The following is an 88938-nucleotide window of genomic DNA, read 5'->3' as shown; positions in this document are numbered from 1 at the left end:
CTGTGTGAGTCTTTAAGAATTATCCTTAATCCTAAAAAAAACAGAGATGAAGAATCAACCACTACTACTTTATAGTTATTATCCATTTTATCACCTGGTATCCAATAACATAAAATTTCTCATCAACATAATTTAAGGAAGGGGATTCTATTACTAAATATATAAACACAACTGAAACAAGAATCGATATATTTATATCTTAAAATCCTCTACATAAATCCCTAAAAATAGCTAATGCTGCTAAAATAACCGGATATTGGTCGATATTTTAAGCAAAATGAAATATTCGTGAATAGAGAGTGATGTATACAAAAGCAACTTAACCGAGGTTAGGGAACCAGGCCTGAGAGTACATCACTGAGTTATAGGTGCTCTACTGAGTTATAGGTGCTCTACTGAGTTGTCGGTGTATAAATAATTCGCAACCTCCCGCTATAACGCCCGGAAGCTTTACTGGCGAGATTAAACTCTGGCGTCACCAATTCTATCGGTGCCGGAACACATAATACCGAGTTCAATTGACCCGGTAACACCACTCGCCGCAATGGGCCTCGGTTGGTGCCAGTCCAGATAAGTTCACTGCCATTGGTCACGGACTGAGGGCGATTGGTCGTCGGGTTAATGATAGAAACGCTATAGTCCAACCGGTTGCGCTGATTGGTTTTATCCGCACCCGTGCGATACACCGAAAACATGCCCTGACCACGCCCGCTAGCCGGGCCGCCCTCATCCTGGAGCAGTAAACTAATACGATTACTGGCCCCATCATTGCCGTCATACAAGCACATATCCAGGGCTTTACTGCCTTTCATGGTGGAGGGCCTGGCAACGGAACCCGGTGTGGTTAACTGCAAACCTAAATCAACCTGCGGCGCACTGTTGCCAAATTGCGGCAGGTAAATTTGCTGATTACCATAGTCCGTCACCCGAAGTGTGATGGTCGCCCGCCAGTCAAACAATTTTGTATTGACCCACTGCATGAGCGCCATTCTTAACTCAGCTCTCCATACCCCTGCGGTAGGCAATTTAGCCATCTCACTGGCAGGGATATAAGCGGTAAAACTCGTTTCATTGGCGTCTCTAATTAATTGGGCGATATAAGGTCGTCTTTCTAGAGCAACCGTAGTTGGAGAGTGTGTCTTAAGAGTATAAATATTCAGTGAAATTTGTTTATTGGTGGTTGTTTCAGTAAAAATTAACGGTATTAGATAGGGAACCACCTCGACATTTTCGTCGTGCCAAACCGGTTCTGCCTGGCACTGGCCATATTGGGCATTGGCGTTCGACAGACACACTAAGGTATTTCGCGCCCATTTAGGCCCGTCCTCGGTATCGTAGCCCCCGCTTTCATTGGTCCAAATAGGTACCCGGCTCGGCACTGACATTTTATCAAAACCGATATTAATCACGGTGGTTCGCCCGGAAGGGTTCTGCCTGTCAGCATAGGCCGCGCTCATAGACCCGGCCAGTGTGACGAGCAGTAGCAATATGATATTTAGCACCGATTATCCTTATTCATTGTTCCGCTGATTACTTTGCCGCTGGGCGGTGGCGGGTAGCGGCATTGCCTGCCGTGTCAGCACTATTTTGGCCTGCTGCTGCAAGAGTTCGGGGATGCTGGCCAGCTCAACCGGCTGACACTGGCTCTGCCCCACATAACTCACCACGTCTTTGGTGTGCTGCACGGTGAAAGCACATTGGTACATCGCCGTATCGCGCATCAGATATAAGTGTTTGATCTGGCTGTCAGTTTCCAGTGTAAATGCCCCACCCCCCAGGGCAGACCATGCCCTGACATTGAGCGGCGTCGCCCTTTCTAACGGCGTGTTATTGTCGAGCATTAACCGGCCCAGATAGGTATAGCGCGACACGATATGCACTTGACGCACATACAATTGCCCGGGGGCCATAAACAGCGAATGCTGCCCGTTGCCCTTGGTTATCTCACTGCGCACGCCAAGCGTCGCTATCATTGAATCATTAACTGTCACCTGTGTTGCGGTGTAGGCAGGCACGGAAAATAACGCACGCCCTTGGCCTCTCACACTGGCGTGCCCTACTCCATCCACGGCGACATCAATATGGCTATCCTGACTCTGGTCTGGATTCTCAACCCTGACTCCGATTGCGGCGGCGGGTTGCCCCGAGCCCCATTGCCCCCAATACCCTCCTGATCGGGAGATAGCCAAAGCGGAACTGTAACTGCCACTGCTGCTCAATGAGCGATTTACCGAAGCGGCAGTGAGCCGCAAATCCGCATTACCATAACGACCACGGGTACGGCCATAGGCAGAACTATTCAGTGAATTAGCATCAGTGCCATTAAAGGTCACTCCCAGTTCTTGCTGATTTTCCTCATCAAAATACCAACTCTGACTCCCGGTATAGGACAACTGGCTGCCATTCGTTCGGCTCGATTGATAATTCATGCCCAATGAACTGGCACTTGAGGGTTTTACCCAAGAGAGTGAAAGTTGTGTAAAAGCACCCAGATCCCGCTTTTGCCCACCATCTTGTTGAGTCGCAAACACGTTGGTACTGGTATTGATATTAATGCCCTGTAAGTTAAACCCTCGGCTAACCCCGCCCTGCCAGCTTTGCGTCCGCGATCCGCTCTGAGTTGTGCGCACCGTTTGATAGGCCAGCCCCCCCTGTTCTTGCCCATGGTCGCTATAGCTATAACGCCCGTTATTGCGGTTAGCGATATACCCGAGGTTCAAGTACCAACTGCGTAGGGGCACACTGAATAACAGGCTACTGGTTTGGCTACAGCCACTGAATCCATATTGTCCTGACAGGTGACTATCACAATTAGGAGCCGCCTGAATAGCACGGTAAAGGCTCAGTGAAAATCCATTGTTGTAGGTGACTTGCTGGGTATTGCCACTTGAACCATCAGTTCCCTTTAAGTAACTGACTCTGGTGCTCATCACGCCATCAAAAAATTGGTTGTCAAACCCGTGTTCCCAGTCGATAACTGATTCCCAAAAACTGTTTTTGTCCGTCACGGCCAGCCCAGCGGTCAGATCAACAGCAGGAAGCAGTGCCAATTTGACGCCACTCTGATAAATGGACTTATTTTCATCTTGCTGACTATCCATTAATGAGGTTTCAGTATCAGTAATCTGCCCTCCCTGAAGAAACCACTGTGTCTGGCGATTGGCACTGGTGCCTGTCCGGGTAAAAGGTAGGATTTCAGAACGAGTGAGACGATTATCCTCATAAATTTGCAAGGTCACGCTGTAGCTACCATGAGGGAAATTACCGGTATCAAGCTGCTGTGCTCCGGCATCAAGATAAAAGGTCCCCAGAAGCTGTTGTCCACGAAAAGCATCCACCCGTGAGGGTCGCGTGATAAACAGGGTCAGCGGTGTTCCTTGCCCAGATTTAGCGTCATTAAGCCACGATAATGTTGAACCTATGCGCAAACCTTCAATATTACCCAGAGGCAGTTGATTAAAACTGATATTCCCGCCCGCCCGACTAAATATATGGCGCGAATCCATTCTACCGGCTTGAATATAGTGCTGTTTGCCCAGTTCCTGTCGAAGAAAGGCATTGTTAATATTAATCTGTTGATGACTTTGCTGGCGAGATTGCTGCGTAAGATAATCCCAATCCATATCCAGATAAGTGGTAGAAGTTATACCCAGCGCCCCTGAGCCTAGCAATGAGAGTGTCTGATAATCTTTATCCGCAACAAAATGAAGACTCTGCTGATGAATAAACGCATTATTCGTGTCGAGACTAGCCTGATGATAAGGTGAGTCAGCACTATCAGATTTCGGAATAACCTCTTTATTTAAAAAGAGATTAACCCGCGCGTTGTTTTCATCGTAAATAATGGCCAACGTTTGGGTCTCTAAATAATCACAGCCCGGTGCCGCGCCATTGCTACTGCACGCTTTATCTCCATTACGCGCTAAGGGCGAGCTAAGTTTTTGTATTAAAAGATCATGTAAATCTGACGAGTCGCTATAATCAGCTTCAATAGCCTGAGCAATTACGGCAGGTGCCAAAAATAGGACATTTTCAAAAGAAACTGTTGCTTCAAATAGCCCAAATGAACGGCCATAAAGCCTGACATCGACCCACTCATGCTGCCCAGTCGCAATTGATTCAAACCCGACTGGAGCCAGGTTTTTACCCATCACAGAGAAAGAGATAATACTGGCTGTGAATAGAATAATAGCAACGTCGATTTTCAAGGTCATATTCCCAACAACGCTCACTAAATAGGGGATGTCCATCCCCCAACACATAAAGGAATCGGTAAATTTACGGTGCCGTAGTCGCCTGGGTGATGAGAAGGTTGACCACACCACTGTAAGAGCCTGTTGCCAAAATCCCTTGTGTTGTTTGCGCAAACTTAAGTGGCAGAATATTAGAACCATTCGCTACGCCATTAGGGAATAAGCTGGCATAAGTGAAGGATGTTGCCGTGGTCGTTAAGGCTTTTTCATCTGCGCCGAGTGATACGGTTAACGGGACGGCCGTACCGGTAACGGCATTACGCATTTGAGCGGCATTAAGCAGAGAAACATTCACATTTGAAGTCGCACTATTACTCCAAATTTTGGTGCTAATGGTCGTCGGTGCCAGCCCACGTCCAGGAATATATTGCAGTTTAATTGTCCCCGGAAGTGCAGTTCCATCAGCATGTGTTATATCAATACTGGCATCAACATCGGCGGTAATCGTAATATCCCGTTGAACAGCTTGAGCATTAAATGTGAAGGCGACAGCTAACGACGCCAATAAAGGCGTAGCAAATTTCTGCAAGTTTTTCATATTAATCCCTTTAGTTATATTGAGTATTACCTAATTGGATAGGCAATATTTTTCACGACAGCAACACCAATTATTGTTATATATACTTTTCACTCGGAGTGGTTATTTACGAATAATATACTCAGCTGATTTTTTCTTTATCCAGTCCACATATCTTATTTTTATTTCTGTATTATTTCCTGTCAATTTCAACACGGAAAAATAAAAATTTTCCTCTGGATAGATATTCGCAGTATGATCTTCCCAACGACATTGTTGGGCCGCTGAACAAAAACCAATTTGCTTAATCACCACCCGCTGTGTCCCATTATTTGTCACCTGACCGGTTGCTGAATTCAACGACAGCGCTATCACCGGTATACGCGGTGGCACATGAACCAAAACCCCCCAAACCAAGTTGATACCGACCGTACTACCGACAGTATTTGGGTTACTATCCTCATTTTCTGCAGAGTTAACCCCTTCAAAATAGACGCGCCATACCGTCTCTTTTTCAGGCAATATCAATGAAATAAGGCGAATGACTCTTTGTGACCCCGCCGCCAGACCTAATTTTCCAGGTGTTACCACCAAGGAGTCCTGTAGCCCAGGTTGCGCCAGGACTTCATACTCATTCGAGGTCGCCGCGCGCAATATCTGTTTAGTCACTATTTTTATATATTGTGTTTCATTACTTTTAGATAACACCCGCACTTGAGCCGTTCCGTTACTGTCTAAACCTGACTCCATCGGGTAAACCACCATATTGGCCCAGCATAAGGTAGATATTGAAAACATACCGATACTGAGTAATAACTTGCTCACTAACAAGTAAATATTCTTCACCGCGATATAGACCTTTATAAAATGAAATTAATATAAGATAAATATTGATAGTTATATTTTTACAATAAAAGCAGTCAAATAACCCGTTGAATTGATTATCCTCGATCTTTTATGCTTGTAAATAATAAATAATAAGCAACATACACCAACTTATAGTCAAAAAAATAGCTTTATATTCTGAATAATTCGTTTGTTTAGGATTATTATTGTGACTATCATGTGTTATTCAATGTTTAGTGTTGTGAATTTAGCGAAATGCAGTGATTAAATCTTAATAGATTCACGACTAAACAGTATTAATTAAAGTGGATTCTCATATATAGAACAATTATTTCTTATCTTTACTCAAGACTATTCCCACAGAAATAAGTTTCAATTTGAATCTGTAAAAATAAGGGCCATATGAAAATATGAAAATTGCTCTCGGATAGGTTCGGATTTTTACCAGAAACAATCTTGCCCTATAGGAAAAAGGGGTATTTTTACGTTTCAAAAAGACATATATTTTCATGTAACTCTGATAGTTAGAAAGCACTCTGGCCTGTAAGAAATATTCCAGATGAACATTACGACTTTATAAGAAATCTTCCTCCCGAAATAACTCGATGGATAAAAATAAAGTTTTATCTTTTATTTATTGGATTAATTGGGCTATTCCTAAGTGTATTGCTATTACTTAAGATGATGATTGATATCACTTGGAAAGATCATTTTGAAGTGACTGACTCTCGGTCCCGTAAAACAAAAACCCCGCCGAAGCGGGGTTTTGTGGAATGAGTGGAGTTGACCGGTAAGCCGGGTTCTGTCGTGGACAGTCATTCCTCTAGGCCAGCAATCACTCACTGGCTCAAGCAGCCTACCCGGGTTCAGTACGGGCCGTACCATGTGAACCCCTATTTGGCCTTGCTCCGGGTGGAGTTTACCATGCCACGAACTGTTGCCAGCCGCGCGGTGCGCTCTTACCGCACCCTTTCACCCTTACCTGATCCCACTTGCGCGGGCCATCGGCGGTTTGCTCTCTGTTGCACTTGTCGTAGGCTTGCGCCTCCCAGGCGTTACCTGGCACCCTGCCCTATGGAGCCCGGACTTTCCTCCCCTTCACCTGTCTCCCCCGAAAGGGACGGCAGCGAAGCGGCGACTGTCTAGTCAACTCCGCGGCGGATTATAGTCACATTACTGTTGAATGTCATCTTCCGACTGCATTTGGCTGTCATCTTGCTGTTCAAGTGCGTGCTTATAAAGCGCATTCTTTTTCACGCCATGGATTTCTGCGGCCAAAGCGGCGGCTTTTTTCAGCGGTAACTCTTTTTGCAACAACGCCAGAGTACGCAAGGCGGCGGCAGGTAGAGCATCATCCGCCTGTACTTTATGGCCTTCGACAATCAAGACCATTTCACCACGGCGGCGGGTTTCCTCTTCCTGAACCCAAGCCAGTAACTCGCCAACAGGTGCGCCGTGGATAGACTCCCAAGTTTTGGTGAGTTCTCTGGCCAGTACCACATAGCGTTGTGGGCCAAGTACAGTTACCATGTCCTGTAAACTTTCTAACAAGCGATGGGTTGATTCGTAGAAGATTAGGGTTCGAGGTTCCTCAATCAGCGCTTGCAGAGTATCCTTACGTCCTTTGGTTTTCGCAGGCAGGAAGCCTTCGTAGCAAAAACGGTCTGAGGCAATACCGGCGGCAGAGAGGGCTGTAATCGCCGCACATGCGCCCGGTAATGGCACAACTCTGATGCCAGCTTCACGGCAACGGCGCACTAAATGGTAGCCCGGATCGTTAATAAGTGGCGTACCTGCATCTGAAACCAGTGCAATACTCTGGCCTGCTTGCAGTTTCGCCAATAAATGATCGGCTTTTTGTTGTTCGTTATGGTCATGAAGTGCAAATAGGCGGGCGTTGATCGCGAAATGTTGTAACAGCAACCCTGTATGACGTGTATCTTCTGCCGCAATCAAATCAACGCCTTTCAGTACCTCTAACGCCCGGTGGGTTATATCCCCTAAATTACCGATTGGGGTAGGTACCACATAAAGCGTAGATGCAGAAATCACTGCTCGATCGTGTTGATTCATTGTTTCATCCGAATTACCGATTTAATATTGAGCATCTTGAAAAAAACATCACTGGATACAGTATGCTTTCCTCAACATTCGTTCGTTCTAAAGCAGGGTTCGTCCCTGTTGTGCTGGCTGCTTTGATACTGGCAGCCTGTTCAGGCAGAGCACCACAGACGCCGCCCATCAATATACAGGACGAAGCAAGCGCTAACTCTGACTATTATCTGCAACAGTTGCAACAGAGCAGTGATGATAACAAGGCTGACTGGCAATTACTTGCCATTCGTGCCCAGTTACGCGAGGGGAAAGTCCCCCAAGCAGCAGAACAGCTTGGAACTTTGCCCGCTGACCTGAATGACATACAGCGCCAGGAACAGCAATTACTGACCGCAGAATTGCTGGTTGCGCAGAAAAATAATCCTGCTGCTGCGGATGTTTTGGGCAAGTTAGATGCCGGGAAGCTCTCAGCCAATCAACAAGTGCGCTTCTATCAAGCACAGATTGCCGCCAATCAGGGTAAAGCAACTTTGCCGCTGGTGCGCGCATTCATTGCTCAAGAGCCTCTGCTAACTGATAAAGCACATCAAGATAATATTGATGGCACCTGGCAAGCGCTGGCCCAGCTCACCCCACAAGAGTTGAATAACATTGTGATTAATGCGGACGAAAACGTCCTGCAAGGCTGGCTGGATTTGCTGCATGTGTATCAGGATAACAAGCAAGATCCTGACATGCTGAAAGCCGGTATTAAAGATTGGCAAAATCGTTATCCGCAAAATCCGGCAGCGAAAAACCTGCCTATGGCATTAACGCAAATCAGCAACTTCAGCCAGGCATCTACAGCGAAAATTGCCTTATTGCTGCCATTAAGTGGCCCAGCACAAGTCTTTGCCGATGCTATCCAGCAAGGTTTTGCTGCTGCACAGAATGGCTTGCCCGTTAACGCCCCTGCCCCAGCAGAGCCAGATGCAACCGCAGCAACCGCAAGTACGCCACCGGATGCCGCGGCGACACCGGTTACAGATGTGGCTGCGCCGATACCAGCGCCGGCACCTGTCGCCACCAGCAATGCACAAGTCAAAGTCTACGATACCACCACTCAGCCGATTGCCGCTTTGCTCGCACAAGCCCAGCAGGATGGCGCGACATTGGTGGTTGGCCCACTGCTGAAGCCCGAAGTTGAACAACTGAGCGCCACCCCCAGCACACTGAATATTCTGGCGCTGAATCAGCCGGAAGTCAGCACTAACAGCCCGAATATCTGTTATTTCGCCCTTTCTCCTGAAGATGAAGCCCGCGATGCCGCGCATCATTTGTGGAATCAGGAAAAAAGAATGCCGCTGTTGCTAACCCCGCGTGGTGCCTTGGGTGACCGCATCGCCAAGGCCTTTGCTGAAGAGTGGCAGAAGCAAGGGGGTCAGACGGTATTACAACAAAACTTCGGCTCGACTGTGGAGTTAAAACAAGCTATCAACAGTGGCGCGGGCATCCGCCTGACGGGGCAACCGGTCAGCGTTTCAAGCGCACCGGCTGCTGCACCAGCATCAGTCACTATTGCTGGCCTGACCATCCCTGCGCCGCCCGTCGATGCGCCGGTAGTTTCAACCGCCGTTGGTGGTAACATTGATGCGGTGTATATCATTGCGACACCGGCCGAGCTGACACTGATTAAACCAATGATTGATATGGCGACCAGCACCCGCAGCAAACCTGCGCTGTTTGCCAGCTCACGCAGCTATCAAGCAGGCGCAGGCCCTGATTACCGTCTGGAAATGGAAGGCATTCAGTTTAGTGATATCCCACTGATGGCCGGAGCAAACCCTGCCTTGATGCAACAAGCGGCAGCCAAATATGCCAACGACTATTCGCTGGTGCGTTTGTACGCCATGGGCATTGATGCATGGACATTATCGAATCATTTTGCTGAAATGCGCCAAATTCCTGGTTTCCAGGTCAGCGGCACCACCGGTGATTTAACGGCATCAGCCGATTGTGTTATCACCCGTAAACTACCTTGGCTACAATACCGCCAGGGTATGGTAGTCCCAGCGGCGTAACTCATTCAGGTGACAACAACAAGTACATGAACCCCGATGAGCTTACTCAAGTAAGTGATTCGGGTGAGTGAGTGTAGCTAACAACCCTGCAACTTCAAGGATAAAAAGTATTCCTAAAGTCATTGGAGATTGCAGGTAGGCAGCAAATGAATGAACCCCGATGAGCTTACTCAAGTAAGTGATTCGGGTGAGTGAGTGCAGCTAACAACCCTGCAACTTCAAGGATAAAAAGTATTCCTAAAGTCATTGGAGATTGCAGGTAGGCAGCAAATGAATGAACCCCGATGAGCTTACTCAAGTAAGTGATTCGGGTGAGTGAGTGTAGCTAACAACCCTGCAACTTCAAGGACGAAGGGAATGATGAGCCAAAGGAAAACTGGCACACACTACGAAAACCAAGCTCGCCGCCATCTTGAGCGGGCGGGTTTAGTGTTCGAGGCGGCTAATGTCACCTATCAAAGTGGTGAGATTGACCTTATCATGCGCGACGGAGCCACTTGGGTGTTTGTTGAAGTACGCTTTCGCCGCAATGCCCTATTTGGTGGCGCTGCCGCCAGTGTCACTTACCGCAAGCAACAGCGGCTACTCCGGGCCGCGGCCCTTTGGTTGGCACAACGAAACGCATGTTTTGCCACAACATTATGCCGTTTTGATGTTTTTGCCATCACGGGTAGTCAGTTAGAATGGCTGCCAAACGCCTTCAATGCGGATTGATGATTTTTCTCCGGTTTATGCCGGCTATTACATTATTAAGTGGGTCAAATCAACGTGCTGGATAGAATCAAAGGTTGTTTTACAGAAAGTATTCAAACCCAGATTGCCGCGGCTGAGGCTCTGCCTGATGCCATATCCCGTGCAGCAATGACGTTGGTTCAGTCACTGCTCAACGGCAATAAAATTCTCTGCTGCGGTAATGGGACTTCTGCGGCTAACGCACAACACTTTGCGGCTAGTATGATAAACCGTTTTGAAACAGAACGGCCTAGCCTGCCAGCTATTGCTTTAAATGCTGATAATGTGGTGCTGACAGCAATCGCCAATGACCGCTTGCATGATGAAGTCTATGCCAAACAAGTGCGCGCGCTGGGTCATGCTGGTGATGTTTTGCTCGCTATTTCCACTCGTGGCAATAGCCGTGATATTGTGAAAGCGGTCGAGGCCGCAGTCACCCGTGATATGACCATCGTCGCACTTACCGGTTATGATGGTGGTGAGCTGGCGGGGTTGTTAGGTCAGCAGGATGTTGAAATCCGCATACCATCGCACCGTAGCGCTCGGGTTCAAGAATTACACATGCTGACAGTGAATTGCTTGTGTGACTTAATTGATAACACTCTATTTCCTCATCAGGACGATTAAAGGAGCACGAATGAAGGTTGGTTATATTTTTGCCATGCTATTCAGCGCCCTGCTATTACAAGGTTGTATCGGTGCTGTGGTGGTTGGCAGTGCAGCCGTTGCAACTAAATCTGCCACAGACCCGCGCTCTGTCGGCACTCAGGTCGACGATGGCACACTTGAGGCCAGAGTCGTCAATGCACTGAGCAAAGATCAGCAGATCAAGAGCCAAACACGTTTTGTCGTGACCGCTTATCAAGGGAAGGTTTTGCTGACGGGACAATCGCCAACAGCTGAACTGTCTAGCCGGGCCAAGCAAATTGCGGCCGGTGTTGATGGCGCCACAGAAGTGTATAACGAGATGCGCCTGGGTAAACCGGTCGATCTAACTACCGCATCCATGGATACCTGGATAACCACCAAAGTTCGCTCACAATTACTGACCGCCGACTCGGTTAAATCCTCCAACGTGAAAGTCACCACGGAGAATGGCGAAGTGTTCCTTTTGGGTCTGGTGACTCAGCAAGAAGGGCAATCAGCTGCTCAGATAGCCAGTCAGGTGAGTGGCGTTAAGCATGTGACCACCGCGTTTACTATTGTGAAATAACTCAGTCGGTTAAAAAGATAATCCTATTATGGGCCGGGAGAAATCCAGGCCCATTTCTAGTTATCCAAAACATCAAACCATTAATCTAACTCATTTGCCTGTATGAATTCTTTGCCACCTAATTGCCGCATCTGGCGCAAAATCCACTGTTGGCGGGAAATAACATAACCTGATGGCGCATTCACTTTAAAACGCAGTGGATTGGGCAGAACTGCGGCTAATAGAGCGGCTTCTGACGCGCTCAATTTACTGGCCGGTTTATTGAAGAAATGGCGCGCAGCCGCTTCCACACCAAAAATACCCTCGCCAAATTCCGCGATATTCAGATAAACCGTCAGAATACGCCGCTTGGTCCACACCAACTCAATACCAGCGGTCAGGCCCACCTCCAGCCCTTTACGCACCCAGCTCCGTCCATCCCATAGGAACAGATTTTTGGCGGTTTGTTGCGATAAAGTGGACGCACCACGGATACGATTTTGATTGCGCTGATTGTGGGCTAATGCCGACTCAATCGCACCGACATCAAACCCCCAATGCTCAGGGAATTTTTGATCTTCCGCAGCCATCACCGCCAGCGCCATATAAGGCGAAATTTCATCCATCGGCACCCAATCAGAATGAGCAAGATATGAAAAATCGCCCGTCAGCCAGGCTCCGAACTGCCTTTCAATCATGACCATGGAAAACGGAACCGGCAGGAAAGCAAAAATCAAAATACCGGCCAACCACAGAGCAACAATGCCAATAATGCCCCGCTTGCCCCAATACCAAAGCCAATTTAATCCACGGCGGACTGAAATCATTCGGTTAAATCCAGTACCTTCGCCACCAGCTTATCAATTCCTTTTGCTGCTTCGGAAATTGATGCTGCCAACATGTAGGCCGGTGTTGTGACCACTTTATTCTCTGCATCGACCACTACATCATCCGCAGGGCAAATAACATGCAGCCCTCCCATAGTTTCAATTGCATCAATAGTATCGGGATCGTTACCAATGGTCAGGCGAACAGGTTTCCCCAGCAGCTTTGGCAACATCACAGGCGAAATACACATAAATCCAATTGGTTTACCGGCCTTATGAATTGATTGAGTAAGCTTATATAAATCCGGATCTATAGAACATTCAGAACCTTTAATGGCGAAATCACTGAGGTTCTTTGCGGCACCAAAGCCACCAGGAACAATAAGGGCATCCAAGTCCTCTGAATTGGCGACAGAAAGCGGCTTTATCAGGCTACGAGCAATGCGCGCAGACTCCACTAAAACATTCCGTTGCTCGGTAGATTCTTCACCAGTAAGATGATTAATAACATGGAGTTGTGGCTTATCTGGTGCGAAGAATAAAACACGAGCTCCAGCACGATCCAATGCTAATATAGTTAAGACAGACTCATGTATCTCAGCACCATCTAAAACACCACATCCACTCAGCACTACACCGACTGTTTTCATCACACCTCTCCTTTTCTCACGCTGTCAATTGCTTAACTCGTTCTAGTAACAAAGACCAATCTCTATCACATATTTTAATGAATCTTGTAACAAGAGCGCTTACATTTGCTATGTTATTGCTTGTATGATGTATGGACGAATCCTTACAACCTGCGAATCCACTCGAAATCGAAATTATTATGCCCTAAATAATTCGAGTTACAGGAAGGTGGTAACTGAGCGATTCCCAAGAGTCTACTTACTTTAAGGTCAACGACCAGTAAGTGACAGGGATGAACGAAAGAAGCCAACGCACTTGTCACTTGAAGTATGACGGGGATCGCAGGTTAACGATTTCCCTGGTGTTGGCGCAGTATTCGCGCACCCCGGCCTCGGTCGGGGTTATTTTTTTTCAGCGGTCGCTGCCCATTCACGTAACACCTGCACATCATTGCGCCATTCTGATTTTAATTCATCGACCCAATCTTGTACGTTATCCCACCATGCTGGCAGTGTCGGTGTCTGAATTTGCTGTGCAAGCTGCTGGATATGGCGTAACCCCACGGAGCCAGCCGCCCCTTTAATTTTATGCGCTTCTTCCGTAATACCCTGCTGATCCCGCGCGGTCATGTTTGAATCCAATACCGCCAAATACCCCGGCATCATTTGTTCAAACATTTCAAGGCTTTGATGGATTAATTGTGGGCCAACCAAATCGATGTATTGTTCCAGCATGGCAGTATCAAGTAACGATTCATGGGTTTGCATCACTTTAAGTTCCTGTTTTTTAGCGGCAGAGGAAGGCTTATGATCCCAGAACTGCTTAATCATGGCCGTGAGCGCGGGCACCGATAACGGCTTACTCAGCACATCATCCATCCCGGCATCTAAATATTCTTTTTTGTCTTTCAACACGTTAGCGGTCAAGGCCACTAATGGCGGTAAGGATTGCTGCCCATAATCAGCTCGAATTTGGCGGGCAATATCCAACCCACTCATATCCGGTAATTGAATATCCAGCAGCACTAAATCAAAATCATCCGGTTTGAACATCGCCAGCGCATCGCGGCCATTCATCGCCACCTCGACACTATTGCCCAGTTTCTCCAACACCGAGCGCGCGACAATAACATTCAGCTCGATATCCTCCACCAGCAAGATGTGGAGAGCCGGTAGCGGGAGATCCTCACCTGATGGCGTGCTGGACGTGGCCTGCACGGCTGGCGCTTTAATCGTCAGGGTAAAGCATGAACCGGCCCCTTGGGTACTTTTCACCGTGATATCACCGCCCATGCTTTGTGCCAGGCGTTTAGACACCGCCAGCCCAATGCCCGTTCCGGTTGCCGGACGGCCACCATTACTGTCTTTCACCTGATAATACATGGCGAAAATCTTATCTTGTTCATCCTCAGGAATGCCCATCCCTGAATCTTCTACTTCAAAAATCAAGCGGTCAGTGCCTTCCCGCCGCACCCGCACCACTATTTCGCCTTGCTGGGTAAACTTCACCGCGTTGCCAATCAAATTCCACAAAATCTGGCGTAAGCGGGTGCCATCGGTAATGATTTTCTCTGGCAATGGCAACTGCGGTTTCATAATGAACTTCAGCCCTTTCGGCTGCACCAACAGGCCAGAAAGGTTTTCTAAATCCGCCATAAACCCAGTAAAATCAATTGGTTGATTGTCCAGCTGAACTTTACGCCGCTCCAACTTATCCATCTCAATGATATCGTTGAAGATATTCCCGAGGGTAATGGCACTGACGTGAATGGTTTTCAGGTACTTTAATTGCTCGCTATCTAATTCAGTGTCTAACAAGATGCGGCTCAGGCCCACAATGCCATTAAGCGGCGTGCGCAGCTCGTGGCTGATAGTTGAGATGAAAGTCGTCTTATCCCTACTGGCGTTCTCTAGCGCGTCCTGGTAGCGCTTGCGCTCAGTTATATCGCGCCCAAAGCCCATTAACCCATGCCGCTTACCGACGCGGTCGTAAAACGGCACTTTACGCAATTCAAAGCAAGCTTTGCGGCCATCGGGATACACCAGCCACTGCTCATAGGTCAGCGAAACGTTGTGGCGGAAAACTTTCTCATCGGTTTCCATGACTTTCTCAGCAATATCCGGCGCATAAACCTCTTTAGGGGTCAGCCCGACCAATTGCTTCTCACTTTTGCCGGTCAGCAATTCCATCGCCCGATTGCAGCCGGAGAACTCATTATCTTCGTTACGGTAATAAACCAAATCCGGTGAAGCATCCAAAAAAGAGCGCAATAAGGCCGACTGCTGCCCTAACTCAACCTGCGCCTGTTCACGGTGGCCCATTTCTTCTTTCAGTTTGTCGACCACTTGCAGATGCGCTTTCTCTGCTTTTTCGCGCTCGACGATTTCCTGATTAAGTTGAGCAATATTCTCCGTCAGTTGTTTATTCAGCTCTAAATCGCGATAACGCATCACTTCGAGCTTATCCACCAACCGCGATAAACGCTGGCGCGACTCTTCCAATTGCTCAACCACCACTGACAGGAAATACACCGCCCATGGGGTTATTAGCAAACCAAAGAAAATGGAACGCACCAGATCGAGGGTCTCCACCGAGCCACTCAATACAAAGGTCACCGCCATCTGAACCACCATGGCCAGCAACACCAGCACAGATGCCAGTAGCAGTGAGAAGCGAACCAGCCCTAACTTAACCATTAAATCAACGTAGTACTGGGCTAATACCCTGATTTGCTTCATAGCAACCCCTGTCTGTGTTTATCTGATAGATCATACCGCAAAACGAGCAAGAGATAAGATGGCTTGCTTAGAAGTGTGCAAAAGATTGCAAATCACGGTGAGATTTTGGGAAACAAACTGATTATCTGCCAATAAACGGTAGGCATAGCCAAAATAGGGTGGGGGTCAAAACTTACGGCGTAGCGAGCTAAGCCAGACTGAGTGCGTACAGCGCGGAAAAACCGGAGCGTACACGCAGTACGTGAGGATTTTGAGCACTGCACAATCTCAGTATGGCGACGCGCAGTAGCCGGTCATAAAGCAGAGGCCTGCCCGCCATGGGCCAGCATATAATTATTCAACTCATTCATGCCAGTCCAGCGGTTCGCGCACCACAATGGTGCCAGCAGGGTTGGCCTGCGGGCACTGGCAGAAATCCGGTGGTAGACAATTTCGGCGGGGGTATGGCGAATCATTTCACCGGCGGTAAGCACATAATCTTCCAGTGCCAGTTCGGGCAAACGCCCCGCCCGCCAGGCTTTGGCCATGATACTGCCCTCCACAATATGCAGCGGGTGCAGTTTTATCCCATCAATGCCAGTCGCCACCACTTTCTCCAGAGTTTCCATGCATTGCGCCTGATTCTCACCGGGCAAGCCAACAATCAAATGACAGCACACTTTCAGCCCTCGGGCACGAGCACGGCGGGCGGTTTGCTGGTAACAAGCAAAATCATGGCCACGGTTAATACGTTTGAGGGTTTTATCATTCGCGGTTTGTAGCCCTAACTCCAGCCAAACCTCATAACCTTGCTGATGATAACGACTCAATAAATCCAACACCGCGTCCGGCACACAATCGGGCCGAGTACCGACACACAAACCCACAATGTCAGTTTCAGCCAAAGCTTGCTCATACATCGCCGCCAGCGCATTGACCTCTGCATAAGTACTGGTATAGGCCTGGAAGTAGGCCAGGTAGCGTTTTGCCCGATTGGCTTTTTTAGCTTGCTCCGCCAATTGCTGCGCGATGCCCTGCTGCTGCATTTGTTCGTCGGCAAATGAGGCCACATTGCAAAAAGTACAGCCGCCGCGCCCCAGAGTTCCATCACGATTAGGGCAGCTAAACCCGCCGTGTAGCGTGAGTTTATGAATTTTTTCACCATAGCGGCGCTGTAAATCCGCACCAAACATATTGACTAATCGCTGCAACTGCATAATCTTGGCACTGCCTGTCAAAAAAGAGCTTTAGGCTACCCGCTAGCGATGTCATTCGCGATGACAGAGATCAACTCCCAAGCCCTTGGGTGCAGCTGCGCATAACCATTCACTATAAACGCAAATAAAATCACTTGACCGATGATTAAATTTTCTTATTTCCACCAAGCCCTTAGCGCTTCTGTTACAATTCAATGAAAAATAGTTTTAAACACCAGAAAATATATTAAATCCAGTTTATCATTCTATAATCCCCACCAGCACTAGCATGGTGCAGCGATTTGTCGATTGCACTATAGTGAGACAGCTCACACTTTAGTAGCTACCCCATGGCGCATTGAGCAGGGTAAAAACACCAATAAATTTATATTTATCATTACGATAAACCCACTTATTACATTAACGATATATCTTAAGCCTATATTTGACCTGAGTATTCTTTCTCGCTAAGTTGGAAGTCCGCTGGAAGCTTTCTAGACGGGCAAACGTCTAGTCATAATTATGCAGTAATTTAAGACTCCCTCTTAAAACAAGTCTTATACCACTTGTGAGAACCGTCACAAGAGGCCATTGCCGGAGGGCGGAAAAGCAGATTTGTCGCAAAATACGCGGCTGTCAGCCCACCCCGTCTGATGCCAATATGTCCTTCTGGAGTCGGTTTGTGGGAGTCTCGCAGAGCCTGGGGAGGTTCACTGATATGTTGTACGATAAATCCCTTGAGAGGGACAACTGTGGTTTCGGCCTAATCGCCCACATAGAAGGCGAACCTAGCCATAAGGTCGTGCGTACCGCTATACACGCACTGGCCCGAATGCAACACCGTGGCGCGATCCTTGCTGATGGTAAGACCGGCGACGGTTGTGGTCTGCTATTACAAAAACCGGATCGTTTTTTCCGGATGGTCGCTGAAGAACGCGGATGGCGTTTGGCCAAAAACTATGCCGTCGGCATGATATTTCTCAGTCAGGACGAAGAACTCGCCAAGGCAAGCCGCCGCATTGTAGAAGAAGAATTGCAAAACGAAACGCTGTCGATTATCGGCTGGCGTGAAGTGCCGACCAACCCGGATGTTCTTGGTGAAATCGCTCTCTCCTCCCTGCCTCGGATTGAACAAATTTTTGTGAACGCCCCTGCTGGCTGGCGTCCACGTGATATGGAACGCCGCCTGTTTGTCGCGCGTCGCCGTATTGAGAAGCGCATTGCAAACGACAAAGACTTCTACGTTTGTAGTTTCTCTAACTTGGTCACGATCTACAAAGGCTTATGTATGCCTGCGGATCTGCCGCGTTTTTATCTGGATTTGGCTGACCTGCGCATGGAATCGGCTATCTGCCTGTTCCACCAGCGCTTCTCGACTAACACTGTGCCGCGCTGGCCACTGGCTCAGCCGTTCCGCTATCTGGCGCACAACGGCGAAATCAACACCATCGCCGGTAACCGCCAATGGGCGCGGGCGCGGGCTTACAAATTTAAAACGCCATTAATCCCTGATTTGCAGGATGCGGCCCCTTTCGTCAATGAGACCGGCTCGGACTCCAGTTCACTGGATAACATGCTGGAGCTGTTCCTCAGCGGCGGGATGGATTTGATCCGTGCTATGCGTCTGTTAGTGCCGCCGGCCTGGCAGAACAACCCGGATATGGATACCGACCTGCGCGCCTTCTTTGACTTCAACTCCATGCATATGGAGCCATGGGATGGCCCTGCCGGGATTGTGATGTCAGATGGCCGCTACGCCGCCTGTAACCTTGACCGTAATGGCCTACGCCCTGCGCGCTATGTCATCACCAAAGATAAACTCATCACCTGTGCCTCTGAAGTCGGTATCTGGGATTACCAGCCCGATGAAGTGATCGAAAAAGGCCGTGTCGGCCCCGGTGAACTGATGGTGATTGACACCCGCAGCGGTAAAATTTTGCATTCCGCCGAAACGGATAACGACCTGAAAAGCCGCCACCCTTATAAAGAGTGGATGGAAAAGAACGTTAAGCGCCTGGTGCCGTTTGAAGATCTGCCGGAAGATCAGGTGGGTAGCCGCCAGTTAGATGATTCGACACTGGAAACCTATCAGAAGCAGTTTGGTTACAGCAGCGAAGAACTGGACCAAGTCATCCGCGTATTGGGTGAAATTGGTCAGGAAGCCACCGGCTCAATGGGTGATGACACCCCGTTTGCCGTGCTTTCCAGCGGCCCGCGTATTATTTACGATTACTTCCGCCAGCAGTTTGCGCAGGTCACTAACCCGCCAATCGACCCGCTGCGTGAAGCGCATGTTATGTCACTGGCGACCAGTATTGGCCGTGAAATGAACGTCTTTTGCGAAGCCGAAGGTCAGGCGCACCGTCTGAGCTTTAAATCGCCTATTTTGCTGTTCTCCGATTTCCAGCAGTTAACCACCTTGGAAGGGGAACATTACCGCGCTGATCGGCTGGATCTGACCTTTAACCCGGCTGAAACGGATTTGGAACAAGCGGTGCTGGCCTTGTGCGAAGAGGCTGAGCGCAAAGTGCGTGATGGTGCCGTGATGTTGGTGCTGTCAGACCGTGCTATCGCCCCTGACCGCCTGCCAGTACCGGCCCCAATGGCGGTCGGCGCGATTCAGACTCGCTTAGTCGAAAAAAATCTGCGCTGCGACGCCAACATTATTGTTGAAACCGCCAGCGCCCGTGACCCGCACCACTTTGCAGTGCTGCTCGGTTTTGGTGCGACAGCGATTTACCCTTATTTAGCTTATGAATCATTGGCTAAATTAGTTGATAGCCAGGCGATTGATAAAAAGTATCGCGATGTGATGCTCAACTATCGCAACGGCATCAATAAAGGGCTGTACAAAATCATGTCCAAAATGGGCATTTCAACCGTCGCCTCTTACCGCTGCGCCAAACTGTTTGAAGCCGTTGGCTTGCACCGCGACCTGTCCGACCTCTGCTTCCAGGGTGTGGTTAGCCGCATTGGCGGGGCCAGTTTCAGTGATTTCCAACAGGATTTACAGAATCTGTCCAAACGCGCCTGGCTGAAACGCAAACCGCTGGATCAAGGCGGATTACTGAAATTCGTCCATAACGGCGAATACCATGCGTATAACCCGGATGTGGTCAGCACCTTACAAACCGCAGTTCACAGCGGCGAATACAGTGATTATCAGATTTATGCCAAGCTGGTGAATGAGCGCCCAATCGCCACGCTGCGCGATCTGTTGGCCATCAAACCGCAAGGCACGCCAATTCCTGTCGATCAGGTTGAACCGGCTGAATCTCTGTTTAAGCGCTTTGATACTGCCGCCATGTCCATCGGCGCACTCAGCCCGGAAGCCCATGAATCACTCGCCATCGCCATGAACAGCCTCGGCGGGTTCTCTAACTCCGGTGAGGGCGGTGAAGACCCCGCGCGTTACGGCACTAATAAAGTGTCCCGTATCAAGCAGGTGGCTTCTGGCCGTTTCGGTGTCACACCGGCGTATTTGGTGAATGCCGATGTTATCCAGATCAAAGTGGCGCAAGGAGCAAAACCGGGCGAAGGCGGCCAATTACCGGGTGATAAAGTCACGCCGTATATCGCTAAACTTCGCTACTCGGTGCCGGGTGTGACCTTAATTTCCCCACCGCCGCACCATGATATTTACTCAATCGAAGACTTGGCGCAGCTGATTTTCGATTTGAAACAGGTCAATCCGAAAGCCCTGATTTCAGTGAAACTGGTTTCTGAGCCGGGTGTCGGCACCATTGCCACCGGTGTGGCGAAAGCTTATGCCGATTTGATTACTATCGCCGGTTACGACGGCGGTACCGGTGCCAGCCCACTGTCTTCGGTGAAATATGCTGGCTGTCCGTGGGAACTGGGGCTGGTGGAGACTCAGCAAGCACTAGTTGCCAATGGTCTGCGCCATAAAATCCGTCTGCAAGTGGATGGCGGCCTAAAAACCGGTGTCGACATTGTTAAAGCAGCGATTTTGGGTGCGGAAAGCTTCGGCTTCGGTACTGGCCCTATGGTAGCGCTGGGTTGTAAATACTTACGCATTTGCCACCTGAATAACTGTGCGACTGGCGTTGCCACCCAAGATGAGAAATTGCGTCGTGACCATTATCACGGCCTACCTGAGCGTGTGGTGAACTACTTCCAGTTTATCGCCCGTGAAACCCGTGAAATCATGGCAGAGCTGGGTGTCAGCCAACTGGTTGATTTAATTGGCCGTACTGACATGCTGCTGGAACTTGATGGCATCTCCGCCAAACAGAACAAGCTGGATTTGTCGCCAATGCTGAAAACAGCTACGCCACATCCGGGTAAAGCACTGTATTGCACCGAAAGTAACCCTCCGTTTGATAAAGGCTTATTGAACAAAGAGTTGCTGGCACAAGCTGAACCGCACATTGAAGCTAAACACAGCAAGACGTTTTACTTTGATATCCGCAACACCGACCGCTCGGTGGGCGCGGCATTGTCCGGCGCGATTGCCACCAAACATGGCGACCAAGGCCTGGCAACTGACCCTATCAAAGCTTACTTCTCCGGTACTGCCGGTCAGAGCTTCGGGGTGTGGAATGCCGGTGGCGTCGAGCTGACCCTGACGGGCGATGCCAACGATTATGTCGGTAAAGGCATGGCCGGTGGCCGCATCGCAGTGCGCCCTCCGGTGGGTTCCAACTTCCGCAGCCATGAAGCCAGCATTGTCGGCAATACCTGTCTGTATGGTGCCACGGGCGGCAAATTGTTCGCCGCAGGCCGAGCCGGTGAGCGTTTTGCCGTGCGTAACTCCGGTGCGATTACCGTAGTTGAAGGTATCGGTGATAACGGTTGTGAATATATGACCGGCGGGATTGTCTGCGTACTGGGCCGTACCGGGATTAACTTCGGGGCCGGTATGACCGGTGGTTTCGCTTATGTCCTTGATGAAGATGGTGAATTCCGTAAACGTGTTAACCCTGAGCTGGTCGAAGTTCTCGATGTCGACCAACTGGCAATCCATGAAGAGCATCTGCGCGGCCTGATTACTGAACATGTTCAGTTGACAGGTTCTAGCCGTGGTGAAGAGATTCTGGCTAACTGGCCGGAATGGGTGACCAAGTTTGCTTTGGTTAAACCGAAATCCAGCGATGTGAAAGCACTGTTGGGCCACCGTAGCCGAACCGCCGCTGAGTTGCGGGTTCAAGCGCAGTAAGGGGTTGAAATGAGTCAGAATATTTATCAGTTTATCGACCTACAGCGCGTAGATCCGCCGAAAAAGCCGCTGAAGATCCGCAAAATTGAGTTTGTTGAGATTTACGAGCCATTCTCGGAAACACAGGCGAAAGCACAGGCAGACCGCTGTTTGTCTTGCGGTAACCCCTATTGTGAATGGAAATGCCCGGTTCATAACTACATCCCTAACTGGCTGAAACTGGCCAATGAGGGGCGGATTATGGAAGCGGCGGACTTGGCTCACCAGACCAACAGCTTACCGGAAGTCTGTGGCCGTGTGTGCCCGCAAGACCGCTTGTGTGAAGGGTCTTGTACTCTGAATGACGAGTTTGGCGCGGTCACTATCGGCAACATCGAGCGCTATATCAGTGATAAAGCCATTGAGATGGGCTGGAAGCCGGATATGTCCCATGTTCACCCCACCGGTAAACGTGTGGCGGTGATTGGCGCTGGCCCTGCTGGGTTAGCCTGTGCTGACGTCCTCGCGCGTAATGGCGTTCAGGCGGTGGTGTTTGATCGCCACCCAGAGATTGGCGGCTTGCTCACCTTTGGTATTCCGGCCTTTAAGCTGGAAAAAGAAGTGATGATAAAGCGCCGCAAAATCTTCTCCGAGATGGGCATTGAATTCCAACTGAATACTGAAGTTGGCAAAGACATCGCCATGGATGCGCTGCTGCAAGAATATGACGCGGTGTTCCTCGGTGTGGGCACTTACCAATCAATGCGCGGCGGCTTGGAAAACGAAGATGCATCCGGCGTGTATGATGCGCTGCCATTCCTGATCGCCAATACTAAGCAGTTGATGGGCTATGAAGCTGCACCTCACGAACCTTACATCAATATGCAAGGTAAACGCGTGGTGGTGCTGGGTGGCGGTGATACCGCGATGGACTGCGTGCGTTCCTCCATTCGCCAAGGGGCTACCGACGTGGTTTGCGCCTATCGCCGCGATGAAGCCAACATGCCGGGTTCCAAACGGGAAGTGAAAAATGCCCGCGAGGAAGGGGTCGAATTTAAATTTAACCTGCAACCATTGAGCATTGAAGTGAACAGCAATGGCAAAGTTTGCGGTGTGAAGATGGTTCGAACCCAACTGGGCGCGCCAGATGCACAAGGCCGTAGTGTGGCTGAGCAGATCCCAGGTTCAGAACATATTCTGCCCGCAGATGCCGTGGTGATGGCGTTTGGCTTCCGTCCACACAGCATGGAATGGTTGGCTGCTCACGATGTGGCATTGGATAAACAGGGCCGTGTGGTAGCACCCGAGCGCACAGATAACGCCTTCCAGACCAGTAACCCAAAAATCTTTGCCGGTGGCGATATTGTCCGTGGCTCTGATTTGGTGGTAACTGCCATTGCTGAAGGCCGTAAAGCGGCTGAAGGTATCATGAATTATCTGGAAGTTTGATAGTTAGTATCATACCCAAGAAGTAGAGGGCTGGTTATCCAGCCCTTTTTATTGCTATTTTCTACTGCATATCCCCACTTACTCAAGATTTTGTAACAATCTCAGCAGCCTTATTTGCAGCATTTTATGCCTAAAGCGCTATAGTAAAGGCCGAGTTCATATTGATTAATACTTTATGAGCCAATTTCACTGGTCTGCATATGTTGTTACGCCTTGTTTTAAAGAAAGGATCATCTGTTATGAAATCTCACTTACTTTTCATTGCTGGCGGCTTGCTGGCTATTAGTGGCAGTACATTAGCGATGTCACTTAATTATCAAGAAGTTGGCTACAATATTGAGGCGCGAGGCGCTCGCGCAGTGGTGGCTGAATTAGCAAAAGCGGGGCAATTACCTGCTGTAGAGAATAATATCAAACTGGGTGATGATAACTGGATTGCCATGGCTCCTAAATTAGCAGATGCCGGCAATGCAAGTTTCACTGCGGGGGTGAAATCTGCCCTATCTTCCGCGCTAATTTACAACCCAGCCGCGGTACTCAAAGCAGTAAGCAACAGTAAAACACTCACTTTGTCAGAGATTTGTACTGCGCCAGCCGATGCTAAAGATAGCGCGGCGAAAGCCAGTTTCCAGCAACGCGCGACTCACACCCTGTCAACCATCAGAAATAGTGACATGATGAGCCAGCGTGATAGCTGCCTGGCCGAGCTGAAAAAGTTATCTTAATTTTGGCTATGACCAATATAATTGGCAGAAATAATCAGGGCGGCCAAAGCCGCCCTGATTATACATTTGCTCGAGAAATAAAAAGACTACTTAACAACCCGCAATGCTGGGCGACCACCGCTGCGTGGCGGTTGCGGCGGCTCATCATCCGGTGAGTTACTCTCGCTGTGAGGCGCTTGAGTATCATCCGTTACCAACATCAAGTTTTCCGTCGGCGCAGCCTCGTTATCTTCTTCTTCCATGCCGACAAAATTGCCATCAGCATCAGAATCGTAAGCTTCTTCAGGTTCAAACATAGTGCCGGAACCATTTTCACGCGCATAGATTGCCATCACCGCCCCCATAGGGACAGTCACTTCGCGGGGAATACCACCAAAACGGGCATTGAAACTCACTTCCTCATTACCCAATTCCAGATTCCCTACTGCACGCGGCGCCACATTCAATACAATTTGCCCATCACGGGCAAACTCCATTGGCACCGAAACACCCGGCCGGGTAACATCCACGACCAAATGTGGAGTCAGTTGATTATCAATCAACCACTCATAGAATGCGCGCAACAAGTAAGGACGGCGCGGAGTCATACCAGACGTCGCCATAAAATTAACCCCGGGTTTGCAGGCGCATTTCACGTTCAGCTTCAGTCAAAGAAGCCAGGAATGCATCACGCTCAAACACACGTGTCATATAGCCTTTCAGCTCTTTAGAACCCGCGCCAGTAAATTCAATACCTAATTCTGGTAAACGCCACAGCAGAGGAGCCAGATAACAATCGACCAGGCTGAACTCTTCGCTCATAAAGAAAGGCATTTCATTAAACACTGGCGCAATCGTCAGCAGTTCTTCACGTAATTGCTTACGAGCCGCATCTGCTTCTTGCGCATTGCCTTTCTGAATTTTCGCCAGTAGTGAATACCAATCCTGCTCAATGCGGTTCATCATCAAACGGCTGCTACCACGTGCTACAGGGTAGACCGGCATCAATGGCGGGTGAGGAAAACGCTCATCCAAATACTCCATGATGATGCGGGATTCATACAGCGTCAGCTCGCGATCAACCAAGGTAGGGACGGTCTGGTAGGGATTGAGGTCAATCAGATCCTGCGGCAGATTATCAGCTTCAACCTGCTCAATCTCAACACTGACACCTTTCTCCGCCAGTACGATGCGTACTTGATGGCTAAAAATGTCGGTCGGGCCGGAAAACAGCGTCATTACCGAACGTTTGTTGGCAGCGACAGCCATGAAAACCTCCAAGATTATCTAGAAAACAATGCGAATAGCCCACGGTGACGTTGCTATCCTGAGTCGTTTTACCGCCGGTTCGCAATCAAGGTCGTTGCTGCCGTAAATAAGCCTTGGTCGAGAAAATAATTCAGCCAGGGAGATACACGGACGCCAACAGTTCGCCGAACAGGCACAAAAGTGAGTGATAGTTTACCAGATTTTGCATGTTTTGTGGGGATGGTGCTGCGATTTCATAAAGAATTGTTTATCTGACAACGGTTTAGCGGCAAAAATATAATGAATAAAATAGCGGAAGGGGATTTTTAGCGATTTATCTTGCTTCAAACAAATAAAAAAACCCGGTGAGACACCGGGTTTTTACCATTAATCTGATGCCGTAAAGGCAAAAAATTAACGTTTGGAGAACTGTGGACGACGACGTGCTTTACGCAGACCCACTTTCTTACGCTCAACTTCACGCGCATCACGCGTTACGAAGCCAGCTTTACGCAGTTCACCACGCAGAGACTCGTCATATTCCATCAGTGCACGGGTGATACCGTGACGGATAGCGCCAGCCTGACCTGAAATACCACCACCTTTAACAGTGATGTACATGTCAAACTTGGTAACCATGTCTACCAGTTCCAACGGTTGATTCACTACCATACGGGCAGTTTCACGACCGAAGTAAACTTCAAGGCTACGTTGGTTAATAACGATTTTACCGCTACCCGGCTTAAGAAAAACGCGTGCAGCAGAACTTTTGCGGCGACCAGTGCCGTAGTATTGATTTTCAGCCATTGCCATAATCCCGATTAAATGTCCAGAACTTGCGGTTGCTGTGCCGCATGATTGTGCTCAGTACCTGCATAAACTTTAAGTTTACGATACATTGCACGGCCCAGCGGACCCTTCGGCAGCATGCCTTTAACCGCGATTTCAATCACACGCTCAGGACTGCGGGCAATCATCTCTTCAAAGGTCGCTTGTTTGATACCACCGATGTGACCGGTGTGACGGTAATAAATCTTGTCTGTACGCTTGTTACCGGTTACGGCAACTTTTTCTGCGTTCAGAACGATGATGTAATCACCAGTATCAACGTGCGGGGTGTATTCCGCTTTATGCTTGCCGCGTAGGCGACTAGCCAGTTCAGTAGCGAGGCGACCCAAGGTCTTACCATTCGCGTCAACAACATACCAGTCGCGTTTTACAGTTTCTGGTTTAGCTGTGAAAGTTTTCATTATAAAAGCTTACCCAATTAATAAGTTACACGTTGGTGAACACCCAAACGTTCAAAAACAGTTGAGGCTCACACGACCATCAGTCCAGCAAACCTACCCCTTCGAATAGCCAATGCCGGCACTATACAAAGTTCTGGGAAAAAAACTTTGTTGTAACGTGGGGTCGCAAGATTATAGAGAAGTCGACGTCAAAGATCGAACTGTTTTTGGCGAGAAAGGTATAAATTAAACATGTTAAGTTAGGGCGAAGAATAATCGCCCACCACAGAATAGCATTTTAGCGCCCATAAAGTGAATAACTGAGGCGCAGATTACTTTTATAGCAAATACAGTTACGGCAAGTGCGGTAAAGAGAGATACTCTTCACTTTGCATCTCTTGTAGCCGTGATAAACAGCGCTGGTACTCAAATTTAAGCCGCTCGCCGCAATAAATTTCAAACATTGATGCTTCCGCTGCAATGATAAGCTTTACCCGTCGCTCATAAAATTCATCAACTAATGCCAAAAAACGCCGGGCGGTGTTTTCATCCCGCGTCGCCATCTTATGGACATTGTGCAGCAATACGGTGTGATAAAGCTTAGAGAGCGCGATGTAATCCAACTGGCTGCGCGCCTCTTCACACAATGTGTGGAAATCGACCGCCAGCACCCCTTGAGCTGAACAAATCGCCGGTAAAGGCCGGTGATTAACTTCCAGTATCGGGGATTTTTCGCCCTCTTTCCCTGCAAGTTTGACGAAAATATCCTCCATCGCCTGTTCAGTTTGCGGGTTAAGCGGTGTCAGGTAGAGATTGGCGTGAGTTAATGTGCGTAGGCGGTAATCAATACCAGCATCGACATTCATTACATCGCAATATTGCTTAATAAGCTCAATCGCCGGCAAGAAGCGAGCGCGCTGCAAACCGTTACGATACAAATCGTCCGGTGGAATATTAGACGTCGCAACCAGTGTGATGCCACGCGCAAACAATGCTTCCAGCAATGTTGCCAGCAGCATGGCATCAGTAATATCCGAAACAAAAAACTCATCAAAACACAGCACATCAGTTTGTGCCTTGAAACCATCAGCAATAATTTCTAATGGATTTTCATGGCCTTGCAATGTTGTTAGCTCTTGATGTACCCGCAACATAAAACGGTGGAAATGCAGGCGGAGCTTACGTTCACCCGGCAAACTGTGGAAAAACATATCCATCAGCCAGGTTTTACCCCGCCCGACACCACCCCACATATATAAGCCCTGAGCTGGGCGTATTGGCGTTTTTGACGCGCCCCGGCTCAGCAAGCGGCCCAGACGCCCTCGGATACCGACATTGACCACTGACGTGCTTTGGCGTTGATTTAGGTCCTGATAAAGAGTGTCCAGCCGTGCAACAGTGCGCCGCTGGACGTCATCAGATTGGTAGTCGCCAGCATCAATTGCTTGCTGGTAAAGTGCTATAGGTGAACTCGGTTGCATGTTTATCAACAATCCCTGATAAAATAGTTATCTACTTTTTGTGGTACTTTCTTGCTGATTTATCGGGCAATCGCAGCATTTACCGACTCTGCCACTGCGGAAAAAGCCTGATAACCATAGGCAATGTTGCATCAGGATTCCACTCAGACAAGGTTAACGGTTATAGTGGGTATTATTAAGTGAAAAAGCCCTGCTGAACAATGAAGTCAAAAAAGGAGTCATTATGACCTGGGAGTATGCGCTTATTGGGTTGGTTGTTGGTATTGTGATTGGCGCGGTGGCTATGCGCTTTGGCAACCGTAAATTGCGTCAGCAGCAAGTGCTGCAAAATGAGCTGGAGAAGAGTAAATCAGATCTGGAAGAATATCGTCAGGAACTGGTTGGGCATTTTGCCCGCAGTGCCGAGTTGCTCGATAATATGGCTCGCGATTATCGCCAGCTTTATCAGCATATGGCGAAAAGCTCCAATAACTTGTTGCCCGATTTGCCAATGCAAGATAATCCGTTCCGCTACCGTTTGACAGAGTCTGAAGCGGATAATGATCAGGCACCGGTCAAAATGCCACCTCGTGATTACTCCGAGGGAGCATCCGGTTTACTGCGCCCGGAACATCAGACCCGGGACTGAGCTAAATTTCTATCTATACCCTAAATAATTCGAGTTGCAGGAAGGCGGCAAGCGAGATACAAATCGGTCGAGAACCGATTTGTACAGCATTTATGCTAGCCCGCAGGGTGAGCCTCAAGGAGGAGGCTCATTCATCCTGATGAGTCTATTTATTTTAAGTTCAACAACCAGTAAGTGATTCGGGTTATTGAGTGTAACCAACGCACATGCAGCTTGAAGTATGACGGGGATATCAAGCTGACTGCGGCGCACATCGCCGTAGTCAGCACATTTACACTTCTATACCTACCTCTCCTTGAATTGCTTTACGCTCACCCCTATATCAAGTGACATCTTAGGGTGCTTATTTTTAGAACAGCAATATCCTTTTGAAATAAGTGAATTTTTTAGCTCATTCAGAGTCTGAATTTACATCGGGCCTGTAGCAGCCATCTACCCTATTCATTCACCGTTAGGTATTGAGAGAGTTTAAATCAATGAAGAAAAAGTCATTATTTCTTAGTGCGCTGGCAATGAGTGTCGGCTTAGGCCTCGCATCTGTTCCTATGGTGAGCGCAGCGGCTCTTCCGGCGGCAGTCGCCGGGCAATCAGTCCCAAGTCTGGCGCCTATGCTGGAGAAAGTGTTGCCCGCAGTCGTCAGCGTCCACGTCTCTGGCACTCAGGTACAGCAGCAACGTTTGCCGGAAGAGTTCAAATTCTTCTTTGGCCCCAATGCGCCAACCGGCAAAGAGAGTAACCGCCCATTTGAAGGGCTGGGATCTGGCGTTATCATTAACGCGGATAAAGGTTATGTGCTGACCAATAACCACGTAATCAATAATGCGAATAAAATTCGTGTTCAGCTCAATGATGGCCGTGAATATGATGCCAAATTGCTGGGCCGTGATGAACAAACTGATATCGCTTTATTGCAGCTAACTGACGCCAAAAATCTGACGGCGATTAAAATTGCAGATTCCGATAACCTGCGAGTCGGTGATTTTGCCGTCGCCGTGGGCAACCCATTTGGCCTCGGCCAGACCGCGACCTCCGGTATCATTTCCGCACTTGGCCGCAGTGGTTTGAATCTGGAAGGGCTAGAAAACTTTATTCAGACCGACGCCTCTATCAACCGAGGCAACTCGGGGGGTGCGCTGGTCAACCTGAATGGCGAATTGATTGGGATTAACACCGCAATTCTGGCACCGGGGGGCGGTAACATCGGTATCGGCTTCGCCATTCCAAGTAATATGGCGCAAAACCTTAGCCAACAGTTAATTGAATTTGGCGAAGTGAAACGCGGCCTGTTGGGTATTCGTGGTAGCGAAATGACCGCTGATATGGCGAAAGCCTTTAACATTGATGCGCAGCGCGGTGCTTTTGTCAGTGAAGTGCTGCCAAAATCAGCGGCTTCTAAAGCGGGTATCAAAGCGGGCGACGTGTTGGTTTCCGTGGATGGCAAACCCATTAGCAGCTTTGCTGAGTTACGCGCCAAAGTAGGCACCACCGGGCCGGGCAAAACCATTAAAGTCGGTTTATTGCGTGATGGCAAACCACTTGAAGTGGCTGTCACGCTGGAGAACAGCAGCCCAACATCGACCAGTGCGGATACCTTATCACCATCATTGCAAGGCGCATCATTGAGCAACGGCGAAATCAAAGGTGGCAGCAAGGGTGTCAAAGTTGAAAACGTCACCAAAGGCTCACCGGCAGCGCAATCGGGCTTGCAGAAAGACGATGTGATTATTGCCGTAAACCGGGTGCGAGTGAAAGATATCGCCGAGTTACGCAAAGCTATTGAAGCAAAACCTGCTGTAATTGCACTGAATATCGTGCGCGGTGAAGAGAATATTTATCTGTTAATCCGCTAATTTGCTGAAAAATCGGACACAGCACAATGCTGTGTCCGCTAAACTCATGCTATCCTCCGGTTACCTATTCATTCATGCCTTAAACTTCATGTTTCTTAAGCTATTGCGTTCTATTATTTTGGGGCTAATTGTTGCCGGTATCTTGCTGGTCGCAATACCTATGCTCCGCAGCCCCGGCCACTTTTTTTCGGGCAATGGTGATAGCGCAGATGAAGAGGCCCCTATCAGTTATAACCAAGCTGTGCGCAGGGCCGCCCCTGCCGTTGTTAATGTTTATAACCGCAGCCTAAGCCCTAATCAGGAAGGATTAGCCATTCGAACCTTGGGTTCTGGCGTTATCATGAGCGATAAGGGTTATATCCTGACGAATAAACACGTTATCAATAATGCAGAGCAAATCATTGTCGCATTACAAAATGGCCGTATCTCTGAGGCACTGTTGGTCGGTTCAGATAACCTGACTGATTTAGCCGTGTTGAAAATTGATGCCGTCAACCTGCCAGTTATTCCCATCAATATTAACCGGACGCCACATATTGGTGATGTCGTGCTGGCGATTGGCAATCCCTATAATCTTGGTCAAACCGTCACTCAGGGGATTATCAGTGCCACCGGGCGTATTGGTTTGAGTTCTTCTGGCCGACAAAATTTCCTCCAAACAGATGCCTCCATTAATCAGGGTAATTCCGGGGGAGCGCTGGTCAATACGCTTGGCGAGTTGGTGGGGATCAACACACTTTCATTTGATAAAAGTAGCAATGGGGAAACCCCGGAAGGCATCGGTTTTGCTATTCCGACCGCACTGGCCACCAAAGTGATGGAAAAATTGATTCGCGATGGGCGGGTGATCCGTGGCTATATTGGCATTACTGGCGAGGAGTATCCGCCATTCAATGCCAGCGGTAATAATGGCGACCGAATACATGGCATTAAGGTGAATAAGATATCGCCAAATGGCCCGGCGGCGAATGCTAATTTACAAGTGGGTGATATTATTCTAAGCGTTAATAATAAGCCTGCGACGTCCGTGATAGAAACCATGGATCAGGTGGCAGAAATTCGTCCTGGAACCACAATTCCGGTCTTATTATTACGCAATGGTCAGCAAATCACGGCACAAATTACTATTACCGAATTGGATCAAAATGAGCTCCTTGAGCAACAGCCAGCGCCGTTGTCATAGGGGCTGTATATCCTAACCAGATGTATCCATTGCAAAAAAAATTGCAAAAAAATGCCAGCCTGATATCACCGGCTGGCATTTTTTATAGGGCGGTTAGAAAAGTGTTTTTTTAAAAAGTCTATTCGCCTTTTATACGCTCAATATTAGCACCTAGCGCACGCAATTTATCTTCGATACCTTCGTAACCACGATCGATATGATAAATACGGTCAACAATGGTCACCCCATCAGCGATACAGCCCGCTAATACCAAGCTGGCAGAAGCACGCAAATCGGTTGCCATGACCTGAGCACCAGACAGCTGCTCAACACCATAGCAAATCACGGTATTGCTCTCGATTTCTGCATGTGCGCCCATGCGGATCAGCTCTGGCACGTGCATAAAACGATTTTCAAAAATTGTTTCGGTGATAACACCGGTTCCTTCTGCGACCAAGTTCAATAAGCTGAACTGGGCCTGCATATCTGTTGGGAAACCAGGGTGTGGCGCAGTCCGCAAGGTAATGGCTTTAGGCCGTTTGCCATGCATATCCAGGCTTATCCAGTCCTCACCGATTTCAATATCAGCGCCCGCTTCACGCAGCTTAGCCAATACGGCATCCAGTGTCTCTGGACGAGTCTGACGACAAACCACTTTACCGCCAGAGATAGCCGCTGCAACCAGGAAAGTCCCGGTTTCAATACGGTCAGGTAGCACTCGGTAAACACCGCCACCCAAGCGAGCCACACCCTCAATAGTTATACGGTCAGTCCCTGCGCCAGTGATTTTAGCACCCAGCGTATTCAGGAAATTCGCTGTATCGACAATTTCCGGCTCGCGAGCGGCGTTTTCAATGACTGTAGTCCCCTCAGCCAAGGTTGCGGCACTCATAATGGTCACTGTTGCGCCAACGCTGACTTTATCCATCACAATATGCGCGCCTTTCAGGCGGCCATTGACGGAAGCTTTAACGTAACCTTCTTCCAGCTTGATTTCAGCACCCAGTTGTTCCAAACCAGTGATATGCAAATCGACCGGACGCGCGCCGATAGCACAACCGCCCGGTAAAGAAACCTGCCCTTTACCAAAGCGAGCAACCAGTGGCCCCAAAGCCCAGATGGAGGCGCGCATGGTTTTAACCAAATCATAAGGCGCACAGAACTCGTCCACACCGCTGGCATCAACAAAAACGGAGCCGGAAGCATCACGTTCGATTTTGGTGCCTAATTGGCTCAACAATTTAATGGTGGTATCAATGTCTTTTAGCTTTGGGACATTTTGCAACTCTACCGGGTCTTCTGCCAATAACGCAGCGAACAATATTGGTAATGCTGCGTTTTTCGCTCCGGAAATGGTGACTTCACCGCTTAGGCGAGTCCGCCCCTGCACACGAAACTTATCCATTGTGACCACTCTTTGTTGTCTAAATACAGGTTGTTGTCAAAATACTGATCGGCAAATTCGAATTCACTGCCCGCTTTAGCACTGCCTGACAAACCTGTCGGCAATCCTGAAGCCAACAGCATCAAAAACCGTTTAGTTTGCGATCCCGCTGCCACTCTTGCGGCGTATAGGCCTTAATGGATAAGGCATGAATGCGGTTATCCGCAATATATTCCATCAGCGGCGCATATACTGCCTGCTGCTTTTTCACCCGGCTCATATCGGTAAACAACTCACCCACAGCAATCACCTGAAAGTGGCTGCCATCACCGGTAACATGTGCTTCTTGTAATGCCAATGCTTGCATCAGCACGTCTTTAATTTCGTTAGTATCCATAAGATTCATTCTATTTTAAGAGGATCGTAATCAGTTGAACATATTAGTGGAATACGGCTTTCTCTGAAACTAAAGAAAAGCCCCTGTTTCGTTATGACGCTCAGGGGCTTAAAAACTTTAGCTTTTTGCTTTAGCGATAGGCGACACAAAAGGCCGCTAACTTAACTTTAATCGCTAGATACTGGCCGTTTTTACCGAGATAACTGTTTCTACCGAGATAACTGTTTCTACCGAGATAACTGTTTCTACCGGGATGACGTCCCGCAGATTGTACAATTCAATCAAGGTAGACAATCGATCGCTGACACCAGTAATCGCTAATGAGACACCCTGCTTGCCGCGCAGTTCACGAAAGTGAACCAACAGCGCCAGACCGGAGGAGTCAACACGCTGTAATTGGCTGACATCAATGCGCGTCTTATCGGCCAACAATGCTTCTCGCTGCTGCCATAAGGGTAACAGCGTTGCGCGATCCAATTCACCTTGCAGTATCAGTGTTTCCTGCTGTGACTGCCATTTCAGTTCATCCGCCATAATCACTACTTATCTAAGGTTATCGGCTGTTTCGCTGCAATCAGCAACTGTTGAGTCAGGCCATCAACCCCTTTTTGGCGCAGAATAGAGGCCCACTCATTTTGCTTGGTGCTGATCATGCTAACCCCTTCGGCTATCATGTCATACGCCTGCCAGTTGCCGGTTTGGCTGTTTTTACGCCACTGGAAGTCTAAACGTACCGGTGGGCGGCCATTAGGGTCAAGGATTGTCACGCGAATGGCGACGATATTGGCATCACCCAAGGGCTGGTCTGGTGCGACATCGTAAGTTTGGCCGTGATATAGCGCCAATGCCTGGCCATATGCCTGTTCCAGATATTGGCTGAATGCATTGAAGTAAGCTTCGCGCTGCGCCGGGGTGGCTGCTTTGTAATAGCTGCCCAGCACCAATGCACCCGCATATTTAATCTGAACAAATGGCAATAACTCTTCACGCACGATAGTGCGCAAATAATCCGGATTCTGCTTAATTTTGGCTTGTTCGGTTTTCAGGCGCGTAAAGGTTCTTTGCGCCGCTTCATCCATCAGACGGTACGGGTTAGTTTGATCGACGGCATTAGCCAATGGGGCTACCACCAACAACGCGACCATAAGTAAACGTTTAAACATTCGATACCCTCTTAAGGATGTTGAGTTGCAGGTAAGCTGCCATTTGCTGGCGCAGGTGCTGCTGCCGGCTCACTGGCGGGTGCATTAGCATTAGAATTACCATCACCGCCACTCTTGTACAAGAACTGGCCGATAAGGTCTTCCAGAACCAGTGCAGATTTAGTGTCTTGAATAACGCCGCCATCTTTCAAAATACTGGTACCCATATCCGGGTCTTCAAAACCGACGTTGAGCGCCAGGAACTGCTCACCCAATAAACCGGAAGTGCGCACCGCCAGGGAACTGGTGTCCGGGATATGGTTATAGCGCTGCTGGATATCTATCGCCACACGGGGGCTGTAATTTTTGGTGTCCAACGTAATATCAGCCACCCGACCAACCACAACCCCGCCAATTTTGACTGGCGAATTGTTTTTCAGACCACCAATATTGTCAAAATTAGCATAAATCCGATATGTCGGCTGATTACCCACTGATTTGATATCTGCCACTTTCAAGCAGAGGAATACGACAGCCAGAATAGCAATCAGTATAAACGCCCCTACCCAGATTTCACTTTTCTTCGTTTGCATCGACTCAGTTCCCAAACATCAGTGCTGTCAGCACAAAATCTAATCCCAATACCGCCAGTGATGAATGCACCACAGTACGGGTCGTTGCCCGGCTGATCCCCTCAGATGTTGGGATAGCATCATACCCATTGAACAGCGCAATCCAAGTCACGGTAATGGCAAATACCAGGCTTTTAATCAGGCAATTCAGTAAATCTGTGCGCCATTCGACGGCGTTTTGCATTGCAGACCAGAAGAAACCGCTATCAATCCCTTTCCAGTCAACACCAACCACGGAGCCACCCCAGATGCCCACCGCGACAAAAATAGCCGTCAATAATGGCATACTGATAAGCCCGGCCCAGAACCGGGGAGCAACCACTCGTCTTAGAGGATCAATCGCCATCATTTCCAAGCTGGAAATCTGTTCAGTGGCTTTCATCAAACCAATTTCTGCTGTCAGGGCTGAACCGGCACGGCCAGCAAACAGCAATGCCGTGACCACTGGCCCTAACTCTCGCAGTAATGATAAAGAAACCATCATCCCGAGGCTGGCTTCTGCGCTGTATGTGGTGAGGATCAAAAAGCCCTGCAAGCCCAAAACCATACCGATAAACAGACCAGAAACCACAATAATCAGTAAGGATTGCACCCCAACGCTATACAGTTGCTTGACCAATAATGGCCACTGTTTTCGCGGTTCAGGCTGGCCAACCAGCGCATTAAACAGCATTAAACCCGCGCGACCAAAGGATGCGCAGACATTAATGCCCCGGCGGCCTAAAGACGCCAATGCCTGTACTAACATGAATACTCCATCCATTAACCTAACAGCTCAGTTTTATAATCACCCGCCGGGAAACGGAAAGGCACCGGCCCGTCGGCAATACCATCGAGGAACTGACGCACCCGCTTATCGTCATTGGCTTGTAGCTGCTCAGGTGTTCCTTCAGCAATCACATGCTGATCGGCAACAATATAAGCATAATCAGCAATACTCAGCACTTCCGGTACATCGTGGGAAACCACCACGCAGGTGACCCCCAGTGCATGATTCAGCTCATCAATCAGTTTTACCAGTACGCCCATGGTGATAGGGTCCTGACCGACAAAAGGCTCATCAAACATAATCAATTCGGGATCAAGGGCAATTGCCCGCGCCAATGCCGCACGGCGCGCCATACCGCCAGAAAGCTCAGCGGGCATTAAGTTAGCCGCACCACGCAACCCTACGGCCTCTAACTTCATCATCACCGTGCTATGCAGCAGTTCTTCAGGTAAACGGCTATGTTCACGTAATGGGAAAGCCACATTCTCAAATACAGTTAAATCGGTGAATAACGCGCCCGATTGAAACAACATGCTCATTTTCTTGCGCACATCATACAAACGCTGGCGAGAAAGCGCCGGAATATTATCACCATCAAACCAGATCTCACCGGTATCGGGTGCCAGTTGCCCACCAATCAGGCGCAACAGAGTGGTTTTACCAATCCCCGAAGGCCCCATAATCGCTGTAACTTTGCCGCGCGGGACCGTCATGTTGATATCGGCGAATATCGGGCGCTCACCACGGGTAAAACTCATCCCACGGATCTCTATCAAATTCGACGCCAATTGGTTCATTATCATTCGTCCCTTAGGCCTTTTATGACTCATCTATACTCTAAATAATTCGAGTTGCAGGAAGGCGGCAACTGAGCGAATCCCCTAGAGCTTACACATGTAAGTGACTGGGGTGAACGAAAGCAGCCAACGCACACGCAGCTTGAAGTCTGACGAGTATACCGCCAATGCTATAGTAAATGGCGATAACGAGCGCGATTGAGAAGTATTCTGGCAATTTATTAACGCTTTTTCGTAGCCAAAGTTGCCATACGTTTTACTTTTCTGGCACTCACAGTCAAAATTAGGACGTAAGCAAAAAAAGCGTAAGAAATGTATTTTTAGTCACTGTTGCCTATAGACTCACATTTACCGACAGCCAACGTCTGCCAGTGGATCAGGATTATATCGAAAAAAGGACTCTGCATGTTTCTTGCGATAACACTATTAATCATTGGCTTGGTTTTATTGGTGTACGGTGCCGATAGATTAGTTTACGGCGCTGCCGTGTTATCCCGCTCTTTCGGTATCCCGCCACTCATTATTGGGATGACCATTGTCGGCATTGGCACTTCGCTGCCGGAGCTGATTGTATCAGTAACTGCGGCGCTGAATAACCAAAGAGATATGGCCGTCGGGAACGTGTTGGGTTCCAATATTACCAATCTCTTGCTGATTGTGGGCGGTGCCGCCCTAATACGCCCGCTGACTGTGCGCTCAGAGATTGTTCGCCGCGAATTACCCTTGATGTTAGTCGTAACGGTATTATGTGGTTTCCTGCTGGCTGATAATCATCTCAGCCGGGGGGATGGTGTTATTTTGCTATTGGCAGCCGCGGCTTTTATTATTCTGATACTAAAAATCGCACGCCTGGCCCATTCGCAAGGAAATGATATTCTCACCCGCGAGCAATTGGCTGAGCTACCGCAAGACAGCAGTAATACTGTCGCATTATTATGGCTGGTGCTGGCATTCATTATTTTGCCACTGTCAGCCAAAATGATTATCGACAATGCCACAGTCATCGCCAGAGTCGCCGGTGTCAGCGAGTTAGTTATTGGGCTGACTGTCATTGCCATTGGCACCAGCTTACCTGAACTGGCCACCTTCATCGCCGGCGCGTTAAAAGGTGAGAATGATATGGCGGTTGGTAATATCATCGGTTCAAATATTTTTAATATTGTCATTGTGTTAGGCGTTCCCGCATTGCTGTCTCCGGGTGATATTAACCCCGAGGCTTTTCAGCGAGATTATTGGGTCATGCTTGCTGTCAGTGTGATATTTACTGTGCTTTGCCTGGGGCGTAAACATCGAATCGGCCATATGGCGGGCGCTCTGTTATTATGCGGGTTTATCGCGTACCTGGCGGTGCTTATACCCTAAATAATTCGATTTGCAGCCAGGCGGCAATTGAGCAAGTCCCCTGGAGCTGACACAAGTCAGTGACTGGGGCGCACGAAAGCAGCCAACACAGATGCAGATTGAAGTATGACGGGTATATTTTGGCTGCCCTTGACTGCGGCCTAACCCATATTGCCTACCAACATTGAGCGGGAACCAAGAATGTCTTTTTCTGATTTGCAGCCAAAAGTTGATTTTCAACAGGCGGGTAAACAAGTATTACAGATTGAGCGCGAAGGACTGGCACAACTTGATCAATATATTAATGACGATTTTGCCCGAGCTTGTGAGGCCATATTTAACTGCCACGGTAAAGTTGTCGTGATGGGGATGGGTAAATCTGGCCATATTGGGTGCAAAATTGCCGCGACTTTCGCCAGCACCGGCACCCCGTCATTCTTTGTCCATCCCGGCGAGGCCAGTCATGGCGATTTGGGGATGATTACGCCGCAAGATATCGTGCTCGCCATCTCCAACTCAGGCGAGTCCAACGAAATTCTGGCGTTGATCCCCGTCCTCAAGCGCCAGAAAATCCAGCTTATTTGCATGAGCAACAACCCAGAAAGCACCATGGGCAAAGCGGCTGATATTCACTTGTGTATCAAGGTGCCGCAAGAAGCTTGCCCACTGGGGCTGGCCCCGACCACCAGCACCACCGCTACATTAGTGATGGGAGATGCCCTCGCAGTGGCTTTGCTACAAGCGCGGGGCTTCACTCAGGAAGATTTTGCTCTCTCCCATCCGGGCGGCGCACTAGGACGCAAATTATTATTGCGGATCAGCGATATTATGCACACCGGTGCGGAGATTCCTCACGTCAGCCCTGATGCTTCATTACGCGATGCATTACTGGAGATTACTCGGAAAAATCTGGGTTTAACCGTAATCTGTGACGATTTAATGATGATTAAGGGTATCTTTACCGACGGGGATTTGCGCCGTGTATTCGATATGGGCATTGACTTAAATAACGCGAAAATCGCGGATGTGATGACCAAAGGCGGTATTCGGGTTCGTCCAAACCTGTTGGCAGTAGATGTGCTCAACCTGATGGAATCACGTCATATTACTGCGGTATTAGTGGCCGATGGTGACCAATTACTGGGTGTGGTGCATATGCACGACATGCTGAGAGCCGGTGTTGTTTAATAAAAGGTAAATTATGGATAGCACAGTATATCTGGACACATGCTATGGCCCAGTCGCTAGCAACGTTATGGAACGTGCGGCCAACATTCGCTTATTGATCTGTGATGTTGATGGTGTCATGTCCGATGGCTTGATTTACATGGGTAATCAGGGCGAAGAGCTGAAAGCTTTCAATGTGCGGGATGGCTATGGTATCCGCTGCCTGATAACCTCAGGTATTGAAGTGGCAATTATCACTGGGCGCAATGCTAAATTACTGGAAGACCGTGCCAACACCTTAGGCATTACCCACCTTTATCAAGGGCAATCTGATAAGCTGGTCGCCTATAATGAGTTATTGGCCGCATTAAAATGCCCGCCTGAACAAGTTGCTTATATTGGTGATGATTTGATTGATTGGCCGGTAATGGCGCAAGTGGGCTTATCTGTCGCCGTGGCGGATGCCCATCCGTTACTCATCCCCAAAGCGGATTATGTCACGCAAATCAATGGCGGGCGCGGTGCAGTACGCGAGTTATGTGATTTGATATTATTAGCCCAAGGTAAACTCGAAGGTGCTAAAGGATTGTCGATATGAGTAAAACAAGACTATGGATAACAATATCCTTAGCGCTGATTGCCTTAGCTTTGATTGGCTGGAACTTTTCCGGTTTTAATCAACAAGGTATACAAAATGTGGCGAACGATCAGGAACCCTCATCGCAAAGCCAACATACTGTTACCGTGGTTTTTAATCCAGTTGGGCAGTTGAGTTATAAACTGGTGGCGGAAGAAGTCCAGAATTTCAGCGAACAAGAGCTGACCTGGTTTACCCGGCCAGTAATGACAATGTTTGATGAGAATGCCGTCGCCACTTGGACAGTACGTGCGGATCGCGCCAAGCTGACCAATGATAAGATGCTTTATTTGTATGGTCATGTTGAGGTTGATAGCCTAACCCCAGACGCACAGTTACAAAAAATTAAAACTGATAACGCCCAGGTTAATTTGATCACTCAGGATGTCTCCTCAGATGATGAAGTAACCCTCTTTGGTGTTGGATTTACCTCTAACGGCATGAAAATGCGTGGCAACTTGCGGGATAGAACCGCCGAGCTGATTGAAAAGGTTAAAACCTCTTATGAAATCCAAAAATAAAATTCGTCATTTTTTGCTTGCCAGCTCACTTTTGGCCGCCAGCCTGCCAGCATTGGCTTTAACGGGTGATACCGACCAACCCGTCAAGGTTGTCTCAGCCAAACAAGCGCTAGATATGGCAGCGAATACCATCACATTTACGGATAATGTGATTATCAAGCAAGGCACGATTGAGATTAAGGCTGATAAAGTGGTAGTGACCCGTCCGGGGGGTGATCAGAGCAAAATGGTCATTGAAGGTTTTGGTAATCCGGTCACTTTCTATCAGATGCAAGACAGCGGTAAGCCGGTGAAAGGCCATGGACAAAAACTGCGTTACGAAGTCGCTAACGATTTTGTCGTATTGACCGGTGATGCCTATCTCGAGCAGCTTGATAGCAATATCAAAGGTGATCGCATCACTTATTTGGTGAAAAAGCAGCATATGGAAGCCTTCAGTGATAAAGGCAAGCGCGTCACCACCGTGCTATTACCGTCCCAATTACAAGATAAAGGGCCAGCAGCTTCAGGCCAAAAGAAGAGTAACTAATCATTTATGGCAACATTAATCGCAGAAAAACTGGCTAAGGCGTACAAAGGCCGTAAAGTGGTCGAAGACGTCAGCTTGAAAGTAAAGTCCGGTGAGATTGTCGGTTTACTTGGGCCGAACGGTGCCGGTAAAACGACCACTTTTTATATGGTCGTCGGCATTGTTCAGCGTGACGCCGGGCGTATTGTGATTGATGACGAAGATATCAGCCTCTTGCCTCTGCATGAACGCGCCCTGCGCGGAATTGGCTACTTACCGCAAGAAGCTTCAATCTTCCGCCGCCTGAGTGTCTTTAACAATCTGATGGCGGTGCTGGAAATCCGTAAAGATCTCTCGTCTGAGCAACGTCAGGAGCGGGCTGATGAGTTAATGGAAGAGTTCCATATTACTCATTTACGTGACAGTCTGGGCCAATCACTTTCCGGCGGTGAACGTCGCCGAGTTGAAATCGCCCGTGCGCTGGCGGCCAATCCTAAGTTTATTCTGCTGGATGAGCCGTTTGCTGGGGTTGACCCGATTTCTGTTATTGATATCAAAAAAATAATTGAGCACCTGCGCGACAGCGGCCTCGGTGTACTCATTACCGATCATAACGTGCGCGAGACACTCGACGTTTGTGAGCGGGCTTATATTGTAAGCCAAGGGCGTTTAATCGCTCACGGCACACCACAGGAAATTTTGGCTGACGAACAAGTTAAACGTGTTTATCTGGGTGAAGAGTTCCGCCTTTAATCTTCTCATTCTGAAACGCTGTTGATGATTTTGTTAGCCACCAGGAAAATTGATACCGCATTATGAAGCAAGGTTTGCAACTCAAGTTCAGCCAACAACTGGCAATGACTCCGCAGCTACAGCAGGCTATTCGCCTGTTGCAGCTTTCTACGCTAGAACTCCAGCAGGAGATTCAGTTAGCGCTGGAGAGTAACCCCCTGCTTGAGCAAACCGATCTTCACGAAGAGATAGATGCAAAAGAAACGGTAGACAGTGAAGCGCTTGATACCCGCGAAGCGCTGGAACAAAAAGATATGCCGGAAGAGTTACCACTGGATGCTACCTGGGATGAGATTTACACCGCAGGCACGCCATCCGGTATGGGCAATGATTACAGTGACGACGAACTACCGGTCTATCAAGGGGAAACCACCCAAACGCTACAAGACTATTTAATGTGGCAAGTGGACTTGACCCCCTTTTCTGAAACTGATGCTGCAATTGCGACTTCTATCGTCGATGCGGTGGATGAAACCGGTTATCTTACTGTGCCACTGGAAGACATTCTGGAAAGTATGGGAAATGAAAACATCGGGTTAGACGAAGTTGAGGCGGTGCTTAAGCGGATACAACACTTTGATCCCATTGGTGTTGCGGCGCGCAACTTGCGCGAATGCCTGTTGGTGCAGTTGTCGCAATATGCCAAAGACACGCCTTATCTGGCCGAAGCGCGCTTGGTCATTAGTGATTATCTGGATTTGCTAGGCAACCATGATTTCCGCACGATGATCCGTTTAAGTCGGCTAAAAGAAGATACACTGAAAGAAGCCATTGCTCTGATTCAATCACTGGACCCGCGCCCTGGCCAGTCTATCAATACCGGGGAATCTGAGTATGTCATACCGGATGTTCTGGTGCATAAAGACAAAGGGCACTGGACGGTAGAGCTGAATGCCGATAGCATTCCACGCCTGAAAATCAACCAGCAGTATGCGGCAATGGGCAGCAGCACCCGTAATGACAGTGACGGGCAGTTTATCCGCAGCAATCTGCAAGAAGCAAAATGGTTGATAAAAAGCCTTGAAAGCCGCAATGAGACGCTGTTAAAAGTGGCGCGCTGCATCGTAGAGCAGCAAGTGGCCTTTTTTGAGAATGGGCCTGAATTTATGAAACCCATGGTACTGGCAGACATTGCCCAAGCCGTGGATATGCATGAATCGACAATTTCCCGTGTGACCACGCAGAAATTCCTGCACAGTCCTCGGGGTATTTTCGAGCTGAAGTATTTCTTCTCCAGTCACGTCAATACCGAAAGTGGGGGGGAAGCTTCTTCCACTGCAATCCGTGCACTGGTGAAAAAATTGGTTGCGGCAGAAAATCCTGCCAAACCACTGAGTGACAGTAAGCTGACCACGCTATTATGCGAACAAGGCATTATGGTGGCGCGGCGTACTGTTGCGAAGTACCGAGAGTCGTTATCCATCCCGCCGTCAAACCAGCGTAAACAGTTGGTTTGACCTGAACTGAGAAGGAAGACACTATGCAACTCAATATTACCGGACATCATGTCGAAATAACCGAAGCATTACGCGAATTTGTTACCACTAAATTTGCCAAACTAGAGCAATATTTTGATCGCATTAACCAAGTGTATGTGGTTTTAAGTGTCGAAAAAGTAAAACAAATTGCAGAAGCAACGGTGCATGTGAATGGGGGCGAGTTGCACGCAAGCTCAGAGCAGGAGGATATGTACGCCGCAATTGATATTTTGGTTGATAAATTGGCTCGCCAGTTGAACAAACATAAAGATAAGCTAAAACAACATTAGGGGCCCTTGTTGCTGTTATATACCCTGGATAATTCGAGTTGCAGGAAAGCACATGCAGCTTGAAGTATGAGGGTACACAGCAAAGGTTCTACACTCGCTACACAACCTGATGCCAGCAGAGAAGAATATTCCGCTGGCATCAGGCGTAAAACAGCGCTTAAGTGAAAGATGAGATGATCAACGATCCAGCATTGCAATTAAGCTCGGTATTAAATATCGAGTGCACCAAAAGCTCCGTACATTGCTCAAGTAAAAAACGGGCTTTGGAAATTATCAGCGAGTTAGCTGCCAAACAGCTGAACCTGCCGTCACAGATCGTTTTCGATGCTGTGTTAACCCGCGAACGCATGGGCAGTACAGGCATTGGTAGTGGCATCGCGATACCTCATGGCAAGCTGGAGGAAGATACACTGCGCGCTGTAGGTGTATTTATCCGCCTGGACCAACCTATTGCTTTCGATGCTATTGATAATCAACCGGTTGATCTATTATTTGCCTTGTTGGTTCCAGCAGATCAATGTAAAACTCACTTACACACTTTGTCTTTAGTAGCCAAGCGATTAGCTGATAAAACAGTGTGTCGTCGTTTACGGGCGGCGCAGAGTGATGATGAGCTTTATCAAATCATGACTGAATTACCGCCAGAAACAGCGTAATTCACGGGGAAACATCCGTTTTATTCGCTATGCCCGGCTTATGTAGCCGGGAATATAGGGTTCTACAGAGGGAGTCACTCACATGGTGCTGATGATTGTCAGCGGCCGTTCCGGTTCAGGGAAGTCTGTTGCTTTGCGCGCATTGGAAGATATGGGTTTCTACTGCGTCGATAACTTGCCCGTGGTTCTGCTGCCGCAATTGGCGAGTACACTCGCCGATAGGAATATCTCTGCCGCAGTGAGCATAGACGTGCGCAATATGCCTGAATCTCCTGAGGTATTTGAACATGCCATGACCCAACTGCCGGACAGCTTTTCACCGCAGTTGCTGTTTTTGGATGCTGATCGCAATACCCTGATTCGTCGCTATAGTGATACCCGTCGGTTACATCCGCTGTCGACCAAAAATCTGTCATTAGAAAGTGCTATTGATGAAGAAAGCGTCCTGTTAGAGCCTTTGCGCTCACGGGCTGACTTGATTATTGATACTTCTGAAATGTCAGTGCATGAACTGGCTGAGATGCTGCGCACCCGTCTGCTGGGTAAACGCGAGCGTGAGCTGACCATGGTGTTTGAGTCCTTCGGCTTTAAACACGGCCTTCCCATTGATGCAGATTATGTCTTCGACGTCCGCTTCCTGCCAAACCCGCACTGGGACCCGAAATTACGCCCCATGACAGGTTTGGATAAGCCGGTGGCTTCCTTCCTCGATCGCCATACAGAAGTGCACAACTTTATTTATCAGACCCGCAGCTATCTGGAACTGTGGCTGCCGATGCTGGAAACCAATAATCGCAGTTATCTGACGGTTGCCATTGGGTGTACTGGCGGTAAGCACCGTTCAGTCTACGTTGCTGAACAATTGGCCGATTACTTCCGCGCTCGCGGGAAGAATGTCCAATCACGTCACCGCACTCTGGAAAAGCGTAAATAATGACCGTCAAACAGACAGTTGAGATCAAAAACAAGTTGGGGATGCACGCCAGACCCGCAATGAAATTGTTCGAGCTGGTCCAAAGCTTTGATGCAGAAGTGATGTTACGCAATGACAGTGGGACCGAAGCCGAAGCCAGCAGTGTCATTGCACTGCTGATGCTCGATTCCGCCAAAGGCCGCCAAATTGAGGTTGAAGCGACCGGGCCTGATGAGATACAGGCGCTGGCGGCGGTGATTGAGTTGTTTAATTCTGGGTTTGATGAAGATTAAGTTTTCATTTTTGCGATCCGTTTGATATTCGATTTGTGATCCGGTTCGGTTGTTAGAACTTCATTGCCTACTTAATCTATCTCCGATGAACCAACCGCCAAAGGGGGCAGCGGCCCCCTTGTGGAATCCCGCGCTTTTGCACGTATCGCCTGCCCACTGCGTGGGTTCCCTCACTCATTATTTCGGCTGACGGACCGCCGTGATTCGCCTCCTGCTCAAGCACGGCTCGCTCGGCTTCCCTGCCTCGCGTCCTACCTTCACTCTTCATTCGGCAGCTCAAATGTGCTTTAAACATCAAGGTCAAAACAATGGTTTTGATTTTCTCTTTTGACCTTGAGCGCAATCGGGAATATTACCGACAAAGACGGTGGCCCGAGTGAGCCGCCATGGACGGCGGCGAAAAGCGCGCTGGAGCAGGAAGCGACTCGCGCTGGCTCGATAAGGCCAGCGGCTGCCGGAGGAGACTGCGAAAGCAGTAATATTTCGCGCAAGCCGCAGGTGCAGGAGGGCCGGCCTGCCCTCCTGCTCGGTTGAGGCCGCTGAGGTAAGGTAATAACTGAACAACTATCAACCGAAAGATGAACCGCAGCGTGAACAACCAAATCAGTCACTGAACAAATAACATCTAAACAAACCTAACCTAACTTAAGATATTTGAAATCAAAATGTACTGGGTAATCGTTTGCTAATCATAAAAAATGCGGCTTTTCCCCCTTGCAGAGAAATCCCACGCGAGTATAATTCGCCACAATTTGCCGGGAGATATGATGAAAAGCTGCTTGGATTTTGCTAAACATCGTCGTTTTGTTGAAAATGGCCCTATTGATGGCCGACAAAATAGATTGCCAGCAGGCAGCCAACTGCCGTTCTTTCTCCCGTTGCTAAACCGATCCTGAAAAAGGCCCCTCATTGAGGGGCTTTTTTTTGTCTGCCGATCGGAGCCAAATTAAGCATTATCACCAATTAAAATAGATACCCTAAATAATTCGAGTTGCAGAAAGGCAGCCAACGCACATGCAGCTTGAAGTATGACGGGTCACAGAGGAGAGCGAAATGGCCAACCCATTGTATCACAAGCATATAATATCAATTAATGACCTATGTCGCGAGGAGCTGGAACTGGTATTACGCACTGCCGCCAGTCTAAAAAGCCATCCGCAACCTGAGTTGTTAAAACACAAAGTGATCGCCAGTTGCTTTTTCGAAGCCTCAACCCGCACCCGTTTATCATTTGAAACCTCTATTCACCGCCTTGGCGCCTCCGTCGTCGGTTTTTCGGATAGCAGCAACACTTCACTGGGTAAGAAAGGCGAGACACTGGCTGACACCATGTCAGTCATCAGCACCTATGTCGATGCCATTGTCATGCGCCATCCGCAAGAAGGGGCTGCACGCCTTGCCGCTCAATTCTCCGGCCATGTGCCGGTGGTCAATGCCGGTGACGGAGCCAACCAGCACCCAACTCAAACACTGCTCGATTTATTCACCATTCAGGAAACCCAAGGCCGGCTGGATAACATCAATATTGCCATGGTCGGTGACCTAAAATATGGCCGCACCGTGCACTCGCTGACCCAAGCGCTGGCTAAATTCGATGGCAATCGCTTCTTCTTTATCGCCCCGGATGCACTGGCAATGCCAGCTTATATTCTTGAAATGTTGGAAGAAAAAGGTATTGAATATAGCCTGCACGAAAGTATTGAAGAAGTGGTGCCAGAGCTGGATATTCTCTATATGACCCGTGTACAAAAAGAACGCCTTGACCCATCAGAATACGCCAACGTCAAAGCACAGTTTGTCCTACGCGCGGCTGATTTGAATGGTGCGCGAGATAATCTCAAAGTGCTACACCCGCTGCCACGTATTGATGAAATCACCACCGATGTTGATAAAACCCCTTACGCCTACTATTTCCAACAAGCAGGTAACGGGATTTTTGCACGTCAGGCGCTGTTGGCACTGGTACTCAACGCAGATTTGGCTCTTTAAGGGGGATTGAACATGACTCAGGATTACAAACTACAGGTTGAAGCGATTAAATGCGGCACCGTGATTGACCATATTCCGGCGCAAATCGGGTTCAAATTGCTGTCGCTGTTCAAACTGACGGCCACTGACCAGCGTATTACCATCGGGTTGAACTTACCCTCTAAGCGCTCAGGTCGTAAGGATTTGATTAAAATAGAAAATACCTTCCTGACAGAGCAACAAGCCAACCAATTGGCGATGTATGCCCCGGATGCTACCGTCAACCGCATTGATAATTACGAAGTGGTCAAAAAGCTGACGCTCAGTCTACCGGAGCATATCGACGCCGTACTCACCTGCCCTAATAGCAACTGTATCAGCCACAACGAGCCTGTCGATTCCAGCTTTAAAGTGAAAGCCAAGCAGGGTGAAATTCACCTTAAATGCAAATATTGTGAGAAAGAGTTCGACCACCAGGTGGTATTACAAGCAGATTAGTTACAAGCAGATTAGCCGCAAGCGGGTTGCTGTAATTCGCTCCATCTTTATAATGATGGGGATAATTAATTATGATATTTGATAACCAGGAGTCACCATGTCACGCATTATCAGCACTGAGCTCGCCCCTGCCGCCATTGGCCCTTATGTTCAAGGTGTCGATCTGGGCAGCATGATCATCACTTCCGGCCAGATCCCGGTTGATCCGAAAACCGGTCTGGTAGCCAATGACGTTTCAGCTCAAGCGCGTCAATCACTGGAAAATGTGAAAGCCATTGTCGAAGCTGCTGGCCTAAAAGTGGCCGATATCGTGAAAACCACGGTATTCGTTAAAGATTTGAATGATTTCAGTACAGTTAACGCCACTTACGAAGCGTTCTTCGCAGAGCACAACGCGCCATTCCCTGCGCGCTCATGTGTCGAAGTGGCCCGTTTGCCAAAAGATGTGAAAATCGAAATCGAAGCTATCGCGGTACGTCGTTAATTCTGATGTCACAGCTGTAGGCTCAGACCCTTGACAAAGTTGATACGCGGGGAAATGTACCGAATGGGTCGTAACGGCATAAGCCGTCGGAGCGCCCATTGGTGCGGTCACCCCGCCAGTCTCCGGGCTATAAAAGAGGTTTGCCAGCAGCCTACAGCGGGTGAAAACCCGCAGTAGGCTCGGATATCAATCTTCCCTAATCCAATAAATCCCTTCATAGGCCCGCAATTCCATCTCCTGCGGCTGGAAAGCGCTTTCGCCATAGCTGCTCATCAACAGCTGCCAGTTACCATCCAGCTCAATGCCCTCCGGCTGCCATTGCAGTGGTTCACCACTCAAGTTCGCAACCACCAGCAACTTCTTACCTTGCCAACTCCGTAAATAACACCATAAATCAGTGTGTTGCGGGCAAAGATCCCGATAATCACCAAAAGTGAACACATCGTGCTGCTTGCGCAGAGCGATTAGATATTGATAGGCATAAAACACCGAATCGGCATCTGCCAACGCAGTTTCGACGTTAATATGGGTGTAATTACTGCAAGGCTCGATCCACGGTGTCCCTTGGCTGAATCCGGCATTAGGGCGACTATCCCATTGCATGGGAGTGCGGCCATTATCGCGGGATTTGGTCGCCAAAATCGCCAATAACTCGTCAGGATCGCGGCCTTTAGCACTTAATTCGGCAAACATATTCAGGCTTTCAACATCACGATATTGATCAATTGAACTGAAGTTTGGATTGGTCATCCCAATCTCTTCGCCTTGATAAATATAAGGTGTGCCCTGCATACCGTGCAGCACCATCGCCAGCATCTTGGCGGCAGGTAAACGCAACACACCCTCATCACCAAAACGCGAAACAATACGCGGCTGGTCGTGATTACACCAGAACAGCGCATTCCACGCGCGGTTATGCATTCCTTGCTGCCACTGGTTAAAAATCTGTTTAAGTTCGACACGATCCGGCGACATCAGCGACCATTTCTCACCCTTGAGATAATCCACTTTCAAATGATGGAAATTAAAGGTCATCGACAGCTCGTCACCGCCCAATGCGGCATAGCGCTGGCAATGTTCAAGGCGGGTGGAAGACATCTCCCCCACTGTCATTAGACCGCGCGGCTGAAACACATCGCGGCTCATTTCTTGTAAAAATTCGTGGATACGTGGGCCATCGGTATAGAAACGGCGGCCATCTCCATCGAAATCATCAGGGAAGTCTTGCTGCTTGGATACTAAATTAATCACATCCAGGCGCAAACCATCTACGCCAATATCAGCCCAAAACTCACACACTTTTTTCAGTTCGTCGCGAACCGGTTGGTGTTCCCAGTTGAGATCAGCCTGTTCGGTGGCAAATAAATGCAGATAATACTGACCACTGGCCGCGTGCCATTGCCAGGCATTACCGCCAAATTTAGAGCGCCAGTTATTGGGTAAATTGTCGCCCTCTCCATCACGCCAAATATAAAACTGGCGGTAAGGGCTGTTGCGGTCTTGCGATGCTTTAAACCAAGCATGTTCAGTGGACGTATGGTTGAATACCATATCCATCACGATACGAATGCCCCGTTGATGGGCTTGTTCCACCAGAGTTTTGAAGTCATCCAAGGTGCCGTAAGCCGGATCAATAGCGCAATAATCCGCAACGTCATAGCCGTTATCCACTTGTGGCGAGACATAAACTGGCGTCAGCCAGATGGCATCAACCCCCAGCTTTTGCAGATAATCCAGCCGTTGCGTCACCCCCGCCAAGTCGCCGTAGCCATTACCGGTACTGTCCTGAAAACTCTTCGGGTAAATCTGATAAATGACGCCGTTTTGCCACCAAGGGATAGGATTATTCATAACAGACTCTTATTTGTAGAAAAAACCGAAAAAATTGAGAAAATTGAGAAAATAAGTTCACTAGAAAATAGCGTCACCTGAACATCATTCCGCCAGAGAATAACCGCTGGCGGAGGTTCAGGATTCAGACCGGCAATTCGCCGCGACTGTCTTTGCGTTTATAAACCAAAATAGTCAGTACCAGCGGCACCACAATCGCCACCAGCATTGCCAGAGAATAAATCGCCCAGAACTGTGGTTTGATGGATAAAATACCCGGCAACCCACCGACGCCAATACCATTGGCCATCACTCCGGTCAGCCCGCAAATCAGGCCCGCCAGCCCAGAACCAATCATGGCGCACAGCATTGGGAAACGATATTTCAAGTTAATACCGTACATGGCGGGTTCAGTCACACCGAGATAGGCGGAAATCGCCGCTGGGACAGAAATTTCGCGCTCGTTTATCTTACGGCTGATAATGATAATACCCAGCACCGCAGAAGCTTGCGCGATATTCGACAAGGCAATCAACGGCCAAACGGGTGTGCCGCCCATGCTCTGAATCATCTGCATATCAATGGCCAGTGTAGTTTGATGCACCCCGGTTATCACTAGCGGCGCATACAGGAAACCAAACAGCGCAGCGCCAATAGGGGCGAAACTGCCGGTCATCACTGCTTTCACGCCCCATGCCACACCATCACCAATCATGCGGCCAAATGGCCCAATCAAAGTATGAGCAAGGAACACGGCCAGCAACAAGGACACCACCGGCACGATAACTAAGTAAAGATAAGCGGGAATAATTTTTTTCAGATTGGTTTCAATCCAGCCCAGCGCTAAACCAGCCAGAATAGAGGGGATAACCTGCGCTTGATAACCCACTTTTTGAATGGTGAACCAGCCGAAGTCCCAAACTTCAGGAATTTGTTGCCCTAGTTGATAGGAGTTCATTAACTGCGGAGAAACCAACGTAATCCCCAGTACAATCCCCAAGACGGGTGTGCCGCCCATTTTCTTCACGGTTGACCAACAGATAGCCACTGGCAGGTAGAAGAAGATGGCTTCGCCCAGCAACCAAAGGAAGTCGTAAATGGTTTTCCACGCCGGGTACATCTGTGCCAGCGTTTTGCCCTCCGACATTGGGATGTCGCCGATCACATTACGGAAACCGAGGATCAAGCCGCCGCTGATCAATGCGGGTAACAGGGGGAAGAAAATTTCGGCAAAGTGAGAAATACCGCGCTCAAACCAGGTCATATTCTGCCGCGCGGCCAGCTTGGTTTGTTCTTTATCCACTTCATTCTGACCAATTTTAGCAATCAGCGCCTGGTAGTAATCATCAACTTCCGGCCCGATAACCACTTGAAATTGCCCGGCATTGGTAAAGCAGCCTTTGACCATCGACAGCTTTTCTATTTCTTTGGGAAAGGCTTTCGCTGGATCATTTAGCACAAAACGTAACCGGGTAATGCAGTGGCTGACGGTGGCAATATTTTCTCTGCCTCCCACCAGTACGATCAATTGATCGATGTCTTGTTGTTTTACTTTGCTCATTTCAACATACCTTTCGTAAAGGTGAGATAGCGTATTGAATTGTAGGTTTTTTTTAAAAAAATCTGTCCATTCTGTCTTGAACAAAAAACAAATTAAAAATAAACGTAGGCCATAAAAATGATAGCTGCTTATATATTCAGCTAATTAAAGACTAGCTAGGTATTTATTTTTATGGAATGGGAACGTTCCCAACTTGGGTTCAAGATCACAATTTGATAATTTTTTGTGTGATTTTTCGTCAAAAATCTACCCGCGCCAGAAATGTCCCCTCAAGATGAAATGACAGGGAACATCACTATGGGATAAGAAGTATCAAGCTAATTGACCGGGAATGATAATTTGTTGAATGGGCTGATGATGATTAAGTTGATCAAGCAGTTGCGATGCCGCTTTCGCACCGGCGCTACCATAACCCAGCTCGACTGACAGGCTATTAGGAAACAAAAAGCTCAACAGCGGGGTATTCCCGATGCCACAAACCTGGATATTTTGCTGCCCTTGCTGCTGCAAGTACTTACTAACCCCCATTGCTATGGTATCAGAGGCACAGACTAGCGCGGAGGTATCCGGTTTTATCACTTGAGGCGCGAGCAGAAAGCCACTTTGATAGCTCAATTCACCCAACGCGACAATGGGAGTCAGGCCATGTTGCTGGCAGTAATCGAGATAGGATTGGTGACGGCGCATGCCGGTCGTGGCATCCGAGGGCTGCACCCCGATATAACTGATATGGCGATGTCCGGTCTGACGTAGTTTATCCATCAAGAGGCGCACCGCCCCTTCATCGTCATAACAAACCGAAGAAAAACCGGCATATTCTCGCGCCAATACCACCATTTTTTCCTGCCACGGCGCGAGCATTTCTGCGGTTAAGCCGGTGAAACCAAAAAGAATGACGCCATCGACATGGCGCTGTTGTAAAACATGCAAATGCTCGCTGACCAGCTCGGGGTCAAACTGGCTTTCCATCAAAATAGGGTCGTAACCTTGCTGATAAAACAGCGGCAACATGGTACGCACCGCCTGATTCTCAGACGGGGAATCCAGACGCGAGACAATAATCCCCACCACTTTATCACTCTGACCCCGCATCGCGCGGGCCGATTTCGATGGGGTAAATCCCTGCTGACGAATAACCGCCTCGACCCGCTCACGAGTCTGTGGGCTGACGCTACTTTCGTTATTCAAGACCCTTGAGACCGTGGATTTTCCAACTCCACTCATGCGGGCAATGTCCTTAATGGTCAAACGGTTTTGCATGGTTTACCTAATGTTTAGGTTTGAATACATATAATAAACTGATTATTTATATTTACTGAAGTTGTGGGAAGCCTTACATGTGCAGAATCAGACTCAGCGCATGATATCCCCATCACCGGCAACATGTTGTTACTCTAACGGATTATATGGCCGTTGGGGTGATTTTTGCCGTGGCAAAGATCTGAATTCTGTATAGCTGCTTGAGCATGATAGCGCCGCGCTCTAGCAAAAAGATTCTTCACTCGCCGGAGGTTAATTACCCAGTGGACCCTGCTCCCTCGATCTGCACCCTTTGGGTGTACCGATAAGGTCATCCTCCGTCTGACGTGGTTGCCTTATTGGATAATAATAATCCGATAGGCAGTCACTGCGCATCTCCCCTGCGTTGGTTTCTGCTGATGATATTTTGCCCTTTCTACGGCAGGTTTGCCGTGGGTGCAATCTGAAGTTCATTCAATAAAAAACTTCAGGGCGTGACAGTAAGGTTTGAACCATGCAAGTTAAAAATTTCACTCGACAATTGCTCAATATATTGAGCCGTAACCTGCCCCGCCGCTTGATCCGCCGGGAAACCATGCTAGATGGGCTTTCTGCCGGAAGTGCGGCCCATATCCCGGCAGACCTGACTCTACAGCATTTGCAGTGTGCCAATGAAACGCCCCAGCAACTTTATCAACGTTTTCAGAGTCACCCTGAGGGGCTGACTGAACAGGAAGCCGAGGCCATTCGTCTAAACAGTGGCAGTAATCTGATTGAAAATCAGCAAGCTACGCCGTGGTGGGTTCACCTATGGCACTGTTATCGCAATCCTTTTAACTTACTATTGACCATTCTGGCTCTGATTTCTTACGCCACGGAAGATCTCACCGCCGCACTGGTGATTGGTGCCATGGTATTGATTTCCACCCTGATGCATTTTATTCAGGAAGCCCGCTCTAACCGCGCAGCAGATACCCTGAAAGCCATGGTCAGCAATACCGCCACGGTGCTGCGCAGTGATGCTCATACTGGAAAAAGTGAACATCGCGAGCTGCCGATTTCCCAGTTAGTGCCGGGCGATATTATTAAACTGTCGGCCGGCGACATGATCCCGGCGGATCTCCGTATTCTGGTGGCGAAAGACCTGTTTATCAGCCAGGCCGCCCTGACGGGAGAATCGCTGCCGGTCGAGAAAGTCGCACAATGCCGTGAATGTGATGAGCAGAACCCATTGGAGCGGGATACCCTGTGCTTTATGGGCACCAATGTGGTGAGCGGCTCTGCGCTCGCCATCGTCATTGGCACCGGTAACCAAACTTATTTTGGCTTACTGGCTGAGCGCGTAACTCATCAGGATGAGCAACCCAATGCTTTCCAAAGCGGCATCAGTAAAGTCAGTTGGTTGTTGATCCGCTTTATGTTGGTTATGACGCCAATTGTATTGCTAATCAATGGTTTTACTAAAGGTGACTGGTGGGAGGCCGCGCTGTTTGCCCTCTCGGTCGCCGTGGGTTTGACCCCAGAAATGCTGCCAATGATCGTCACATCGACATTGGCAAAAGGGGCGGTGAAGCTGTCAAAACAAAAAGTCATCGTCAAGCGGCTGGATGCTATCCAAAATTTTGGCGCGATGGATGTTTTGTGCACTGATAAGACCGGCACTTTGACCCAAGATAAGATTGTGCTGGAGAGCCACACCGACGTGTTTGGTGCCAATTGTGAGCGGGTACTGCGCTATGCCTGGCTCAATAGTTACTATCAAACCGGGCTGAAAAACCTGCTGGATGTAGCGGTGCTTTCGTCCATGAGTGATTCCGCCACCGCAGAATCTCAATCTGCCGACACACTGGCGGGTTATCGCAAAATCGATGAAATTCCATTTGATTTTGAGCGCCGCCGCATGTCCGTGGTGGTCAGCGACCAATCGGATTATCACGAGCTAATCTGCAAAGGCGCATTGGAAGAAATGCTGTCTATTTGCCGCCATGTCCGCCAAGGAGACGACGTTATCCCATTGACTGACGCGCTGCTGGCGCGCATTCGCCGCATTACTGATGAACAGAACCAGCAAGGGCTGCGAGTGGTGGCCGTCGCGACACGGATTTTGCCAGCATATCAACGAGATTATGCAGTTATCGACGAATATGACCTGATTCTTGAAGGCTATATCGCTTTCCTCGATCCGCCAAAAGAGAGCACCGCGCCCGCGCTACTGGCGTTGAAAAACAGTGGCGTCAACGTCAAAATTCTGACTGGCGACAATGAGTTAGTGGCGCGTAAAGTGTGTAAAGACGTCGGGCTGTCTGTCGAGCGAGTCTTACGCGGCAGTGATATCGAGCAGATGAGCGAAGCGGAGCTGACCGAAGCGACCCGCACCACCACCCTGTTCGCCAAACTGACACCAATGCATAAAGAGCGCATCGTGCAAAACCTACGCAATGCGGGCCATGTGGTGGGATTTATGGGGGATGGCATCAATGATGCCCCGGCACTGCGGGCAGCAGATATCGGGATTTCAGTGGATTCGGCGGTGGATATTGCCAAAGAAGCGGCTGATATTATTTTGCTGGAAAAGAGCTTGATGGTGCTGGAACAGGGGGTGATAGAGGGCCGCCGTACTTTTGCCAACATGCTGAAATACATCAAAATGACGGCCAGCTCCAACTTCGGTAATGTTTTCAGTGTGCTGATTGCCAGTGCATTTTTACCCTTCTTACCGATGTTGCCGCTGCATTTGCTGATCCAAAACCTGATGTACGATATTTCCCAGATTGCCATTCCATTTGATAATGTCGACGAAGAGCAACTGGCAAAGCCACAACGCTGGAACGCCGGTGATTTAGGGCGATTTATGGTGTTCTTTGGGCCGATAAGTTCAATCTTTGATGTTTTGACTTTCAGCCTGATGTGGTGGGTATTTAAAGCCAATACACCCGAAATGCAAACATTGTTCCAGTCCGGCTGGTTCGTCGAGGGGCTGCTGTCCCAGACCTTAATTGTGCATATGATTCGTACCCGTAAAATTCCGTTTATTCAGAGCCGCGCCTCATGGCCACTGTGTTTGATGACATTGGCGGTGGTGGTGGTCGGTATCGGGCTGACTTTCTCGCCACTGGCCGGATTCCTGCAATTACAGGCGCTGCCACTGTCTTACTTCCCATGGCTGATTTTGATTTTGAGCGGTTATATGGTGACGACACAGCGAGTGAAAGGCTGGTTCGTGAGGAGATATGGGTGGCAGTGATTTGATTTTTAATACAGCGAGTGTTGCGCAGTGCGAAACATTCGCTATAATGTTTCTCGTGGCGCAACAGGGAACGAGAAATGATAAAAAGTTGGAAACACAAGGGACTGCAACGCTTCTTCGAAACGGGTTCTGCCGCTGGCATTAACCCTCAGCATGTTAAGCGGCTCCGCGACCGTTTACGATTTATCGACCTGGCGGAAACAATTGAAGATGTCAATGTCGCGGGGTACAAACTCCACCCGTTACAGGGTGACAGAGAAAACATCTGGTCAGTAACAGTGAGCGGAAATTGGCGCATTACGTTCAAGTTTACAGACGGAGATGCATTTATTCTTAACTACGAGGACTATCACTAATGAAAATGCATAATCCACCACATCCGGGAGAAATGATTGAAGGTATGCTCGAAGATTTGGAGCTTGGGATCAGGGAGTTGGCGAGAGCATTAAACGTTGCGCCGTCCACTGTCCAGCGGCTTGTCTCCTGTCACTCAGCCATTTCGCCGGAAATGGCCGTGAAACTGGCGGCGGTTCTGGGAAGCACTCCGGCCATGTGGCTTCGCCTTCAGGCGGCTTACGACCTCGGAAAAGCAGAAGAGAATATCGATGTTTCGAATCTGACTAAATTGTATAAACCGGAACCGGTATCACTACATAACTAATACGCTCAGATCCGACTCAAACAATCAATCGCGATGGCCTTAAAACTATCAAAATGCTGGCTACTCAATAAACGGCTCATGGAGCGCTCGCGTACAAAAGTGACAAACAGGTCATAAATGGCCATCGCTTCTTCATAATCCGTTTTACTGATAGCCAGCAGGAAGATGACATGAGCGACTTCGCCGTCCCCCCAGGCAATGCCCTCAGGGGCCAACAAAGTGACCACCACGGTTTTCTTGGCTAATAAGCCCAGTGAATGTGGCAGTGCAATCCCCTCGCCCAGCATGGTAGAAACTATCGCCTCCCGCTCGACGACTGAGGGGTAAAAATCCGCATCCACAAACCCTTCTTCTTCCAACTGACCACAGACTTTTTTGAACAACTGCTCCTGGGTCATCGGCTGGTCGATAATCATAAAATGATTGTTATCAAAGAATTTTTCCAACATATAAGGCCGGGTGCGGTCGACTAAAACCAGTTTACCGAGTTGCTCTAATTGATATTCTGTCGGGAACGGCGACATCACCACCACCGGCTTGTTCTTCTCTGCTAATCGCGAATTGGAAATAATAAAATCTTCGTCGATATGGTCGAGATTGTCGTAATCACGCAGGGAAATAGTCTGAGTCATCACAATCTGCGGATACTTACGGGAAATTTGCGCCTGAATCATCCGCGTGGTGGAATTCCCAGTGTCACACACCAGCATGACCTGCGGATGGCGCTGATAACCAATGTTGTAATGGCGCTCCAGCCCCACCCCAATGTGCAATACCAGATAGCCGATTTCATTTTCACTTAAGCTGTAAGGCGTGTATTTCCCCCAACTGGAAACCGCCGCCAAAGTGACATCATAGGCCATTGGATAATGCTGTTTAATGTTGGATAACAGTGGGTTAGGAATAGTAATCTGATATTTCACCCGCGTAATCATAGTTTTGATATGGGTGAGCAGGTCACTGCGCAGCTGCTTATCGCCCTGCAAATTGTAGTTATAATGAGCATTGATATACGAGAGGATATAATCCACCAGCGTTTCTTCGTCATCGGCATTGATTTCACTGGGGCGGCTGGTGCTGGGCTGGCTGGTCTGTACCCGGCGGGCGGCAATATTCACCCGCAAATAAGCTTCTTCCGCCGCTGAAATATCTTTACCGGATAACAGCTTGAGCTGATTTGCCAAACGGCCAGAAGCCAATTTGACCGCCTCATCCACATCTTCAGCATCAAAATCAGATAATGGGTAGCCGTCGGTGATGCGCTTTATCGCCACCGCACAGTAGAAAATCAGGTATTGCTCGCCCTCATCCGTTAGCCGCACCGCATATTGTGCCAGTAACTCATGCAGCAACCCCGTCAGCTCAGGCAGGGTTTGGATACTGAGAAACTCATTCTTTAATAATGGGTTATCAGCATCTTGCAGTTGTAACTGAAACAGTAAATCCGTCAGACAGGTGCGAATGGCCAGTTCCGTTCCGAACAGTTTCATGCCATAGCGAGGTTTAGTTTCAATCGTCAGATGGTAGCGGTTTAACCTTTCTCTCACCTCAGCCATATCATTTTGCAATGTGCCACGGCTGACAAACCATTCATCGGCTAAATCTTCTAGCTTCAATGAAAAAGCAGAGGTCAAAAAACGGATTAACAAATAATGCACTCGCTCACTGGCAGTGCGCGGCGTCAGATGCATTTTACGATTTTGCTGCTGTAAAGCACGGAAGCGCTCAGCATCATCAATCATCAGCCGATAACCAAAGCCACGGTTATGAATAAAGTGCGCACCATAATGCTCAAGAACCTCATTCAACGCCGTAATATCCGCCCGCACAGTGCGCGTCGAGACCGCAAAGCGTTTCGCCAACTCCTCTTGAGGCAGCGTTTCCGATTGCAATGCATCGAACATATAGGCCAGACGTTGATAGGGAAATCTCACTGCTCCACTCCGTTATTTAGGGCATTGTTATTCTGAATATTAAGCATCCCCTGCCAGCATGGCCGCAGGGGCGCGGTATTTCACATCATTTTTTCGATGCTGGCGGCACAAACACCATTTGCGATGGGCTGCCGACGGCGGTATAGCCAGGTACAAAGGTCAATTTGCCACTTTGTGGGTCAACTTTAAAGCGGGTTATGTTATCGCTACGTTGATTCATGGCGTACAGATAGTGGCCGGTGGGGTCGAGCACCAGCGTGCGCGGATAATCACCTCGCGTCCAAACCTCTTCCACCGGCTTAAATTCACCGTCCGTCGTCACGGCAAACTGGCCGATACTGTTATGCAGCCGGTTGGCGACATACAGGAATTTACCGTCTTTCGAGAGCGTCAGACCGGCCGCAAAACTGGTGCCACGGTAATCCGGCGGTAACGATGAATGCGTATGTAACTGTTTTAAAGTACCTTTTTCTGTATCTAGCTGATAACTGGTCAGCGTCGAGGCTTCTTCATTGATTAAAAATAGCGTCTTACCGTTAGGATGGAACACAAAATGACGTGGGCCAGCACCGGCGGATGAGGCACTGATAAATGGCGGAGAGTTCGGTATCAACTTGCCATTATCCGCATCAAATTGGTATTGATAAATCCTATCTAGCCCCAGATCAGTCGAGAATACAAATTTGCCACTCGGCGAGCTGGCAATCATGTGCGCATGTGAGCCATTGTGGTCACTGATAGCGAAGCTGCCCTCTACCGCCGCCGCCGGTTTCGCCGCGCCCGCCGGGCCTTCATCTTGCTCTACTGAGCTGGCCTCTGCGAGTTTACCGCCACTTTGCACCGGGAAAACCGCCACCGAGCCGCTGATATAGTTGGCAACCAATAAATGGCTGCCCGATGGTGTTAATGAGAGATACACCGGCCCCGCACCCTGGGAATCAACCTGATTAATCAATGTCAAACTGCCATCAACCGGGTTGATACTGTATGCCGCAATCGCGCCGTGCTTACCCCCATTGAAATCCGCCACTTCACTGGCGACATATAAAGTTTTTCCCTGTGCATCCACCACCAGTTGTGCCGGATTAGCCAGTGAACTGACCAGCGTTTTTTCACTTAATTCACCGGTTTTAGGATCAACCTGTAGCCGGTAAACTCCTTCCCCATTCGGGTGATAGGTTCCGACGTAAGCGAATGATTTATTGGCATTCTGTTCGGCATGGGCCAGAGGATTAAACAGCGCGACCGTCGCCAAAGCAATGCCCGCCGACAGGCTTTTTAACCCCGTCAGGCCGGTTAAACCAGAATCTGTTGAGCTGTTATGCATATGGGTCCTTACTCATAGGGAATGGCTATCGAATGGTATGGAACTATTCAACTTCACAGTCAGGGCAGCGGGCTGGCTACCCCGTAGATACTGATGTTCTATTAAACTTGATGCCAATAAATCAGTAAGTTACTGCACGATTTTTTTGACGATATTCAATAAGGTTTTCACATCGATCGGGCGGGTATGGCCGGTTTTGCTGTCGATAATCGAGCTATAGATATGCGGGATGACTTTCGTCACGCCAGCATCCAGTGCGATTTGCAGAATTTGTTCGAAATTCTCCAGATCAATACCACCGGTTGGCTCCAGCCAGAACCCGGTCGCCGCACAAGCCTCGGCGACAAAACGGTATTCTTCGATAGAATCCAGCCCATTCATCGGGAAGAATTTTACCGAACTGCCGCCCATATCTTTCAGCATGGCGATAGCGGTGGTGACCGGAACAATCGCGTCTTTCTGCTGAGAACTCAGCGGGCCGGTGGAAATTTTCACATAGCCCACTTTGCCGGTCGGCGAAATCAGGCCATTAACTACAGTATCTTGCTGACCCAACAAAGCGCGGCTCGGGCCGACACCGGTAAATACTTGATTCACATGCTGCGGCTGCACTTGATGTGAAATCTGGCTGACCATCGCCGACTGTTTAGGGTCACCGGCACCCAATCCAACCGACAACGCATTGTCGATAAGTGCCGCGTACTCGCGCATATCTTTGACGGCGCTGTCGACATCCGGATAATTCTTCGATAACACGCCCACCAGCACATGGCCTTCAGCGGCCTGATAAATATCGCGCGCATTGTCTTTAGAACCGGCCAGCACATTCAAACACACGCGGTCACGGTAATAGTTTGGGGTCAGTTTCATCAGTTAGGCTCCCTTAACCAAGCGGTTAATGCAGGTGTAAATCGTCTCGAGCTGCGATGGCGTCACACTGCGCACATCCACCTCAATCTTGCCTTCGTTGGCTTTGTAAGCGCGGAAGTAAATGGCAATATCGCCATTTTTGAGTGCATCAACTAAGTCTGGCGTTGAACGGCCAATTTTGGCTTCATCAAAACTAATTTCAGTGCGGGCAATATCACGCCCTGCGGCATCCCAAACCACTTTGGCTGAGACACCATCGATAGTATTTAACTGGCTGATAAATGGCGTCATTTTGTCAATCATCTGCTGGCCAGTTTCTTTCTCCAGTGTCATGTAACTTTCAATCGCGCGGGTCAAACCAAGGATGCCCTCTTTACCCACTTTCATCGCCCGGCCAATGCCGTTTGATTGCAATTTCACCCAATCTACATAGGTTTTTTTGCCCAACACTAAGCCGCTGGTCGGCCCTTCAATGGCTTTGGCACCGCTATAAATCACTAAATCAGCGCCCATTTGGTAGTAACACTGCAAATCTTCTTCTGCGGCGGCATCAACAATTAATGGCAATTGATGCTTGCGCGCGATCACCACCGCCTGCTCAACTGACAAAATACTTTTTTGCACACAATGATGGGATTTTATATACAAGATCGCCGCCGTATTTGGCGTGATCGCCGCTTCCAGTTGTTCTGGCAAGCACTCATTGGCATAACCCGCTTCCACCACTTTGCCGCCGCCCAATGTCACCATGGTATCAACCGGCGCACCAAAATTAACATTGTGGCCTTTGGGTAACACAATCTCATGGGGCACCGTGCGCGGCGCGGCGTGCAAGTTAACCAACAAATTGGCATTGTCTTTGACAATCACGGCGGCGACCGACTGGGCAATCCCGGCAGAAGCGCAAGACACCACCACCGCGCTTTCTACATTCAGTAAGTTGGCAATATAAGCGCCCGTCTGATTCACCAAATCTTTCATGACAAAGTAATGATTCAGACCCAACTCCACGGCCTCAACCACATCCTGCCGTGGTGTTGAAACACCCAGCATCGTCATGCGGCCAGAAGCATTAATCACATGCTTTAACTGGTATTTTTCATAGACTGAAGACATCTTTTAACTTCCCTTCATCAGTTAATACTAAGTCACCGGCGACGACCGCAGCCAGTGGCACCAGATACTTCTCACCGGTGACCGATTTACCCTCTGAATCACTGAACACCTGAGGCTGTTGTTTCAGCTCAAAAATAGTGAAATCAGCGTCATAGCCTGCATCCAGCACCCCTTTATGGGTCAGGCGTAGGGCTTGTGCGGCATTTTCTGTCACACAGCGAATCACTTGCTCAAGGCTCAGGCCGATAGTGAAAAATTTGGACATCACGGTCGCCAGGCTATGGACTGGCCCGCTCAGGCGGTTGCGGCAATAAATGTCGGAACTAATGGTGTGCGGGTAAATTCCTTGCTTGATGGCAAGCTCGGCCACATCAAAACTGAAACTGGCGCTGCCGTGGCCCACATCTAATAATACGCCGCGCTTCAGCGCTCGCTGGATGGATTCACGTAAGGCACCGGCAGGGGTCAAAATTCGGTTCGGTTTGCCGTTGTAGCAATGAGTAATGATGTCGCCCTGGGTCAGTAAATCGGCAATTTCATCCAGGTCCGGCGGGTTATTGCCAATATGTACCATAAGCGGCAACTGGTTGTTTTCTTGTTGAATTTCTTTAGCGCGCACCAAGGGTTTGATGCCATTTTTACCGACTACGCTGCTACTCATGCGCGCTTTGATGCCAATAATAAAACCGGGATTGCGGGCAATGGCCTGGCTGACACTTTGCTTATCAATCTGCGCCATATCGGCTAATTCGTTTTGCGTGACAATGCCGGTTTTCGCAATATTCAGAAAAGCATAAACATGGGTTTTGGCCGCGCGAGTTAAGCGGTAAAAATCATCCACATCATTGGCACCGGTGCTGCCTGCATCCACCACCGTGGTGACGCCACTGGCAACGCCGACTAAATCGGCTTCATCATGATAAATAGGTGACGCGGGGTAACAGTGAACATGGGAATCAATCCAGCCAGCACTGAGGTAATATTTCCCAGCCAAATCCAATACTTTTTTAGCTGGTTTTGCTAAAAACGCCGTTTGATTATTTTGCCCCGCAGAAATAGCTGTATCCACCGCCACTATTTTGCCGTTATTAATCGCGATATCAACCTGACGGCCATCAACCAATACTGCGCGGGTGATAATAAAGTCATACATAATCTTTATTCTCCGTTATAGCCTTCTTAACTTGATGTCGCAGCAGGGTAAATATCCCGTTATTGGAATATTTACCCTGTGGATTAAGAGATTGCGACGGGGAAAATAGAACCTAAAATCATGGCACCCAAAATTGCGCCACCGGTAATAGGCTTATTCCACAGATAAAACAGTAATGCGCCACCTAAAGAACCAATCCCAATTGGAATTGAGGCAGTAATGGCGGACAAAATAATCAATGGCCCCAAGAAACGGCCAGATGAATTACCTGCGCCCATCATGACATCAGCACCGTAAGTTGAATTACTTTGGTTAATCGTAAATTTACGCGCCAAAATAATCAGGTAGCCGATAGCTAAACCAATAATTAAGCCAGTCGCTAAAGAAGCGGCGAAATTAGCGACCGGGAAGACAAACCCAGCGCCCAGTAATAATGCTGGCACGCCCAGACCAACGCCAGTTTGAATCGCTCCGCCAATATCCAAAATACCGACCAGCGAACCTTCAATAATTCGGGCGAATAAGAAGCTAGCACCAAATGCAGCAACCGCACCATAAACACCGGTGTCCATGCCTGCACGTAGCATTGAAACAAAGGCTACTTCGTTAAATGCGCCGATCCCATATAAATAATACATATGGGTACCTGCAAATACACCGGAGGATAATAATCCTACAAAGATCGGAAATGACCAGTCGGCATACCAGAAATTATTCTTGGTTTGTTCATCCATCATCAAGCTCCTCTCGCTGTGTTATTTTCCGCTTAATGCGTTATGAATAGTGTCGAGCCATACTGGAGCACTCAGACTAAATGATTCCAGGAATTTCAGATCGAATCCGCGGAAGAAACCACTGAGCACGAATAACAGCACAATGACTGTCATCATGATTTTAGTGACTTTATTCCAGCCGCTTTCTTCAACACCTTTACCAATTAAAATACCCAAAACCAGACCTGGTACTGCGTTGCCCATAATTAACTGCGCCAAGCCGCCGAAAATAGTGGCCCAGAAACCAGAGCGACGCCCGGCATCAATTGCCGCCAACCAGAAAATAACGGGCATCACGGTGTTAACCAGAATATTTGCCGCCGGTACCAGCACTTTAATTGCCGTGACCTGTAATGCCGCAGGAACTGCCGATGCCGTGGTATTTAAAAAGCTGACCACAATAACCCCGATAATCCCGCAGGCGATCGCCATTTTTTTCGGGTTATGCATGGTTTCCGCCACATTGCGATTTTTAATCATCAATGCTGCGGCACCCCAGTTAGGAATAATGCGGTGGTCGACGTCTTGAGTAAAAGCCCCTGCTGCTACTGAAGAAGCCCAGGCGTTGAAGAAGAACCCTAGCCCAAAGGAGAAATGCGAAGCCGGGTCGCCCTCACACGAGTTCAACTCGCCCAAGGTACGAAACGCCCCCATTCCCTGAATGGTCGGTGCATGGAACATACGGGCGGCCCCCACGCCGACCCCCACGCCGACCAGTCCGCCGATAATAATCGACTTAAAAAGAATGATTAGAAACATTAGTATATCCTTTTCATCTTATTTAGATATGAAGACAACCTTATCTGTATTAATGATTGTCACACTCACGGTAATATCTAATTCAACACTGTAGGTTTTTCTTTCCCGCGACAGGAAAAAGAATAAAAACTTTTCATTTTTTACTGATAATTCTGCTTTTAATACTTTTACGTCTTGTGGCTCAATTCGCAGCAAAATATTTTGTGTCGACTTCAATACCGTATTCTGGACATTACCGAGTGCATTAGCGAAAGCTTTACCTTTAGTATCGCCTTTACCTTTGACTTGCACCTGAGTGGTATATTGCTCTTTCATTACGGCTGACCATATTTCTTGATATAGGCTTCCACTAGCTTTTGCCCTAATTCTTCTTTATCCATAAATCCGAAGCCTAAAACCTTGCAGCCTTCGTTTATTGCCGTCACGCCTTCTTCCACTGAACGCATGCCGTATTTTGCTTTGTAGCCATATTTATTTTGCGCAGTAATAGCGCCCGCACCGCCGCTACCACAGAATGAAATACCGAAATCTGCTTTTTCGCTATTCATCACATCGCCCAATTTCATATCTGCGGCCACTCCGGGAATAACCACCACGCGGCCACCTGCGAATTCAACACCTTGCCCAACTTTCTGGCCTTTTCCTAAACGGTCGCCAATCACAACAGTAATTTGACTCATAGTATTTTCTCCAGAACAGGTTTTTATGGGTGATTATCTTTTGCTACTTCAAAATGCACCGACAACAAATAAGCTTCTTCAATGGGTAAATTAGGAAATTTATCGACCACTTGCTGAGCCATTTCCATCGAATGTGCTGAAATCTCATCAAATAATGATTTATCGACTTCAGGGAGTGGCTCGCCCGTTATTGAGCGCAAGACCATAGCCCGAATATGTGATGTCAACATTTGCTGCTGAACAGCATTGGTAAAAATATTTTCGGCATTTAACATCGCGGTAATTTCACCTAATACCCGCTCAGTGATGATAATGGCCTCTTTCATTCCAGGGTCTTCGGCTGCATTCAATGCGGCTACATCATTCACGCTGGCAATCCTCTATTCCTTACTGCTACAACTTTCTGACTGCAAAGATAAGTTCAGTTATTCCTTGCCTCTGCGCTATAACATCACCCTACCTGCAAGCGGAATGGGTGTGTAGCGGCATTTTTTCCAGTTCAAAGTGGAAATGTAATGGACCGACGGGATCACTTTCGCAAAATACGCCGTTACATCCCTAACTTAATCATTAACAACAAAATAACTTGCTATATAAATAGAGGGTGGAAGCCGATGGTGGAAAAAAGTTCGTGATCCGGATCTCTTTCTTTTCTCGCCGGAAGCGCCTAATATCAGAGTAATATTAAGCTATTTTCGAACACCCCCTCTCCTATGGCGTGGGGGTGTTGTTTTTATGTTTTGTTGAAATTGAATTGGAGAGTGGTATGACCAAGCCAACCATCACGATTAACGAGCTGGATGCTGAACGTTTGGATGCGTTACTGGCGCAACCGGCTTTTGCCGGTTCAGTGGTCGCAACAGCGCTCAATGAAGAACTGGATCGCGCAGAAATCCTGCCTCCTAATGCTATCCCGGCAGATGTCGTGACCATGAACAGTCGCGTGCGTTTTCGCGATCTGAACAGCCAGGAAGAACATATCCGCACATTGGTTTATCCGGCGTCGCTGAAAGACAGCAACGAGCAGCTCTCTGTCATGGCGCCATTAGGTGCGGCATTGTTGGGGTTGCATGTGAATAACGAAATTAGTTGGAAATTGCCGGGTGGGGATGAAGCCCGCATTATCGTGCTGGAATTGCTTTACCAGCCGGAAGCTGCCGGTGAATATCACCGCTAATTGATGTAATGGGGGTAACGACCTAAGGCCATTACCCTCTTTTCCTGATCAGCGGTACTTTTTATGGTAAGTATCGCGCGTCGGTTTAAAGTCTTGTGCCGCTTTTTTAGCTTCATCTAGCTTGCCTTGATCAGCTAATGCCAGCGCGCCATCAATCTGCCCGATCAATAAATCTAAACCGTGGCGGAAATCTTTCACTTCGGGACTATCTTCAGCTTTGTCTTTTAACTTGGTCGGAATCCCTTTCTGTGCATCAAGTGCTGCCACCCGCATTGCCTGTAAACCTTGTTTAATCACATCGGTAGAGTCGGCTTTCAGCACTTTGCCGTAATTCTCGGCAATCGTGTCCATGTTATCTGCCACACTGGCAGCCATCACCAAACTGCTGGCACACAGCAATGCCGCGGCCATCAAGGCCATTATTTTCTTACTCATGCTCACATTCCTTATAATTATTGTTAAATCACGACACATCATTATTACATTGCTCATACATAACATAGGCAATGCAGGGGCAATCTGACAATGACTTTTTGTAATCAAATAAGGAAAGCTCGGAAAAGAGCAAAAAAAAAAACTGGCAACAGATGCCAGCTTTAGATTCACAGCAACAATATATTATTCGCCCGCAATCTTCATCGCAGGTAATAAAATCGAGCCGCACTGAATGTTACTGCGGGTTTCGATGTCGCTGCCGATGCTGACGATATTGTGCAGCATATCTTTCAGATTACCGGCGATGGTTATCTCGCTGACCGGATACTGAATCTCACCGTTTTCAACCCAAAAACCGGCCGCACCACGGGAATAATCACCGGTCACGGTGCTAACTCCCTGCCCCATTAATTCCGTCACCACCAAACCTTTGTCCAGTTGCTTGAGCATCCCGGCGAAATCCTGCCCCTGGCCAGCAATGCGCCAGTTATGGATGCCACCCGCATGACCGGTACTTTGCAGCCCCAACTTACGGGCCGAATAGCTGGTCAACAGATAGGTTTGCAGCACCCCGTCCTTGACGATTTCGCGTTGCAGTGTGCGCACGCCCTCACTGTCAAAGGGGGTCGAAGCCAAGCCACGCAGTAAATGCGGGAGTTCTTCAATGGTTAGCCACTCCGGCAAAATCTGCTTGCCAAGGTGGTCGAGTAAGAAAGTGGATTTACGATAAATATTGCCGCCACTGATGGCCGAAACCAAGTGACCAAACAGGCCGGTAGCGACTTCTGCGGCAAACAGCACCGGCGACTGCATAGTCGGCAGTTTACGGGGTGATAAGCGGGATAAAGTACGGCGGGCGCACTCTTCACCAACCCATTCCGGGTTGGCTAAATCTTCCATTCTCCGACCAATGGTATAGGCGTAATCCCGCTCCATATCACCATTGTGTTCTGCAATCACACTGCTGGAGAGTGAATGGCGGCTTGAGCAGTAACTCTGCAACATCCCGTGGCTATTACCGAATACCCTGATGCCATAATGGCTATTAAAACTGCCACCTTCGGTATTGGTAATCCGCTTGTCAGCCTGCAATGCCGCTTGTTCTGCGCGGGCGGCCAGCAAGATACCTTGCTCAGCATCTAAATCGCTCGGATGGAACAAATCCAGATCTGGCGCTTCAAAGGCTAACAGCGATTTTTCTGCCGGACCAGCATAAGGATCCGGTGAGGTATAGCGAGCGATATCCAGTGCAGCCTGCACGGTACGGGCGACCGCATCCGGATTTAAGTCAGTGGTGGAGGCGCTACCCTTACGCTGTTGGTGATAAACAGTGATTCCCAGCGCACCATCGCTGTTGAATTCCACGTTCTCCACTTCACCAAAGCGGGTGCTGACACTGATTCCGGTGGTTTTGCTTACGGCAACTTCGGCCGCATCAGAACCCGCACGGGCTAACTCTAAAGCCTGTGCAACTGCTTGTTCCAGCGTTTTACGCTGTTCTGCAACTTGAGTGACTACTTTCATCAGTCTGCCATAATTAATGAGATAATCGTTCAGGAAAGTGTCGTAATACGACGACTTACACGGATAAAATAGAGAATGTCCTGATTCTGAGTTTATCAGAGATCTTGGTACAATTTCGCAGAAAGCCAACAGCCTGCTACAATTAGCCTCTTTTTAAGGAATTTGACCATGAACAAGCAGCCCGAAGACTGGCTAGATGAAGTCCCAGAAGATAAAAATGACGATGATGAAGAAATTATCTGGGTCAGTAAAAGTGAAATTAAACGTGATGCTGAAGCGCTGAAAGACCTCGGCACTGAACTGGTTGAGCTGGGTAAAAATGCGCTAGAGAAGATCGCGTTGGATGAAGATCTGCTGGCCGCCGTTGAATTAGCACAGAAAATCAAGAAAGAAGGCCGCCGCCGCCAGATCCAGTTAATTGGTAAAATGCTGCGCGCCCGTGATGTAGAGCCGATTCAAACTGCATTGGATAAACTGAAAAACCGCCATAACCAGCAAGTCTCGCTGTTCCACAAACTGGAATTACTGCGCGACCGTTTGGTTGAAGAAGGCGATGATGCCATTCCGACCGTGTTGGAATTGTATCCAGAGGCTGACCGCCAACAGCTGCGTAGCTTGGTGCGTAATGCCCAGAAAGAGAAAGCGACCAACAAACCGCCGAAATCATTCCGCCAGATTTTCCAGTATCTGCGTGAATTGGCTGAGAAAAAGTAATCATCGGGCGGCAAACGAGCCCTATTCAATCAGGCGTCATTGTCGCAGGCAGCTTGAGTGCGGACAGCGCACAGAACCCGGAGCGTACATGTAGTACGTGAGGAGTTCGAGCACTGCCCAAGCTCAAGATGGCAAGTAAAATAGCCTGATTAAGTTATATTGAAACGCAGGCTCCCCGCCAGCTCCTCTTCCGCCTCTTCGAACAATAAAACTATTGCCCCAAAACGGCGTTTCCGGCGGTGATTGACATGAATAAATTCAATCTCTACCGGTAAAGCTATTTCGCCGGTTACCACATCCCACAGCGCATCCAGATTGGCACCAAAACCTTCGCCCAGCGCAAACTTTTGGGAGAATACGCGGTAAAAAGCGGGAAGATCCGGTATATGGTCAAAATCAAATACCACTTTTACCATCTTTTTCACTCCATCCGAATGAAATGCTTGTAGTGATCCTGAGTCAGATAAATCAGGCCGTCATTGGAGTAAAGCAACCGATCAGTACCACGATGCCCGCAACGATAATTCACATCGGCCTCACGCCAGTTGCGGCCTTTGGCATCGGGCAGTTGGCGTTCACGATTAGAAAAGCGATCGCCACCAATTGCCTTACCCGGCAATACCTTACACAAATTACCGTCTTTGGGATTCCAGCCCTTTTCACGCGCCTGTTGCTTGGTAATATAAAAGTCCGGCAGGCGGTGATGGGCTTGCAAGTATTTGACCACCTGCTGCTGCTGAGTTAATTGCTCGATAGATGCTGGGGCCGATAATGGTGGCCGCTCCAGATCCGGCGATTGGCCGATATCGCGCACCGGTAAATCAGCACCTTGCCACGCCGCCACCATCAGTAGCAGCACTGCGCTTAAAATGGCTATAACTTTTTTATTCATGGTTCTCCTTAACCTTTTGTATTCCTTTAGTTGTGCTGCTCATGGTGATTGCCCATGCCCCACTCTGTTAATCAAAATACGATATGAATCTGCATCATAAATTGCCCAGATGCAGGGTTTTAACTTCCATAAACTCATCCAACCCCAGCACTGAACCTTCACGGCCCAAGCCAGATTCTTTAACGCCGCCGAAAGGCGCTAACTCGGTTGAAACCGAGCTTTCGTTCACACCAATCATACCGCTTTCCAGCGCATCTGAAACCCGGAATACCCGCTGTAAGTTCTGAGTATAGAAATAAGCCGCCAAGCCAAATGGCGTGTTATTCGCCCGCTGAATGACTTCTTCCTCCGTTTTAAAACGGAAACATGCCGCCAGCGGGCCAAAAGTCTCTTCAGAGGCCACTTTCATCTGCTCGGTGGCATCTGCAATCACTGTCGGCTGGAAGAAATTACCGCCCAGTTCATGGCGGCTGCCACCAGCTAATAATCGCCCGCCTTTCTCAAGTGCATCTTTGACGTGATCTTCCACTTTTTCCAAACCTGCGAGGTTAATCAGCGGCCCCATATTGACGTCTTTATCCATGCCGTTGCCCACTTTTAGTTTCTTAACTTCAGCGGCCAGCCGATGAACAAACTCGTCATAGACGCCATCCTGAATATAGAAGCGGTTAACGCAAACACAGACTTGCCCGGCATTGCGGAATTTACAGGCCATAGCGCCCGCGATGGCAGCATCCAAATCGGCATCATCAAACACGATATACGGTGCATTCCCCCCCAGCTCCATGGAGATTTTCTTCATGGTGGCGGCGGCATTGCGCATCAAGGTTTTGCCGACTTCAGTCGAGCCGGTAAAGGAGATTTTGCGCACTTCAGAGCTGGCCATGATGGCATCACTGATAGCATGGGTATCACCAGCGACACCATTAAGTACCCCGGCTGGTACCCCCGCTTGCTCGGCCAATGCCAGCAAAGCAAAGGCAGAAAGCGGCGTATTGTTAGCCGGTTTAATCAGCCCGGTACAACCGGCCGCCAGTGCTGGCCCCAATTTGCGGGTGAGCATCGCCAGTGGGAAATTCCACGGTGTGATTGCCGCCACCACACCGACCGGTTCGCGGGTCGCCAGAATGCGGGCACCTTCTTTGGCGGGCGGAATGATTTCGCCATTGGCGCGTTTGGCCTGCTCACTAAACCATTGAATAAAGCTGGCGGCATAAGCAACTTCGCCCAGTGCTTCTTTCAATGGTTTACCTTGCTCAGAAACCATTATTTCAGCCAATGATTGCTGGTGCTCCATAATCAGCAGATACCAACGCTGTAAAATTTCTGCGCGCTGTTTTGCGGGAGTTTTGCGCCAGGCAGGGAAAGCTTCGCTGGCGGCTTTAATGGCAGCCTCCGTTTCCTGTTTACCGGATTTAGCGACTTTTGCCACTAACTCGCCGGTAGCAGGGTTATGAACCGCAAAAGTATCCTGCGCCTGATGCCAAGAACCGCCGACAAAATAGCCAATATGATAAACACCGTCGCTATGTCGTTGAGCTTGTAATGGATTGCGTGATGAGTTGCTTGATGGATTTGGTGCTGACATCTTGTCGACCTCCTGAGGGAAATAAAGCCTCCATCAATGGAGGGCGAGGAAGGATGGTTCAATATTAAGTATATACCCAAAGTAATTGGAGTTGCAGATCATCGGCCAGTCAGCGCACTCTGATACTTATACAGCATATCAGCCAGCCGTTTTACTGGGCGGGTAACAGAGTCAGGCGATTGATAATCCACTAATTTCTGCTGATATTGATCTAATTCTTGTAACAGCCGAGAAAAATAATAGCGCCTTTTTTGCGAGTTTTTGGCATTAATAACGCGATCGGCGGTATAGCGGATTTGCTTATGAAAAGCACTCAATTCGGCATTCACCGGGACTTCCGTTTTATTGAGCCGCTGATGGGCGATGATCAAGGTTAATGCCAGCCGATACTTGTCGATATCACCGGGGAACATCATCAAAAGCTGATTCAGTTGCTGATATAGCGCCGGTAAGTGATTTTCATTGCGGCGCGCTTTATTGGTGGTTAGGGCAGATACCGCGCTGTAAACAAAGCGGTTTAATAAGGTTCTGCCGGTTCTGTCCTTGGCATTATCGCGGATCAGCAACAGCACAATCAGGGAAACAAAACAGCCGACAATTTGGCCTAATGCGCTGTCGAGAAACAAACTGACATTAAATTGCATCGGATTACTCAGCACCATAATATTGATGGTGCTGGCTAGCGTCCCCAATGAACCCAAGCGCCGCTTTTGCACTTCGATCCCAATAATAAATGCCAGCACCCCTAAACTGATGCATAACAGCAACATACTTTGCTGAGTCGCGGGGATGATAAACATAAAGTAAAGCGCCCCGATGGGCAGCGCCATAATCACCCCCAGCAGAAAATCGAGCGCCACCATGCGCGGATTTGGGGTTCGCATCGCCAACGAAGTGACCACGGCAATCATCACCATACAGCCCGCCCCTGATGTCCAGCCAGTCCATAGCCAGAATAACCCACCAATGGCCGTCGCCACACCGGTTCGCAAGCCGTTAATCATCGCGTGGTGCCCCTCGGCGGAAACATGTTTCACCGGCACAACGCCGGCCAAAATCTCTTCCTCTACCCGGCTAATGCTGCTGTTGGTATGAATCCCTTTTGATAATAATAAATAGCGGGTTGCCGCACCGACCCAACTGCTGATGGTATGTGGGATGGCTTCACTGTGGCTGGCACCTATAAATTGGCGCAGTTTTTTCATTTGTTGATGAATTTCAGCCGGTGTTTGTGCCGGTTCGCTCAACATAGTTTTCAGTTCAGCGGTTAAGATATCGGGGTGATTGGCGAGCACCAGATAGGTTTCACACGCCTGAGTGATTAAAGTTAATGATTCGGTATGCAATACCTGTAAACGGCGATTACAGCGCTGCCAACGGGAAGACTCCATCATCAAATAGCTGCGCATCCCATTGAGCGCGGTAGTATTTTTAACTAAATCACTCCAGGCGCGGTCGATATCTGTTTTTTCTGCCGGGCGAATACACAGTTGCAAAAGCCGATATTGATCGACTAAGACTTTATCCACCAGCCGATCAATATCTTGCTTAATTGATCGCGGGGAAAACAGCAGATCCGCCATCACGGCGCAGACGATCCCCAGTACAATCTCGCTACAGCGCTCAACAGCAAATTGTGGCGTTAATAAAGGAGTCTCGCCGGTCGTCACAATGATGATAAGCGCGGTATAGCCTGCTAAACCAAAGGCATAGGAGTTTTCGACGCGAACCAATGATGAGATCCAGGTGCACACCCCAGCCCACAGACAGCAAAGCATTAAGGTCAACACTGGCGCTCTGATGGTCAGAACAATAATAATCAAGCCGCCAATACAGCCGATGAATGTCCCGATGATACGCAGCCAGCCACGATGGCGGATTGCACCGGAAAAAGGTTCGCCACCGGCTGCAAAAGCGGGGCCAGCGGCCACAATCGCCGCAGTCAATACTGACCAGCGCGGTGTTTCCAATTGCAGATGAAAACCGAGAAACAGCGCCGCCACAATGGCAAAACTGAGCTTGAAAGCAAAGCGCAGGCGGATAAAGGCCGGGCTGCTCATCTTAGCCAAACTCGCGCAGGCGATGCATCATTTTCACTATCGGCGATGCTTGATTAGGGTCGCGATCATTCGCTCCGGTGATGACCACAGTCGCGGTGGTCCCAGCCGGGTAGGGATGCTGCTGAACGTCACTGTCCAGGCGAATCTTCACTGGCACGCGCTGCGCCAGCCGTACCCATTCGAGATTATTATCAATCGTGGCCAGCCCTTTGCTATCCGCACTGCTGCTACTGTTGGTCACCCCCGCAGAGATACTGTCGACGGTGCCGTGCAGAATGCGGTTGCTGCCGAGCGGCGTGATTTCTGCCCGATACCCCGGCTTAACCCCTTCCAACTTGGTCTCTTCCAGATAAGCCAAGATATAGAAAGTATCTTTCTTCACTAATGCAACGGCGGTCGCCCCGCGATTAATAAACTCTCCGGCATGGACATTCAGGTTGGTTACCCAGCCTTCAGCGGGTGCACGCACGGTGGTTCGCTCCAAATCAAGCTGCGCTAAATCGCGCACCGCAATAGCTTTCGCCAGTTGATGGCGGACGGTTTGCAGCACATTGCTGGATTGGTCAATTTCTTCTTGTGACAGGGCCTGAACCCCTAAACGTTGGCGTCTGCCGGATTCCCGCTGTTTCTCAGCAGCCAGCGTTTGGTAATAAGCAACATCGGCCTCGGCCTCAGCCAGTGCTTGCTGATAGCGCGGCTGATCAATGACAAACAGGATTTGGCTTTTCTGCACCAGTTGGTTGTCTTTGACCGGCACATCGGTAATTAAGCCGCTGACATCTGGCGCAATCGCGACCACATCTGCGGTAAATTTTGCATCACGGGTCCACGGCGATTCGGTATAAAAAGCCCATACCTTAAAAACAGCAATAACAGCCAATAAAACCACCAATAAGGTGATGCCGATGCGGATTATTTTTAATGCAAAAGTGCTCACGGCAACCTCAGGATGAAAGACGAGAAATTAAGTAAAAAAGGCAGCAATACAACGCAGTATTAAAGAGTGCTGGATGCCAAACAAACTCATAAATACCCGTTGGTTGCAGTAATCTGCGTACCACAAAAAAAAGTGCCAGCGAGAGAAGCAGTTCAAGAAATATCGGTGGGAAAGACAGGCCGAAAATCACCATCACCGGGAGCAAACTCATTCTTTAAATCCTTTCTGTTATAGGGTACCGGTGCCTCCACCTGAGTGAATAATCAGGCCGGTAACAAAACTCATCAAATCATTACAACCACAGCTAAAAGCAAGAGCCATAACCCCACCCTATGGGTTAAACTTAAATAGCGAGTATATACCCTAAATAATTCGAGTTGCAGGAAGACGGCAACTGAGCGAACTCCCAAGAGCTTACATCAGTAAGTGACTGGGGTGAGTGATGACAGCCAACGCACATGCAGCTTGAAGTATGACGGATATAACTGTTGTTTGAATAAAACAAGGTAATACTCCAGCCGCGAGGTTTTCAACCTTGAGGCAACTATCCCGACAGCAGTATATTAGCCTGCTTATTATCAACTTATCTACGATGTGTGATCTAAATCACTTTTAAGTCAGAGTTAATAATCACTGTAAAAACAATCCATCCGGAGGGAGTATGGAAAGATTAAAACGGATGTCAGTATTCGCCAAGGTGGTCGAGTGCGGATCTTTTACCGGTGCCGCACGACAGTTGGAAATGAGTGTTTCTTCAATCAGCCAGACCGTATCAAAACTGGAAACAGAGCTAAATGTTAAGCTGCTTAACCGCAGTACTCGCCGCATTGGTTTAACAGAGGCTGGGCGGATTTATTACCAAGGCTGCCGGCGCATGTTGCAGGAAGTACAGGAAGTTCATGAGCAGCTGTATGCCTTTAACAACACACCGACCGGCACACTGCGCATCGGTTGTTCATCAACTATGGCACAAAATGTGCTGGCAACCATGACCGCTGACATGCTGAAAGAGTACCCCGGCCTGTCAGTTAATCTGGTCACCGGTATTCCGGCCCCGGACTTGATTGCCGATGGTTTGGACGTGGTGATCCGCGTGGGTGCTTTACCCGATTCAGGGCTGTTTTCCCGCCGCCTCGGCTCGATGCCGATGGTCGTATGTGCCGCCAAAAGCTATTTGTTGCAAAATGGCACCCCCGAAAAACCCAGTGACATGACCAATTTTTCCTGGCTGGAATACAGCGTACGGCCAGATAGCAATTTTGAATTGATTGCACCAGAAGGTATTACCACGCAAATATCGCCACAAGGGCGCTTTGTCACCAATGACTCACAAACTATGATCCGCTGGCTCAAGGCGGGCGCAGGAATTGCCTATGCGCCACTCATGTGGGTAATAGAAGAAATTAAACGAGGTGAAGTCGAAGTATTGTTTAAAAAATACCATTCTGATCCTCGGCCAGTATATGCGTTATATACCGAGAAAGATAAAATGCCACTCAAAGTCCAAGTCTGCATCGATTATTTAACCGAATATTTTAAACGAGTCGCTGAGATATATCACAGTTATCGCTAGATATTTGATCAATTCATATATACAAAATGCTAGTTAATGAGAAATTTCTCAGTTTAATTGAGAATAATCTTATTGGTTCAAATTGACTGAATTCGCCCAAGTGCTTCCAATATATGGAATAGACTAAAAGCTCTATATCGCTATATATTGAGTTGTACATATGGCGCATTTAAAAATAAAGTGGTGCATATGTTTATATCAAAAAACTTACTCGTATTCATTACCACGGTTCAGGAAGGTTCACTGACCAGCGCAGCTGTTAAACTATTTTCAACACCACCTCCGATGAGTCGGAGTATAAAAATACTCGAGGAAGAATTAGGTTTTAAACTATTTATCCGAGCAACTTCAGGGCTGAAACTAACGGATAAAGGCAGTAATTTTTATAAGGATATATTCCCCACCTACACCCGATTAACTGAGCTGAGCACAATATACAAAAGAAGTAAAAGCGGAATCATTAATATAGGAACTTATCAGTTAAAATCAGCCTATGCAGGTTTTATATGTGATTATTTTTTATCCTCAGGCCACTGTAATATTGAACTTCAAGAAAATGTAAGTGATGTAAATCAACTGGATATATTCATAAGCACCAAGGAGGTAAAAGAGTGTGACTTTGACGTGAAATTAGTCGCCACTTGCAAAGCCACTCTGTTATACGCATCACATTTAAATGACTTACCTGACAAAGTTGAACATATTAAGAAACTGCCATTTTTACAGAGTAATATTTTTTCTTCTTCATGCTCTTTTAAAAATTTTTTTGAAAAAATGAAAAAACAAGGATTCAGAGAAAAAATATTACATGTAGATAATCAAAGAGTGCGCTATAACCTTATTGAAAAAGGCGCCGGGATATCATTGACCACAGAAGGTTTTAGTGTTGAGAAAGATTCTTTTAAAGAATTAAACATCAGTTATAGCAAAGATGTAAATTTTGAAATCTTCTATTACATCTATTTTAAAAGCTCAGTTATTAGAAAAGATTTTTTTATCAATCATCTACAGAAAAAATCTCCGCTGTCATGGCGGGAAATGAAAATTAATAGCTAATTAAATTTTGCCACATTAGAGATAAATAAATTAATGTTTTTTTGTAAACAACGTTACCACCCAACTGCATAGAGGTCTATCATGCCGAATAAAAAAAGTAACTTATCGTCAACTGCAACAACACTCGAAAAAGAAATTGCAGCCCTAAATATTCCAGGGCTTAAAACTATTTTCGATGTGGCTGGAGAAAGTCCAGCACAGTTTATTGAGCAAGTGGTGAAAGCCAATAGTACTGAGGAAATTGCAAACCTGCTTTATTGTCAGGCAAAAGCGGAGGTCAATAATCAATATGCCAGGAAACGTGCCCAACAATTGCGCCTTGACCCGGTGCTACAAAGTATCACTAAGTTGAATACACTGGATGAGGTAACACCGCTACGAACATCCGCAAACCAACTCACTGATAACGCTATTCCAGAAAGAACAGATAAATATGCCGCACCGTCATCAATTCAATCAATGTTCTCTCCAAGCCGCTACTTGTGCAAACTATATGAAGTGGCCCAAGAGTTACACGATAAAAACAGTCCATTGCATATTGATAAACGCCGCCCCGATCTGCAAACATTGATATTGAGCGATGAAACAGCCAAACAAGAAGTCTCTACACTGGATATTCTGCTAGAGACATTACAAAAAAAGATCAACTTAGACGACCTGGCAAAAATCACGGGGAAATATGACGAAGACTCATTTACCCTACCCTATGATGATGAGCTGACCATCATTAATGCAGTACTGGAAAGCAAGCATACTCGCTTGCGGAATATTGCAGCCCTATTAGCTGATGATATCCAGCAAGTTAAGCTCACCCCAGCACTGGTACAGGAACAATTAGGATTAAACCCTGCAAGTTATGATTTACTGACAGCAGAATCATCACTGACAAATAATAAACGTTTGGCGCATGCCGCTAAGCTCACCGTCAGTCAGTTAAATAAATTAATCGCAGATATTCAGGGTAATAGCCATTCAACTAATGAACAGGTTCTGACAGTGTTGTCCGAATATGTGCGCCTTAACCACCAATATGGCCTGTCTGTCGATCAATTTTCTGCCGTCATTAGCAAAAGAAATGATAGCGCCACTGGTGAGATTATTCCGCAGTTGTTTGGTCTTAGTTTCTCACAAGCAGAAATGCTATTGATGCTATGTGAGAAACCAGAGGTGATGAAAAATATCGCTCAAGGAGACATATCCACTATTCTTTCCGCCATAAGTGAACTGGAAAATATTGTGCAATGGGTCCATGAGAAAAAGTTGGATCTTACGGCACTCAACGCCATGCTCACCACACAATACAGTGCGACCGCCACACCGGAACTGTTTAATTTCCTGTCCAATATTTATCACTCCGTGGATATCCAGGCAGATGCTGAATTATTAAAACAAAGTTTATGCCGCAGTTTAGCTGCTGGTTTCCATTTGAAAACAGAAGTGATTGCTGGGTTAGTCCGTTGGTTGGAAAGCAATGACGCTGATTTTAAACCTAAGGTATTCATCCAAAATATTACTGATGTGTTTGCAGATAATCCAACACTGGAAAAACTGGAACATCACCCAGAGCTTGTGGCTCAATGTCAAAAACTTAGCCAATACGTATTGATTGCCCAGTGGGCCGAGCTGACTCCGCAAGATATTGATTTACTGCTGCAACCTCAGTTAATGACAGGTAGCGAACAACCATTACGCCCGAACTTCTCATTATTATGTTTACTGGCTGATTTCAAAGCCTGGCAACAGCAGGTTAAAGTGCCGGTTTCTGAAGCGTTGCGCTATTTTCCTTTATTAAATAGTAGTGATGGTATTAATTTAAAAAATTTGAAGTTAGAAACTAAGGAGCTTGAAAAACAATTAGAGGATATAAATAAAAAACTAACATCAGTAGATGAAAATTCAAATAAAATTAAGGAATTAAAAACCTCATCAAATAATCTAAGCATAGAAATACAAAGCATAGAATCAAAAATCACGTCAAAAAACGCTTTAGCTAAAAGACTAACGATTTTAATTGAGCAAACATCTAGTGACGATTTTTTCCCTCCTGACGCGGGTAAATATTTCGCACAACAATACGAGAAACAAAAAGGCGAACTTTTAAATTATATTGAAACGCTAACATCTAATTTGAAAGGTATAAGCAGCGATAGAAATAGTCAACTTATCGAAATAGAACAGCTTAGCCATTTTTTACAACTCACGAATGAAGATATAATTAGCGAAAGTAAAAAAAGAGAAGAACTCAACCTGAAAATAAAAAACAATAATAGAGTAATTAACGAAATTACTTTTTCAGAAGAAAGCATGCTCGTCAAAATCCATGGTTGGGATCAGCAACAAGCTAAGGAGATGATTGAAAATACTTCCCCTGAACAATATCCAGTGCAATTTATTACTGTAAATAAACTCTGTAGCCACATCAATATGGCTCACCAACTTAATATAACAGTCAAAGACCTAATGAATTTAAAATCATTAGCGTTAGAGGCACATAATGACCAATTAAAATCAGTTGTAAAATCAACAACTGAAGGGTTAATCGCCAGCTTATAATATTTTAAGTTTCGTCTACAAACCTTATAGGATATTAAATTATGTCTAATGCTAACGTATGGAATAAAATTAATGAATCGCGCCGCGATGCATTAGTTAACTACTCTATTTCCAATGATATTTTTGATAAAGATGAAATTAAGAATGCTGATAATCTATACCAACATTTATTACTGGATACAAAAATCAGCAGTGCGGTAAAAACCTCGAAAGTTGCCGAGGCAATCAGCAGCTTGCAACTGTATATTGAGCGCTGTATTGATGGTGCCGAACCTGAAGCCGCTGCCGATAAGGTCGCGAAGCATTTTAGCACTGATAACTTCCTGCATGATTGGAGCATTTACAATAAACGCTACGCCCGCTGGGCGGGCAAAGAGAAACTACAATACTATGCAGCAGATTATATTGACCCCACCTTACGCTATAATAAAACTGAGCTATTTACCGAATTTGAGCAAAGTATCAATCAAACTAAGCTGACTGAAGCTTCAGTAACGAAAGCCATGGATAATTACCTGAATAATTATGAAAAATTGGCGAGATTAGATACCATCAGTCACCTTGTTGTGCCTAATAGCAATAAGCATTTCTTTATAGCCCGTACTCAGGAAGTCCCCTATCAATATTATTGGCGCAGTTGTGAGGAAAATAGCGCGGATAATTACATTTGGTCAGAGTGGCTGAAGGTCAACTGCAACATCGATGGGTTACATAAAGACCACATTAGTCTTTTCTGGCAGAGGAATAGATTATTTATTTCATGGGAGTCTAGTGAAATTAGAAAAACAGCAGAAAATAAGGAAATAACTTTTCACTATCTGAATGTCAGCTATAAAAATAGCGACAACAGCTGGATTAACAACTCCAAATATGATATTAGCAATAATAAAGTCAAGTTTGATGTAAATAAACTAGAGAGAATTAAAGATCACTTTAGTTATGAAGACCCTGTGGCAGGTGAATTTTACAAAATAAATAAAATCACAATCCCAACAGGTTTATCTGCTGAAGGACATATAACATTAATATACAATAAAATTAATACGTCAGTTTACCAACCCGTAACACTTCGTTCAACGTCAGTGGCGGCTGAACATGTCAAAATTACAAAAATAAACATTCACTTTGAAAACAATGAAGTGATAGTTTTTGACAATAAAATAATCGAAAATCATATCATACCAAACAAAAGCAAACCTCTATATATTTCCTTTGACTGGGAAATATCCGAGAGAAACAAGAATCCTGATGGCTCGAATATTATTATTACTGACCAACCGACTAAATTGACGATAGCAGATCCTCTACAATTAATTAGTAACTTACAAGTCAGCATCGACAAGCTGTTAAATTATAATGAACAGATTGACCACATTTCGTCGAAAGATTTTAATCAGTCCTACGGCATTTACCTATGGGAATTGTTCTTCCATATTCCTTTACTGGCTTCTGTCCGTTTCCTTACCGAACAACGGTTTGATGAAGCTGAACGCTGGTTAAAATTCCTGTTTAATAGCGCCGGTTATCGTGATGCAAGCGGTAAATTACAACTGGACGAAGAAAACGTCCGGTATTGGAATATGTTACCACTGCAAAAAGATAGCGATTGGGACGGCACTATCGCGCTGGCAACCACTGATCCCGATATCATTGCCATGAAAGATCCAATGCAATATAAACTGGCAGTCTTTATGCGCACGCTGGATGTATTAATTGCTCGAGGTGATCAGGCCTATCGTCAATTAGAGCGAGATACGCTGGTTGATGCCAAAATGTATTATATCCAGGCCAGCCAATTATTAGGGCCACGGCCAGAAATCCAACTGGCCCATGATTGGAAAAATCAAAATCTAAAAGACACCACAGACAGTAACTTCTTACCGCCTTACAACGAAGTATTACTGGCCTATTGGGATAAGCTGGAAACCCGGCTATATAACCTGCGCCATAATCTCAGTCTGGATGGCCAGCCGCTGCATTTGCCATTATTTGCAGCCCCCGTCGATCCCAAAGAGTTACAACGCCAACATAGTGCTGGCAATGGCATCGGTTCTGCTTTAAATCCAATTGCAGCCGCCACCAGTTTATACCGCTTCCCAGTGTTGTTGGAGCGCGCCAAAGGGGCGGTCAGTTCGGTGATGCAATTTGGTAATGCGTTGCAAAACGCTTTGGAAAGACAAGATAGCGAAGCCATGGCTCTGTTGTTACAGCAGCAGCAACAGCAGGTACTAAAGCAAACCCGCGATATCCAAAATGCCAATATCGGTATTCTGCAAAGTAGCCGTGAAGCCACCACCGTGATGAAAAGCGGTGCAGAAGAACGGCTGGAATATTATGGCAAGCTTATTTCTGGCGATATTTCTAACTATGAACAAAAAGGGTTAGAAATGCGTATTGCATCGCAAATGCTAGGACTGACAGCAATCATTCCCATCGCAGTCGGTGCGGCGGTGGACACAGCGCCCAATATTTTTGGCATGGCCGATGGTGGTTCACATTGGGGAGCGATAGCGCAATCGACTGGCTGGGGTATTCAAATTGCGGCTGGCAGCATTGAACAAGGAGCGGGTATACAGGAGGTCAAGGCCAACTTTGCCCGTCGAGCTGAAGAATGGCAATTACAGCACACACTGGCAGAGAAAGACGTAGCGCAGTTACAGGAGCAACTCACCGGCCTGGATCTTCAGATCTCAATGGCACAAAAACAGCGCGATTTAGCTGAAATGGAACAATCCCATGCCTTGGCCGTTTATCAGATGCAAACCACGCGTTTTAGTGGCAAAGAGCTATACAACTGGATGGTCGGGCGCTTGTCTGGCTTGTACTACCAACTGTTTGATGCCGCTCAACCACTGTGCTTAATGGCGAAAAGTGGGCTGGAGCGGGATATCGATGCCAGCAAAACCCAGCATCTGTTTATTAGCTCCGGTTGGAATGACCTGTATCAAGGGTTATTGGCCGGTGAAGATCTGATGCTGAATCTGCAAAAACTGGAAAATATCTGGCTGATTGAAGACCAACGGGCGCTGGAAGTGGAGCGCAGTATTTCACTGGCGGGACTTTATGATGCATCATCAGCACACTTTAATCTGGCTGAAAAAATCTCTGAATATATCAGTCAGAAAACCACCGAGGAGCAAACAGCCGAAGGGGGGACTACCGTCAGCATCAAAGACAATATCTTAAGTGTCTCAGTCAAAATCACTGAATTGGCGCTAGATACTGACTATCCGCAGGCCATGTCATTGGGCAAAAAACGCCGCATCAAGCAAATCAGTGTTTCTCTACCTGCGCTGTTAGGCCCTTATCAAGATGTTCAGGCGACATTAAGCTACGACGGTGACTACAAGCAACTGGCAAATGGTTGTACCGCTATCGCTATCTCGCGCGGTATGAATGATAGCGGCCAGTTCCAACTGGACTTCAACGACGGCAAGTATCTGCCATTTGAGGGAATCGATATTAGCGATACTGGCGCATTGGTACTGCGCTTCCCCAATGCAACCGGTAAACAACAGGCACTGCTACAAAGCCTGAGTGACATCATTTTGCATGTTCGCTACACCATTCGTTCCTGATAACGCCGTTACTTAACCCAAACAGGCCCTCACAAGGGGCCTGACAGGAGTCCATTATGGAAAACAACAAACAACAAGTCGGCGTAGCACCATTGTCGCTCCCTAAAGGGGGCGGTGCTATTGCAGGGATGGGCGAATCGCTGGGGGCTATCGGCCCAAGTGGGCTGGCCAGTTTAACCCTACCTTTACCTATTTCCGCGGGCCGCGGCTATGCGCCAGGGCTGGCACTGAGTTACAGCAGTGGCGGCGGTAATAGCCCCTTTGGTCTCGGCTGGCACATGGGTATGCTGTCAATCCGACGCCGCACTGCCCACGGCGTCCCCCACTATGATAACCGTGATGAGTTTATCGGCCCTAGTGGCGAAGTGCTGATCGCGGTTTCAGCCGCCAATGAAAGCGCGATAGATGCGCGCTATGCATCAGCCGATTTTGCCGTGACGCGTTATCAACCGCGCATTGAGGGCGGGTTCGATCGTATTGAATTCTGGCAACCACAAGACTCAACATCGGGCCTCACTGCATTTTGGTTAATCTACAGCGCAGATGGTCAGCAACATTGTCTGGGGAAATCTCCGCTGGCGCATATCGCCTCCCCGGATAATCCAAACCATATAGCTGAATGGCTATTAGAAGAATCAGTTTCACCCACTGGCGAGCATATTTGCTATCACTATCAACGCGAAGATGATAGCGGCATTGATACAACAGAAAGTGCCAGTCACCCACAAGCCAGTACACAGCGCTATTTACAGCAAGTTCGCTACGGTAACTTGTTGTCCAGCGATAGCCTATATGCTTTCAAAAAACCGTCAGCGAAAGACGATAACTGGTTATTTACACTGGTCTTTGACTATGGCGAGCGGCCAAATAGCTTGTCTGTGGTGCCGCCGCTAAATGCAACCGACCCTTGGCCATGCCGTCAAGACCCGTTTTCGCGCTATGAATATGGTTTCGAAGTCCGCACCCGCCGCCTGTGCCAGCAAGTATTAATGTTCCATAACTTGCGGTTATTATCCGGTGATAAACAAGAAAGTGAAGCCGAGCTGGTTGCCCGGTTGCGCTTCAATTATTTAGCCAGCCCCTATACCACCCAGTTGATCAGTTGCCGACAAATCGCTCATGAGAAAGATGGCACCGCGCTATCAATGCCCCCGCTGGAATTTGATTATCAGCAGTTTGAGCCAAAAACAGAAGAAAGCTGGCAGTCGATGCCAGAATGGGACAAATTTAACCCCTATTATCAGTTGGTTGACCTGCACGGCGAGGGGTTGCCGGGCATGCTATATCAAGACAGTGGCAGTTGGCATTATCACCCGCCAGTGCGGCAAGCTGAGAGTGAAAATGGCGTCAGCTATGGTGATGCGCAAATCTTGCCGCAAATTCCGACCTTGCGCGATAGCGCCAGTTTGATGGATATCAATGGTGATGGCCGGCTGGATTGGGTTGTCAGCCAATCGGGGCTGGCTGGCTATTACAGCCGCAATCCGGATGAAAGCTGGACACAATTTACTCCGCTGTCGGCTTTGCCCACTGAGTATTTCCACCCACAAGCTCAACTGGCCGATTTGATTGGCGATGGGATCTCTGACCTGGCATTAATCGGGCCGAACAGTGTGCGCCTGTATGCCAATAAGCGTGACGGTTTTGCCGCCGCTAAGCAGGTTTATCAAGACCCCGCTATCGCCCTGCCTATCCCAGGGGGCAGTGACGCAGAGTTAGTGGCTTTCAGCGATCCGCTGGGCAGTGGGCAGCAACACCTAATGCGGGTGCGGCATAATAGTGTGACCTGCTGGCCGAATTTGGGTCATGGCTATTTTGGCAAACCCATCACGCTGAGCGGCTTCAGCCAGCCCGTGACCAGTTTTAACCCACAGCAAGTTTGGTTAGCAGACATCGACGGCTCCGGTACGGCGGATTTGATTTACGCCAATAGCGACCATTTGCTGATTTATCGCAATCAAAGCGGCAATGCTTTTGCCGAGCCGCTGAAACTGCCCTTGCCACACGGCGTTCGCTACGATAATACCTGCCAACTGACACTGGCTGATGTGCAAGGTTTGGGGGTGACCAGCCTATTGCTGAGTGTGCCGCATATGGCCAGCCGCCATTGGCGTTATGATTTTGTCTCCGCTAAGCCGTATCTGTTATCCACCATCAATAACAATATGGGCGCTGAAAACCGCCTGACTTACCGCAGTTCGGCCCAATTCTGGCTGGATGAAAAAGCCGCTGCTGCGGCAAAAGGCCGCAAAATAGCCTGTGGCCTACCTTTCCCGCTGCATCTTTTGGCACAATCCACCCAATTTGATGAAATTACGCAAAACAGCCTGAGCCAGCAAGCCTATTACTATCACGGTTTTTATGACGGTGTAGAACGCGAGTTCCGTGGATTTGGCCGGGTGGATACAGTGGATACCCATGCGGATGCCCATGGTTCTGCCACTGAACGCACCGCGCCATCTCTTAGCCGCAGTTGGTTCCATACTGGCCGTGCTGACGATGAAAACCGCTATCAAACAGAGTATTGGCAAGGAGATAAACAAGCTTATCAATTGAATCAAACTCGCCTGAGCTTATTCAACTCACAGACGGTCAGTGATGACTTACTAACAGAAGCCACTTCGCGGCAGCATTATTGGTTGCAACGAGCTTTGAAAGGCAGCCTGCTGCGCAGCGAACTGTATGGCCTGGATAATCATGGTCTGGAAAACCTACCTTACACCACCAGTAGCACTCGCTATCAAGTACGGCAGATACAGATAAGTGATAACGCCCTGATAGTCATGCCGATGTCACTAGAGCAGCTTGATTACCACTACGAACGAATTGCGCAAGACCCGCAATGCAGCCAGCAAATTGTGTTGCGCTGTGATGAATATGGGCACCCGCTGCATACCGCCGCCATCAATTACCCACGCCGCCCTCAGGATTCCGGAGCAGCTTATTCCTGGCTGGCGACTGACCACTGGGCCAGCAGCTATGATGCACAGCAACAACTGTTGCGCATCAGCGAAAGCCAACAGTCTTACCGACATGTAATTGAAGACAATGCATTGCTATTGGGCTTACCTTGGCAACAGCGTACCGACATTAGCAACTTTGGCGCTAATGGCATCCCGGGCGAAGGCCTCAATTATGAAATATTAACGGAAAGAAGAAGCGCACTGGGTACCCAGATTGAGCAGGTTTATGCTGGTCAACAGGAAGTTTTCTATCACCCAGACTACCCGCTGCAAGCTTTGGTTATCGCCAGTGAAAGTGCGGAATTTGATGATAATTCACTCACAGCATTAACGGAAATGTTCCCTAACGCCAAGCTGCGCGATGAGCAACTACAAGCGGCGGGTTATACCTCAGCGCCACGCCTTTTTGCCCGTAAAGATGAAACCGATGTCTGGGTAGCTCGCCGTGGGCTAACCGAATATTCCGATGCTAATCAATTTTATCGCCCTAAAAAACAACGCAGCTCAGCCTTGGTCGGCGATACCAGCATGCAGTGGGATAATACCACCTGCGCCGTTATCGGCATGACCCTGGCAGATGGCAGCACCACCCAGGCCGACTACGACTACCGTTTTATCACCCCTTATCAACTGACTGACATCAACGATAACGTGCATTACGTTGAGTTTGATGCTTTTGGTCGGGTGACATCTTCACGGTTCTGGGGAACCGAACTCAGTGAGGGCAAAGTGGTGGAAAGTGGCTTTAGCCAGCCGTCGGTAAAACCCTTTACCGCCCCCACCAGCATTGATGATGCCATCGAAATGGAGTCCGAGGTTCTGCCGGTTGCTCAATTCTCTGTTTATCAGCCATTTAGTTGGATGATAAAACCATTAATCCCGCGAGACGATAAAGAGCGGGAAACGTTAATTCAACACCAGGTTATGACCGAAGAGGGCTATCTCTGTGCGCTCGGCTACTCTCGCTGGCTGTATCAGGATAAACCCAAATTAAGTCAAGAGTTAGCCGATTCCTTACGCCACCCCCCTCATGCCATGACCGTGGCGACTGACCGCTACGATAACGAGGCTGAAAAACAGCAACACCAACAAGTCATTGTGTTCAGTGATGGTTTTGGTCGTGCGCTGCAATCAGCGCAGCGGGTTGAGCCAGGAGAGGCCTATAGCTATGAAGAAGGCGGCAGGCTGCAAGCCGATGGCAACGGGCTAACGGTTGAAAATGCGGGCCAACGCTGGGCAGTTTCCGGCCGTGTCGAGTATGACAACAAAGGGCTGGCGGTACGGGCTTATCAGCCTTACTTCCTCAATAACTGGCGCTATATCAGTGATGACAGCGCCCGCCAAGATACTTATGCCGATACTCATATTTATGACCCGCTAGGCCGTGAAATCAAGGTTATTACCGCCAAAGGATACCAGCGGCGGGCGCAATACTTCCCGTGGTTTGTTATCAGTGAGGATGAGAACGATACCGCTACAGAAGTCAGTGAAACCGGCGTTAACACCTAAATCATACCCCCTGACCGGCCTATTGTGAGGTCAGGGTTAATGATGACCAACAAGGATAGGTAAAAATGCAGGCTTTGGTTCCCGGCGACAATTTTATCATCACCTGGTTAATTATCGGCGCGCTTTCTGCCTGGGGAGGTTTGGTTCGTTACATCTTGGATAAAAATAACGAAGAAGACGAATGGAGCTGGGTCGCCGTCATCAGTCAGATCATTGTTTCCGGATTTACTGGGTTAATTGGCGGTTTACTCGCTTTTGAAGGCGGGACCAGCCGCTATATGACCTTTGCCCTTGCCGGCCTGTTCGGTGCGATGGGCAACTCTGCATTGCAATATTTATGGCAACGTTTTTTTAGTCAAGAAATCCCCCCTAAGGAGTAGAGGTCACTATGGATAATGATATCTCGCAGTTTCGATTTGGTCAGATTAGCGAACATAACTTACGCCACGTTCACCCAGATTTGGTGCTGATCGTGCGGCGCGCTCTAACACTTTCCACTGTCGATTTTCGCGTTATCGAAGGCGTGCGTACCCCTGAACGCCAGCGGCAACTGGTCAAGAATGGTCGCAGTAAAACCCTCAATAGCCGTCATTTGACCGGCCATGCAGTGGATCTGGCCCCCCTGATT

79 protein-coding genes and 1 other RNA gene (1 of these 80 cut by a window edge) are annotated in these 88938 nt (G+C 48.2%); 37 read left to right on the top strand and 43 right to left on the bottom strand.

The genetic code is table 11. The features are described 5' to 3' along the window. Positions 1–392 precede the first annotated feature (392 nt). The 6 genes from FTA91_RS16265 to rsmI all read right to left on the bottom strand — a co-directional run bounded on the left by FTA91_RS16265 (position 393) and on the right by rsmI (position 7689). On the bottom strand, positions 393–1502 hold the full coding sequence (locus tag FTA91_RS16265; RefSeq protein ID WP_145583606.1) for a CfaE/CblD family pilus tip adhesin: 1110 nt from the start codon (positions 1500–1502) through the stop codon (positions 393–395). Positions 1503–1511: 9 nt separating this feature from the next. After that, positions 1512–4250, bottom strand: coding sequence for a TcfC E-set like domain-containing protein (locus FTA91_RS16260; protein ID WP_186377376.1), 2739 nt, complete (start codon positions 4248–4250; stop codon positions 1512–1514). Positions 4251–4278: 28 nt separating this feature from the next. Then, the gene (locus tag FTA91_RS16255; protein WP_319802874.1) at positions 4279–4791 is read right to left on the bottom strand and encodes a CS1 type fimbrial major subunit; all 513 of its coding nucleotides are present in this window, start codon (positions 4789–4791) and stop codon (positions 4279–4281) included. A 102-nt stretch (positions 4792–4893) separates the two neighbouring features. Beyond that, the gene (locus tag FTA91_RS16250) at positions 4894–5616 is read right to left on the bottom strand and encodes a fimbrial protein (protein ID WP_145534682.1); all 723 of its coding nucleotides are present in this window, start codon (positions 5614–5616) and stop codon (positions 4894–4896) included. Positions 5617–6391: 775 nt separating this feature from the next. After that, positions 6392–6770, bottom strand: an RNA gene (rnpB, locus tag FTA91_RS16245) — RNase P RNA component class A. Positions 6771–6789: 19 nt separating this feature from the next. Beyond that, positions 6790–7689 carry a 16S rRNA (cytidine(1402)-2'-O)-methyltransferase gene (rsmI, locus tag FTA91_RS16240; protein ID WP_050112219.1) on the bottom strand — a complete coding sequence of 300 codons (900 nt, stop codon included), beginning with the start codon at positions 7687–7689 and terminating at the stop codon, positions 6790–6792. A 62-nt stretch (positions 7690–7751) separates the two neighbouring features. Here rsmI and FTA91_RS16235 point away from each other — a divergent pair, with 62 nt between their 5' ends. The 4 genes from FTA91_RS16235 to dolP all read left to right on the top strand — a co-directional run bounded on the left by FTA91_RS16235 (position 7752) and on the right by dolP (position 11676). Further along, positions 7752–9731 carry a penicillin-binding protein activator gene (locus tag FTA91_RS16235; RefSeq protein ID WP_050112218.1) on the top strand — a complete coding sequence of 660 codons (1980 nt, stop codon included), beginning with the start codon at positions 7752–7754 and terminating at the stop codon, positions 9729–9731. A gap of 360 nt (positions 9732–10091) precedes the next feature. After that, complete coding sequence (locus FTA91_RS16230) at positions 10092–10445, top strand: YraN family protein (RefSeq protein WP_050112470.1); 354 nt, start codon at positions 10092–10094, stop codon at positions 10443–10445. A gap of 54 nt (positions 10446–10499) precedes the next feature. After that, positions 10500–11090 (top strand): DnaA initiator-associating protein DiaA, encoded by a 591-nt coding sequence (gene diaA, locus FTA91_RS16225; RefSeq protein ID WP_004710884.1) that lies wholly within the window; start codon positions 10500–10502, stop codon positions 11088–11090. 10 nt (positions 11091–11100) lie between these two features. Beyond that, positions 11101–11676 (top strand): division/outer membrane stress-associated lipid-binding lipoprotein, encoded by a 576-nt coding sequence (dolP, locus tag FTA91_RS16220; protein ID WP_050112217.1) that lies wholly within the window; start codon positions 11101–11103, stop codon positions 11674–11676. 80 nt (positions 11677–11756) lie between these two features. Here dolP and mtgA read toward each other — a convergent pair whose 3' ends face one another. From mtgA to mnmL, 4 genes are all read right to left on the bottom strand, one after another. Then, positions 11757–12482 carry a monofunctional biosynthetic peptidoglycan transglycosylase gene (mtgA, locus tag FTA91_RS16215; RefSeq protein ID WP_145534114.1) on the bottom strand — a complete coding sequence of 242 codons (726 nt, stop codon included), beginning with the start codon at positions 12480–12482 and terminating at the stop codon, positions 11757–11759. After that, positions 12479–13132: an isoprenoid biosynthesis glyoxalase ElbB gene (gene elbB / locus FTA91_RS16210; RefSeq protein WP_145534117.1), complete on the bottom strand. Its 654-nt coding sequence runs from the start codon at positions 13130–13132 to the stop codon at positions 12479–12481. Before elbB ends, mtgA begins: the two co-directional genes overlap by 4 nt. Positions 13133–13513: 381 nt before the next feature. Further along, the gene (arcB, locus tag FTA91_RS16205; RefSeq protein ID WP_145534120.1) at positions 13514–15850 is read right to left on the bottom strand and encodes an aerobic respiration two-component sensor histidine kinase ArcB; all 2337 of its coding nucleotides are present in this window, start codon (positions 15848–15850) and stop codon (positions 13514–13516) included. Positions 15851–16143: 293 nt separating this feature from the next. Continuing rightward, positions 16144–17046: a tRNA modification radical SAM protein MnmL/YtqA gene (gene mnmL, locus FTA91_RS16200; protein ID WP_145534123.1), complete on the bottom strand. Its 903-nt coding sequence runs from the start codon at positions 17044–17046 to the stop codon at positions 16144–16146. 697 nt (positions 17047–17743) lie between these two features. Here mnmL and gltB point away from each other — a divergent pair. From gltB to FTA91_RS16185, 3 genes are all read left to right on the top strand, one after another. After that, on the top strand, positions 17744–22204 hold the full coding sequence (gene gltB / locus FTA91_RS16195; protein WP_050112212.1) for a glutamate synthase large subunit: 4461 nt from the start codon (positions 17744–17746) through the stop codon (positions 22202–22204). A 9-nt stretch (positions 22205–22213) separates the two neighbouring features. After that, positions 22214–23632: a glutamate synthase small subunit gene (locus FTA91_RS16190; protein ID WP_050112211.1), complete on the top strand. Its 1419-nt coding sequence runs from the start codon at positions 22214–22216 to the stop codon at positions 23630–23632. Positions 23633–23871: 239 nt separating this feature from the next. Beyond that, entirely contained in the window at positions 23872–24357 is a 486-nt protein-coding gene (locus FTA91_RS16185) for a hypothetical protein (protein ID WP_145534126.1), read from the top strand. Positions 24358–24443: 86 nt separating this feature from the next. Here FTA91_RS16185 and sspB read toward each other — a convergent pair whose 3' ends face one another. From sspB to zapE, 5 genes are all read right to left on the bottom strand, one after another. Beyond that, positions 24444–24959 (bottom strand): ClpXP protease specificity-enhancing factor, encoded by a 516-nt coding sequence (sspB, locus tag FTA91_RS16180; RefSeq protein ID WP_050112209.1) that lies wholly within the window; start codon positions 24957–24959, stop codon positions 24444–24446. Between the two features lie 4 nt (positions 24960–24963). Next, positions 24964–25605, bottom strand: a complete 642-nt coding sequence (gene sspA, locus FTA91_RS16175; RefSeq protein WP_004392010.1) for a stringent starvation protein SspA — start codon at positions 25603–25605, stop codon at positions 24964–24966. Positions 25606–25998: 393 nt separating this feature from the next. Continuing rightward, entirely contained in the window at positions 25999–26391 is a 393-nt protein-coding gene (gene rpsI / locus FTA91_RS16170; RefSeq protein ID WP_005162424.1) for a 30S ribosomal protein S9, read from the bottom strand. A 14-nt stretch (positions 26392–26405) separates the two neighbouring features. Next, positions 26406–26834, bottom strand: a complete 429-nt coding sequence (gene rplM, locus FTA91_RS16165; protein WP_004710905.1) for a 50S ribosomal protein L13 — start codon at positions 26832–26834, stop codon at positions 26406–26408. 332 nt (positions 26835–27166) lie between these two features. Continuing rightward, a complete protein-coding gene (zapE, locus tag FTA91_RS16160; RefSeq protein WP_050112208.1) occupies positions 27167–28294 on the bottom strand; it encodes a cell division protein ZapE in 1128 nt (375 codons plus the stop codon). A gap of 223 nt (positions 28295–28517) precedes the next feature. Here zapE and zapG point away from each other — a divergent pair, with 223 nt between their 5' ends. From zapG to degS, 3 genes are all read left to right on the top strand, one after another. Next, positions 28518–28922: a Z-ring associated protein ZapG gene (zapG, locus tag FTA91_RS16155; RefSeq protein ID WP_004392014.1), complete on the top strand. Its 405-nt coding sequence runs from the start codon at positions 28518–28520 to the stop codon at positions 28920–28922. 476 nt (positions 28923–29398) lie between these two features. Then, positions 29399–30772 carry a serine endoprotease DegQ gene (degQ, locus tag FTA91_RS16150; protein ID WP_050112206.1) on the top strand — a complete coding sequence of 458 codons (1374 nt, stop codon included), beginning with the start codon at positions 29399–29401 and terminating at the stop codon, positions 30770–30772. A gap of 88 nt (positions 30773–30860) precedes the next feature. Next, positions 30861–31955 carry an outer membrane-stress sensor serine endopeptidase DegS gene (gene degS / locus FTA91_RS16145; RefSeq protein ID WP_050112469.1) on the top strand — a complete coding sequence of 365 codons (1095 nt, stop codon included), beginning with the start codon at positions 30861–30863 and terminating at the stop codon, positions 31953–31955. Between the two features lie 118 nt (positions 31956–32073). On the opposite strand, the gene murA is transcribed toward degS, so the two are convergent. The 7 genes from murA to mlaF all read right to left on the bottom strand — a co-directional run bounded on the left by murA (position 32074) and on the right by mlaF (position 37055). After that, entirely contained in the window at positions 32074–33339 is a 1266-nt protein-coding gene (murA, locus tag FTA91_RS16140) for a UDP-N-acetylglucosamine 1-carboxyvinyltransferase (RefSeq protein WP_050112205.1), read from the bottom strand. A 121-nt stretch (positions 33340–33460) separates the two neighbouring features. After that, the gene (ibaG, locus tag FTA91_RS16135) at positions 33461–33715 is read right to left on the bottom strand and encodes a BolA family iron metabolism protein IbaG (protein WP_050112204.1); all 255 of its coding nucleotides are present in this window, start codon (positions 33713–33715) and stop codon (positions 33461–33463) included. Positions 33716–33889: 174 nt separating this feature from the next. After that, complete coding sequence (gene mlaB / locus FTA91_RS16130) at positions 33890–34249, bottom strand: lipid asymmetry maintenance protein MlaB (protein ID WP_145583605.1); 360 nt, start codon at positions 34247–34249, stop codon at positions 33890–33892. A 5-nt stretch (positions 34250–34254) separates the two neighbouring features. Continuing rightward, entirely contained in the window at positions 34255–34878 is a 624-nt protein-coding gene (gene mlaC, locus FTA91_RS16125) for a phospholipid-binding protein MlaC (protein WP_050112203.1), read from the bottom strand. Between the two features lie 11 nt (positions 34879–34889). Further along, positions 34890–35450 (bottom strand): outer membrane lipid asymmetry maintenance protein MlaD, encoded by a 561-nt coding sequence (mlaD, locus tag FTA91_RS16120; RefSeq protein WP_050112202.1) that lies wholly within the window; start codon positions 35448–35450, stop codon positions 34890–34892. Positions 35451–35454: 4 nt separating this feature from the next. Continuing rightward, positions 35455–36237, bottom strand: a complete 783-nt coding sequence (mlaE, locus tag FTA91_RS16115) for a lipid asymmetry maintenance ABC transporter permease subunit MlaE (RefSeq protein WP_050112201.1) — start codon at positions 36235–36237, stop codon at positions 35455–35457. Positions 36238–36251: 14 nt separating this feature from the next. Continuing rightward, positions 36252–37055 (bottom strand): phospholipid ABC transporter ATP-binding protein MlaF, encoded by an 804-nt coding sequence (gene mlaF / locus FTA91_RS16110; protein ID WP_050112200.1) that lies wholly within the window; start codon positions 37053–37055, stop codon positions 36252–36254. Positions 37056–37460: 405 nt separating this feature from the next. Here mlaF and FTA91_RS16105 point away from each other — a divergent pair, with 405 nt between their 5' ends. From FTA91_RS16105 to ridA, 15 genes are all read left to right on the top strand, one after another. After that, positions 37461–38417, top strand: a complete 957-nt coding sequence (locus FTA91_RS16105) for a calcium/sodium antiporter (protein ID WP_145534129.1) — start codon at positions 37461–37463, stop codon at positions 38415–38417. Positions 38418–38597: 180 nt separating this feature from the next. Beyond that, positions 38598–39584 carry an arabinose-5-phosphate isomerase KdsD gene (gene kdsD / locus FTA91_RS16100; protein ID WP_050112198.1) on the top strand — a complete coding sequence of 329 codons (987 nt, stop codon included), beginning with the start codon at positions 38598–38600 and terminating at the stop codon, positions 39582–39584. Between the two features lie 13 nt (positions 39585–39597). Continuing rightward, positions 39598–40161, top strand: coding sequence for a 3-deoxy-manno-octulosonate-8-phosphatase KdsC (kdsC, locus tag FTA91_RS16095; RefSeq protein WP_050112197.1), 564 nt, complete (start codon positions 39598–39600; stop codon positions 40159–40161). Beyond that, complete coding sequence (lptC, locus tag FTA91_RS16090; RefSeq protein WP_050112196.1) at positions 40158–40721, top strand: LPS export ABC transporter periplasmic protein LptC; 564 nt, start codon at positions 40158–40160, stop codon at positions 40719–40721. Before kdsC ends, lptC begins: the two co-directional genes overlap by 4 nt. Beyond that, entirely contained in the window at positions 40705–41250 is a 546-nt protein-coding gene (lptA, locus tag FTA91_RS16085) for a lipopolysaccharide ABC transporter substrate-binding protein LptA (protein WP_050112195.1), read from the top strand. Before lptC ends, lptA begins: the two co-directional genes overlap by 17 nt. A gap of 6 nt (positions 41251–41256) precedes the next feature. After that, positions 41257–41982 carry an LPS export ABC transporter ATP-binding protein gene (gene lptB / locus FTA91_RS16080; protein WP_038638724.1) on the top strand — a complete coding sequence of 242 codons (726 nt, stop codon included), beginning with the start codon at positions 41257–41259 and terminating at the stop codon, positions 41980–41982. Positions 41983–42044: 62 nt separating this feature from the next. Continuing rightward, positions 42045–43478 carry an RNA polymerase factor sigma-54 gene (rpoN, locus tag FTA91_RS16075; protein WP_050112194.1) on the top strand — a complete coding sequence of 478 codons (1434 nt, stop codon included), beginning with the start codon at positions 42045–42047 and terminating at the stop codon, positions 43476–43478. A gap of 23 nt (positions 43479–43501) precedes the next feature. Then, positions 43502–43789: a ribosome hibernation promoting factor gene (gene hpf, locus FTA91_RS16070; RefSeq protein WP_004392031.1), complete on the top strand. Its 288-nt coding sequence runs from the start codon at positions 43502–43504 to the stop codon at positions 43787–43789. Between the two features lie 173 nt (positions 43790–43962). After that, on the top strand, positions 43963–44445 hold the full coding sequence (ptsN, locus tag FTA91_RS16065; RefSeq protein WP_032820610.1) for a PTS IIA-like nitrogen regulatory protein PtsN: 483 nt from the start codon (positions 43963–43965) through the stop codon (positions 44443–44445). Between the two features lie 82 nt (positions 44446–44527). Beyond that, positions 44528–45379: an RNase adapter RapZ gene (gene rapZ, locus FTA91_RS16060; RefSeq protein ID WP_050112193.1), complete on the top strand. Its 852-nt coding sequence runs from the start codon at positions 44528–44530 to the stop codon at positions 45377–45379. Further along, positions 45379–45651 carry a PTS phosphocarrier protein NPr gene (gene npr, locus FTA91_RS16055; protein WP_005162489.1) on the top strand — a complete coding sequence of 91 codons (273 nt, stop codon included), beginning with the start codon at positions 45379–45381 and terminating at the stop codon, positions 45649–45651. Before rapZ ends, npr begins: the two co-directional genes overlap by 1 nt. A gap of 327 nt (positions 45652–45978) precedes the next feature. Continuing rightward, positions 45979–46185: a hypothetical protein gene (locus tag FTA91_RS16045; protein WP_050112192.1), complete on the top strand. Its 207-nt coding sequence runs from the start codon at positions 45979–45981 to the stop codon at positions 46183–46185. 519 nt (positions 46186–46704) lie between these two features. Further along, positions 46705–47640, top strand: coding sequence for an aspartate carbamoyltransferase (pyrB, locus tag FTA91_RS16040; protein WP_145534132.1), 936 nt, complete (start codon positions 46705–46707; stop codon positions 47638–47640). A gap of 12 nt (positions 47641–47652) precedes the next feature. Then, positions 47653–48117 (top strand): aspartate carbamoyltransferase regulatory subunit, encoded by a 465-nt coding sequence (pyrI, locus tag FTA91_RS16035; RefSeq protein ID WP_050112190.1) that lies wholly within the window; start codon positions 47653–47655, stop codon positions 48115–48117. A gap of 97 nt (positions 48118–48214) precedes the next feature. Continuing rightward, on the top strand, positions 48215–48601 hold the full coding sequence (gene ridA / locus FTA91_RS16030) for a 2-iminobutanoate/2-iminopropanoate deaminase (RefSeq protein ID WP_050112189.1): 387 nt from the start codon (positions 48215–48217) through the stop codon (positions 48599–48601). Between the two features lie 186 nt (positions 48602–48787). On the opposite strand, the gene treC is transcribed toward ridA, so the two are convergent. The 3 genes from treC to treR all read right to left on the bottom strand — a co-directional run bounded on the left by treC (position 48788) and on the right by treR (position 53252). After that, positions 48788–50452: an alpha,alpha-phosphotrehalase gene (gene treC / locus FTA91_RS16025; protein ID WP_050112188.1), complete on the bottom strand. Its 1665-nt coding sequence runs from the start codon at positions 50450–50452 to the stop codon at positions 48788–48790. A gap of 124 nt (positions 50453–50576) precedes the next feature. Next, positions 50577–51992: a PTS trehalose transporter subunit IIBC gene (gene treB / locus FTA91_RS16020; RefSeq protein ID WP_050112187.1), complete on the bottom strand. Its 1416-nt coding sequence runs from the start codon at positions 51990–51992 to the stop codon at positions 50577–50579. A gap of 312 nt (positions 51993–52304) precedes the next feature. Further along, entirely contained in the window at positions 52305–53252 is a 948-nt protein-coding gene (gene treR / locus FTA91_RS16015) for a trehalose operon repressor TreR (RefSeq protein WP_050112186.1), read from the bottom strand. A gap of 493 nt (positions 53253–53745) precedes the next feature. Between treR and mgtA the strand changes: the two genes are divergently transcribed. From mgtA to FTA91_RS16000, 3 genes are all read left to right on the top strand, one after another. Then, complete coding sequence (gene mgtA / locus FTA91_RS16010; protein WP_145583603.1) at positions 53746–56475, top strand: magnesium-translocating P-type ATPase; 2730 nt, start codon at positions 53746–53748, stop codon at positions 56473–56475. A gap of 80 nt (positions 56476–56555) precedes the next feature. Continuing rightward, a complete protein-coding gene (locus tag FTA91_RS16005) occupies positions 56556–56834 on the top strand; it encodes a type II toxin-antitoxin system RelE/ParE family toxin (RefSeq protein WP_004392349.1) in 279 nt (92 codons plus the stop codon). Continuing rightward, positions 56834–57139 (top strand): HigA family addiction module antitoxin, encoded by a 306-nt coding sequence (locus FTA91_RS16000; protein ID WP_145583601.1) that lies wholly within the window; start codon positions 56834–56836, stop codon positions 57137–57139. The genes FTA91_RS16005 and FTA91_RS16000 overlap by 1 nt, the downstream gene beginning before the upstream one ends. Positions 57140–57144: 5 nt before the next feature. Here the strand turns inward: FTA91_RS16000 and FTA91_RS15995 are convergent, their stop codons facing one another. The 10 genes from FTA91_RS15995 to FTA91_RS15950 all read right to left on the bottom strand — a co-directional run bounded on the left by FTA91_RS15995 (position 57145) and on the right by FTA91_RS15950 (position 66119). Then, positions 57145–59073 (bottom strand): BglG family transcription antiterminator, encoded by a 1929-nt coding sequence (locus FTA91_RS15995; RefSeq protein ID WP_072082392.1) that lies wholly within the window; start codon positions 59071–59073, stop codon positions 57145–57147. Positions 59074–59158: 85 nt separating this feature from the next. Beyond that, complete coding sequence (locus FTA91_RS15990; RefSeq protein ID WP_145534136.1) at positions 59159–60400, bottom strand: lactonase family protein; 1242 nt, start codon at positions 60398–60400, stop codon at positions 59159–59161. Between the two features lie 129 nt (positions 60401–60529). After that, positions 60530–61270 (bottom strand): 2-dehydro-3-deoxy-phosphogluconate aldolase, encoded by a 741-nt coding sequence (gene dagF / locus FTA91_RS15985; protein WP_050112182.1) that lies wholly within the window; start codon positions 61268–61270, stop codon positions 60530–60532. A gap of 3 nt (positions 61271–61273) precedes the next feature. Next, the gene (locus FTA91_RS15980) at positions 61274–62386 is read right to left on the bottom strand and encodes a DgaE family pyridoxal phosphate-dependent ammonia lyase (protein WP_050112181.1); all 1113 of its coding nucleotides are present in this window, start codon (positions 62384–62386) and stop codon (positions 61274–61276) included. Next, the gene (locus FTA91_RS15975) at positions 62370–63539 is read right to left on the bottom strand and encodes an amidohydrolase/deacetylase family metallohydrolase (protein ID WP_145534139.1); all 1170 of its coding nucleotides are present in this window, start codon (positions 63537–63539) and stop codon (positions 62370–62372) included. The genes FTA91_RS15980 and FTA91_RS15975 overlap by 17 nt, the downstream gene beginning before the upstream one ends. 83 nt (positions 63540–63622) lie before the next feature. Then, positions 63623–64273, bottom strand: a complete 651-nt coding sequence (locus FTA91_RS15970) for a DUF4310 family protein (RefSeq protein ID WP_050112179.1) — start codon at positions 64271–64273, stop codon at positions 63623–63625. 21 nt (positions 64274–64294) lie between these two features. Further along, entirely contained in the window at positions 64295–65071 is a 777-nt protein-coding gene (locus FTA91_RS15965) for a DUF4311 domain-containing protein (RefSeq protein ID WP_004392358.1), read from the bottom strand. 18 nt (positions 65072–65089) lie between these two features. Then, complete coding sequence (locus FTA91_RS15960) at positions 65090–65386, bottom strand: DUF4312 family protein (RefSeq protein WP_050112178.1); 297 nt, start codon at positions 65384–65386, stop codon at positions 65090–65092. Further along, positions 65386–65751, bottom strand: coding sequence for a glycine-rich SFCGS family protein (locus tag FTA91_RS15955; protein ID WP_050112177.1), 366 nt, complete (start codon positions 65749–65751; stop codon positions 65386–65388). The genes FTA91_RS15960 and FTA91_RS15955 overlap by 1 nt, the downstream gene beginning before the upstream one ends. Positions 65752–65774: 23 nt before the next feature. Next, the gene (locus tag FTA91_RS15950) at positions 65775–66119 is read right to left on the bottom strand and encodes a glycine dehydrogenase (protein WP_145534142.1); all 345 of its coding nucleotides are present in this window, start codon (positions 66117–66119) and stop codon (positions 65775–65777) included. Positions 66120–66517: 398 nt separating this feature from the next. On the opposite strand from FTA91_RS15950, the gene rnk reads away from it, so the two are divergent. Further along, positions 66518–66928 (top strand): nucleoside diphosphate kinase regulator, encoded by a 411-nt coding sequence (gene rnk / locus FTA91_RS15945; RefSeq protein WP_032820775.1) that lies wholly within the window; start codon positions 66518–66520, stop codon positions 66926–66928. A gap of 48 nt (positions 66929–66976) precedes the next feature. Here rnk and cybC read toward each other — a convergent pair whose 3' ends face one another. Continuing rightward, complete coding sequence (gene cybC / locus FTA91_RS15940; protein WP_050112175.1) at positions 66977–67363, bottom strand: cytochrome b562; 387 nt, start codon at positions 67361–67363, stop codon at positions 66977–66979. A gap of 183 nt (positions 67364–67546) precedes the next feature. After that, positions 67547–68887, bottom strand: coding sequence for a metalloprotease PmbA (gene pmbA, locus FTA91_RS15935; RefSeq protein WP_145534145.1), 1341 nt, complete (start codon positions 68885–68887; stop codon positions 67547–67549). A gap of 168 nt (positions 68888–69055) precedes the next feature. Between pmbA and yjgA the strand changes: the two genes are divergently transcribed. Next, positions 69056–69601 carry a ribosome biogenesis factor YjgA gene (gene yjgA / locus FTA91_RS15930; protein ID WP_145534148.1) on the top strand — a complete coding sequence of 182 codons (546 nt, stop codon included), beginning with the start codon at positions 69056–69058 and terminating at the stop codon, positions 69599–69601. A 149-nt stretch (positions 69602–69750) separates the two neighbouring features. Here the strand turns inward: yjgA and FTA91_RS15925 are convergent, their stop codons facing one another. The 6 genes from FTA91_RS15925 to aaeX all read right to left on the bottom strand — a co-directional run bounded on the left by FTA91_RS15925 (position 69751) and on the right by aaeX (position 75289). Then, on the bottom strand, positions 69751–70017 hold the full coding sequence (locus FTA91_RS15925; protein ID WP_050112172.1) for a barstar family protein: 267 nt from the start codon (positions 70015–70017) through the stop codon (positions 69751–69753). A gap of 5 nt (positions 70018–70022) precedes the next feature. Beyond that, on the bottom strand, positions 70023–70493 hold the full coding sequence (locus FTA91_RS15920) for a ribonuclease (protein ID WP_050112171.1): 471 nt from the start codon (positions 70491–70493) through the stop codon (positions 70023–70025). A 94-nt stretch (positions 70494–70587) separates the two neighbouring features. Next, positions 70588–72081: an NAD-dependent succinate-semialdehyde dehydrogenase gene (locus FTA91_RS15915; RefSeq protein ID WP_145583599.1), complete on the bottom strand. Its 1494-nt coding sequence runs from the start codon at positions 72079–72081 to the stop codon at positions 70588–70590. A gap of 98 nt (positions 72082–72179) precedes the next feature. Continuing rightward, positions 72180–74141 carry a p-hydroxybenzoic acid efflux pump subunit AaeB gene (gene aaeB / locus FTA91_RS15910; RefSeq protein WP_050112169.1) on the bottom strand — a complete coding sequence of 654 codons (1962 nt, stop codon included), beginning with the start codon at positions 74139–74141 and terminating at the stop codon, positions 72180–72182. A 1-nt stretch (position 74142) separates the two neighbouring features. Then, positions 74143–75078 carry a p-hydroxybenzoic acid efflux pump subunit AaeA gene (gene aaeA, locus FTA91_RS15905; protein WP_050112168.1) on the bottom strand — a complete coding sequence of 312 codons (936 nt, stop codon included), beginning with the start codon at positions 75076–75078 and terminating at the stop codon, positions 74143–74145. A 7-nt stretch (positions 75079–75085) separates the two neighbouring features. Next, positions 75086–75289 (bottom strand): p-hydroxybenzoic acid efflux pump operon protein AaeX, encoded by a 204-nt coding sequence (aaeX, locus tag FTA91_RS15900; protein WP_005163197.1) that lies wholly within the window; start codon positions 75287–75289, stop codon positions 75086–75088. A gap of 450 nt (positions 75290–75739) precedes the next feature. Here aaeX and aaeR point away from each other — a divergent pair, with 450 nt between their 5' ends. The 7 genes from aaeR to FTA91_RS15865 all read left to right on the top strand — a co-directional run. Beyond that, positions 75740–76651: an HTH-type transcriptional activator AaeR gene (aaeR, locus tag FTA91_RS15895; protein ID WP_050116504.1), complete on the top strand. Its 912-nt coding sequence runs from the start codon at positions 75740–75742 to the stop codon at positions 76649–76651. A gap of 189 nt (positions 76652–76840) precedes the next feature. Further along, the gene (locus FTA91_RS15890) at positions 76841–77707 is read left to right on the top strand and encodes a LysR family transcriptional regulator (protein ID WP_145534150.1); all 867 of its coding nucleotides are present in this window, start codon (positions 76841–76843) and stop codon (positions 77705–77707) included. Between the two features lie 81 nt (positions 77708–77788). Beyond that, complete coding sequence (locus tag FTA91_RS15885) at positions 77789–80260, top strand: Tc toxin subunit A (protein ID WP_145534153.1); 2472 nt, start codon at positions 77789–77791, stop codon at positions 80258–80260. 41 nt (positions 80261–80301) lie between these two features. Further along, the gene (locus FTA91_RS20160; protein ID WP_186377375.1) at positions 80302–83838 is read left to right on the top strand and encodes a Tc toxin subunit A-related protein; all 3537 of its coding nucleotides are present in this window, start codon (positions 80302–80304) and stop codon (positions 83836–83838) included. Positions 83839–83894: 56 nt separating this feature from the next. Continuing rightward, positions 83895–88310 (top strand): SpvB/TcaC N-terminal domain-containing protein, encoded by a 4416-nt coding sequence (locus FTA91_RS15875; protein ID WP_145583597.1) that lies wholly within the window; start codon positions 83895–83897, stop codon positions 88308–88310. 65 nt (positions 88311–88375) lie between these two features. Next, on the top strand, positions 88376–88690 hold the full coding sequence (locus tag FTA91_RS15870; protein ID WP_050116509.1) for a phage holin family protein: 315 nt from the start codon (positions 88376–88378) through the stop codon (positions 88688–88690). A gap of 8 nt (positions 88691–88698) precedes the next feature. Further along, a protein-coding gene (locus FTA91_RS15865) for a M15 family metallopeptidase (protein WP_050116510.1) crosses the window boundary here: on the top strand, positions 88699–88938 show its 5' portion. The gene runs 162 nt beyond the window's last position; only the first 240 of its 402 coding nucleotides appear in the window; its start codon is at positions 88699–88701; its stop codon lies beyond the right edge, outside the window.

It is taken from the genome of Yersinia thracica (assembly GCF_902170565.1).
Classification (GTDB): Bacteria; Pseudomonadota; Gammaproteobacteria; order Enterobacterales; family Enterobacteriaceae; genus Yersinia; species Yersinia thracica.
Note: the sequence above shows the minus strand (reverse complement) of the source record. Positions and strands in the feature narration are given on the sequence as shown.

Coding starts and splice junctions, on each gene's coding strand:
- FTA91_RS16260 (WP_186377376.1), bottom strand. CDS start 4,250: ATGGACATCCCCTATTTAGTGAGCGTTGTTGGGAATATGACCTTGAAA.
- FTA91_RS16255 (WP_319802874.1), bottom strand. CDS start 4,791: ATGAAAAACTTGCAGAAATTTGCTACGCCTTTATTGGCGTCGTTAGCT.
- rsmI (WP_050112219.1), bottom strand. CDS start 7,689: ATGAATCAACACGATCGAGCAGTGATTTCTGCATCTACGCTTTATGTG.
- FTA91_RS16235 (WP_050112218.1), top strand. CDS start 7,752: ATGCTTTCCTCAACATTCGTTCGTTCTAAAGCAGGGTTCGTCCCTGTT.
- FTA91_RS16230 (WP_050112470.1), top strand. CDS start 10,092: ATGAGCCAAAGGAAAACTGGCACACACTACGAAAACCAAGCTCGCCGC.
- dolP (WP_050112217.1), top strand. CDS start 11,101: ATGAAGGTTGGTTATATTTTTGCCATGCTATTCAGCGCCCTGCTATTA.
- mtgA (WP_145534114.1), bottom strand. CDS start 12,482: ATGATTTCAGTCCGCCGTGGATTAAATTGGCTTTGGTATTGGGGCAAG.
- elbB (WP_145534117.1), bottom strand. CDS start 13,132: ATGAAAACAGTCGGTGTAGTGCTGAGTGGATGTGGTGTTTTAGATGGT.
- arcB (WP_145534120.1), bottom strand. CDS start 15,850: ATGAAGCAAATCAGGGTATTAGCCCAGTACTACGTTGATTTAATGGTT.
- mnmL (WP_145534123.1), bottom strand. CDS start 17,046: ATGCAGTTGCAGCGATTAGTCAATATGTTTGGTGCGGATTTACAGCGC.
- gltB (WP_050112212.1), top strand. CDS start 17,744: ATGTTGTACGATAAATCCCTTGAGAGGGACAACTGTGGTTTCGGCCTA.
- FTA91_RS16190 (WP_050112211.1), top strand. CDS start 22,214: ATGAGTCAGAATATTTATCAGTTTATCGACCTACAGCGCGTAGATCCG.
- FTA91_RS16185 (WP_145534126.1), top strand. CDS start 23,872: ATGAAATCTCACTTACTTTTCATTGCTGGCGGCTTGCTGGCTATTAGT.
- sspB (WP_050112209.1), bottom strand. CDS start 24,959: ATGGCGACGTCTGGTATGACTCCGCGCCGTCCTTACTTGTTGCGCGCA.
- sspA (WP_004392010.1), bottom strand. CDS start 25,605: ATGGCTGTCGCTGCCAACAAACGTTCGGTAATGACGCTGTTTTCCGGC.
- rpsI (WP_005162424.1), bottom strand. CDS start 26,391: ATGGCTGAAAATCAATACTACGGCACTGGTCGCCGCAAAAGTTCTGCT.
- rplM (WP_004710905.1), bottom strand. CDS start 26,834: ATGAAAACTTTCACAGCTAAACCAGAAACTGTAAAACGCGACTGGTAT.
- zapE (WP_050112208.1), bottom strand. CDS start 28,294: ATGCAACCGAGTTCACCTATAGCACTTTACCAGCAAGCAATTGATGCT.
- zapG (WP_004392014.1), top strand. CDS start 28,518: ATGACCTGGGAGTATGCGCTTATTGGGTTGGTTGTTGGTATTGTGATT.
- degQ (WP_050112206.1), top strand. CDS start 29,399: ATGAAGAAAAAGTCATTATTTCTTAGTGCGCTGGCAATGAGTGTCGGC.
- degS (WP_050112469.1), top strand. CDS start 30,861: ATGTTTCTTAAGCTATTGCGTTCTATTATTTTGGGGCTAATTGTTGCC.
- murA (WP_050112205.1), bottom strand. CDS start 33,339: ATGGATAAGTTTCGTGTGCAGGGGCGGACTCGCCTAAGCGGTGAAGTC.
- ibaG (WP_050112204.1), bottom strand. CDS start 33,715: ATGGATACTAACGAAATTAAAGACGTGCTGATGCAAGCATTGGCATTA.
- mlaB (WP_145583605.1), bottom strand. CDS start 34,249: ATGGCGGATGAACTGAAATGGCAGTCACAGCAGGAAACACTGATACTG.
- mlaC (WP_050112203.1), bottom strand. CDS start 34,878: ATGTTTAAACGTTTACTTATGGTCGCGTTGTTGGTGGTAGCCCCATTG.
- mlaD (WP_050112202.1), bottom strand. CDS start 35,450: ATGCAAACGAAGAAAAGTGAAATCTGGGTAGGGGCGTTTATACTGATT.
- mlaE (WP_050112201.1), bottom strand. CDS start 36,237: ATGTTAGTACAGGCATTGGCGTCTTTAGGCCGCCGGGGCATTAATGTC.
- mlaF (WP_050112200.1), bottom strand. CDS start 37,055: ATGAACCAATTGGCGTCGAATTTGATAGAGATCCGTGGGATGAGTTTT.
- FTA91_RS16105 (WP_145534129.1), top strand. CDS start 37,461: ATGTTTCTTGCGATAACACTATTAATCATTGGCTTGGTTTTATTGGTG.
- kdsD (WP_050112198.1), top strand. CDS start 38,598: ATGTCTTTTTCTGATTTGCAGCCAAAAGTTGATTTTCAACAGGCGGGT.
- kdsC (WP_050112197.1), top strand. CDS start 39,598: ATGGATAGCACAGTATATCTGGACACATGCTATGGCCCAGTCGCTAGC.
- lptC (WP_050112196.1), top strand. CDS start 40,158: ATGAGTAAAACAAGACTATGGATAACAATATCCTTAGCGCTGATTGCC.
- lptA (WP_050112195.1), top strand. CDS start 40,705: ATGAAATCCAAAAATAAAATTCGTCATTTTTTGCTTGCCAGCTCACTT.
- lptB (WP_038638724.1), top strand. CDS start 41,257: ATGGCAACATTAATCGCAGAAAAACTGGCTAAGGCGTACAAAGGCCGT.
- rpoN (WP_050112194.1), top strand. CDS start 42,045: ATGAAGCAAGGTTTGCAACTCAAGTTCAGCCAACAACTGGCAATGACT.
- hpf (WP_004392031.1), top strand. CDS start 43,502: ATGCAACTCAATATTACCGGACATCATGTCGAAATAACCGAAGCATTA.
- ptsN (WP_032820610.1), top strand. CDS start 43,963: ATGATCAACGATCCAGCATTGCAATTAAGCTCGGTATTAAATATCGAG.
- rapZ (WP_050112193.1), top strand. CDS start 44,528: ATGGTGCTGATGATTGTCAGCGGCCGTTCCGGTTCAGGGAAGTCTGTT.
- npr (WP_005162489.1), top strand. CDS start 45,379: ATGACCGTCAAACAGACAGTTGAGATCAAAAACAAGTTGGGGATGCAC.
- pyrB (WP_145534132.1), top strand. CDS start 46,705: ATGGCCAACCCATTGTATCACAAGCATATAATATCAATTAATGACCTA.
- pyrI (WP_050112190.1), top strand. CDS start 47,653: ATGACTCAGGATTACAAACTACAGGTTGAAGCGATTAAATGCGGCACC.
- ridA (WP_050112189.1), top strand. CDS start 48,215: ATGTCACGCATTATCAGCACTGAGCTCGCCCCTGCCGCCATTGGCCCT.
- treC (WP_050112188.1), bottom strand. CDS start 50,452: ATGAATAATCCTATCCCTTGGTGGCAAAACGGCGTCATTTATCAGATT.
- treB (WP_050112187.1), bottom strand. CDS start 51,992: ATGAGCAAAGTAAAACAACAAGACATCGATCAATTGATCGTACTGGTG.
- treR (WP_050112186.1), bottom strand. CDS start 53,252: ATGCAAAACCGTTTGACCATTAAGGACATTGCCCGCATGAGTGGAGTT.
- mgtA (WP_145583603.1), top strand. CDS start 53,746: ATGCAAGTTAAAAATTTCACTCGACAATTGCTCAATATATTGAGCCGT.
- FTA91_RS16005 (WP_004392349.1), top strand. CDS start 56,556: ATGATAAAAAGTTGGAAACACAAGGGACTGCAACGCTTCTTCGAAACG.
- FTA91_RS16000 (WP_145583601.1), top strand. CDS start 56,834: ATGAAAATGCATAATCCACCACATCCGGGAGAAATGATTGAAGGTATG.
- FTA91_RS15990 (WP_145534136.1), bottom strand. CDS start 60,400: ATGCATAACAGCTCAACAGATTCTGGTTTAACCGGCCTGACGGGGTTA.
- dagF (WP_050112182.1), bottom strand. CDS start 61,270: ATGAAACTGACCCCAAACTATTACCGTGACCGCGTGTGTTTGAATGTG.
- FTA91_RS15980 (WP_050112181.1), bottom strand. CDS start 62,386: ATGTCTTCAGTCTATGAAAAATACCAGTTAAAGCATGTGATTAATGCT.
- FTA91_RS15975 (WP_145534139.1), bottom strand. CDS start 63,539: ATGTATGACTTTATTATCACCCGCGCAGTATTGGTTGATGGCCGTCAG.
- FTA91_RS15970 (WP_050112179.1), bottom strand. CDS start 64,273: ATGGATGAACAAACCAAGAATAATTTCTGGTATGCCGACTGGTCATTT.
- FTA91_RS15965 (WP_004392358.1), bottom strand. CDS start 65,071: ATGTTTCTAATCATTCTTTTTAAGTCGATTATTATCGGCGGACTGGTC.
- FTA91_RS15960 (WP_050112178.1), bottom strand. CDS start 65,386: ATGAAAGAGCAATATACCACTCAGGTGCAAGTCAAAGGTAAAGGCGAT.
- FTA91_RS15955 (WP_050112177.1), bottom strand. CDS start 65,751: ATGAGTCAAATTACTGTTGTGATTGGCGACCGTTTAGGAAAAGGCCAG.
- rnk (WP_032820775.1), top strand. CDS start 66,518: ATGACCAAGCCAACCATCACGATTAACGAGCTGGATGCTGAACGTTTG.
- cybC (WP_050112175.1), bottom strand. CDS start 67,363: ATGAGTAAGAAAATAATGGCCTTGATGGCCGCGGCATTGCTGTGTGCC.
- pmbA (WP_145534145.1), bottom strand. CDS start 68,887: ATGAAAGTAGTCACTCAAGTTGCAGAACAGCGTAAAACGCTGGAACAA.
- yjgA (WP_145534148.1), top strand. CDS start 69,056: ATGAACAAGCAGCCCGAAGACTGGCTAGATGAAGTCCCAGAAGATAAA.
- FTA91_RS15925 (WP_050112172.1), bottom strand. CDS start 70,017: ATGGTAAAAGTGGTATTTGATTTTGACCATATACCGGATCTTCCCGCT.
- FTA91_RS15920 (WP_050112171.1), bottom strand. CDS start 70,493: ATGAATAAAAAAGTTATAGCCATTTTAAGCGCAGTGCTGCTACTGATG.
- FTA91_RS15915 (WP_145583599.1), bottom strand. CDS start 72,081: ATGTCAGCACCAAATCCATCAAGCAACTCATCACGCAATCCATTACAA.
- aaeB (WP_050112169.1), bottom strand. CDS start 74,141: ATGAGCAGCCCGGCCTTTATCCGCCTGCGCTTTGCTTTCAAGCTCAGT.
- aaeX (WP_005163197.1), bottom strand. CDS start 75,289: ATGAGTTTGCTCCCGGTGATGGTGATTTTCGGCCTGTCTTTCCCACCG.
- aaeR (WP_050116504.1), top strand. CDS start 75,740: ATGGAAAGATTAAAACGGATGTCAGTATTCGCCAAGGTGGTCGAGTGC.
- FTA91_RS15890 (WP_145534150.1), top strand. CDS start 76,841: ATGTTTATATCAAAAAACTTACTCGTATTCATTACCACGGTTCAGGAA.
- FTA91_RS15885 (WP_145534153.1), top strand. CDS start 77,789: ATGCCGAATAAAAAAAGTAACTTATCGTCAACTGCAACAACACTCGAA.
- FTA91_RS20160 (WP_186377375.1), top strand. CDS start 80,302: ATGTCTAATGCTAACGTATGGAATAAAATTAATGAATCGCGCCGCGAT.
- FTA91_RS15875 (WP_145583597.1), top strand. CDS start 83,895: ATGGAAAACAACAAACAACAAGTCGGCGTAGCACCATTGTCGCTCCCT.
- FTA91_RS15870 (WP_050116509.1), top strand. CDS start 88,376: ATGCAGGCTTTGGTTCCCGGCGACAATTTTATCATCACCTGGTTAATT.